This window comes from Streptomyces sp. A1277 (assembly GCF_004795015.1).
Taxonomy (GTDB): Bacteria; Actinomycetota; Actinomycetes; order Streptomycetales; family Streptomycetaceae; genus Streptomyces.
In genome coordinates this window covers 1-112,603 of record NZ_SSBI01000013.1, presented here as the reverse complement: position 1 = coordinate 112,603, position 112,603 = coordinate 1, and the positions used below count along the sequence as shown (strand labels likewise).

107 protein-coding genes, 1 tRNA gene and 4 pseudogenes (1 of these 112 cut by a window edge) are annotated in these 112,603 nt (G+C 72.7%); 51 read left to right on the top strand and 61 right to left on the bottom strand.

All coding sequences use genetic code 11. The features are described 5' to 3' along the window. The 3 genes in view from E6R18_RS11615 to E6R18_RS11605 are tightly spaced (each overlapping or abutting the next) and all read left to right on the top strand, a layout consistent with a single transcriptional unit that may run on beyond the window. Positions 1 to 1,184: the 3' portion of an amino acid adenylation domain-containing protein gene (locus tag E6R18_RS11615; protein WP_136316797.1), read on the top strand. The gene continues 403 nt to the left of window position 1, outside the view; only the last 1,184 of its 1,587 coding nucleotides appear in the window; its start codon lies beyond the left edge, outside the window; the stop codon is at positions 1,182 to 1,184. Continuing rightward, positions 1,181 to 2,569: a S8 family serine peptidase gene (locus tag E6R18_RS11610; protein ID WP_136316796.1), complete on the top strand. Its 1,389-nt coding sequence runs from the start codon at positions 1,181 to 1,183 to the stop codon at positions 2,567 to 2,569. Before E6R18_RS11615 ends, E6R18_RS11610 begins: the two co-directional genes overlap by 4 nt. Beyond that, complete coding sequence (locus E6R18_RS11605; RefSeq protein WP_136316795.1) at positions 2,566 to 2,976, top strand: holo-ACP synthase; 411 nt, start codon at positions 2,566 to 2,568, stop codon at positions 2,974 to 2,976. The genes E6R18_RS11610 and E6R18_RS11605 overlap by 4 nt, the downstream gene beginning before the upstream one ends. 17 nt (positions 2,977 to 2,993) lie before the next feature. On the opposite strand, the gene E6R18_RS11600 is transcribed toward E6R18_RS11605, so the two are convergent. The 4 genes and pseudogenes from E6R18_RS11600 to E6R18_RS35240 form a co-directional block, all read right to left on the bottom strand. Beyond that, complete coding sequence (locus E6R18_RS11600) at positions 2,994 to 3,788, bottom strand: VOC family protein (RefSeq protein WP_136316794.1); 795 nt, start codon at positions 3,786 to 3,788, stop codon at positions 2,994 to 2,996. Positions 3,789 to 3,829: 41 nt separating this feature from the next. Beyond that, positions 3,830 to 5,197, bottom strand: coding sequence for a carboxyl transferase domain-containing protein (locus tag E6R18_RS11595; protein ID WP_136316793.1), 1,368 nt, complete (start codon positions 5,195 to 5,197; stop codon positions 3,830 to 3,832). Beyond that, complete coding sequence (locus E6R18_RS11590) at positions 5,190 to 6,650, bottom strand: acyl-CoA synthetase (RefSeq protein WP_206308263.1); 1,461 nt, start codon at positions 6,648 to 6,650, stop codon at positions 5,190 to 5,192. The genes E6R18_RS11595 and E6R18_RS11590 overlap by 8 nt, the downstream gene beginning before the upstream one ends. Before the next feature lie 93 nt (positions 6,651 to 6,743). Then, a pseudogene (locus E6R18_RS35240) lies at positions 6,744 to 7,091 on the bottom strand (MFS transporter); the annotation flags it as partial. A gap of 124 nt (positions 7,092 to 7,215) precedes the next feature. Here E6R18_RS35240 and E6R18_RS11580 point away from each other — a divergent pair. After that, positions 7,216 to 7,647, top strand: a complete 432-nt coding sequence (locus tag E6R18_RS11580) for an Lrp/AsnC family transcriptional regulator (protein ID WP_136316791.1) — start codon at positions 7,216 to 7,218, stop codon at positions 7,645 to 7,647. Between the two features lie 90 nt (positions 7,648 to 7,737). Here the strand turns inward: E6R18_RS11580 and E6R18_RS11575 are convergent, their stop codons facing one another. The 4 genes from E6R18_RS11575 to E6R18_RS11560 all read right to left on the bottom strand — a co-directional run bounded on the left by E6R18_RS11575 (position 7,738) and on the right by E6R18_RS11560 (position 11,899). Beyond that, positions 7,738 to 9,318 (bottom strand): GAF domain-containing protein, encoded by a 1,581-nt coding sequence (locus E6R18_RS11575; protein WP_136316790.1) that lies wholly within the window; start codon positions 9,316 to 9,318, stop codon positions 7,738 to 7,740. Positions 9,319 to 9,339: 21 nt separating this feature from the next. Beyond that, positions 9,340 to 10,377, bottom strand: a complete 1,038-nt coding sequence (locus tag E6R18_RS11570; protein ID WP_136316789.1) for a rod shape-determining protein — start codon at positions 10,375 to 10,377, stop codon at positions 9,340 to 9,342. A gap of 467 nt (positions 10,378 to 10,844) precedes the next feature. Then, positions 10,845 to 11,453, bottom strand: coding sequence for a hypothetical protein (locus E6R18_RS11565; protein ID WP_136316788.1), 609 nt, complete (start codon positions 11,451 to 11,453; stop codon positions 10,845 to 10,847). Further along, a complete protein-coding gene (locus E6R18_RS11560; protein ID WP_136316787.1) occupies positions 11,441 to 11,899 on the bottom strand; it encodes a MarR family transcriptional regulator in 459 nt (152 codons plus the stop codon). Before E6R18_RS11560 ends, E6R18_RS11565 begins: the two co-directional genes overlap by 13 nt. Positions 11,900 to 12,049: 150 nt before the next feature. Here E6R18_RS11560 and E6R18_RS11555 point away from each other — a divergent pair, with 150 nt between their 5' ends. From E6R18_RS11555 to E6R18_RS11545, 3 genes are all read left to right on the top strand, one after another. Then, complete coding sequence (locus tag E6R18_RS11555) at positions 12,050 to 13,069, top strand: NADP-dependent oxidoreductase (RefSeq protein ID WP_136316786.1); 1,020 nt, start codon at positions 12,050 to 12,052, stop codon at positions 13,067 to 13,069. A gap of 89 nt (positions 13,070 to 13,158) precedes the next feature. Further along, positions 13,159 to 13,587, top strand: coding sequence for an organic hydroperoxide resistance protein (locus tag E6R18_RS11550; protein ID WP_136316785.1), 429 nt, complete (start codon positions 13,159 to 13,161; stop codon positions 13,585 to 13,587). 53 nt (positions 13,588 to 13,640) lie between these two features. Beyond that, a complete protein-coding gene (locus E6R18_RS11545; protein ID WP_136316784.1) occupies positions 13,641 to 14,429 on the top strand; it encodes an EI24 domain-containing protein in 789 nt (262 codons plus the stop codon). Positions 14,430 to 14,436: 7 nt separating this feature from the next. On the opposite strand, the gene E6R18_RS11540 is transcribed toward E6R18_RS11545, so the two are convergent. Then, positions 14,437 to 15,435, bottom strand: coding sequence for an aldose epimerase family protein (locus E6R18_RS11540; protein ID WP_136316783.1), 999 nt, complete (start codon positions 15,433 to 15,435; stop codon positions 14,437 to 14,439). Between the two features lie 11 nt (positions 15,436 to 15,446). Continuing rightward, a complete protein-coding gene (locus E6R18_RS11535) occupies positions 15,447 to 16,361 on the bottom strand; it encodes an SGNH/GDSL hydrolase family protein (RefSeq protein WP_136316782.1) in 915 nt (304 codons plus the stop codon). Positions 16,362 to 16,639: 278 nt separating this feature from the next. Here E6R18_RS11535 and E6R18_RS11530 point away from each other — a divergent pair, with 278 nt between their 5' ends. Next, positions 16,640 to 17,134, top strand: coding sequence for a DUF3145 domain-containing protein (locus E6R18_RS11530; RefSeq protein WP_136316781.1), 495 nt, complete (start codon positions 16,640 to 16,642; stop codon positions 17,132 to 17,134). A gap of 146 nt (positions 17,135 to 17,280) precedes the next feature. On the opposite strand, the gene fabF is transcribed toward E6R18_RS11530, so the two are convergent. The 5 genes from fabF to E6R18_RS11505 form a co-directional block, all read right to left on the bottom strand. Beyond that, on the bottom strand, positions 17,281 to 18,543 hold the full coding sequence (gene fabF / locus E6R18_RS11525; RefSeq protein WP_136316780.1) for a beta-ketoacyl-ACP synthase II: 1,263 nt from the start codon (positions 18,541 to 18,543) through the stop codon (positions 17,281 to 17,283). A gap of 77 nt (positions 18,544 to 18,620) precedes the next feature. Next, positions 18,621 to 18,869, bottom strand: coding sequence for an acyl carrier protein (locus E6R18_RS11520; RefSeq protein ID WP_018103325.1), 249 nt, complete (start codon positions 18,867 to 18,869; stop codon positions 18,621 to 18,623). A gap of 63 nt (positions 18,870 to 18,932) precedes the next feature. Further along, positions 18,933 to 19,934, bottom strand: a complete 1,002-nt coding sequence (locus E6R18_RS11515) for a ketoacyl-ACP synthase III (RefSeq protein WP_136316779.1) — start codon at positions 19,932 to 19,934, stop codon at positions 18,933 to 18,935. A gap of 13 nt (positions 19,935 to 19,947) precedes the next feature. Continuing rightward, the gene (locus E6R18_RS11510; RefSeq protein WP_136316830.1) at positions 19,948 to 20,862 is read right to left on the bottom strand and encodes an ACP S-malonyltransferase; all 915 of its coding nucleotides are present in this window, start codon (positions 20,860 to 20,862) and stop codon (positions 19,948 to 19,950) included. A gap of 89 nt (positions 20,863 to 20,951) precedes the next feature. Beyond that, positions 20,952 to 22,151 (bottom strand): helix-turn-helix domain-containing protein, encoded by a 1,200-nt coding sequence (locus tag E6R18_RS11505; RefSeq protein ID WP_136316778.1) that lies wholly within the window; start codon positions 22,149 to 22,151, stop codon positions 20,952 to 20,954. 160 nt (positions 22,152 to 22,311) lie between these two features. Between E6R18_RS11505 and E6R18_RS11500 the strand changes: the two genes are divergently transcribed. Continuing rightward, a complete protein-coding gene (locus E6R18_RS11500; RefSeq protein WP_136316777.1) occupies positions 22,312 to 22,968 on the top strand; it encodes a pirin family protein in 657 nt (218 codons plus the stop codon). 12 nt (positions 22,969 to 22,980) lie between these two features. On the opposite strand, the gene E6R18_RS11495 is transcribed toward E6R18_RS11500, so the two are convergent. Together E6R18_RS11495 and E6R18_RS11490 are read right to left on the bottom strand one after the other, a co-directional pair. Continuing rightward, positions 22,981 to 23,562, bottom strand: a complete 582-nt coding sequence (locus E6R18_RS11495; RefSeq protein ID WP_136316776.1) for a GNAT family N-acetyltransferase — start codon at positions 23,560 to 23,562, stop codon at positions 22,981 to 22,983. A gap of 29 nt (positions 23,563 to 23,591) precedes the next feature. Then, on the bottom strand, positions 23,592 to 24,407 hold the full coding sequence (locus E6R18_RS11490) for a serine hydrolase domain-containing protein (protein ID WP_136316775.1): 816 nt from the start codon (positions 24,405 to 24,407) through the stop codon (positions 23,592 to 23,594). A 92-nt stretch (positions 24,408 to 24,499) separates the two neighbouring features. On the opposite strand from E6R18_RS11490, the gene E6R18_RS11485 reads away from it, so the two are divergent. Both E6R18_RS11485 and E6R18_RS11480 read left to right on the top strand, forming a co-directional pair. Beyond that, positions 24,500 to 24,964, top strand: coding sequence for a MerR family transcriptional regulator (locus tag E6R18_RS11485; RefSeq protein ID WP_136316774.1), 465 nt, complete (start codon positions 24,500 to 24,502; stop codon positions 24,962 to 24,964). Then, positions 24,961 to 25,977, top strand: coding sequence for an aldo/keto reductase (locus E6R18_RS11480; protein ID WP_136316773.1), 1,017 nt, complete (start codon positions 24,961 to 24,963; stop codon positions 25,975 to 25,977). The genes E6R18_RS11485 and E6R18_RS11480 overlap by 4 nt, the downstream gene beginning before the upstream one ends. Before the next feature lie 17 nt (positions 25,978 to 25,994). Here E6R18_RS11480 and E6R18_RS11475 read toward each other — a convergent pair whose 3' ends face one another. The 7 genes and pseudogenes from E6R18_RS11475 to E6R18_RS11445 form a co-directional block, all read right to left on the bottom strand. Continuing rightward, entirely contained in the window at positions 25,995 to 26,585 is a 591-nt protein-coding gene (locus E6R18_RS11475; protein WP_136316772.1) for an RDD family protein, read from the bottom strand. 92 nt (positions 26,586 to 26,677) lie between these two features. Further along, the gene (locus tag E6R18_RS11470) at positions 26,678 to 27,805 is read right to left on the bottom strand and encodes an alpha/beta hydrolase (RefSeq protein ID WP_240799686.1); all 1,128 of its coding nucleotides are present in this window, start codon (positions 27,803 to 27,805) and stop codon (positions 26,678 to 26,680) included. A gap of 153 nt (positions 27,806 to 27,958) precedes the next feature. Beyond that, complete coding sequence (locus tag E6R18_RS11465; protein ID WP_136316771.1) at positions 27,959 to 28,642, bottom strand: response regulator transcription factor; 684 nt, start codon at positions 28,640 to 28,642, stop codon at positions 27,959 to 27,961. After that, positions 28,639 to 29,789 (bottom strand): annotated as a pseudogene (locus E6R18_RS11460) (sensor histidine kinase). The gene E6R18_RS11465 and the pseudogene E6R18_RS11460 overlap by 4 nt, the downstream one beginning before the upstream one ends. A gap of 104 nt (positions 29,790 to 29,893) precedes the next feature. Continuing rightward, positions 29,894 to 30,850, bottom strand: coding sequence for a DUF4429 domain-containing protein (locus E6R18_RS11455; RefSeq protein ID WP_136316770.1), 957 nt, complete (start codon positions 30,848 to 30,850; stop codon positions 29,894 to 29,896). 88 nt (positions 30,851 to 30,938) lie between these two features. After that, entirely contained in the window at positions 30,939 to 32,150 is a 1,212-nt protein-coding gene (locus tag E6R18_RS11450) for an alpha/beta hydrolase (protein ID WP_136316769.1), read from the bottom strand. A 127-nt stretch (positions 32,151 to 32,277) separates the two neighbouring features. Further along, entirely contained in the window at positions 32,278 to 32,934 is a 657-nt protein-coding gene (locus tag E6R18_RS11445; protein ID WP_136316768.1) for a TetR family transcriptional regulator, read from the bottom strand. 117 nt (positions 32,935 to 33,051) lie between these two features. Here E6R18_RS11445 and E6R18_RS11440 point away from each other — a divergent pair, with 117 nt between their 5' ends. Next, entirely contained in the window at positions 33,052 to 34,662 is a 1,611-nt protein-coding gene (locus E6R18_RS11440; RefSeq protein WP_136316767.1) for an MFS transporter, read from the top strand. Between the two features lie 175 nt (positions 34,663 to 34,837). Then, a complete protein-coding gene (locus tag E6R18_RS11435) occupies positions 34,838 to 35,200 on the top strand; it encodes a peptidase inhibitor family I36 protein (protein WP_136316766.1) in 363 nt (120 codons plus the stop codon). Positions 35,201 to 35,268: 68 nt separating this feature from the next. Here E6R18_RS11435 and aceE read toward each other — a convergent pair whose 3' ends face one another. Further along, on the bottom strand, positions 35,269 to 38,010 hold the full coding sequence (aceE, locus tag E6R18_RS11430; RefSeq protein WP_136316765.1) for a pyruvate dehydrogenase (acetyl-transferring), homodimeric type: 2,742 nt from the start codon (positions 38,008 to 38,010) through the stop codon (positions 35,269 to 35,271). Positions 38,011 to 38,540: 530 nt separating this feature from the next. Here aceE and E6R18_RS11425 point away from each other — a divergent pair. From E6R18_RS11425 to E6R18_RS11400, 6 genes are all read left to right on the top strand, one after another. After that, on the top strand, positions 38,541 to 38,978 hold the full coding sequence (locus E6R18_RS11425; RefSeq protein WP_018556445.1) for a DUF3052 domain-containing protein: 438 nt from the start codon (positions 38,541 to 38,543) through the stop codon (positions 38,976 to 38,978). 199 nt (positions 38,979 to 39,177) lie between these two features. Next, the gene (locus E6R18_RS11420) at positions 39,178 to 39,636 is read left to right on the top strand and encodes a peroxiredoxin (RefSeq protein ID WP_136316764.1); all 459 of its coding nucleotides are present in this window, start codon (positions 39,178 to 39,180) and stop codon (positions 39,634 to 39,636) included. 149 nt (positions 39,637 to 39,785) lie between these two features. Then, entirely contained in the window at positions 39,786 to 40,361 is a 576-nt protein-coding gene (locus E6R18_RS11415) for a TerD family protein (RefSeq protein ID WP_026171553.1), read from the top strand. A gap of 114 nt (positions 40,362 to 40,475) precedes the next feature. After that, positions 40,476 to 41,051 carry a TerD family protein gene (locus E6R18_RS11410; protein ID WP_018103347.1) on the top strand — a complete coding sequence of 192 codons (576 nt, stop codon included), beginning with the start codon at positions 40,476 to 40,478 and terminating at the stop codon, positions 41,049 to 41,051. Between the two features lie 70 nt (positions 41,052 to 41,121). Next, on the top strand, positions 41,122 to 42,249 hold the full coding sequence (locus E6R18_RS11405) for a DUF475 domain-containing protein (RefSeq protein WP_136316763.1): 1,128 nt from the start codon (positions 41,122 to 41,124) through the stop codon (positions 42,247 to 42,249). 156 nt (positions 42,250 to 42,405) lie between these two features. Next, positions 42,406 to 43,140 (top strand): Tellurium resistance, encoded by a 735-nt coding sequence (locus E6R18_RS11400; RefSeq protein WP_136316762.1) that lies wholly within the window; start codon positions 42,406 to 42,408, stop codon positions 43,138 to 43,140. Positions 43,141 to 43,146: 6 nt separating this feature from the next. Here E6R18_RS11400 and E6R18_RS11395 read toward each other — a convergent pair whose 3' ends face one another. Further along, positions 43,147 to 44,025, bottom strand: coding sequence for a TerD family protein (locus tag E6R18_RS11395; protein ID WP_136316761.1), 879 nt, complete (start codon positions 44,023 to 44,025; stop codon positions 43,147 to 43,149). Between the two features lie 221 nt (positions 44,026 to 44,246). Here E6R18_RS11395 and E6R18_RS11390 point away from each other — a divergent pair, with 221 nt between their 5' ends. The 4 genes from E6R18_RS11390 (at position 44,247) to E6R18_RS11375 (ending at position 49,576) form a co-directional block, all read left to right on the top strand. Then, a complete protein-coding gene (locus tag E6R18_RS11390) occupies positions 44,247 to 45,410 on the top strand; it encodes an HpcH/HpaI aldolase/citrate lyase family protein (protein WP_136316760.1) in 1,164 nt (387 codons plus the stop codon). A gap of 55 nt (positions 45,411 to 45,465) precedes the next feature. Beyond that, entirely contained in the window at positions 45,466 to 47,976 is a 2,511-nt protein-coding gene (locus E6R18_RS11385) for a phosphoribosyltransferase (RefSeq protein WP_206308262.1), read from the top strand. Next, entirely contained in the window at positions 47,973 to 48,797 is an 825-nt protein-coding gene (locus E6R18_RS11380) for an HAD family hydrolase (RefSeq protein ID WP_136316758.1), read from the top strand. Before E6R18_RS11385 ends, E6R18_RS11380 begins: the two co-directional genes overlap by 4 nt. 119 nt (positions 48,798 to 48,916) lie before the next feature. After that, on the top strand, positions 48,917 to 49,576 hold the full coding sequence (locus E6R18_RS11375) for an O-methyltransferase (protein ID WP_136316757.1): 660 nt from the start codon (positions 48,917 to 48,919) through the stop codon (positions 49,574 to 49,576). A 41-nt stretch (positions 49,577 to 49,617) separates the two neighbouring features. Here the strand turns inward: E6R18_RS11375 and E6R18_RS11370 are convergent, their stop codons facing one another. The 3 genes from E6R18_RS11370 to E6R18_RS11360 form a co-directional block, all read right to left on the bottom strand. Continuing rightward, positions 49,618 to 49,842: a zinc ribbon domain-containing protein gene (locus E6R18_RS11370; protein WP_136316756.1), complete on the bottom strand. Its 225-nt coding sequence runs from the start codon at positions 49,840 to 49,842 to the stop codon at positions 49,618 to 49,620. Between the two features lie 29 nt (positions 49,843 to 49,871). Then, positions 49,872 to 51,200, bottom strand: a complete 1,329-nt coding sequence (locus tag E6R18_RS11365; protein WP_240799695.1) for a hypothetical protein — start codon at positions 51,198 to 51,200, stop codon at positions 49,872 to 49,874. A 268-nt stretch (positions 51,201 to 51,468) separates the two neighbouring features. Then, a complete protein-coding gene (locus E6R18_RS11360; protein WP_136316755.1) occupies positions 51,469 to 52,236 on the bottom strand; it encodes a DUF4097 family beta strand repeat-containing protein in 768 nt (255 codons plus the stop codon). 303 nt (positions 52,237 to 52,539) lie between these two features. On the opposite strand from E6R18_RS11360, the gene E6R18_RS11355 reads away from it, so the two are divergent. The 5 genes from E6R18_RS11355 to E6R18_RS11335 all read left to right on the top strand — a co-directional run bounded on the left by E6R18_RS11355 (position 52,540) and on the right by E6R18_RS11335 (position 56,124). Then, a tRNA-Val gene (locus tag E6R18_RS11355) sits at positions 52,540 to 52,614 on the top strand. 302 nt (positions 52,615 to 52,916) lie between these two features. Continuing rightward, positions 52,917 to 53,555 carry a hypothetical protein gene (locus E6R18_RS34000; protein WP_168712324.1) on the top strand — a complete coding sequence of 213 codons (639 nt, stop codon included), beginning with the start codon at positions 52,917 to 52,919 and terminating at the stop codon, positions 53,553 to 53,555. Between the two features lie 86 nt (positions 53,556 to 53,641). Beyond that, positions 53,642 to 53,827 (top strand): hypothetical protein, encoded by a 186-nt coding sequence (locus E6R18_RS11345; protein WP_026250501.1) that lies wholly within the window; start codon positions 53,642 to 53,644, stop codon positions 53,825 to 53,827. Positions 53,828 to 54,004: 177 nt separating this feature from the next. Beyond that, the gene (locus E6R18_RS11340) at positions 54,005 to 55,195 is read left to right on the top strand and encodes an MFS transporter (RefSeq protein ID WP_240799694.1); all 1,191 of its coding nucleotides are present in this window, start codon (positions 54,005 to 54,007) and stop codon (positions 55,193 to 55,195) included. A gap of 152 nt (positions 55,196 to 55,347) precedes the next feature. Next, complete coding sequence (locus E6R18_RS11335; protein WP_136316754.1) at positions 55,348 to 56,124, top strand: class I SAM-dependent methyltransferase; 777 nt, start codon at positions 55,348 to 55,350, stop codon at positions 56,122 to 56,124. 18 nt (positions 56,125 to 56,142) lie between these two features. On the opposite strand, the gene E6R18_RS11330 is transcribed toward E6R18_RS11335, so the two are convergent. The 3 genes from E6R18_RS11330 to E6R18_RS11320 form a co-directional block, all read right to left on the bottom strand. Next, a complete protein-coding gene (locus E6R18_RS11330) occupies positions 56,143 to 57,042 on the bottom strand; it encodes a hypothetical protein (RefSeq protein WP_136316753.1) in 900 nt (299 codons plus the stop codon). After that, positions 57,039 to 57,377: a PadR family transcriptional regulator gene (locus E6R18_RS11325; RefSeq protein WP_136316752.1), complete on the bottom strand. Its 339-nt coding sequence runs from the start codon at positions 57,375 to 57,377 to the stop codon at positions 57,039 to 57,041. The genes E6R18_RS11330 and E6R18_RS11325 overlap by 4 nt, the downstream gene beginning before the upstream one ends. A gap of 342 nt (positions 57,378 to 57,719) precedes the next feature. Beyond that, positions 57,720 to 58,676 (bottom strand): LysR family transcriptional regulator, encoded by a 957-nt coding sequence (locus tag E6R18_RS11320; RefSeq protein WP_136316751.1) that lies wholly within the window; start codon positions 58,674 to 58,676, stop codon positions 57,720 to 57,722. 90 nt (positions 58,677 to 58,766) lie between these two features. Between E6R18_RS11320 and E6R18_RS11315 the strand changes: the two genes are divergently transcribed. From E6R18_RS11315 to E6R18_RS33995, 3 genes are all read left to right on the top strand, one after another. After that, positions 58,767 to 60,293: an MFS transporter gene (locus tag E6R18_RS11315; protein WP_136316750.1), complete on the top strand. Its 1,527-nt coding sequence runs from the start codon at positions 58,767 to 58,769 to the stop codon at positions 60,291 to 60,293. Positions 60,294 to 60,446: 153 nt separating this feature from the next. Next, positions 60,447 to 60,875, top strand: coding sequence for a siderophore-interacting protein (locus tag E6R18_RS34800; RefSeq protein WP_346764982.1), 429 nt, complete (start codon positions 60,447 to 60,449; stop codon positions 60,873 to 60,875). After that, on the top strand, positions 60,782 to 61,018 hold the full coding sequence (locus E6R18_RS33995; protein WP_168712322.1) for a hypothetical protein: 237 nt from the start codon (positions 60,782 to 60,784) through the stop codon (positions 61,016 to 61,018). The genes E6R18_RS34800 and E6R18_RS33995 overlap by 94 nt, the downstream gene beginning before the upstream one ends. Positions 61,019 to 61,109: 91 nt before the next feature. Here E6R18_RS33995 and tnpA read toward each other — a convergent pair whose 3' ends face one another. Continuing rightward, on the bottom strand, positions 61,110 to 61,538 hold the full coding sequence (tnpA, locus tag E6R18_RS11305; protein ID WP_136316749.1) for an IS200/IS605 family transposase: 429 nt from the start codon (positions 61,536 to 61,538) through the stop codon (positions 61,110 to 61,112). 24 nt (positions 61,539 to 61,562) lie between these two features. Between tnpA and E6R18_RS11300 the strand changes: the two genes are divergently transcribed. The 3 genes and pseudogenes from E6R18_RS11300 (at position 61,563) to E6R18_RS11290 (ending at position 63,312) form a co-directional block, all read left to right on the top strand. Beyond that, positions 61,563 to 62,720 carry an RNA-guided endonuclease TnpB family protein gene (locus E6R18_RS11300; protein WP_136316826.1) on the top strand — a complete coding sequence of 386 codons (1,158 nt, stop codon included), beginning with the start codon at positions 61,563 to 61,565 and terminating at the stop codon, positions 62,718 to 62,720. 89 nt (positions 62,721 to 62,809) lie between these two features. Further along, a pseudogene (locus tag E6R18_RS11295) lies at positions 62,810 to 63,043 on the top strand (hypothetical protein); the annotation flags it as partial. A 47-nt stretch (positions 63,044 to 63,090) separates the two neighbouring features. Then, on the top strand, positions 63,091 to 63,312 hold the full coding sequence (locus E6R18_RS11290) for a DUF2277 domain-containing protein (protein WP_136316748.1): 222 nt from the start codon (positions 63,091 to 63,093) through the stop codon (positions 63,310 to 63,312). Here the strand turns inward: E6R18_RS11290 and E6R18_RS11285 are convergent. The 5 genes from E6R18_RS11285 to E6R18_RS11265 all read right to left on the bottom strand — a co-directional run bounded on the left by E6R18_RS11285 (position 63,302) and on the right by E6R18_RS11265 (position 68,032). After that, on the bottom strand, positions 63,302 to 63,961 hold the full coding sequence (locus E6R18_RS11285) for a VTT domain-containing protein (protein ID WP_136316747.1): 660 nt from the start codon (positions 63,959 to 63,961) through the stop codon (positions 63,302 to 63,304). The genes E6R18_RS11290 and E6R18_RS11285 overlap by 11 nt on opposite strands. Before the next feature lie 235 nt (positions 63,962 to 64,196). Continuing rightward, positions 64,197 to 64,655 carry a DoxX family protein gene (locus E6R18_RS11280; RefSeq protein ID WP_136316746.1) on the bottom strand — a complete coding sequence of 153 codons (459 nt, stop codon included), beginning with the start codon at positions 64,653 to 64,655 and terminating at the stop codon, positions 64,197 to 64,199. Between the two features lie 491 nt (positions 64,656 to 65,146). Next, entirely contained in the window at positions 65,147 to 65,791 is a 645-nt protein-coding gene (locus tag E6R18_RS11275) for an HNH endonuclease family protein (RefSeq protein ID WP_136316745.1), read from the bottom strand. A gap of 335 nt (positions 65,792 to 66,126) precedes the next feature. Continuing rightward, positions 66,127 to 66,789: an HAD-IA family hydrolase gene (locus tag E6R18_RS11270; RefSeq protein WP_136316744.1), complete on the bottom strand. Its 663-nt coding sequence runs from the start codon at positions 66,787 to 66,789 to the stop codon at positions 66,127 to 66,129. Between the two features lie 196 nt (positions 66,790 to 66,985). Then, positions 66,986 to 68,032, bottom strand: a complete 1,047-nt coding sequence (locus E6R18_RS11265; RefSeq protein ID WP_136316743.1) for a peptidoglycan-binding domain-containing protein — start codon at positions 68,030 to 68,032, stop codon at positions 66,986 to 66,988. 138 nt (positions 68,033 to 68,170) lie between these two features. Between E6R18_RS11265 and E6R18_RS11260 the strand changes: the two genes are divergently transcribed. Beyond that, a complete protein-coding gene (locus E6R18_RS11260) occupies positions 68,171 to 70,234 on the top strand; it encodes an MDR family MFS transporter (protein WP_136316742.1) in 2,064 nt (687 codons plus the stop codon). 6 nt (positions 70,235 to 70,240) lie between these two features. Here the strand turns inward: E6R18_RS11260 and E6R18_RS11255 are convergent, their stop codons facing one another. Then, the gene (locus tag E6R18_RS11255; protein WP_136316741.1) at positions 70,241 to 70,729 is read right to left on the bottom strand and encodes a GNAT family N-acetyltransferase; all 489 of its coding nucleotides are present in this window, start codon (positions 70,727 to 70,729) and stop codon (positions 70,241 to 70,243) included. A 95-nt stretch (positions 70,730 to 70,824) separates the two neighbouring features. On the opposite strand from E6R18_RS11255, the pseudogene E6R18_RS11250 reads away from it, so the two are divergent. After that, positions 70,825 to 71,247: pseudogene (locus E6R18_RS11250) on the top strand (serpin family protein); the annotation flags it as partial. 239 nt (positions 71,248 to 71,486) lie between these two features. After that, positions 71,487 to 73,499: a bifunctional glycosyltransferase 87/phosphatase PAP2 family protein gene (locus E6R18_RS11245; RefSeq protein WP_136316825.1), complete on the top strand. Its 2,013-nt coding sequence runs from the start codon at positions 71,487 to 71,489 to the stop codon at positions 73,497 to 73,499. A gap of 197 nt (positions 73,500 to 73,696) precedes the next feature. Here the strand turns inward: E6R18_RS11245 and E6R18_RS11240 are convergent, their stop codons facing one another. Beyond that, positions 73,697 to 74,947 (bottom strand): cytochrome P450, encoded by a 1,251-nt coding sequence (locus tag E6R18_RS11240; RefSeq protein WP_136316824.1) that lies wholly within the window; start codon positions 74,945 to 74,947, stop codon positions 73,697 to 73,699. Between the two features lie 332 nt (positions 74,948 to 75,279). Between E6R18_RS11240 and E6R18_RS11235 the strand changes: the two genes are divergently transcribed. Continuing rightward, positions 75,280 to 76,458 carry a steroid 3-ketoacyl-CoA thiolase gene (locus E6R18_RS11235; RefSeq protein WP_136316739.1) on the top strand — a complete coding sequence of 393 codons (1,179 nt, stop codon included), beginning with the start codon at positions 75,280 to 75,282 and terminating at the stop codon, positions 76,456 to 76,458. Between the two features lie 101 nt (positions 76,459 to 76,559). Then, positions 76,560 to 77,843: an alpha/beta hydrolase gene (locus E6R18_RS11230; RefSeq protein WP_136316738.1), complete on the top strand. Its 1,284-nt coding sequence runs from the start codon at positions 76,560 to 76,562 to the stop codon at positions 77,841 to 77,843. A gap of 77 nt (positions 77,844 to 77,920) precedes the next feature. Here the strand turns inward: E6R18_RS11230 and E6R18_RS11225 are convergent, their stop codons facing one another. The 6 genes from E6R18_RS11225 to E6R18_RS11200 all read right to left on the bottom strand — a co-directional run bounded on the left by E6R18_RS11225 (position 77,921) and on the right by E6R18_RS11200 (position 84,295). Then, on the bottom strand, positions 77,921 to 78,361 hold the full coding sequence (locus E6R18_RS11225; RefSeq protein WP_136316737.1) for a transglycosylase SLT domain-containing protein: 441 nt from the start codon (positions 78,359 to 78,361) through the stop codon (positions 77,921 to 77,923). Between the two features lie 304 nt (positions 78,362 to 78,665). Then, the gene (locus tag E6R18_RS11220) at positions 78,666 to 79,493 is read right to left on the bottom strand and encodes an ECF transporter S component (protein ID WP_136316736.1); all 828 of its coding nucleotides are present in this window, start codon (positions 79,491 to 79,493) and stop codon (positions 78,666 to 78,668) included. Then, positions 79,490 to 81,208: an ABC transporter ATP-binding protein gene (locus tag E6R18_RS11215; protein WP_136316735.1), complete on the bottom strand. Its 1,719-nt coding sequence runs from the start codon at positions 81,206 to 81,208 to the stop codon at positions 79,490 to 79,492. The genes E6R18_RS11220 and E6R18_RS11215 overlap by 4 nt, the downstream gene beginning before the upstream one ends. Then, complete coding sequence (locus tag E6R18_RS11210) at positions 81,205 to 82,365, bottom strand: energy-coupling factor transporter transmembrane protein EcfT (protein WP_136316734.1); 1,161 nt, start codon at positions 82,363 to 82,365, stop codon at positions 81,205 to 81,207. The genes E6R18_RS11215 and E6R18_RS11210 overlap by 4 nt, the downstream gene beginning before the upstream one ends. After that, positions 82,362 to 83,042 carry an SCO2322 family protein gene (locus E6R18_RS11205; protein ID WP_136316733.1) on the bottom strand — a complete coding sequence of 227 codons (681 nt, stop codon included), beginning with the start codon at positions 83,040 to 83,042 and terminating at the stop codon, positions 82,362 to 82,364. The genes E6R18_RS11210 and E6R18_RS11205 overlap by 4 nt, the downstream gene beginning before the upstream one ends. Next, positions 83,039 to 84,295: a prenyltransferase/squalene oxidase repeat-containing protein gene (locus E6R18_RS11200; protein ID WP_136316732.1), complete on the bottom strand. Its 1,257-nt coding sequence runs from the start codon at positions 84,293 to 84,295 to the stop codon at positions 83,039 to 83,041. The genes E6R18_RS11205 and E6R18_RS11200 overlap by 4 nt, the downstream gene beginning before the upstream one ends. A gap of 377 nt (positions 84,296 to 84,672) precedes the next feature. Here E6R18_RS11200 and E6R18_RS11195 point away from each other — a divergent pair, with 377 nt between their 5' ends. Genes E6R18_RS11195 through E6R18_RS11185 form a run of 3 tightly spaced genes read left to right on the top strand, consistent with a single transcriptional unit; the run spans position 84,673 to position 86,985 of the window. After that, on the top strand, positions 84,673 to 85,767 hold the full coding sequence (locus E6R18_RS11195) for a hypothetical protein (RefSeq protein ID WP_240799685.1): 1,095 nt from the start codon (positions 84,673 to 84,675) through the stop codon (positions 85,765 to 85,767). Between the two features lie 39 nt (positions 85,768 to 85,806). Beyond that, entirely contained in the window at positions 85,807 to 86,466 is a 660-nt protein-coding gene (locus tag E6R18_RS11190; protein ID WP_136316731.1) for a helix-turn-helix domain-containing protein, read from the top strand. A gap of 48 nt (positions 86,467 to 86,514) precedes the next feature. After that, on the top strand, positions 86,515 to 86,985 hold the full coding sequence (locus tag E6R18_RS11185; RefSeq protein WP_136316730.1) for a DUF3291 domain-containing protein: 471 nt from the start codon (positions 86,515 to 86,517) through the stop codon (positions 86,983 to 86,985). A gap of 96 nt (positions 86,986 to 87,081) precedes the next feature. Here E6R18_RS11185 and E6R18_RS11180 read toward each other — a convergent pair whose 3' ends face one another. Both E6R18_RS11180 and E6R18_RS11175 read right to left on the bottom strand, forming a co-directional pair. After that, entirely contained in the window at positions 87,082 to 89,304 is a 2,223-nt protein-coding gene (locus tag E6R18_RS11180) for a bifunctional glycosyltransferase family 2 protein/CDP-glycerol:glycerophosphate glycerophosphotransferase (RefSeq protein WP_136316729.1), read from the bottom strand. Between the two features lie 136 nt (positions 89,305 to 89,440). Continuing rightward, entirely contained in the window at positions 89,441 to 90,481 is a 1,041-nt protein-coding gene (locus E6R18_RS11175) for an MBL fold metallo-hydrolase (RefSeq protein ID WP_136316728.1), read from the bottom strand. 237 nt (positions 90,482 to 90,718) lie between these two features. On the opposite strand from E6R18_RS11175, the gene E6R18_RS11170 reads away from it, so the two are divergent. Then, complete coding sequence (locus E6R18_RS11170; RefSeq protein ID WP_136316727.1) at positions 90,719 to 92,182, top strand: aldehyde dehydrogenase; 1,464 nt, start codon at positions 90,719 to 90,721, stop codon at positions 92,180 to 92,182. After that, positions 92,182 to 92,415, top strand: coding sequence for a ferredoxin (locus E6R18_RS11165; protein ID WP_136316726.1), 234 nt, complete (start codon positions 92,182 to 92,184; stop codon positions 92,413 to 92,415). The genes E6R18_RS11170 and E6R18_RS11165 overlap by 1 nt, the downstream gene beginning before the upstream one ends. A gap of 28 nt (positions 92,416 to 92,443) precedes the next feature. On the opposite strand, the gene E6R18_RS11160 is transcribed toward E6R18_RS11165, so the two are convergent. Then, complete coding sequence (locus E6R18_RS11160; RefSeq protein WP_136316725.1) at positions 92,444 to 94,411, bottom strand: GAF domain-containing protein; 1,968 nt, start codon at positions 94,409 to 94,411, stop codon at positions 92,444 to 92,446. 31 nt (positions 94,412 to 94,442) lie between these two features. Further along, positions 94,443 to 95,261 (bottom strand): 3-hydroxybutyrate dehydrogenase, encoded by an 819-nt coding sequence (locus tag E6R18_RS11155; RefSeq protein WP_136316724.1) that lies wholly within the window; start codon positions 95,259 to 95,261, stop codon positions 94,443 to 94,445. A 265-nt stretch (positions 95,262 to 95,526) separates the two neighbouring features. Between E6R18_RS11155 and E6R18_RS11150 the strand changes: the two genes are divergently transcribed. After that, positions 95,527 to 96,792, top strand: a complete 1,266-nt coding sequence (locus E6R18_RS11150) for a PHB depolymerase family esterase (RefSeq protein WP_136316723.1) — start codon at positions 95,527 to 95,529, stop codon at positions 96,790 to 96,792. Positions 96,793 to 96,845: 53 nt separating this feature from the next. On the opposite strand, the gene E6R18_RS11145 is transcribed toward E6R18_RS11150, so the two are convergent. The 7 genes from E6R18_RS11145 to E6R18_RS11115 form a co-directional block, all read right to left on the bottom strand. Next, entirely contained in the window at positions 96,846 to 97,730 is an 885-nt protein-coding gene (locus tag E6R18_RS11145; protein ID WP_136316722.1) for an alpha/beta hydrolase, read from the bottom strand. After that, on the bottom strand, positions 97,727 to 98,839 hold the full coding sequence (locus tag E6R18_RS11140; RefSeq protein WP_136316721.1) for a branched-chain amino acid ABC transporter permease: 1,113 nt from the start codon (positions 98,837 to 98,839) through the stop codon (positions 97,727 to 97,729). Before E6R18_RS11140 ends, E6R18_RS11145 begins: the two co-directional genes overlap by 4 nt. Beyond that, the gene (locus E6R18_RS11135) at positions 98,836 to 99,723 is read right to left on the bottom strand and encodes a branched-chain amino acid ABC transporter permease (protein WP_136316720.1); all 888 of its coding nucleotides are present in this window, start codon (positions 99,721 to 99,723) and stop codon (positions 98,836 to 98,838) included. The genes E6R18_RS11140 and E6R18_RS11135 overlap by 4 nt, the downstream gene beginning before the upstream one ends. Next, positions 99,723 to 100,469, bottom strand: coding sequence for an ABC transporter ATP-binding protein (locus tag E6R18_RS11130; protein WP_136316719.1), 747 nt, complete (start codon positions 100,467 to 100,469; stop codon positions 99,723 to 99,725). The genes E6R18_RS11135 and E6R18_RS11130 overlap by 1 nt, the downstream gene beginning before the upstream one ends. Then, a complete protein-coding gene (locus E6R18_RS11125) occupies positions 100,466 to 101,254 on the bottom strand; it encodes an ABC transporter ATP-binding protein (RefSeq protein WP_136316718.1) in 789 nt (262 codons plus the stop codon). Before E6R18_RS11125 ends, E6R18_RS11130 begins: the two co-directional genes overlap by 4 nt. A gap of 3 nt (positions 101,255 to 101,257) precedes the next feature. Continuing rightward, complete coding sequence (locus E6R18_RS11120) at positions 101,258 to 102,508, bottom strand: substrate-binding domain-containing protein (protein ID WP_136316717.1); 1,251 nt, start codon at positions 102,506 to 102,508, stop codon at positions 101,258 to 101,260. A gap of 135 nt (positions 102,509 to 102,643) precedes the next feature. Beyond that, on the bottom strand, positions 102,644 to 103,255 hold the full coding sequence (locus E6R18_RS11115) for a TetR family transcriptional regulator (protein WP_136316716.1): 612 nt from the start codon (positions 103,253 to 103,255) through the stop codon (positions 102,644 to 102,646). Between the two features lie 230 nt (positions 103,256 to 103,485). Here E6R18_RS11115 and E6R18_RS11110 point away from each other — a divergent pair, with 230 nt between their 5' ends. From E6R18_RS11110 to E6R18_RS11100, 3 genes are all read left to right on the top strand, one after another. Next, complete coding sequence (locus tag E6R18_RS11110; RefSeq protein ID WP_136316715.1) at positions 103,486 to 104,817, top strand: glycosyltransferase family 4 protein; 1,332 nt, start codon at positions 103,486 to 103,488, stop codon at positions 104,815 to 104,817. Between the two features lie 69 nt (positions 104,818 to 104,886). After that, positions 104,887 to 105,636, top strand: coding sequence for a class I SAM-dependent methyltransferase (locus E6R18_RS11105; RefSeq protein WP_136316714.1), 750 nt, complete (start codon positions 104,887 to 104,889; stop codon positions 105,634 to 105,636). Next, the gene (locus tag E6R18_RS11100; protein ID WP_136316713.1) at positions 105,633 to 106,706 is read left to right on the top strand and encodes a prenyltransferase/squalene oxidase repeat-containing protein; all 1,074 of its coding nucleotides are present in this window, start codon (positions 105,633 to 105,635) and stop codon (positions 106,704 to 106,706) included. Before E6R18_RS11105 ends, E6R18_RS11100 begins: the two co-directional genes overlap by 4 nt. Before the next feature lie 19 nt (positions 106,707 to 106,725). On the opposite strand, the gene E6R18_RS11095 is transcribed toward E6R18_RS11100, so the two are convergent. Continuing rightward, positions 106,726 to 107,016 (bottom strand): hypothetical protein, encoded by a 291-nt coding sequence (locus tag E6R18_RS11095; RefSeq protein WP_136316712.1) that lies wholly within the window; start codon positions 107,014 to 107,016, stop codon positions 106,726 to 106,728. Between the two features lie 141 nt (positions 107,017 to 107,157). Between E6R18_RS11095 and E6R18_RS11090 the strand changes: the two genes are divergently transcribed. From E6R18_RS11090 to E6R18_RS11080, 3 genes are all read left to right on the top strand, one after another. Continuing rightward, positions 107,158 to 107,712: a hypothetical protein gene (locus E6R18_RS11090; protein ID WP_136316711.1), complete on the top strand. Its 555-nt coding sequence runs from the start codon at positions 107,158 to 107,160 to the stop codon at positions 107,710 to 107,712. Positions 107,713 to 107,752: 40 nt separating this feature from the next. Beyond that, positions 107,753 to 108,529, top strand: coding sequence for a maleylpyruvate isomerase family mycothiol-dependent enzyme (locus E6R18_RS11085; protein WP_136316710.1), 777 nt, complete (start codon positions 107,753 to 107,755; stop codon positions 108,527 to 108,529). A gap of 88 nt (positions 108,530 to 108,617) precedes the next feature. Beyond that, positions 108,618 to 109,658: a PHP domain-containing protein gene (locus E6R18_RS11080; RefSeq protein ID WP_136316709.1), complete on the top strand. Its 1,041-nt coding sequence runs from the start codon at positions 108,618 to 108,620 to the stop codon at positions 109,656 to 109,658. On the opposite strand, the gene E6R18_RS11075 is transcribed toward E6R18_RS11080, so the two are convergent. The 3 genes from E6R18_RS11075 to E6R18_RS11065 all read right to left on the bottom strand — a co-directional run. Beyond that, a complete protein-coding gene (locus tag E6R18_RS11075) occupies positions 109,651 to 110,658 on the bottom strand; it encodes an LLM class F420-dependent oxidoreductase (protein WP_136316708.1) in 1,008 nt (335 codons plus the stop codon). The genes E6R18_RS11080 and E6R18_RS11075 overlap by 8 nt on opposite strands. 108 nt (positions 110,659 to 110,766) lie before the next feature. Then, positions 110,767 to 111,552, bottom strand: a complete 786-nt coding sequence (locus E6R18_RS11070) for a DUF5336 domain-containing protein (RefSeq protein WP_136316707.1) — start codon at positions 111,550 to 111,552, stop codon at positions 110,767 to 110,769. A 223-nt stretch (positions 111,553 to 111,775) separates the two neighbouring features. Then, positions 111,776 to 112,603 (bottom strand): N-acetylmuramoyl-L-alanine amidase (locus E6R18_RS11065; RefSeq protein WP_136316706.1); only part of this gene is annotated, 828 nt, incomplete at its 5' end.

The window sequence follows — 112,603 nt, the reverse complement described above, 5'->3', positions numbered from 1 at the left end:
CCGGCTGGGACCCGTCGGCCGAGGCCGAACCCCGGCCGGCCGAGGTGGCCGGCCGGAGCCCCGAGGACCACGCGTACGTCGTCTTCACCTCCGGCTCGACCGGCTCCCCGAAGGGCGTCGTGATCAGCCACCGGTCGATGTGCGCCCTGCTGACCGGAGTGCAGGAGACCGTCGGCTTCGAGGACGGCATGCGCTTCCTCAACGTGGCGCCGCTCTTCTTCGACGCCTCCGTCGTGGACCTGTGGTCGACGTTCCTGGTCGGCGGCACCGTCCACCTGCTGCCCCGGCTGCGCATGCCCACCCAGGTCACCCGCGCCATCGAGGAGTGGCGGATCACCGACACACTGCTCGTGCCGTCCGTGATCCGGATGCTGGTCGGCCGGTTCAGCGACGCCGGGCGGCGCGACCTCGGCTCGCTGCGGCGGCTGTGGTTCGGCGGCGAGTCGTGCCCGGTGTCGGTCCTCGACGCGTTCTCCGCCCTCGTACCGGGACTGCGGTACGTGCACGGGTACGGGCCCACCGAGACCACCCACAGCGCCACGCTCTTCCTCACCGACGCCCCGGGCGGGGACGGCGATGAGTTCCTGCCCATCGGCCATCCGCTGCCGGCCGTGGACGTGCTCGTCGTGGACGACGCGCTGCGGCCGGTGGAGGACGGGGAGACCGGTGAACTCCTCATCGGCGGCGCGCAGGTGATGGCGGGATACTGCGGCGAGCCGGAGCGCACCGCCCGGTCCGTGGTCGAGCTTCCGGCCGGCTCGGGGACCCGCTACTACCGCTCGGGCGACTACGTGCGCCGGCGGCCCGGGGACGGCGCCCTGGTCTTCCTGGGGCGCCGCGACGACGCCCTGAAGATCAACGGCAACCTCGTCCACCTCTCCGAGGTGGAGGCGGCGACGCTGGCCGTGGCCGGGGTGTCGGACTGCTGCGCGCTCCCGGTGGCGCACCCGCTGACCGGCCGGGCCGTCATGCTCTTCGTCCTGGGCGCGCGGGACGGCGACACGGGCCTGAGCGAGGAGGAGCTGCGCCGCGGCCTCGCGCTGCGGCTGCCCGACTACATGCTGCCGGCCCGGATCGAGTTCCTGGCCGACGGGGACGTGAGCCTGACGCCGTCCGGCAAGCTCGACCGCGCCCGGCTGCGGGAGGTCGCGGACGCGACCGGGAAGGGGACGGAGTCCAGGTGAGCGACGAGGAGCTGGCCCGCTTCGAGCGGTGCGGCGTGCTGACGGTCGTGCCCCGCTCGGCCACCGGGCTCACCCTCGGCGACGACCCCGCGCTGCTCCTGCGGCACCGGGCGCAGGAGTTCCTTCCGGCCCCCGGCACCGTGGACCGGCTGGCCGACGCGTACGCCCGCGAGGGGCTTGCCGTCGAGGCCCGGACCGAGGCGGGCCTCACCGTATCCGGAGCCCCCGCGCTGCTCGCGGACGTCTTCGGCCATGCGGTGCGGCCGGTGCGCAACAAGTACATCCGGGAGACCGTCCGCCGCGAGTTCGCCGCCGCCGGCCCGCTCCGCTCCCGGCTCCACACCGAGCTGGTCGCGGAGGTACGGGCCCCCCGGGCGGGCTTCGAGCTGGGCGCCGGGGCCCCGCCCGCACCCCGGGCCACCCCGCCCCTGCCCCGCGACGCCCGCTACCTGCGGCTGCCCGAGGACGCGGTACGCCTCGCGGACGCCGGCCGGGCGCACGAGGCGGGCGTCCGGGGCGACGGGGTCCGGGTGGTGATGGTCGACACCGGCCTGTACGACCATCCGCACCACCGCGCCCACGGCTACCGCACGACGGTCGTCCCCGCGCTGTCCGCCCTCGACCCGGCCGTGGACGAACGCGGCCACGGCACCGCCATGTCGGCGCTGCTGCTCGCGGTGGCCCCGGCGGCCGAGCTCACCATGGTCAAGATGGCCTGCGCAAGCTTCTCCTTCCCGGTGGCGGCCTTCCAGCGGGCGGTGGAGCTGGCACCGGACGTCATCTCGTGCAGCTGGGGCACCCTGCGCGCGGAGCCGCATCTGCACCTGGAGGTCGCGAACGCGCTGCGGCGCGGGATCACGGTCCTGTTCGCCGCGGGGAACGGCTCCACCGACCGGCGTACCGCCATGTTCCAGTCGGTGGCGACCCCGGGCGCCATCACGGTCGGCGGGGTCCACGTGGCACCGGACGGGCGCAGGCGGGCCGCCGACCTCGCCTCCAGCTACCGCTCGGACGTCTTCCCCGGACGACGGGTCCCCGACCTGTCAGGGCCCTGCGGCATGCTGCCGAACGGCGACTACGTGGTGTTCCCGACCCAGCCCGGGTGCATGTTCGACCGCCGTAACAGCGCGTACGACAACACCGCCCCCGACGACGGCTGGCTGGTGTCCAGCGGGACGTCGGGGGCGACGGCCTACGCCGCCGGGGTGGTGGCGCTCGCGGTGCAGCAGGGCATCGGCAACGGCCGCGCGCTGACCGCGGCGGACCTGGCGGACGCCTGCCTTCCGGTGACGGAGGGGCGGACGCTGACGGGCGACGACTGCGGCGGACTCTGCCCGAACGAGGCGGTGGGCCACGGGCTGCTCACGGTCCCGGGCCTCGCATGACGTGGGCGGACGGCCTCGTCGGCAGGCGGGTCCTGTGCGTGGGAACGGACCTCGCGGACGTGGCGGAGATACGGGGCGTGCTCACCCGTCAACCGTCCTTCAGGACCAAGGCGTTCACCGAGGCGGAGCGCGCCTACTGCGACATCCCGAAGGACCCGGCCGAGCGGTACGCGGTCCGGTTCGCGGCCAAGGAAGCGGTGCTGAAAGCACTGGGTACGGGCCTCGCGGGTGCGCCGCTCACCGATATCGAGGTCCGGCGGGCCCCGGAGGGGAAGCCCTCCCTCCACCTCGCGGGCCGCGCGGCGGCGCTGGCGGAAGCGGCGGGCGTCCGCACCTGGCTGATCAGCCTCACGCACACGGCGGCGCAGGCGCACGCGATGGTGGCAGGGCTCGGGGACGAGACGTAGGGGCGCCGGCCCTTACGTCACTCCACCTCCTCCAGCTTCGGCATCTCGCCGCCCGTCGTCCCGTTGTCGATCAGCGAGAACGGTGAGCCGTCCGGGTCGGTCAGCGCCGCGAACCTGCCGAACGGGATCGTCAGCGGGCCGAACCGCAGCGTCGCCCCCAGCGACTTCGCCTTCTCCACGGCCGCGTCGCAGTCCGCCACCGTGAAGTACACGTTCAGGTACGGCGGCACCTCCGCCGGGAAGTCGTCCGTCATCCTCATGCGGCCCAGCACCGGGTCCGCGCCCAGGTCGTAGAGCGTGAAGTCGACGGCGTCGTCCGCCATGCGCTGCACGCCGTATCCGAAGACGGCGGGGAAGAAGGCGTCCGCCTTCTCCGGGTCGCGGGTGAAGACCTCGGCCCAGTTGTACGCGCCGGGCACCGTCCGGGCCTCGAACCCCTTGTGGCTGCCGGGCTGCCAGACGCCGAAGGCCGCCCCGCCCGGGTCGGTGGCCACCACCATCGTGCCGAACTCGCCGACCCGCATGGGCTCCACCCGGACCGTGCCGCCGTGGTCGCGGATCTTCGACGCGGTGGCCGCCGCGTCCGGGGAGGCCAGGTACAGGGTCCAGCCGGTCGGCATCTCGTCCGACGGCCGGGGCATCAGCGCGGCGACCGCCTTCTCGTTCACGAATGCCTGCGTGTAGCCGCCGTACTCGTCCAGCGTGTCGCCGAACGTCCAGCCCAGCAGCTCACCGTAGAAACGCTTCGCCTCGGCGAGGTCGCCGACCGTCGCGTCGGCCCAGCAGGGCGTGCCCTCTGCTTCTGCGGGCATGGTGGGTCATCTCCTCGGGTGACGGGTGCCCCCTGCCCACGCTAGCCACCCTCGGTCTCTCCTGCGCGTCGAGCCGGCGGACCGGCCACCGAGCGGGCCACGCCCAGGTCCACCAAGTCCTGCGGGCGCAGACGGAGTTGGCCGGCCGTGGCCCGGACCCGGTCCGCATCCCGCTTCAGGATCGCCGCGGCCAGCTCCGGGGCGATGACCGAGAAGTAGCTGTCCGGGGTGACGTGCGTGCGGTCCGGCGCCGCCAGGGCCAGCGCGCCGCCCGAGCCGCCCTCGCCGATCACCAGGGTCGTGACCGGGACCCGGGCCGCCGCGATCGCCGCGAAGGCGTCCGCGATGGCCGCGCCCGCGCCGGACCGTTCCGCCTCCGCGTCGTTGGCCGCGCCCGGGGTGTCGACCAGCGTGAGGACCGGGACGCCCAGCCGGTCGGCGAGCCTGATCACCCGGGCCGCCGTGCGGTAGCCGGCCGGGCGCGTCGCGGTGCCGCACTGCGCCACGTACGCCACCGGCCGCCCCTCGCGCAGCCCGAATCCGCAGAGCAGCCCCGGGTCCGTGCCGCCGCAGCGGTCGCCGCTCAGCGGGAGGCGCACGTCGAAGTAGGCGTCCAGGTAGGCCCCGGCGCGCGGCCGGTCCGCCGCCCTGGCGCGCAGGACCGCGTCCCAGCCCGTGCGGGGCAGGTCCGCCGCCGCGAGCGCGTCCGGGACCGGGGCGGGCGGGGGCGGGGCGTCGTGGTGGGCGAGCAGGCCAAGCCAGCGTCCGACCGTGGCCGGAAGGTCATCGGGCGGGACGATCGCGTCGACGGAACCGGCCGCGAGCTGGCCCTCCGCCCCGTACGCGGCGGGGTCCGCGTCCGCCGGACGCACCCGGGAACCGGCGAACCCGATCTGCGCCCCGGGCAGCGCCAGGACCACATCGGCGCCCGCCCCCAGCGTGGCCCAGCCGCCGCCGGTCGTCGGGTCGCGCAGGACCGCGAGCTGGGCCGGCCCCGCCGCCCGCAGCCGGGCCGAGGCGCGGGCGACCCGGTGCAGCTGGGTCAGCGCGATCATGCCCTCCTGCATGCGGCTGCCGCCCGTGGCGATCAGCGAGACGAGCGGCAGCCGCCGGGTGACGGCCTCCTCGTACGCCGCCTCCAGCCGGTCACCGGTGCGCTGCCCGAGCGAGCCGCCCAGGAAGCCGAACTCGAACGAGATCAGGACGCACGGGTGCCCGCCGACCGTGGCGGCGCCGTGGACGACGGACTCCTGCTCGCCGGTCCGGGCGGTGGCCCGGGCCCGGGATTCGGCGTAGCCGGTCCAGCCGAGCGGGCCGTCGCCCGCGGTGTCCCCGGCCGGGGCGGCGGACTCGGTGAAGTCGGCGGTGAGCGCGGCGATCGCCTCGCGTGCCGTCAGCCGCTCAGTCATGGAGCGCCCGCTTCATGATCTTGCCCAGGTCGTTGCGCGGCAGGGCGTCCAGGTAGCGGACCGCGCGCGGGCGCTTGTGCGGGGCGAGCTGGGCGGCCACGTGGTCGGCCAGGGCGTCGGCGGCGGGCGGGGCGGCCGGGTCGGCCGGGACCACCCAGGCCACGATCCGCTCGCCCAGGTCCGCGTCCGGCTCGCCGGTGACGGCCGCCTCCCGGACGCCGGGGTGGTCGAGCAGCGCGTTCTCGATCTCGCCGGCGCCGATCTTGTAGCCGCCGCTCTTGATCAGGTCGGTGGCCTTGCGGCCGACGATCCGCACGTATCCGTCGGGGTCGAGCGTGGCCATGTCGCCGGTGCGGAACCAGCCGTCCCCGGTGAGCGCGGCGGCCGTGGCGTCGGGGCGGTTCAGATAGCCGGTGAACAGGTTCGGGCCGCGCACCTGGATCTCGCCGATCGACTCCGGGCCGTCGAGCGGGGTGCCGTCCTCCTCGACGAGGCGCAGCTCCACGCCGCGCAGGGGCGGGCCGACCGTGCCGGGGCGCGGGACGCCGTCGGCCCGTACGCCCGTGTTCATCAGGGTCTCCGTCATGCCGTACCGCTCGATGACCCGGCGGCCGGTCGCCGCCGCGATGCGTTCGTGGTCGTGGACCGGGAGCGCGGCCGATCCCGAGACCAGCAACCGGGCGCCCGCAAGGGCCTTCGCGAAACCGGCGGAGGCGTCCGGGTCCGCCAGCGCCTCCGCGAGCCGGTGGTACATGGTCGGTACGCCGAACAGCATCGTGCCGCCCGCACCCAGCTCCCGGGCCACGCCCTCGGGCGAGAACCGGCCCAGGTGGCGTACCGAACCGCCCCGGCGCAGCGGACCGAGCACGCCGAGGATCAGGCCGTGCACATGGAAGAGCGGCAGCGCGTGGACGAGGACGTCGTCGGCGGTCCACTGCCAGGCGTCCTCCAGCGCGTCCAGCGAAGCGGCGAGCGCCCGGCGCGGCAGGACGGCCCCCTTGGGCGGGCCGGTCGTCCCGGAGGTGTACACGATCAGGGCGGGGGACTCGGGGTCCGGCTCGGGGAGCGCCGCAGGGGCGGGGCCGGTGGCCGCCGTGCCGACGTCCACCCGGTCCAGGGCGGCCAGGGCGGGCGGGAGCACGTCGTCCGGCGAGGCCAGCACCGCCGAGGGCGCGCTGTCCGCGACGATGTGCGCCAGCTCCCGTTCCCCCGTCTTCGGGTTCAGCGGGACGGCCGGCACGCCCGCCCGCAGCGCGGCGACCACGGCGACGACGGTCCGCGCGGTCGGCGTGGCCCAGACGGCCACCCGGCCCGCGCCGGCGAGCCGGGCCGCGAGCGCGTCCGTGACCTCGGTCAACCGGGCGTACGTCAGGGAGGCTTCGTCGAACCGGACGGCTTCTCGGGCGGCCGCCGGAGAGGCCGCGTCCTGGAGGGCAGGCAGAAGTGGCATCACCCTGCGCACCCTAGTGCCGCGGCACCGGATCGATCCCGCGTTCCCGTCCCTCGAATCCGGCTCGAACAGGGGGCCCGGGATGTGACGGTGCCCTCACCCGTTCCGCTGGATGTTCCGCATGCGGCCGTACGCGTACACACAGCCCGCCAGGGCCAGGTCGGACAGGAGCATGAAGCCGATCGAGTACGAGTCCTTCGCGCTGTAGATCGCGCCCATCACCAGCGGCGGCACGAATCCGCCGAGCCCGCCCATCGCGCCCACGATCCCGGTCACGCTGCCCACCTTCGCCTGCGGGGTCACCTGCGAGACCAGGGCGAAGACGCTGCCGCTCGCGGTGCCCAGGCCCGCCGCCATGACCAGCAGCGCGATCGTGCCGCCCGGCGACAGCTTCGGGTCGAACGCCTGGACGATGGCCAGGAGGGCGGCGACGCCCAGCGCCACGCCTGTGTCCACACCGCCGGTCAAGAACGGGCAGGGTCCACGGGCCCCACCTGCCTGGTCCGTACGGGGGAGGGGTTCCTGCCCCCCAACTTCTCATATGGCCCGGAGCTGCGACAATTGGGGCATGGATCGTCTGGACAGGGAAATCCTCGGTGTCCTCCAGGAGGACGCCCGGATCTCGTACCGCGACCTGGGCGTACGGGTCGGGCTCAGCGCCAACGCGGCGGCCGACCGGGTACGGCGGCTGCGCAAGGACGGCGTCATCCGCGGCTTCACCGTGATCATCGACCCCGCCGCCGACACCCGCACCGGCCTCGTCGTCTTCATCGACGTGACCCTGCGGATGGACACCACCAACGAGACGTTCGAACGGACGGTGCTGGCCCTGCCCGGCATCACCGAGGTGGTGCACGTGACCGGCGGGCACGACTACCTCGTACGGGCCACCGTCGCCGACACCGTCGCGCTCGACACCCTGCTGCGCCGCCTCAAGCGCGAGGCGGGCGTCGCCCACTCGAACACCCGCGTCGCACTCCGTGCCGCACCCGGCCCGTGACGCGCCGGGGAACCGCCCCGGCGCCCGCGAGAGGCCGGCGCCCCGGACTCCACAGCCGCACTCGGCCCGCGACGCTCCGGCGCGCCCGGCTCACAGCGGCGCCTGCCACGTCACCACCGGCGCCCGCGAACCGTCCGGCTCGCGCCCGTCGTCCGCGACCGTGAGGCGGACCGCGCCCCGCCCGTCCGGCAGCGTCGCCGTCACGTCCACCTCCACCTCGATCGCCGACACCCCCTCCCGCCGGTGCGCCGCCGCCAGCGCCCCGCGCAGCGCCGCGAGCAGCCGCCCGCCCACCGGTTCCGTCACGAGCGCGTCCACCGCCCCGGCGAACTGCACCGACGGCTGGAAGCCGAGCACCGCCGCCGCGCCCGCGGTCTCCCGCAGCACCCGCCCCCGGAAGGTGGCCGGGGCCTCGGCCGGCGGCTGCTGAAGGGCGAAGATGGCCGTCCGGACCTCCTGGATCGTCGAATCCAGCTCGTCCACGGCCGTGGCGATCAGCTCACTCGTCTCCCCGGCACCGGCCCGGCGGCGCGTCGACTCCAGCATCATCTCGGTGGCGAACAGCCGCTGGACCACCAGATCGTGCAGGTCCCGCGCGATCCGGTCGCGGTCCTCGTACACCGCCAGCTGCTCCCGGTCGTGCTGCGAGTCCGCCAGGACCAGGGCGAGCGCCGCCTGCGAGGCGAACTGGGCGGCCAGCAGCCGGTCCAGGCCGGTGTACGGGCGGGCGCCGCGCCCCCGGGGCAGGGCGAGGGTCCCGATGAGCCGGCCCCCGCTCTGCAACGGCAGCATCATGCTCGGGCCGAACCGGGACCGCACCGGTGTCGTCATCCGGGGATCGGTCGCCGAGTCCTCGATGAACACCGCCTCGCCGCCCAGCAGCTGGGCCAGGACGGGGGAGCCGGGCGCGATGGCCGTGCCCACGAGCCCGGCCGGGTCATCGGTGGAGGCGACGACGATCTCCATGCCGCCCTCGTCGGTGGGCTGGAGGATCACCCCGGCGGCCGCGTCGCTGAGGATGCGGGCCCGTTCCGCCACGGTCGTCAGCGCGTCGGACAGGTTCTCGCCGGTGAGCAGGGTGTTGGTGACGGCGGCGGCGCCCTCGATCCAGCGTTCGCGCTGCCGGGCGCTCTCGTACAGCCGGGCGTTGCCGATCGCGATGCCGGCCTGCGCGGAGAGGACCCGCAGCAGTCCGGCGTCGGTCTCGGTGAAGTGCCCGGTGGGTTTCTCGGCGAGGTAGATGTTGCCGAAGACCTCCTGGCGGACCCGGATCGGGGCGCCGAGGAACGAGCGCATCGCGGGATGGCCGGGCGGGATGCCGGTGGAGCGCGGGTCGGCGGTCAGGTCGTCGCAGCGCAGCGGCCCCGGCGCGTCCACGAGCGCGCCGAGCATGCCCGTGTGGCCGTCGGGGAAGTCGCCGATGGCCGCCTGCTCGGCCTCGCTCATCCCGCAGACGAACAGCTCGCGGATCGTGCCGTGCCCGGGGTCGAGTACGCCCAGCGCCCCGTACCTGGCGCCGGTCAGGGCGGTCGCGGTGTCGATGATCTGCTGGAGCGTGGACCGCAGTTCGAGGTCGGAGCCGACGCTCAGCACCGCCTCCAGGAGCCGAGGCAGCAGGGGCGACTCCGGCAGGCCCCGGTCCGGGACCGCGCCGCCCGGCTCGTCCGTCATCGGCAGTTCCCGTCGCTCCGGTCAGCCGGCCAGCGGGTCGAGGACCATCGGGCTGATCTGCCCGTCCAGCATGGCGCCCAGGCCCAGGATCGAGCAGGTGTCGGGCCGTTCGGCGATGCGCACCGGCATGCCCGTCGCCTCGCGCAGCATCTGGTCGAGGCCGGGCAGCAGGGCGCTTCCGCCGACCATCATGATCCCGCAGTCCGCGAGGTCGGCGACCAGGTCGGGCGGGCAGTCCCGCAGCACCTTGCCCAGGCCGTCCAGGACCGCGGTGAGCGGGCGGTGGATCGCCTGCCGGATCGCGGCGGTGTCGACCTGGACGGACCGGGCCAGCCCGGTCGCCACGTCCCGGCCGTGGATCTCGGTGACCGAAGGGCCCTGCGTGGTCAGCCCGTTGCCGCTGAGCGCGAGCTGCAGGGGGCGCACGGACTGGCTCGGCAGCATCAGCTCGTGGTACTGGCGCAGGTGCTGGATCACCGCGTGGTCGATCGCGTCGCCGCCGATGGGCAGGCGTACCGCCGTCACGATCGAGCCGAGCGAGAGCACCGCGATCTGTGTCGTCGCGGCCCCGCACACCATGATCATGGTCGCGGTCGGCTGCTCGACCGGCAGCCCGCAGCCGACGGCCGCCGCGATCAGGGTGTCCACCAGCTCGACCCGGCGCGCGCCGAGACCGACCAGGGTCTCCACGGCGGCCCGGCGGGCGAGCGGGTCGCTCTCGTGCGGGATGCAGGCGGCGGCGCGCAGCCAGGGCTTGCGGCGCAGCTGGCGGCGGAGCTTCTCGCCGAGCAGGTGGCGCAGCATGCGCTGGGCCATCTCGATGTCCACGACGGTCCCGCCGGAGACGGGACGGGCCACCCGGATGTAGGCGGGGGTGCGGCCCGTCATCTGTTCGGCGAGGGCGCCGACGGCGATGAGCGAGCCGGTACGGATGTTGACGGCGGCGACGCTCGGCTCGTCCACGACGAGGCCGGGCCCCTTGACGTACACCCGGGTGCGGGCGGCCCCGAGGTCGACGGCGACATGGCAACGGCGCAACTGCTCAAGGCTGACGGTCACGGCGGGTTCTCCCGAGAGCGTTGAGGGGGACCGACGGGCAGCCGGCTCTCCTGAAAGCGTGCGCCGTTCGGGCACACCGCGCCCGCTGGGCTGCGCCGTAGGAGGGAAACCTGACGACACGTCGACCACACCTCAACCACCACCCACCCACGCCGCCCCGACCCGCCCCGGCCATCCCAGCCCGCCTCGGCCACATCCGGTCCGGCGTTTGAGGGCACCCACCGGCAGTTCAAAGCCCGCCTCGGCCACATCCAGCCGGTCCGGCGCTTGAGGGCACCCACCGGCAGTTCAAAGCCCGCCTCGGCCACACCCAGCCCGTCCGGCGTTTGAGGGCACCCACCGGCAGTTCAAAGCCCGCCTCGGCCACATCCAGCCGGTCCGGCGCTTGAGGGCACCCACCGGCAGTTCAAAGCCCGCCTCGGCCACATCCAGCCCGTCCGGCGCTTGAGGACGCCTGAACGGCAAGTTCAAGCCCGTCCGGCGATTGAGGACACCGCCCCGCCCCCACCCCCCGGCACCACCCGCTGCAGCAACCCCCACGTGAACTCGGCGACATACGCATCCGCCCCGTCCCCGAACCCCAGCGCCCAACGCGTCGGCGCACTGCCCTCCATCGGGCGGGCCGGTGCGAAGGCCCGCGCCACCTCGTCCACCGTGCACGACCACGGCGCCAGGTCCGCCACCGTCCGCAGCGCGGGGCCCGCCGTGCCCGGCGCCCGGACCAGCCACTCGTTCCACACCGCCCCGCCCGGCGCCACCATCACCTCGAACCGCAGCTCCGGCCAGAGCGGCAGCGGCCACAGCAGCGCGTCGAACTCCAGGTCACCGATGACCCGGCGCCCGGTCGCGCCGGGCTCGCCGAGCACCGAGCGGTAGCGCCGCAGCGCGCCCCGCCCCCGGGGCCCCCGGACCATGGCCTGCCACCGCCGGTTCGCCTCCCGCATCTCGGCGAGCGTCGCGCTCAGCTCGTGCCGGGCGTCCTCCACCAGGCCGGGCTGGTGGTCGGCCATCCGGCGCAGCAGGACGAGCTGGAACTCGCGGGGCCCGAAGGGGGCGGCGGCGGTCATGCGCTCCATGGTGCCGGTCCGGCCACCGGATCGGTCCCCACCATCCGGCGCAACAGGTCCCGCAGCACCGTGCGGTCCGCCTCCGACAACCCGGCCAGCGGCTCGCGGGCGAAGTCCAGCGCGTCGCGCAGTTGCAGCGCAGTCGACGCGCCCCGCTCCGTGGGCGCGGCCAGCTTCACCCGGCGGTCGGCGGGGTCGGGGCGCCGCTCCACCAGGCCGCGCGCCTCCAGCCGGTCCACGATGCCGGTCACGTTGGACGGCTCGCACTTCAGCTTCTGGGCGATCCGGCGCATCGGCAGCGGCTCGACCGACAGCAGCCCGAGGACTCGTGCCTGCGCGCCGGTGAGGCTGTGCGCGGCCGCGGCCTGCTCGTACTCCTCGTAGTAACGCGCCACGACGGTACCGATGAGCTCGATGACTTCGAGAGTCAGGGGATCTATGCGCGAGGTGGCCATGACACACAGGATACCCAGTTGCTTGACAACATGAAATATCCAGGCGCATGGTTGTTTCAGGTGGTGAAGCTTTTCCCCGCCGCCCCGTCACCACATCACCCCGCCACCCCGCAGTACCCGAGACACCGACATCGAGGAGACCCCGAGCCCATGTCTGCAAATCTTCCCGACTCCAGCCGTGAATGGCACCTCGTAGCCCGTCCGAACGGCTGGCCGAAGGCCGAGGATTTCGCGTTGCGTGAGGCACCGGTGACCGCGCCCGCCGAGGGCCGGGTCCTCGTGCGCAACCTGCACTTCTCGGTCGACCCCTACATGCGCGGCCGGATGAACGACGTGAAGTCGTACACCCCGCCGTTCAAGCTGGACCAGCCGATGGACGGCGGCGCGGTCGGCGAGGTCGTCGCGTCGAACGCCGAGGGCTTCGAGGTCGGCGACCACGTCCTGCACGGCCTCGGCTGGCGCGAGTACGCGAGCGTCCCCGCCAAGCACGCGGTCAAGGTCGACGCCTCGCTCGCCCCGCTCTCCACCTACCTCGGCGTGCTCGGCATGACCGGGCTCACCGCCTACGCCGGACTCTTCGACGTGGCGTCCTTCAAGGAGGGCGACGCGGTCTTCGTCTCCGGCGCCGCCGGCGCGGTCGGCAGCCAGGTCGGGCAGATGGCGAAGATCAAGGGCGCCTCCCGGGTCATCGGCTCCGCCGGCTCCGACGAGAAGGTCGAGCTCCTCGTCGAGGAGTACGGCTTCGACGCCGCGTTCAACTACAAGAACGGGCCCGTCGGCGAGCAGCTGCGCAAGGCCGCCCCCGACGGCATCGACGTCTACTTCGACAACGTCGGCGGCGAGCACCTGGAGGCCGCGATCTCCTCGTTCAACGTGCACGGCCGCGCCACCATCTGCGGCATGATCTCCCAGTACAACGAGACCGAGCCCACCCCCGCCCCGCGCAACCTCGCGCTCGTCATCGGCAAGCGGCTGCGCCTCCAGGGCATGCTCGTCGCCGACCACTCGGACCTTCAGGAGCAGTTCGTCCAGGAGGTGGCCGGCTGGCTGAACTCGGGCGCGCTGAAGTACCGCGAGACGGTGGTCGAGGGCATCGAGAACGGCTTCGACGCCTTCCTCGGCCTGCTGCGCGGCGAGAACACCGGAAAGATGATCGTCTCCCTCGGCTGAACCGCCCCGCCGGCACCCGTTAGTCTCGTTCCAGGCCGTCGCGATCGTGGGCGCGAGTCGCGGCGCATCAGCAGGAAGAATGCTCACTCATGGCCATCAAGGACATCGCAGTCGCGTACACCGCCGTCGCCACCGCCGAGAACGGCCGTGACGGCCGGGTCTCCTCGGACGACGGCAAGCTCGACGTCGTCGTCAACCCGCCGAAGGAGATGGGCGGAAGCGGCGCCGGCACCAACCCGGAGCAGCTGTTCGCCGCCGGTTACAGCGCCTGCTTCCAGAGCGCGCTGGGCGTCGTCGCCCGCCAGGAGAAGGCCGACGTCTCCGGCTCGACGGTGACCGCCGCGGTCTCCATCGGCAAGACCGAGGCCGGCGGTTTCGGCCTGGAGGTCGCGATCACCGCGACCATCCCGAACGCCGACACGGCCACCGCGCAGGCGCTCGTCGAGAAGGCCCACCAGGTCTGCCCGTACTCGAACGCCACGCGCGGCAACATCAAGGTGGAGCTCTCGATCGCCTGACCTGCCCCTCCCCGCCGAAACCGCCCCGCCCCCGATCCCGTTAGGCTGACGCCATGCGTGATCTCGGGGCGGGGCTCGGCTATGTGTTCAAGGGCCAGCGCTGGGTGTTCGGCCACGGCAGACGGTTCGGCATAGGGCTGCTGCCCGGCCTCATCACCCTCGTCCTGTACGCGGGCGCCCTCGTCGGCCTCGGCTACGGCGCCGACGACCTGGTGGAGTGGGCGACGCCGTTCGCCGACGACTGGTCCTCACCCTGGCTCGGCCTGCTGCGCGACGCCCTGACGGCGCTGGTCTTCGTCCTCGGCCTCTTCCTGGCCGTGATCACCTTCACCGCCGTGACCCTGCTGGTCGGACAGCCCTTCTACGAGGCGCTCTCCGAGGAGGTCGACCGCACCGAGGGCGGCACGGTCCCCGAGTCCGGGCTGCCGCTCTGGCGCGAGCTGTGGATCTCCGCCCGCGACAGCGTGCGCATCCTGGTGCGCGTCGGTCTGTACGCGATCCTGCTCTTCGCCCTCGGCTTCGTACCCGTCGTCGGGCAGACCGTCGTGCCCGTCATCGGCTTCTGCGTCACCGGATACTTCCTCGCCGAGGAGCTGACCGCCGTCGCGCTCCAGCGCCGGGGCATGGTGCTGAAGGACCGCCTCGCCCTGCTGCGCGGCCACCGCCTGCGCACCCTCGGCTTCGGCGTGCCGCTGGGCCTCGCCTTCATGCTGCCGTTCGTCGCCGTCCTCCTGATGCCGGGGGCCGTCGCCGGGGCGACCCTGCTGGCACGCGGCCTGGTCGGCGAGGAGGAGACCGACGACGACGGCGACGACGAGGACGAGGTGGCCGCCGAGGGCTGAGGCGGCCTCAGCGCACCGAGAACCCGTACACCGTCGTCGACGCGTACTCCTCGCCCGGCCGCAGCACCGTGCTCGGGAACTCCGGGCGGTTCGGCGAGTCCGGGAAGTGCTGCGTCTCCAGGGCGATCCCGGCGCACGGGCCGAACGGCCGCCCGTCGAAGTGGTCCGCCGTGTACAGCTGGAGCCCCGGCTCGGTCGTCGTGACCGTCAGGACGCGGCCCGAACCCTCGTCGTACAGCTCGGCCGCCGCAGCCGCCGCCTGCGCGTCCAGCACGAAGTTGTGGTCGTACTCCTTGGTCACCGGCCGGGGCTCGCGGAAGTCGAACCGAGTGCCCTCCACCGGCAGGAACTCGCCCGTCGGCAGGGACTCCGCGTCCACCGGGGTGACCGCCCCCGCCGCGATCCGCAGCCGCTGCCCGAGCGCGCTGCCGCTGTCGGCGCCCGCGAGGTTCCAGTAGGTGTGGTTCGTCAGGTTCAGCATGGTCGGCGCGTCGGTCGTCGCCCGGTACGCGATGCGCAGCGCGCCGCCCTCGTCCAGGGTGTAGGCCGCCGTCAGCTCCACGCGGCCCGGGAAGCCCTCCTCGCCGTCCGCCGAGACGAGGGACAGCTCGACGCCGCCCCCGACCTCGCGGGCGTCCCACACCCGCTTGTCGAAGCCGCGCGCCCCGCCGTGCACGTGGTTGCGGCCCTCGTTGCGCGTGAGGTGGTGGGTCCGGCCGTCCAGCTCGAAGGCCGCCCCGCCGATCCGGTTCGCGTACCGGCCGACCAGCGCGCCGAAGTAGGGGCCCGCGTACTCCTGGTACGAGGCCAGGTCCGGCAGCCCGAGCGCGATCCCCGCCCGCACCCCGTCCCGGTCCGGCACCTCCGCCGACTGCACGATGCCGCCGTACGTCAGGACGCGCACCCGTGTGCCGTCCCGCTCCAGCGTCCAGCGGTGCACGGCGGTGCCGTCCGCGAGCGTGCCGAAGTGTTCCGTACCGACCACCGTGTTCGAACGCGTCTCCATGATCAGCGACTTTACGCGGGCGGGCGGACCGCCGTGACGTTGCGGTAGGCGATCTCGGCGAGCCTGGCCTGGCCGTTGCGGCCCGGGTGGAACCAGTCCCACTGGCTGAGCTGCTTGCCGGTGAACCGGTAGTCGAACACCGCCCCGCCGTCGTACCGGCAGCGGCTGTCCTTCGCGCACACCTCGCGCAGCACCTCGTTGTACGCCACGACGCGCTCCTGCACGGCCGCGCGGCGGGCGACCGCCGCCGCGCCCATGTCGTCCGCGTCGCTCAGCATCGACTTGCAGAGGCCCAGCTTCCAGATCTGCTTGCCCAGCTGATTGCCGCGCCCCTGCGACCACAGCCGCTTCAGGTCCGGCACGCTCGACACGTACACCTGCGCCTTGGGCGCCCCGCTGCGCAGCCGGCGCATCGACGCCTCGAACGACGCGCGGAAGTCGTCCACCGGGGTCATCGCCCGCACCGAGTCCCGGCAGGCGTCGTTGGCGCCGATCATCACGGTCACCAGGTCCGGGCCCTCGTCGGCCGCCGCCGCCATCTGCTCCGGCAACTGGGCCATCCGGGCGCCCGTCTCGGCGTGGTTCCAGGTGTGGTCGGCCGCGCGCGAGGCGCCGAGCAGCCGTACCGCGAGGCTGCGCACCGCGCTGTCCGTGCCCGTCGACCAGGACACCTCCGGGCAGTCGGCCAGCACCGAGCAGGCGTCGAACCCGCGGGTGATCGAGTCCCCGACCGCCGCGATGGAACCGGGGCTCGGGTTCCAGACCAGGCCCGCCGCGGGGGCGTGGCGCTCGGCCGGCGACGACCCCTTCGTCGTCCCGTCGTGTCCCGCGTCACATCCGGTCAGCGCGGCGGCACCGGCGAACGCCAGGGCCGCCAGCCCGGCCAGTGCGGTGCGCGAGCGGTGCCGTACGGACCGATCCGGCATTGCCTGGTCTCCTCCTGTTCATGCCCGGACGCTCCGCCGGGTGAAGACTGAGCGAAGAAGGGCCCCGGACCGACGGTACGTCACACCTCGGACCCCGGGGCGCGGTAGTTTTTCCCCGTCGGACCAGTGGCTCCCCCGGACGCCCGGCTCCACTCGGGTGGCATCCGAACATCACACCACGTCACATACTGTCGCTTTTCCGGAGAATAACCCCCGATGCTGTTTACTGATGACAGGCCGCTGGGGAAGGCGAACCTCGTCCCACACTGGAGGTCCCGGTGACGACACGTGGAGTCCTGTACGTTCACTCCGCACCGCGCGCGCTCTGCCCACACGTCGAGTGGGCGGTGGCGGGTGTCCTCGGTGGGCGCGTGCAGCTGGACTGGATCAGACAGCCGGCCGCGCCGGGCACCTGGCGCTCCGAATTCTCCTGGCAGGCCCGCCCCGGCACGGCGTCCGAGCTGGCCTCCGCCCTGCGCGGCTGGGACCTCCTGCGCTTCGAGGTGACGGCGGAACCGTCGCCCACGGCGGAGGGCGAGCGTTACAGCTCGACGCCCACGCTGGGCATCTTCCACGCCGTCACCGGCATGCACGGCGACATCCTGGTCCCCGAGGACCGTCTCCGGGCGGCGCTGGCCCGCTCGCTGGGCGGCGAAACCGACCTGGAGTCGGAGATCGCCAAACTCCTCGGCAAGCCGTGGGACGACGAACTGGAGTCCTTCCGCCACGCGGGCGAGGGCGCGCCCGTCCGCTGGCTCCACCAGGTGGTGTGACCGCCGGGGCCATCAAGCCCCTCGGCGGGGCAATCAAGCCCCTCCGGCGATTGAGGAGCGGGGGCTTCGGGGCGGAGCCCCCAACACAACGACGAAGCCCGCACCCCCACGGGGGCACGGGCTTCACACGTACAGCCGCAGAAACGTCACACGCTACGGAACGCCAGCACCACGTTGTGCCCACCGAACCCGAACGAGTTGTTGATCGCCGCGATCGGGCCCTCCGGGAGTGCCCTCGGCTCGCCGCGGACGATGTCCGCGTCGACCGACTCGTCCAGGTTGTCGACGTTGATCGTCGGCGGAGCCATCCGGTGGTGCAGCGCCAGGACCGTCGCCACGGTCTCGATGCCGCCCGCGCCACCGAGCAGGTGACCGGTCATCGACTTCGTCGCGGAGATGGCCACGTGGTCCAGGTCCTCACCGAGGACCTTCCGCAGGGCCTTGACCTCCGCGATGTCACCCTGCGGCGTGGATGTCGCGTGGGCGTTCAGGTGGGCGATCTCCGACGGCTTCAGGTCCGTCTGGTCCAGCAGGTTCTGCATCGCCGCGGCGATACCGCGACCCGTCGGCTCGGGCTGCGCGATGTGGTGGGCGTCGGCGGAAAGCCCCTGGCCCAGCACCTCGCAGTAGACCCGGGCGCCGCGCTTCGCCGCGTGCTCCGCGGACTCCAGGACGACGACGCCGGCACCCTCACCGAGGACGAAGCCGTCGCGGGCCACGTCGTACGGGCGGGACGCCTTCTGAGGCTCGTCGTTGTTCTTGGACATCGCCATCATGTTGGCGAACGCGGCGATCGGCAGCGGGTGGATCGCCGCCTCGGTGCCACCGGCGAGGACCACATCGGCACGGCCGGTGCGGATCATCTCGACGGCGTAGCCGATCGCCTCGGCCCCGGACGCACAGGCGGACACCGGGGTGTGCACGCCCGCCTGGGCGTTCACCTCGATACCCACGTTCGCCGCCGGGCCGTTGGGCATGAGCATGGGCACGGTGTGCGGGGAGACACGGCGTACGCCCTTCTCCTTCAGCACGTCGTACTGGTCGAGCAGGGTGATCACGCCGCCGATGCCGGAGGCGATGACCGAGCCGAGACGCTCGGGCTGGATCTTCTCGTCCTCACCGGCCTTGCCGGTGAAACCCGCGTCCGCCCACGCCTCGCGGGCCGCGATCAGCGCGAACTGCGCCGAGCGGTCCAGACGGCGGGCGAGCGGACGGGGCAGGACGTCAGCGGGATCGACGGCCGCCAGGGCCGCGATCCGAACAGGCAGTTCGGCGAAACGTTCGCCCTCAAGAGGCTTGACGCCGGAACGCCCGGCCATCAGACCTTCCCAGGTCGATGCGGAATCGCCACCCAGCGGAGTGGTTGCGCCGATACCGGTGACGACCACGGTGCGATTGGTCGAGTTCACTGGAAAATCTTCTCCACGTGTAGGGGGTCGTGAATCAGCGGCGCCACCGCCGGGTGGCGACACACGAACCGGCTGGATCAGTCCTGGTGCTTGAGGATGTAGTCCGCGGCGTCGCCGACGGTCTTGAGGTTCTTGACGTCCTCGTCGGGGATCTTCACGTCGAAGCGCTCCTCGGCGGCGACGACGACCTCGACCATGGACAGCGAGTCGACGTCCAGGTCGTCCGTGAAGGACTTGTCCAGCTGGACGTCCTCGGTCGGAATACCGGCGATCTCGTTGACGATCTCGGCGAGACCTTCGACGATCTCTTCCTGCGTGGCGGCCATGTCGGCACTCCTTCGGTGTTTATCTGCTGGGTTAGGGCGTCCGGGCGAAAAGACCCGGTGTGCCTAGGGGAGAGTAACGACCGTCGCGGCGTAGACGAGACCCGCCCCGAAGCCGATGACGAGCGCGGTGTCGCCGCTCTTGGCCTGACCGGTCGCCAGGAGCCGCTCCATCGCGAGCGGAATCGAGGCGGCGGAGGTGTTGCCGGTGGTCTCCACGTCACGGGCGACCATGACGCTCTCCGGCAGCTTCAGGGTCTTCACCATCGAGTCGATGATCCGCATGTTGGCCTGGTGCGGAATGAAGACGTCCAGGTCTTCCGGGGCGATCCCGGCCGCGTCCAGCGCCTGCTGGGCGACCTTCGCCATCTCGAAGACGGCCCAGCGGAAGACCGCCTGGCCCTCCTGCGTGATGGCCGGGAACTTCTCCGGACGGTCGGTGTGGAAGGTGTCCCACGCCACGGTCTGCTTGATCGTCTCGGACTTGTCGCCCTCGGAGCCCCAGACGGTCGGGCCTATGGCGGGCACCTGGGACGGGCCGACGATGACCGCGCCGGCCCCGTCGCCGAACAGGAACGCCGTCGCCCGGTCCGTCAGGTCGGTGAGGTCGCTCAGCCGCTCCACACCGATGACGAGTACGTACTCTGCCGAGCCCTCGACGATCATGCCCTTGGCGAGGGTCAGTCCGTAGCCGAAGCCCGCGCAGCCGGCCGAGATGTCGAACGCGGCGGGCTTGCCGGCGCCGACCTTGTGGGCGATCTCGGTCGCGATGGCCGGGGTCTGCTTGAAGTGCGAGACGGTGGAGACGATGACCCCGCCGATCTGCTCCGGGGTGATCCCGGCGTCCGCGATGGCCTTGCCGGCCGCCTCGACGGACATCGCGGCCACGGTCTCCTCGTCGGAGGCCCAGTGGCGGGTCGCGATGCCGGAGCGGGAGCGGATCCACTCGTCGGACGAGTCGATCGTCTCCAGGATCACCTCGTTGGGCACGACCCGGGTCGGGCGGTAGCCGCCGACGCCCATGATCCGCGCGTACGGGGCGCCCTGGCTGGGCTTGATCTTCGCCATGCTCTCGGGCTCCTTAGGCGCCTGCGTGCTCAGCGATGAGCGCGCGGGCCGCGTCGAGGTCGTCGGGGGTCTTGAGCGCGAGGGTCTGGACCCCGGGCAGCGCCCGCTTGGCCAGACCGGTGAGCGTGCCGCCGGGGCATGCCTCGATGAGCGCGGTGACGCCGAGCTCCTTGAACGTCTCCATGCACAGGTCCCAGCGCACCGGGTTGGCGACCTGGCCGACGAGCCGGGTGATGACCTCGTGGCCGGTCGCGACGGTCTTGCCGTCGGCGTTCGAGACGTACGTCACGGTCGGGTCGGACACGTCCAGGTCCCCGGCGGCGGCGCGCAGCCGCTCGACGGCGGGGGCCATGTGGTGCGTGTGGAAGGCGCCGGCCACCTTCAGGGGCACCACGCGGCGCACACCCTCCGGCTTGTCCTCGGCGAGCGCGGCGATCTGCTCGGCGGTGCCGGCGGCGACGATCTGGCCGCCCCCGTTCACGTTCGCCGGGGTCAGCCCGAGCTTCTCCAGGTGCGGAACGGTGACCTCGGGGTCGCCGCCGAGCAGCGCGGCCATCCCGGTCTCGGTGACCGCCGCGGCCTCGGCCATGCCGAGCCCACGGGTGCGTACGAAGCGGAGCGCGGCCTCGTCGCCGATGACCCCGGCGAGAGCGGCCGCGGTGATCTCACCGACGCTGTGACCCGCGACGGCACCCGGCGACGCGTCGAGCGCGGCGGCCGAGAGCAGACCGGCGGCGACCAGCAGCGGCTGGGCCACCGCGGTGTCGCGGATCTCCTCCGCGTCGGCCTTGGTGCCGTAGTGGGCAAGGTCGAGCCCGATGGCGTCGGACCAGGCCGCGATGCGGTCGGTGGCACCGGGGAGGTCGAGCCAGGGAGTCAGGAAGCCGGGCGTCTGAGCGCCTTGGCCGGGAGCGACGAGTACGAGCACCCTCACACTCTCTCTTGTGAACGGTCCGGAACACCCGTGGGGACAGGGACGAAGAACCGTAGGGGGAATTGTTGATGTCCGACAAAAGTCTAGGACTGCACATCCCGGTCGGCCAGACGCCCCAGGATCAGGGCGATTCGCAGAGTGAACGCCGAGCGGACATCGGAAGGCGACCAGCCGGTGACGTCTGTCACACGTCGGAGCCGGTAGCGCACGGTGTTGGGATGCACGAACAGCATCCGGGCCGCGCCTTCGAGGCTGCTCGCCTGCTCCAGATACACACTCAGCGTCTCCAGGAGCGCGGAGCCCGCTTCTTCGAGCGGTCTGTAGATCTCCTCCACCAGCTGCTCGCGCGCGGCCGGGTCGCCCGCCATCGCGCGCTCCGGCAGGAGATCGTCCGCGAGTACCGGTCTCGGCGCGTCCTGCCAGGCACCGCACGCCTTCAGCCCGGCCGCCGCCGCCTGCGCGGACCGGGTCGCCGCCAGCAGGTCGGCCACCACGGGCCCGGCCACCACGGGGCCCGCCGCATACGGTCCGATCAGGGCCTTCGCGACCTGGAGCGGGTTGTCGCTGCCGCCCGCGATGACGACCAGGCGGTGGCCGAGCACCCCCGTCAGCACCTGGAGCTTGGCGTGCCGGGCGGCCCGCCGGATCGCCTCCACGGTCAGCTCGCTGTCCCCGTCCGGGGCCGTGCCGAGCAGCACGCACACGTGCTCCGGCGAGTTCCAGCCGAGCGCGGCGGCCCGGGACACCGCGCCCTCGTCGGCCTCCCCGGAGAGCACCGCGTTCACCACGAGTGATTCCAGCCGCGCGTCCCAGGCGCCCCGGGCCTCGGCGGCCTGCGCGTACACCTGGGCGGTCGCGAACGCGATCTCCCGGGCGTAGACGAGCAGCGCCTCGCGCAGCACCGATTCGTCGCCGGGCGCGGCGACCTCGTCGATCGCCGCCTCCATGACCTCGATCGTGGTGCGCACCATCTCGACGGTCTGCCGCAGCGTGATCGCCCGGGTCAGCTCGCGCGGGGCCGTCCCGAAGACGTCCGTCGAGATCGCCTGCGGGGTCTCCGGGTGCCGGAACCACTCGGTGAACGCGGCGATACCGGCCTGGGCGACCAGGCCGATCCAGGACCGGTTCTCCGGGGGCATCGCCCGGTACCACGGCAGCGACTCGTCCATGCGGGCGATCGCGTTCGCGGCCAGCCGGCCGGAGGACTGCTCCAGCCGCTTCAGGGTCGCGGCACGGAGATGGGCGGCGTTCGCAGCGGGCTGCTCAGGATCGGGTCGGGGCACGGACACAAGACTGCCTTATCCGGACGGGGGCACGGAGGGCCGGGGCCGGCGGCGGGTCGAGCCGCCCGGTCCAGGGCCGGGGGGGCCGTGCAAGATCACGTTGTTGAAGTCGCAAATCCATAGGACACTCGCTCGCCCCCGGCGGGGCTACCGTGGACGGGTGATATCCGTACACCGAGCGGGCGACCGGTTCCAGGGCGGGGACGAGGCGGCCGGCATCTCCTCCCGGCACTCCTTCTCCTTCGGCACCTTCTACGACCCCGACAACCTCCGCTTCGGCCCGATCCTCGCCTGCAACGAGGAACGCCTCGCCCCCGGCGCGGGCTTCGAGGAGCACCCGCACAGCCACACCGAGATCGTCACCTGGGTCGTCGAGGGCGAGCTGACCCACCGCGACACCGCCGGTCACGCCACGGTGGTCCGCGCCGGGGACGTCCAGCACCTCAGCGCCGCCTCCGGCGTCCGCCACGTCGAACGCAACGACGGCGGCAGCCCGCTGACGTTCCTTCAGATGTGGCTCGCGCCCCTGGAACCCGGCGGCGAGCCCTCGTACACGACCGTTCCCGGCATCGCCGACTCCACCCCGTACGCCCTCCCCGAGGCCGGGGCCATGCTCCACGTGCGGCGGCTCACGGCGGGCGGGCGCGCGGCCGTGCCGGACGCTCCGCGCGTGTACGTCCACGTCGTGCGCGGGGAGGTCCGCATCGGCGGCGCGGAACTGGCGGCGGGCGACGCGGCCCGGATCACCGGCGAGACGGGGCTCGAACTGGTCGCGGCGGGGAGGGCCGAGGTGCTGGTCTGGGAGCTGCCCGCCTGACGCGGCGCCGGCCTACCGCCGCCACATCGACCACATCGGCGGCCCCGCCCGGAACGTCATCTCCTCGTGCACCTCGAAGCCGTGCCGCCGGTAGAACGTCAGGTTGCGGCTGTTGCTCGACTCCAGGAACACCGGCCGCCCGTCCGCGTCCGCCCGCGCCAGCAGCCCCGCCAGCACCCGCGACCCGCGCCCGGTGCCGCGCGCGTCGGCGTGGGTGCCGATGTACTCCACGTACCAGTGCGCGGGCCGGGCCGGGTGGCGGTGCTCCAGCGCGAGCAGCCGCATGCCCGTACGCGGCAGTTGGGTCCGGCCCGCCCGCAGCAGCGTGCCCGCGTTGCGCAGCAGGTAGCTCGCCGGTAGCTTCCACGCGCCGGGCTCCGCCCAGATCGCCGCGACCGTGCGGGCCGGGTCCGTCCACACCCGGCCCGCCGGGACCTGCTGGGCCAGGTGCGCGGTGAACAGCAGCCGCAGCCGCCGGTCCCGGTCGGTCGGCATCAGCCACGACCAGACGGGGTCCTCGGCGTACGCACTGGTCAGTACGCCGGCGAGGGCGGGGACATCGGACGCGGTGGCGCGGACTATGTCGTCGGTCATGGCCGGGGAGCGTAGCGCCGCCCGGTCGGTTACGCCTTCAGTTCCGCCAGCACCGCGTCGGTGAACGCCGGCCACACCTCGGCCGCCCACGGGCCGAAGGCCCGGTCGGTGAGGGCGACGCAGGCCGCGCCCGCGACCGGGTCGACCCACAGGAAGGTGCCGGACTGCCCGAAGTGGCCGAAGGTCGCGGGGGAGGAGGAGGCGCCGGTCCAGTGCGGGGACTTGGAGTCGCGGATCTCGAAGCCGAGGCCCCAGTCGTTGGGGTTCTGGTGGCCGTAGCCGGGAAGGACGCCCTTCAGGCCGGGGTGGACGACGGTCTGCGCGGCGAGCACGGTGCGCGGGTCCAGGAGGCGGGGGGCCTGCACCTCGGCGGCGAACCGGGCGAGGTCGTCCACGGTGGAGACGCCGTCCTTGGCGGGGGAGCCGTCCAGGGTGGTGGCGGTCATCCCGAGGGGTTCCAGGACCGCCTGCCGGACGTACTCCGGGAACGGGATGTCGGTGGCCTCGGCGATGTGGGCGCCCAGGACCTCGAAGCCCGCGTTGGAGTAGAGGCGGCGGTTGCCGGGCGGGGCCATCACGCGGTGCTCGTCGAAGGCGAGGCCGCTGGTGTGGGCGAGCAGGTGGCGGACGGTCGAGCCCTCGGGGCCCGCCGGTTCGTCCAGCTCGACGGCGCCTTCCTCGTACGCCACCAGCGCCGCGTAGGCGGCGAGCGGTTTGGTGACGGAGGCGAGGGGGAAGCGGTGCGCGGTCGGGCCGTGCGTACCGGCGACCGTGCCGTCCGCTCGTACGACGGCCGCCGCCGCGGTGGGGACGGGCCAGTTCTCGATCATCGCCAGGCTGTTCATAATCACGAGATTAGGTTCTGGGCGCCTCCGGTCGAAACCCGCACCCGGTCATGCTTGCTTCGAGTGCACTCCAACGTTCTAGCGTGGAGGGCATGACGGTGATGGAGACCACTTCGACACGGACCGACGCCTGCGCCTCGGGCCCGGCGGCGCATCCGCGCCCCGACGGGCAGGACCGGTACACGATCAGCGAGGTGGCGGCGTTCACCGGTCTGACCGCGCACACGCTGCGCTGGTACGAGCGGATCGGGCTCATGCCGCACGTGGACCGGTCGCACACCGGCCAGCGCCGCTTCACCAACCGGGACCTGGACTGGCTCGCCTTCGTCACGAAGCTGCGGCTGACCGGGATGCCGGTCGCGCACATGGTGCGGTACGCCGAGCTGATACGCGAGGGCGACCACACCTTCGAGGAACGGCAGGAACTGCTGGAGGCGACCCGCCGCGACGTGAAGACGCGGATCGCGGAGCTCCAGGACACCCTGGCCGTGCTGGACTACAAGATCGACTTCTATGCGGGCGCCCGCAGGGCGCCGGAAAGGCCCAGTACCTCATGACTGAGAACAAGATCGCCACCGTGGAGCTCGGCAGGGGCGGCCCGCAGGTCGGCGTCCAGGGCCTCGGCTGCATGGGCATCAGCGAGTTCTACGGCGACACCGACGAGGTTTCGGCCCGCGAGACGCTGGAGACGGCGCTCGCGGCCGGCGTCACCCTCTTCGACACCGCCGACACCTACGGCAGCGGCGCCAACGAGACCTTCCTCGCGCCGTTCGTCGGGGCGCACCGCGACGAGATCACCCTCGCCACGAAGTTCGGCATCGAACGGCGCGACGAGGACCCGGACTACCGGGGCGTGAACAACGGCCCCGCCTACATCCGCAAGGCCGTCGAGGCCAGCCTGCGCCGGCTGGGCACCGAGGTGATCGACCTCTACTACATGCACCGCCGCGATCCGGCCGTCCCGTTCGCCGAGTCCGTCGGCGCGATGGCCGAGCTGGTCCGGCAGGGCAAGGTCAAGCAGCTCGGGCTCAGCGAGGTGACCGGGCCGGAGCTGCGCGAGGCGCACGCGGTGCACCCGATCGCGGCCCTCCAGTCCGAGTGGTCGCTGTTCAGCCGGGACGTGGAGCGCAGCGCGGTCGCGGCCGCCGCCGAGCTGGGCGTCACGGTCGTGCCGTACTCGCCGCTGGGCCGGGGCTTCCTCACCGGGGCGTTCGCGGACGCGGGCAAGGAGCTGCCCCAGGGCGACTTCCGCGCCTCGCAGCCCCGCATGACCGGCGAGAACGCGAAGACCAACGCGGCGCTCCTGGAGCCCGTCCACGAGATCGCCGCCGCGCACGGGGCGAGTGCGGGGCAGGTCGCGCTCGCCTGGGTCCAGCAGCGCGCCCGGGTCCACGGCACCACCGTCGTCCCGATCCCGGGCACCCGCAGGAGCCATCGCCTCCTGGAGAACACGGCCGCGACCCGGCTCATCCTGACCGACGACGAACTGGCCCTGCTCGAACCGATCGCCGGCCAGGTCGCGGGCGACCGCTACCAGGACATGAGCCTGACCTCGCTCGCCCGCGAGTAGCGGCCCCCGCCTGCCGGTCAGCCCTTGGGGACCTTGATGACGACGGTGTTGCACACCTTGTCGGAGAACGTCTGCCGCTTGGGGTCCCACAGCGGCCACAGCCAGCCGAGGTAGCAGGCGAAGCTGTCCAGCGCGTGCGCGATCTTGCGCACGAACGCCATGCCGAAACCGAGCGTGCCGCCGTCGCGCTCCCGGCGCACGCTGATGCCGAGGACCTTCTTGCCCGTCGTCTGACCGGTCTTCCCTTCCCGGTAGAGCTGGTAGAAGCCCATCACGAAGAAGTAGACGACGCCGACCGCGAAGAAGATCCCGGGATCGGCGGTCTCCGGGTCGTCGCTCCGCGCGAGGTCGACGAAGCCGAGGGCGTACATCGGGGCCACGATGATCAGCAGGTCGAGCAGCCACGCGCCCACCCGCTCCCCCCAGTGGGCCAGCGGCGGCAGCCCCGCCATGCCCATGCCCGGCATGCCGGCCGGCGGGTAGGCCCCGTACGGCTGGGCCGGGTAGCCGTACTGCGGGGGCACGCCCTGCGGGGCCTGCTGCGGATATCCCGGGTAACCGGGTGAAGGCTGGTTCCCGTAGGGGTTGTTCGGGTCCCCGAAGCTCATGGCGAAGTCTCTCCCGTGCCGTTGAAAGGTGCGAAGCGCTGAGCGGGGGGCGGGCTCCGCGCTCTCAGCGGTTTGCCCCCGCACAGGTGCGCTCAGGAGCGCTCATCGTGTGCGGAGCACCACATGCGTGTCCAATCCGATGAGCACATCTTCGCAACCGGCAACCCCTCAGCCCGCATGCACACCCCCTGCGCGATCGCCGCGAAGGCGCGCAGCGACTCGGTGCCCGGAGCGAAGTAGCCGGTGTGGCCCTCGGCGTCGTCGGCGGGTACGCGGCGGGCGCCGAAGTCCGGGGACGCGGGGTCGGTGCCGTGGCCCAGACCGGCGAACTCGATGTGGGGAACCTTGCCGATCCAGTCGCCGGGGTCCTTGGCCGCCCAGACGCGTGCCCCGGTGTGCAGGTCCCGGACGTGGTCCGCGCGCATCCCGGGGGAGCCGAGTACCACCAGGTCGGCGGCGTGCAGCCGGGGCGCGGCCAGGCCGCAGACGACGGAGCCGTAGCTGTGGCAGAACACCGTGGTGACGGGCACTCCGGCCGCCGCGAGCCCGTCCGTTAAGCGGGTGAGCCGGGTGGAACCGGCCTCGGCGAGGGTGCCGGTCGCGGCGTCGGGGCCGAGGCCCACCGGGGTGGTGTACCCGGCCCAGGCGATCACGGCGGTGCCCGGACCCGTCCGCGCGTACAGCGACTTGGCCATGCCGGCCGGGGTGCCGTACACATCGGTCGTACGGTCGAAGGTCCCGGCGTCGATGTCGGAGCCGGGCACGATGACCGACACCCGGCGGGCGGTCGTCAAGTCGCCGAACACCTCGGCCACTTGGCCCCGGCCGCGCGGGTCGAAAGCCAGGATGCGGCGGTGCGGGTCCTCGGCGAGGTGCGCGTACCGGGGGTCGTGAGCGGCCTTCAGGGCGCGGGCGTTGGCCCGGTAGCGCAGCTCCACCGGGGCGCCGTCCAGGTTGCCCACGACGAGCGGATGCCGTACGGCCAGGGCCTGTCGCTGTGCGTCGGTCAACCCCGCGAAGAAGCGCGCCGCTTCGGCCGGCGTGTCCCGTTCGGGGTCGGGCAGTTCGCGGCCCAGCGTGTGGTCGGCCCGCCAGGACGCCGTTCCGGGCGGCGGGCCCGTCACGGCCTGTTGGGCGTTGCCCGTGACCCAGCCGGCCGTCCCCGACACCACGGTGGTCGCCAGCGCGACCGCGACCAGGGTCCTCGCGTAACGCGGCATCCGCCCCGCCCTCCCTCTCCGGCCGAACCGCCGGTCCCCGCACGCCGTACGGCGCGACGGGAGGAAGGTAGGAACGGGGTGGGGGCGCGGACGTCACACCGGGGAGCCGACTGCCGGGTGATACCCGGGTAGGGGGCGGGCCAGGGGCCTTCGTCAGGCGGTGCCCGGCACGACAAGACCCGCCTCGTACGCGAAGATCACCGCCTGCGCCCGGTGCCGCAGGGACAGCTTCGCCAGGACGCGCCCGATGTGCGTCTTCACCGTCTGCTCGGCGAGCACCAGCTGCCCGGCGATCTCCTGGTTCGACAGGCCGCGCGCGATGAGTCCGAGGACCTCCGTCTCGCGCGGGGTCAGCCCGTTGAGCCTGAGCGCCGCCCCGCCGCGCGACGCCGCCGGCGGCCGCTGCCGGGCGAAGCCGGCTATCAGACGGCGCGTCACGGACGGCGCGAGCAGCGCGTCGCCCGCCGCCACCACCCGTACCGCCGCGACCAGGTCCGCCGGGGGCGCGTCCTTCAGCAGGAAGCCGGACGCCCCGGCGCGCAGCGCCTCGTACACGTAGTCGTCCACGTCGAACGTGGTGAGCATCAGCACCCGGGGCACATGCACCACGCCGGGCGGCGGGTCCAGCAGTTCGCGGGCCGCAGCCAGGCCGTCCATCTCGGGCATCCGGACGTCCATCAGGACCACGTCCGGGTGGACCCGGCGGCTGACGTCGATGCCCTGGCGGCCGTCCGGCGCCTCACCGACCACGTCGATGTCGGCCTGCGCCGCCAGCAGGGCCGCGAACCCGGCCCGCACCATGGCCTGGTCGTCGACGATGACCACACGGATGGTCACGGGTCCTCCGGGCTCGGGGTGGCGGGGGCGGGCGGCCCCTTCGGGGGGAGCGGCAGCCGGGCGGCGACCCGGAACCCCCCGTCCGGCAGCGGCCCGGTGTCCAGCGTGCCGCCGGTCAACCGTACGCGTTCACGCATCCCGACAAGGCCGTGCCCCGTCCCCGCCGTCTCCAGCGGCGAAACCGGCTGCTGGGGCGGGTCGTTGACCACCAGCACCGTCAGATGCGCCCCGTCGGTGCTCACCGAGACCCGGGCCCGGGCCCCCGGCGCGTGCCGGACCGCGTTCGCCAGCGCCTCCTGCACGATCCGGTACGCGGACAGGTCCACGGCCGGGGGCACGCCCTCAAGACCGGCGGGCATCGACAGCTCGGCCGGCAGCCCCGCCCGTACCGTCGCCTCCACCAGCTGCTGCACGCGGTCCAGGCCCGGCTGCGGGGCCCGTTCGCCCTCCGTACCGTCGCCGCGCAGCACCACGAGCAGCCGCCGCATCTCCGCCAGCGACTCCCGCGCACTCGCGGCGATCGTCCCGAACTCCTCGCGCGCCTCGTCCGACAGCGCCGGGAGCCGGTAGGGCGCCGAGTCCGCCTGGACGGTGATCACGGACATGTGGTGGCTACCACGTCGTGCAGTTCCCGCGCGATCCTGGCCCGTTCCTCCAGCAGCGTCCGCCGGGCCCGTTCCGCCTCGCTGACGGTCTCCTGCTCGGCGAGCCGGCGCTGCGCGACGCGGCGCTCCCGTACCGCCGCCCCGATCACCAGCACCACGGCCCCGAACACGGGCAGGAGCAGCGCGCTGCCGTTGCTGCGGTCCGGGCGGACCAGATGGAGGACGAGGCCCGCCGCGCCGGTCGCCAGCCAGACGGCGGCCAGCGCGCGGCGGGGCTCGCGCAGGGCCAGCGCCAGGAGCAGGAAGAGACAGGCGACCAGCGGCGCCGGCGGCCACGGCCACACGTCGTACTGCTCGGCCGGCCGCCCCAGGAGCACCAGCGCGCCCACCACGTCCGCCGGGAAGACGATCCACCAGGCCCACAGCGGCCGGTGCGCGAGCATCAGCAGCGGCCCGGCCTGCGCGACGGCAAGGGCGGCCGCGACCGCTGCGCCGAGACCGTACTGGTCACGCAGGTTGACGAGGGTGACCGGGAGGAAGATCGCGGTCAGGGCGACGGCGGCGGCGTACGGCAGGAACCGCCACGGCCCGGACCGGTGGCCGGGGCGGAGGCAGGGGCGGGTATGGGGACGGTCACGGGCGGCGGCTACAGCTCGGCGAGGAGCTGCGCCTTCTTCGCGCTGAACTCCTCGTCGGTGACCAGACCCGCCCGGTGCAGCTCCCCGAGGTGGTGGATGCGCTCCGCGATGTCCGCCGGGTCGCGCCGGGCGGCGGCGGTGGTGAGGGGGGTGGCGGCCGGGGGCGCGGACTGCCTCCTGCGTACGGATTCGAGGACGGCCGCCGCGAAGGGCAGCGACTCGTGGACCGGGCCGTAGCCGAGGCCGAAGATCACGGCCGCCGGGTCCTGGTCGGCGCGGGCGGGCCGGGGTATCACCGGGTGGACGCTCTGCGCCGTCCCCGTCCCCAGGCCCGCTCCGCTCACCGGTCCGGCGAGCGCGTCCGCTCCCGGGGGCACGCGGTCGGACGCCTTGGGCAGCAGCCGCAGATAGCCCTCCAGGCCCTCCGGCGAGCGCCACTCGACCCCGCACAGATCGGTCACCGGGAACGTCTGGTCGCCGGCCTTCCACTTCTCCGACGAGGCGCCGGTCCAGAACCAGCGGAAGGAGATCCGCTCGCCGTCGAAGCCGGCCCGGCCGTCGTACGCCTTGAACTGCATCGGCGCCTCGGGGGCGGCGACCAGGAAGCGGTCGGCGGGCTCGCCGGCGTCCGGCCCGAGGCAGGCGCGCAGTTCGTCCGCGTAGTACTCGGCGAGGGTCTCGCGGGCGGCGGGGAGCACCAGGCGGTACGGGTCGCAGCCGTCCTTCAGCTGCCCTGCGGCGGCCTCCAGGAGGGGGTCGGCACCGGGTCTGGGGACCGCACGCAGCACCACCGTGCCCCGCTTGCCCGGGGTCAGCGTCACCGACGACAGCGCCGTGTGCGGGACGCGGCGCTCGCGGAGGCTCTGGAGGAGTCTCGGCGTGCGGATACCCCGTTCGTAGCGGATGAGCACGGAGTCGGTGTCGAACTCCCAGGTGGCATGAATTCCGGCCAGCACATCACCCATGCGCCTCATCGTATGCGGCACTCGCCCGCCCCGTCCCCTCTCGGGCCTGTCCGCTTCGGTGGGACCGAGGCGGTCGTCTCTACGCGCGTCAGGCTGTCGTATCGGCGTGGACCCCGTCGTCGCAGACGCTGTCGGCCGGTGCGCAGGTCACCGAGGTGTACGCGCCCACGCCGATCGCGGCGAAGTTGTCCAGACTCTCGGTGCCCGGCTCGAAATAGCCGCTGTGCCCGACCGCGCCGGCCGCCGAGACGACCCGGGCGCCGAAACCGCGGTCCACCGGGTCGGCCCCGTGTCCGAGGCCGCCGAACTCCAGGTTCGGGACGTCCTTGATCCAGTCACCGCTGTCCCGCATCGCCCAGACATGGGCCCGGGTGTGCAGCTGTCCGGCGTTGTCCGCCCGCATGCCGGGGCTGCCGGCCACCGCGATGTCCTCCACCCGGCCGGGCAGCCTGCCCGCGGCGACCCCGCAGAGCACGGAGCCGTAGCTGTGGCAGAACAGCGAGACGGGTGCGGGGCCCGGGAGCGCCCGGACGAGCGCGTCGAGCCGGACCGCTCCGCGCCGGGCGAGGTTGCCCAGGGCGGCGTCCATGCCGATGCCGACGGGCGCGGTGTAGTCGGCCCAGGCGATCACGGCGGTGCTCACCCCGGGGCGCGCGGCGCGTTCGGCGGCGTACAGCGACTTGGCCATGCCGACCGGCGCGGCGTTCGTCCTGCTGCCGGTGCGCTCCAGGGTCAGCAGGTTGGTGTCCACGCCGGGCACGACGAGCGAGATGCGGTCGGCCCGGTCGAGGTCGCCGAAGACCTCGGCGGCGAGCCCGCGCCCCGAGGGGTCGAACGCCAGGAAGCGGCGGTCCTTGCCCAGCATCGAGCGGAAGCGCTCCACGCGGTGCTGCGCCTCGGCGCGGCCGGTGGCGGAGAGTCTGCTGTCGTGGACGCGCCGCTGCTCGACCGTGCGGGCCTGCTGGATCGCCCGCCGGTTCGCCCGGTAACGGACGGTGACCGGGGCGCCGTTGAGATTCCCCACCACCAGCGGGTACCTGTCGGCGAGGCCGCCGCGCTGGGCCGCCGTCAGCGTGGCGAAGAAGTGCGCCAGCTTGTACGGCGGGGCGCCGGCGTCCGGCAGCGGCCGGCCCGCTATCGATCCCTTGGCCCAGGAGGCGAGCGCGAGCGTGCGCGAGTCGGCGGACCGCTGATGGTGCACGGCGGTCCAGCCGGTGGTCGCGAGCATCACGAAGACGACCGCGAGGGCGAGCAGAGCGCGCCAGGCGGTGAGCGTGGGGGAGGAATCGAAGGAAGTCACTCCGGACCACCCTAGGAGACGCGGGCAGCCGCATCGCGAGCAGGGTGACGTACATCACCCGACTGTGCGGAAGGACACGGCAATCGCCTCACGCTGCGTGCGGCCCTCCGTCACGGTGAGCGGCTGGTCAGGGTGTGCGCCAGGTTTCGGAGAGGGCCGGGGTGAGCGCGTCGAGGTACGTCTCGGTCAGCGCTCGGAGCGACTCCACGCTGGTGTCCCGCCCCTGGCCCCACAGTTGGCCGGCCGCCCGCATCACCCCGGAGAAGGCGGCGACCGCGACCCGGGGGCGCGGGTCGTGCGCCATGTCCAGGCCCTCGCGGCGCGCGATCAGCTCGGCGATCTGGTTCTCCAGGTCGATGCTGCGGCGCAGGTGGGCGGCGAGCAGCGACGGCGTGGATTCGATCATCCGGTAGGCGCGCATGTGGAGTTCGACCGGGATGAGGGCCTCGACGGCCTCTCCGATACTGTTCCAGGCGCACAGCACGGCGCGGCGCATGGCCTCGAACGGGGCCTCGGCCGCGGGCCGTTGGCGCAGCTCGGAGAGGAAGCGCGACTCCACCATGTCCTGTACGGCGAAGACGGCCGCCTCCTTGCCCGCGAAGTAGCGGAAGAAGGTGCGCTGGGAGACCTCGACCGCGTCGGTGATCTCGTCGACGGTGGTCTCCTCGTACCCGTGGGTGGTGAAGAGTTCGAGGGCGGCGACGAGCAGCGCGTCGCGGGTGCGCCGCTTCTTGCGCTCGCGCAGCCCGGTCGGGAGCGCCGCGGACGGCTGCCCTTCGGTCACTGAACTGGTCCTCTTTTCCCTGCTTTGTCCAGCTCAGCCTACCTGTGAGCTACGTGACAGTTACCGACTTGTGAATTGGTTTGTCAACTGTCAGTGACTGACACTAATCTCCCGCGTATGACTAGTCAGACCACCGTCGAAAAGGCTCCGCGGGACCCCCGGGACCCCCTTGGTCCCGCACCTGCCAAGGGGCTGCGCGGCCACCCCTGGCTGACGCTGTTCTCCGTGGCCATCGGCGTGATGATGGTCGCGCTCGACGGCACGATCGTCGCGATCGCCAACCCCGCCATCCAGCAGGACCTCGGCGCCTCGCTCGCCGACGTCCAGTGGATCACCAACGGCTACATGCTCGCCCTCGCGGTCTCCCTGATCACCGCGGGCAAGCTCGGTGACCGCTTCGGCCACCGGCAGACCTTCCTCATAGGCGTCGTGGGCTTCGCCGCCGCTTCGGGCGCCATCGGGCTCTCCGACAGCGTCGCCCTCGTGATCGCCTTCCGGGTGCTCCAGGGCCTCTTCGGCGCGCTGCTCATGCCCGCCGCGCTCGGGCTGCTGCGCGCCACCTTCCCGGCCGAGAAGCTGAACATGGCGATCGGCATCTGGGGCATGGTGATCGGCGCCTCGACCGCGGGCGGCCCGATCCTCGGTGGTGTGCTCGTGGAGCACGTCAGCTGGCAGTCCGTCTTCTTCATCAACGTGCCGGTCGGCGTGCTCGCCCTGGTGCTCGGCGTCCTGATCCTCAAGGACCACCGCGCCGAGAACGCCCCGCGCTCCTTCGACATCGCCGGCATCGTGCTGCTGTCCGGTGCGATGTTCTGCCTGATCTGGGCCCTCATCAAGGGCGCCGAGTGGGGTTGGGGCGACATCCAGACGATCGGCTTCCTGGTCGGCGCGGTCGTCCTGTTCCTCGCGTTCGCCCTGGTCGAGCAGCGCGTCAAGGAACCGCTGGTCCCGCTGGCGATGTTCCGCTCCGTCCCGCTGTCCGCGGGCACGGTCCTGATGGTGCTGATGGCCTTCGCCTTCATGGGCGGCCTGTTCTTCGTCACCTTCTACCTGCAGAACGTGCACGGCATGAAGGCCGTCGACGCGGGCCTGCACCTGCTGCCGCTGACCGCGATGATGATCGTCGCCTCGCCGCTGGCGGGTGCCCTGATCACCAAGTTCGGCCCGCGCGTCCCGCTGGTGGGCGGCATGGTCTGCACCGCCGTCGCCATGTTCGGCATGTCCCAGCTGACGGTCGGCACGGGCACGCTGACCATGTCGATCTGGTTCGCCCTGCTCGGCCTCGGCCTCGCCCCCGTCATGGTCGGCGCCACCGAGGTCATCGTCGGCAACGCCCCGATGGAGCTCTCCGGCGTCGCCGGCGGCCTCCAGCAGGCCGCCATGCAGGTCGGCGGCAGCCTCGGTACGGCGGTGCTCGGCGCGATCATGGCCTCGCGCGTCGACGCCGAGCTGGCGGACAACTGGAAGGCGGCGAAGCTTCCGGCGCTGTCGCCCGAGCAGCTCGGCCAGGCGTCCTCCGCGATCAAGGTCGGCATGCCGCCGGTCACCAAGGAGACCCCGCCGGAGATCGCGGGCAAGATCGCGGGCGTCGCGCACGACACGTTCGTCTCCGGCATGAGCACGGCGTTCATGGTCGCCGGCATCGTCGCGGTGATCGCCGCCCTCGTCGCCACGCTGACCAAGCGCGGCGAGAACGCGGAGGCGAGCGCGGGCGCCGGTCACATCTGACCCGGACACCCCAGGCGTCACACGGACGTCAACACAGCGCGTACAACAGCCCCGCCGGAACGCTCCGGCGGGGCTGTCCCCTATCAGGGTGAATCCACCCCCGACCTCTTCCCGTAACGCTCCGTAACGGCTCAGGGTGGGGGTGGAAGATCCACACCACGGGGGTTCATCTCACATGCGTACGACCGTTGTCGCGGCCGCCCTGGCCGCCACCGCCCTGTTCCCGTCCGCACCCGCCCAGGCCGCGCCCGTCCGGCTCGGGGACTGCGGCAGCGGGCAGCTCTGCCTCTGGGCCGAGCCCGACTTCACGGGCGCCCGGCAGATCCATGAGCTGTCCACGATCGACATCGAGAGCTGCGTGCCGCTGAGGGCCGGCACCACCGTCCAGGCCCTGGCCAACCGCACCGGCCGGCCCGTCACCACCTACCAGTCCGCCGAGTGCGCGGAGACCGGCGAGTTCGAGACGTACCCGGGCGGCGGGACGTGGCTGCCCCGCTCCCCGTACCAGGTCCGCGCCTTCAAGGTCTGGGAGAACTGACCATACGGACACGCCGCGGGGCGGTGGCGCCCTTCCGGGCCCCGCCGCCCCGCACCGGTCCTCACGTCCTACGCGTCGCCGCCCGCGGCCCCCGGATCGGCCGAGGCCACCTCCAGCAGGTCGTAGCGGTCGACGGCCGTCTTCAGCACCGAACGGTCGACCTTCCCGTCCTTCGCCAGCTCGGTCAGCACCGCGAGCACGATCGACTGCGCGTCGATGTGGAAGAACCGCCGGGCCGCGCCCCGCGTGTCCGCGAAACCGAACCCGTCCGCACCCAGCGACTGGTACGCACCGGGCACCCAGCGCGCGATCTGGTCCGGCACCGACCGCATCCAGTCCGACACCGCCACGAACGGCCCCTCGGCCCCGGACAGCTTGCGCGTCACGTACGGCACGCGCTGCTCCTCCTCCGGGTGCAGCAGGTTGTACCGCTCCACGTCCACGGCCTCGCGCCGCAGCTCGTTCCAGGAGGTCGCCGACCAGACGTCCGCCTTCACGTTCCACTCGTCCGCGAGGATGCGCTGCGCCTCGACGGCCCACGGGACCGCCACACCGGACGCCATGATCTGGGCCGGGATCTCGCCCTTCTCGCCGCTGCTGTAGCGGTAGACGCCCTTCAGGATGCCCTCGACGTCCACGTCGGCGGGCTCGGCCGGGTGCTGGATCGGCTCGTTGTAGACGGTGAGGTAGTAGAAGACGTCCTCGTTCTCCTCGGGGGTCCCGCCGTACATCCGGCGCAGACCGTCCTTGACGATGTGCGCGATCTCGTAACCGAACGCCGGGTCGTACGCCACACAGCCCGGGTTGGTCGAGGCCAGCAGCTGCGAGTGCCCGTCGGCGTGCTGCAGGCCCTCGCCGGTCAGCGTCGTACGGCCGGCGGTGGCGCCCAGCACGAAGCCGCGCGCGAGCTGGTCGGCCATCTGCCAGAACTGGTCACCGGTGCGCTGGAACCCGAACATCGAGTAGAAGACGTACACCGGGATCAGCGGCTCGCCGTGCGTCGCGTACGCCGAGCCCGCGGCGATCAGCGAGGCCGTGCAGCCCGCCTCCGAGATGCCGTCGTGCAGCATCTGCCCGGTCGGCGACTCCTTGTACGCGAGCAGCAGATCGCGGTCCACCGACTCGTACTGCTGGCCCAGCGGGTTGTAGATCTTCGCGCTCGGGAAGAACGCGTCCATACCGAAGGTGCGGTACTCGTCCGGCGCGATCAGCACGAAACGCTTGCCGATCTCCTTGTCCCGCATGAGGTCCTTCAGGATGCGGACGAACGCCATGGTGGTGGCGATCGACTGCTGGCCCGAACCCTTCTTCGCCGCCGCGTACGTCTTGTCCTCGGGCAGCGGCAGCGGCTTCGCGCGCACCACACGGGTCGGGACGTAACCGCCCAGGCCCTTGCGGCGGTCGTGCATGTACTGGATCTCCTCCGAGTCGCGGCCCGGGTGGTAGTACGGCGGGTTGCCGTCCTCCAGCTCCTTGTCCGCGATCGGGATGTGCAGCCGGTCCCGGAACCGCTTCAGGTCCTCGGCGGTCAGCTTCTTCATCTGGTGGGTCGCGTTGCGGCCCTCGAAATTGGGCCCGAGGGTCCAGCCCTTGACCGTCTGCGCCAGGATCACCGTCGGCTGGCCCTTGTGGGCCTTGGCCGCCGCGTACGCCGCGTAGACCTTGCGGTGGTCGTGACCGCCGCGGCCCAGGTGCAGGATCTGCTGGTCGGTCATGTCCTTGACCATCTCGCGCAGCCGCGGATCGTCCCCGAAGAAGTGCTCCCGGATGTACGCGCCCGTCTCCGTCGCGTACGTCTGGAACTGACCGTCCGGCGTCGTGTTCAGCTTGTTGACCAGGATGCCCGTGCGGTCCTGCGCCAGCAGCGGGTCCCAGGAGCGGTCCCAGACCAGCTTGATCACGTTCCACCCGGCGCCCCGGAACTGCGACTCCAGCTCCTGGATGACCTTGCCGTTGCCGCGCACCGGGCCGTCGAGGCGCTGGAGGTTGCAGTTGACGACGAAGGTCAGGTTGTCCAGGCCCTCACGGGCGGCGATGGACAGCTGGCCCAGCGACTCCGGCTCGTCCATCTCGCCGTCGCCGAGGTAGGCCCACACGTGAGAGTTCGACGTGTCGGCGAGGCCGCGCGCCTCCATGTAGCGGTTCATCCGCGCCTGGTAGATCGCGCTGAGCGGGCCGAGGCCCATCGACACCGTCGGGAACTCCCAGAAGTCCGGCATCAGCCGCGGGTGCGGGTAGCTGGACAGCCCGTTCGGTGCCTTCGACTTCTCCTGGCGGAACGCGTCGAGCTGCGCCTCGCTCAACCGGTCCAGCAGGAACGCGCGAGCGTAGATCCCGGGGGAGGCGTGCCCCTGGAAGAAGATCTGGTCACCGCCCAGACCGTCGTCCTTGCCGCGGAAGAAGTGGTTGAAACCCACGTCGTACAGCGAGGCGGAGGAGGCGAACGTGGCGATGTGTCCGCCCACGCCGATCCCCGGACGCTGGGCGCGCGACACCATCACGGCCGCGTTCCAGCGGGTCGCGTTGAGGACCTTGCGCTCGATCTCCTCGTCGCCGGGGAAGAACGGCTCGTCCTTCGTGGCGATCGTGTTCACGTAGTCCGTGCTGCGCATCTCCGGCACGGCGACGCGCTTCTCGCGCGCGCGCTCGATGAGCCGGAGCATGAGGTAGCGGGCCCGCTCACGGCCTCGCTCGTCGACGGCGGCGTCGAGGGAGTCGAGCCATTCCTGGGTCTCTTCGGGATCGAAATCCGGGACCTGACTCGGAAGGCCGCCAATGATGATCGGGTTGCGATCGGATCCGGAAGCCACGCTGTTCCTTCGCTGTTCGGTGCTGCGCTTCGGGGCCTGTTACGGGAGTCCGCCCCCGGACATGAGGATGTGTACGCCATCCCCATCGTGTACCGCTGGAACGCGTACGTCATCTCTACCGGGAGGTAACCGCCGACGCGCCCCGGGCCGTCGCCGCCGGTGCGGATGGACGGCGGCCGATTGGGTATCGGTGCAGGCAGAAGGTGTCGGACAGGATGGGGCAGGCAGGATGGTCTGGGTCGAACCGCAACCATACGCCCAAGGCGTCCAAGTGTTCCCAAACGCTGCTCGGCTCCGAATGCCGGACCGAAACGGCATAAGCTGTCCAAGGACGTAAAGGGAACGGAGGAGGACGCGGGCTCCCGCAAGGGGCCGCCGACGGGATGGCGACGTGGCACGAAACGTCACCGTTTAGGCGGTCTCGTACGCTGGGTACTTGCGCGATCCGCCGCTCCCGTGTGGACTACGGCCAACGCCCCGCGCACGCGCGTGGCTGAAGCATTTTCCGAAACATGATCAGGAGGCAACCCGTGAGCGCGACCGCGGACCACGCGGAGGAGCGGACCAACCCGGCGGCACGCCTGGGGTTCGAGCCCGGACAGGTGGTCCAGGAGATCGGCTACGACGACGACGTCGAGCTGGAGCTCCGTGAGGGCATTGAGGCCACTATCGGCCAGGAACTCGTCGACGAGGAGTACGACGACGTCGCGGACGTCGTCCTGCTCTGGTTCCGTGACGAGGACGGCGACCTTACGGACGCGCTGGTGGATGCCATCGGTCTGCTCGAGGACGGCGGTGTGGTCTGGCTGATGACGCCGAAGACCGGCCGTGACGGATACGTCGAGCCGAGCGACATCAACGAGGCCGCCCAGACCGCCGGTCTCGCCCAGACCAAGAGCGTCAACGCGGGCAAGGACTGGTCGGGAAGCCGGCTCGGGACGCCGAAAGCGGCCAAAGCCAAGCGCTGACACCCATCGGCCCTGAAGGCCCCCGACAGGCACCGCGCCGGCCGGGGGCCTTCGTACACCCGTCCCCGCTCCCGGCAGGCTTGATCCGGATGCCGGCGGGAAGCTTTCACGGGTGCCGCACAGGCGCCCGTGCCCTCTGCGTAGGGTGGGGGCCACCCGGACAGCCCAGCCCGGTGACGTAGCGAAGGGACGCGTTTTCATGGCGATCGAGGTCGGCACCAAGGCCCCGGATTTCGAGCTGAAGGACAACCACGGCCGGACCGTGAAGCTCTCCGACTTCCGGGGCGAGAAGAACGTGGTGCTGCTGTTCTACCCGTTCGCCTTCACCGGCGTCTGCACGGGCGAGCTGTGCGCGCTCCGCGACGAGCTGCCCACGTTCGAGAACGACGACACGCAGCTGCTGGCCGTCTCCAACGACTCCATCCACACCCTGCGCGTCTTCGCCGAGCAGGAGGGCCTGGAGTACCCGCTCCTGTCCGACTTCTGGCCGCACGGCGAGACCTCGCGGGCCTACGGCGTCTTCGACGAGGACAAGGGCTGTGCGGTGCGCGGCACCTTCGTCATCGACAAGGAGGGCGTGGTGCGCTGGACGGTCGTCAACGGCCTGCCCGACGCGCGCGACCTCAACGACTACATCAAGGCGCTCGGCGCCCTCTGATCCGGCTTCGGGCGGATCATCCGGCGACCCCGGCCCGAATGCCTGCTCAGGCCGGGAACCGGTCACTAGGATCCACTCGTTGATCCGATGCCAACACGACGTGGAGGCGCCGGCACCGGCCGGCCCCCAAGAAACCAATGGGAGGACTCGTGGGAGTCAGCCTCAGCAAGGGCGGCAACGTCTCGCTGACCAAGGCCGCGCCCAACCTGACCGCGGTCATCGTGGGTCTGGGCTGGGACGCCCGTACCACCACCGGCGGAGACTTCGACCTCGACGCCAGCGCACTGCTGACGAACGCCGAGGGCAAGGTCGCCAACGACGGCAACTTCGTCTTCTTCAACAACCTCAAGAGCCCCGACGGCTCCGTCGAGCACACCGGTGACAACCTCACCGGTGAGGGCGAGGGCGACGACGAGGTCATCAACGTCAACCTGGCCACCGTCCCGGCCGACGTCGACAAGATCGTCTTCCCGGTCTCGATCTACGAGGCCGAGACCCGCCAGCAGAGCTTCGGCCAGGTGCGCAACGCGTACATCCGCGTCGTCAACCAGGCCGACAACAGCGAGCTCGCGCGCTACGACCTGTCCGAGGACGCCTCGACCGAGACCGCCATGGTCTTCGGCGAGCTGTACCGCAACGGCGCGGAGTGGAAGTTCCGCGCCATCGGCCAGGGCTACGCCTCGGGCCTGCGCGGCATCGCGCAGGACTTCGGCGTCAACGTCTAGGCAGCTGACCGGGGCCGCGCGGCCCCGGCACCAGCGTTTTTCCGTCCGGCGCCGCACGACGTGCGGCGCCGGACGCGCTCAACACACGGTTCATCGACTCGGGGAGGACACACCATGGGCGTCACGCTCGCCAAGGGAGGCAATGTCTCCCTCTCCAAGGCCGCACCCAATCTCACCCAGGTGCTGGTCGGGCTCGGCTGGGACGCACGATCCACGACGGGGGCCGACTTCGACCTCGACGCCAGCGCACTGCTGTGCCAGTCGGGCCGGGTGCTCGGCGACGAGTGGTTCGTGTTCTACAACAACCTCACGAGCCCCGACGGTTCCGTGGAGCACACCGGTGACAACCTCACGGGTGAGGGCGAGGGCGACGACGAGTCGATCATCGTGAACCTCACGCAGGTACCGGCCCATTGCGACAAGATCGTCTTTCCGGTCTCCATTCACGAGGCCGACAATCGCGGTCAGACATTCGGCCAGGTCAGCAATGCGTTCATCCGCGTCGTCAATCAGGCGGACGGCCAGGAACTCGCGCGTTACGACCTCACCGAGGACGCCTCCACGGAGACGGCGATGATCTTCGGCGAGCTCTACCGCTACAACGGCGAGTGGAAGTTCCGTGCAGTTGGTCAGGGGTACGCGTCGGGGCTGCGCGGCATCGCTCTAGACTTCGGGGTCAACGTTTCGTAAAGCCGCGCACGGCGCGGGGGAGCCCCGTACACCTCGGGGGAGACCCGTTACATACATGATGGGGTAGCCAGTGCTTCTGAAAACCTTCGGGTGGTCGCTCGTGATCACCGCGATCGGCCTCGTGGCCGCGTGGTTCTACGGGGGGTGGGAAGCCTTCGGAGTGGTGGCGATCCTCTCCGTCCTGGAGATCTCGCTGTCGTTCGACAACGCTGTGGTGAACGCCGGAATCCTGAAGAAGATGTCCGCCTTCTGGCAGAAGATCTTCCTCACGGTCGGCGTGCTCATCGCGGTCTTCGGTATGCGGCTGGTCTTCCCCGTCGTGATCGTGGCCATCACCGCCAAGCTGAATCCGATCGACGCCATCGATCTCTCCTTCAACGACGCGGACCGCTACAAGGAACTGGTCACGGACGCCCACCCGGCGATCGCCGCCTTCGGTGGCATGTTCCTGCTCATGATCTTCCTCGACTTCATCTTCGAGGACCGGGACATCCAGTGGCTGCGCTGGATCGAGCGCCCGCTCGCCAAGCTCGGCAAGGTCGACATGCTGTCGGTCTGCATCGCGCTCATCGTCCTGCTGATCAGCGCCCTCACCTTCGCCGCCCACGCCCACCAGCACGGCGGCGGGCACGCGGACAAGGCGGAGACCGTCCTGCTCGCCGGCATCGCCGGTCTGATCACGTACCTCATCGTCGGCGGACTCTCCGGCTACTTCGAGGACAAGCTCGAAGAGGACGAGGAACGCGAGCACGAGGAGGAGGAAGAGGCCAAGCGGAGCGGAAGGAAGATCTCCGCGGTCGCCCTCTCCGGCAAGGCCGCGTTCTTCATGTTCCTCTACCTGGAAGTGCTCGACGCGTCCTTCTCGTTCGACGGCGTGATCGGCGCCTTCGCCATCACCAACGAGATCGTGCTGATGGCGCTCGGCCTCGGCATCGGCGCCATGTACGTCCGTTCGCTCACGGTCTACCTGGTCCGCCAGGGCACCCTGGACGACTACGTGTACCTGGAGCACGGCGCGCACTACGCGATCGGCGCGCTGTCGGTCATCCTGCTCGTCACCATCCAGTACGAGATCAACGAGATCATCACCGGTCTGGTCGGCGTCGTCCTGATCGCCTGGTCCTTCTGGTCCTCGGTCCGCCGCAACAAGGCGCTGGAGGCCGAGGAAGGACAGAGCGAAGTCGGCGCCGGGGTGTGACCCGGTAGCAATTGAGGGAACGCTCTGAGCGGGGCGGCTCGTACGGTGGCGGCTCCGGGTAAGGCCCGGAGGCGGCCCGGAGCCGCCCCGCAGTGGTGCGTGCGTCGCGTGCGCCGCGTGCGACGACTGGAGCAGGACCGAGAGGTGGGGGTCGGGATGGCGTTCTGGGACAACCTGTGGCCGGGGCGGGAGTCGCAGTTCGAGTCGGGCAGCGCGGCCACCAACTCCATCGTGCTCACCCGGCGGCGCGCCACGGTCTCGCTGACCAAGCAGGGTGCGCTCAGCGGCAACCTCCGGGTCAACCTCTCCTGGCGGATGCGCACCTCCGACATCGAGGGCCGCTCCCGGGGGAGCGGCCGGCTGCTGCACCCCTTCAAGTTCTTCCAGCCGGAGGCCGTGCAGGCCCACACCCAGGGCGTGGTCAACGTCGACCTGGACCTCGGCTGCATGTACGAGCTGACGGACGGCACCAAGGGCGTGGTGCAGCCGCTGGGCAACCTGCTCGGCGATCTGAACGGGCCGCCCTACATCCGGCTCAGCGGCGACGACCGCTTCGGCGCCCCCTCGGGCGAGACCCTCTACGTCAACCTCGACCAGCGCGAGAACATCAAGCGGCTGATGGTCTTCGTCTACATCTACGACCAGACACCGGCCTTCGACCGGACGCACGCCAAGGTGACGCTCTACCCGGGCAACGGGCCTCGCATCGAGATCGATCTGGACGAGCGCGCCCCGCAGGCCCGCTCCTGCGCGGTGCTCACCGTGGAGAACGTCAAGGACGAGCTGGTGGTGCGCCGCGAGGTGAAGTTCGTGTACGGCTTCCAGTCGGAGCTGGACCGGATGTACGGCTTCGGAATGCAGTGGGGACGCGGTTACAAGTCCCGCACCTAGGTCTCGTCAGGGCCGTATGAACTGCGGCCCCTGCGGGGGCAGCACGACATTCGGGTCGGGCGCGTGCGCGGCCGCCGGGGCGGGCTGCGGGTAGCCGTACGCGGGCTGCGCGGAGGCCGGCTCGGGGTAGCCGTAGGCGGGCTGCGGAGCCGGTGCGGCCGGGGCGGGCTGCGGATAGCCGTACGAGGGCTGCTGGTGCAGCACGGTCGCCTGCGAGTCGGGCGAGGGGGGCGCCGCCGGCGGGAACGGCGGCGCGGGCGGCACCGGGTCCGGCCGGTACTGCGGCTGCGGGGGCTGCTGCGGCCCGGGCTGCGACGGGGTCTGCGGCTCGGGCTCGGGCTCCCCCTCGTCGACCGAGATCCCGAAGGCGGTCGCGAGACCGATGAGACCGGTCGGGTAGCCCTGCCCCACGGCCCGGAACTTCCAGCCGTCGCCGCGCCGGTACAGCTCGCCGCAGATGATCGCGGTCTCCTCGCCGGTCTCCGCGCGCACGTCGAACACGGCCAGGGGGTCGCCGCCGGCCGCCGCCGCGTCGTAGAGGAAGATGCGCAGATCGCGCACGTGTTCGAAGGCGGCCCCGTCCGACGAGGCGGCGATGACCACCTGGTCGACCGAGGGGTCGAGCGCGCCCAGATCGGCCTCGATGGTGTCCGTCAGGCCCTCGGGCAGGCTCCGCTTCGGCAGCCGGCGCACCAGGCCGGAGGGATGGCGGGGCTGGTTGTAGAAGACGAAGTCCTCGTCCGAGCGCACGCGGCCGTCGGCGCCGAGCAGCAGGGCCGAGGCGTCCACATCGGGCACACCGGCGCCCGGCGTCCAGCGCAGCACGGCCCGTACGGCCATGGCGTCGAGGGGGACGTTCGAGCCTTTCACCATCGCGTGCGTCATGCCGGTCATCCTGCCTGCTGGCCGCCCGTACGGACAACGCGGGGGTCGGGCCCCGTGTCCCGGCGGCGCGCCGGAATCATCCTGCGCGTCCCCTTCAGGACCTTCGCGAAACGGGCGAGACATCCCGAATTCATCCGGGCAGGGAACTGCGGACACCCGTTCGTACGTACTATTACCGGCCACACGTCGTCCGGTCGGTCAGAGAGTACGGGGGGAATCGCATGCGCCATTTCGGGCATATTGCAGCCGCTGCGAAGGGCAGGCTGTTCTTCCAGGAACCCTGCGTGTTCGACGCCGACTCGCCCGCCCCCCTCCTCTCCGCCGCCCTGGGCGCCACGCTCTACAGCCCCGCCACCCGCCCCCGGCTCGCCGACGACATCGTCAAACTGGCCCGGCGCGGAGTCGTCTCCATGGTGCTGTGCCTGGAGGACTCCATCGACGACTGCGAGGTCGCCGGGGCCGAGGAGAACCTCGTCCGGCAGTTCGCCGACCTCGACGCACGCGAAGCCGATCCGCCGCTCCTGTTCATCCGGGTCCGCGAACCGGGGCAGATCACCGACCTGGTGCGCCGCCTCGGCGCGTCCGTCCGGCTGCTGTCCGGATTCGTACTCCCCAAGTTCACGCGCGAGCGGGGCGTGTCGTTCCTGGAGGCCCTGACCAAGGCCGAGGCCGCCGCCGGCCGGCGGCTGTTCGCCATGCCCGTGCTCGAATCGCCCGAGCTGCTGCACCTGGAGACCCGCCGGGAGGCCCTTCAGGGCATCGCACAGACAGTCGGCGCCCACCGTGACCGGGTGCTCGCGCTGCGGCTCGGCGTCACCGACTTCTGCTCGGCCTACGGACTGCGGCGCGCCCCCGACATGACGGCGTACGACGTGGGAATCGTCGCCGACGTCATCGCCGACGTCGTCAACGTCCTCGGCCGGGCCGACGGGTCCGGTTTCACGGTCACCGGACCCGTGTGGGAGTACTTCCCCCGCCAGGAGCGCATGTTCAAGCCGCAGCTGCGCCGCAGCCCCTTCCAGGAGAACCGGGCCGACGAACTGCGCACCGCGCTCATCGCGCACGACCTGGACGGACTGCTCCGCGAGATCGAGCTCGACCGGGCCAACGGCCTGCTCGGCAAGACCTGCATCCACCCCTCGCACGTCGCACCCGTGCACGCACTGTCCGTGGTCAGCCACGAGGAGTTCAGCGACGCGCAGGACATCCTGCGGCCCGAGAGCAGCGGCGGCGGGGTTCTGCGCTCCGCGTACACGAACAAGATGAACGAGGTGAAGCCGCACCGGGCCTGGGCCGAGAGGACCCTGCTGCGCGCGGAGGTCTTCGGCGTGGCCCGTGAGGACGTCGGCTTCGTGGACCTGCTGGCGGCCTGCCTCGCGGAGTGAGCGCGGCCGGCGGGACGATCGGTAGGGAGACACCGGCGCCGAAGCGGCACCGGGTATGACGGGCGAGTGGAAAGAGACGGCGAACGTGGTGTGGTCGGGTAGCTGGGTGGCGGAGCGACTGGGCGTCGAGCTGGTGGGCGACGGGGAGCTGCGCGAACTGCTGGGCCTCGCCCTGCGGCGCAACCCCAAGCGGGCACACCTGCTCGTGTCCAACGTGCTCGGCAAGCATGTGCCGCAGCGCCCCTCCGTGGTGTACGCCGCGGGCTTCGACCTCGGCCGCCGGGTGCGCGCCCTGCTGGGCGAGGAGGGGGCGCGGCGGGCGGTCGTCCTCGGCTACGCGGAGACGGCCACGGGCCTCGGCCACTCGGTCGCCGACGGCCTCGGCGACGCGCCCTACCTCCACTCGACCCGCAGGCCCGTGCCCGGTGTGGCGCGGGCGGGCGGCTTCGAGGAGTCCCACTCGCACGCCACCTCGCACCTGCTGCTCCCCGAGGACCCGGAGCTGCTGGCGGCGGACGGGCACGGCCGGGACGGCTCGCCGCACTCGGTGCTGGTGCTGGTGGACGACGAGTTCTCCACCGGCAACACCGTCCTCAACACGATCCGCGCCCTGCACGAGCGCTACCCCCGCGACCGGTACGTCATCGTCGCCCTGGTCGACATGCGCTCCCCGGCCGACCGGGGGCGGCTCGCGGAGTTCGCCGCGGAGATCGGCGCCCGGGTCGACCTGGTGGTCCGCAGCACCGGCACGGTCGGCCTCCCCGACGACGTCCTCGCGAAGGGGCAGGCTTTGATCGCGGAGCAGGAGTCCGCGCCGGGCGCCGGGCGCCGCGCCGAGGAGCAGTCCCCGGGCACGGGCATCCGCACGCGCCTCGACCTCCCATGGCCCGCCGGCGTCCCGGACGGCGGCCGGCACGGCTTCACCCCGGCCCACCGCGCCCTCCTGGAACCCGCGCTGCCCGCCTTGGCGGACCGCATCGCCCAGGCCCTGGGCGACGCACCGCGCCGCGTCCTGGTCCTCGGCTTCGAGGAGCTGATGTACGCGCCGCTGCGCCTGGGCACCGCCCTGGAGGAGCGCACGAACGCCGAGGTCCGCTACTCCACGACGACCCGCTCCCCGGTCCTGGCCGTGGACGACCCGGGCTACGCGATACGCACCCAGCTGGTCTTCCCGGCCCACGACGACCCGGCCGACGGACCCGGCGAGCGCTACGCGTACAACGTGGCGGGCGCCGGCTTCGACGCCGTGGTCGCCGTGGTCGACTCCGCCGCCGACACCCCGGCGCTGCACGCCCCGGGCGGCCTCCTGGACCGGCTGGCCGCGCACACCGGGCAGGTCCTGCTCGCGGTGATCCCCTCATACGTCCCGGCGACGACCGCCGAACGCCAGGAAGAAGCCCCCATGCTGCTGCCCGAGCCCCTTCGCGGCCCCGCCTTCTCCTCATACGCACCCGACGAGGTCGGCTGGCTGCTCCAGGACCTCTCGGACACCCGCCTGGAGGCGCCCACGGAGGAGCGCGAGGAGGCGATACAGAGCGGGGGAGCGCACTACGCGGAGTCGCTGCCCGTCGAGTACCAGCCGTCCGCCCAGTACCAGGAGCTGTTCAAGGCCGCCCTGGACCTCTCGGCCGCCCGGATCGCCCGCGCCGTGGGCACGGTCACCGAGACGGTCCTCGCCGAGCGCGGCCCGCGCCCGGTGCTCGTCTCGCTCGCCCGGGCCGGTACGCCGGTCGGCGTGCTGATGCGCCGCTGGGCCCGGGCACGGCGCGGCATCGAGCTGCCGCACTACGCCGTCTCGATCGTGCGCGGACGCGGTATCGACGCCAACGCGCTGCGCTGGCTGGCCGCCCATCACGACCCGGCCGACGTCGTGTTCGTGGACGGCTGGACAGGCAAGGGCGCGATCACCCGCGAACTGGCCGCCGCGGTCACGGAGTTCGAGAAGACCGAGGGCGTGGAGGGCTTCGACCCGGAGATCGCGGTGCTGGCCGACCCGGGCGGCTGCGTGCGCACGTACGGCACCCGCGAGGACTTCCTCATCCCCTCCGCCTGCCTCAACTCCACGGTCTCCGGGCTCATCTCCCGTACCGTCCTGCGCGCCGACCTGGTCGGGCCGCACGACTTCCACGGCGCGAAGTTCTACCGCGACCTCGCCGGCTCCGACGTCTCCGGCCTCTTCCTCGACACGGTCACCGAGCGCTTCGAGGAGGTCGCGGACGCCGTGGACGCCGAGGTGAAGGAGCTGCTGACGGCCGACCGGGCCCCCACCTGGGAGGGCTGGACGGCGGTGGAACGCATCAGCGAGGAGTACGGCATCCACGACGTCAACCTCGTCAAGCCCGGCGTCGGCGAGACGACCCGGGTGCTGCTGCGCCGCGTCCCGTGGAAGATCCTCGCCCGGCGCGGCGCCGGCCCGGACCTGGAGCACATCAGGCTGCTGGCCGAGCAGCGCGGCGTACCGGTCGAGGAGGTCGACGCGCTCCCGTACACCTGCGTCGGGCTGATCCACCCCAAGTACACGCGCGGCGCGACCGGCGCCGACGGCAAGGCGGTGGAGTCCGCGTGACCGCCTCCCCGGTGACCCTGATCGCCAGCGACCTCGACCGCACCCTCATCTACTCGGCCGCCGCCCTCCAGCTCACCATGGAGGACGTGCGGGCACCCCGGCTGCTGTGCGTCGAGGTGTACGACCACAAGCCCCTCTCGTACGTCACCGAGACCGCCGCCGGGCTCATCGCCGACCTGACCGGCGCCCCGTCCACCGTCTTCGTACCGACCACGACCCGCACCCGCGAGCAGTACCACCGCATCCATCTCCCGGGCGCTCCGGCCGAGTTCGCCATCTGCGCCAACGGCGGCCACATCCTCGTGAACGGCGAGTCCGACCGGGACTGGCAGCGGACCGTGGCCCGCCGGCTCACCGACGAGTGCGCCTCGCTCGCCGAGGTCCGCGCCCACCTCGTCTCCGCCGCCGACCCCGCGTGGCTGCTCAAGGAGCGGGTCGCCGAGGACCTGTTCGCCTACCTCGTCGTGGACCGGGCCGAACTCCCCCCGGACTGGATGAAGGAGCTCGCCGCCTGGACGGAGCCGCGCGGCTGGGCCGTATCCCTCCAGGGCCGCAAGATCTACGCCGTACCGCGCCCGCTCACCAAGAGCGCCGCCATGCGCGAGGTCGCCCGCCGCACCGGGGCCACCCTCACCCTCGCCGCCGGCGACTCACTCCTGGACGCCGACCTGCTGCTCGCCGCCGACCGGGGCTGGCGCCCCGGCCACGGCGAACTCGCCGACGCCGGCTGGAGCGCCCCGCACGTCGAGGCGACCGCCGAGCGGGGCGTGGCCGCGGGCGAGGAGATCCTGCGCCGCTTCGTGCGCGCGTCGGGTCTGTGACGTAGGGCGGGCCCGCCCGACGCGCCGCGGAAATGCGCTCGTACGGGCCGGGGCGGACGACTACAGTCACGCCGTTCCCGCCCGCCGGGGGGACATGCGGCCGACCAGGGAGTTGCGCGATGACCAAGGGCAACGAAACCAAGATCACGGACGAGCTGTACGCGTACATGCTGGCGCACAACCCGCCGCTCGACGCCGTACAGCGCGAACTCGTGGAGACCACCTACGCCGAGCTGCCCGACCGGGCGGGCATGCAGTCCGCCGAGGAACAGGGCCCGCTGCTCGCCTTCCTCGTCCGGCTGACCGGGGCACGGCACATCGTGGAGGTCGGCACCTTCACCGGCTTCTCCGCCCTGTCGATGGCCCAGGCCCTGCCCGCCGACGGCCGGCTGATCGCCTGCGACATCTCGCAGGAGTGGACGGCGTACGGCCGTGCGGCGTGGGAGAAGGCGGGCGTCGCCGACCGCATCGACCTGCGTATCGCCCCCGCCCTGGACACCCTGCGCGCGATGCCGCGGGAGCCCCACATCGACTTCGCCTACCTGGACGCGGACAAGGGCAACTACATCGCGTACTGGGAGGAACTGGTGCCCCGGATGCGGCAGGGCGGCGTCATCACCACGGACAACGTGCTGTTCCACGGCGGCGTGACCGACCCGCACGCCACGGGCGCGGCGAAGGACATCCAGGACTTCAACGACCACGTGTCGGCCGACCCGCGCATGGACAGCGTGCTGCTGACGGTCGCGGACGGCCTGACGCTGTCACGCAAGCGGTAGCCGCCGGGAGGCGGGGAGCCGGGCTTGCCGCGGCAGCTGGATCAGCCGCAGCAACCCCCGCCGCAGCAGCCGCCGCCACCGCCACCGCCACCGGCGGAGGGTGCCGGGCCGGAGGCGGCCGAGCCGCCCACGGCGACCGTGGAGAGCAGCTTCACGGTGTCCTCGTGCCCGGCGGGGCAGGAGGCGGGGTCGGAGGACTCGGCCATGGGACGGCTGAGCTCGAAGGTGTCTCCGCAGGAGCGGCAGCGGTACTCGTAACGAGGCATGGGTTCAGGCTATCCGCAGCGGGCCGGAGTCAGTTGGCTCCGGCCCCGCGTTCTTCACGGATCTCGGCGACGACGTGGGCGGCGGTCTGCCGCAGGTCCTCCGTCACGGTGAGGAAGTGCCAGTAGTCGGGGTGGCGGCCCTCCAGACCCGTGATGGCCTGGTCGAGACGGGCCACCGCGTCGTCCAGCGGGCGGGCGTGGCGCGGCTCGGGGGTGTGGCGCCCGGCCATGGCCAGCCGCTGGGCGTCACGGATCGCGAACCGGGTCCGCTGGATCTCCTGCTGCGGGTCCTTGGCGACGAGGTCGAGCCGGTGCAGCCGGTCACCGGCGGCGGACACCGCCTCGTCCGTCGCGTTGAGCAGGGCGCGCACGGTGCTCAGCCGCGAGGTGGCGTCGGCCCAGCGCTGCTCATCGCGGGCGCGGGCGGCCTCCTTGAGCTTCTCCTCGGCCTGGCGCACATTGACGGCAGCCTGCTCCGGGACCGGCTGGAGGTCCTGCCAGCAGGCGGCGGAGAACCTCCGCCGCAACTCGCTCAGCACCGGCTCGACGGACGCGGACCGGGTGGTCAGCGCCTGGGCCCGGGTGCGCAGGGACACCAGCCGGCGATCGATCTCGGCGGCGCGCTCGGGCAGCTTCTCGGCCTCCGCCCGCACGGCCTCGGCGTCCCGCAGCACCTGGTCGGCACGTTGAAGGGTCTCGGGCACGCCGTGGCGCCCGGCACCCTGGTTGAGCTTGGTCAGCTCGGGGGCCAGGGCGGCGAGCCGGGCGGCGAGATCGTCGGCCCGCAGCCCGGACGCCCGCACCGCGTCGAGAGCATTGCTCGCGGCGAGGAGCGCTTGTCGCGCCCGCTCGACGGCCGGGGCGAGCCGGGCGAGCTGCGTCTCGGCGCTCCCGAGCAGGGGCCCGAGCCCGGCGGCGAACCGGTCCAGGTCGCCCTTGACGCGTACCAGCTGGTCCTTCGCGGAGGACAGCTCGGCCCGGGCACTGGAGGCGACCGACGGTTCGAGATCGTCCCGGTCCAGGTCGTGGGCGTCGACGGCGGTGATGTACGCGCGACTGGCCTCGTCGATGCGCCGCCCGAGCGCGGCGAAGTCGTCCACGGCCTTGCGGGCGGCCGGCGAACTGTCCACGGCGGTGATCGTCTCGATGGAGATCTGCAGGTCGCGCTGAGCGGTGTCCAGCTCGTAGAACGCCTCGGCGGCGGCATCCTTGGCCGCCTGCGCCTCGGCCCGCTGCCCTTCCCCGCGCCCCCCGAACCACCGCCGCGTACCCCCGCCGGCGACGGCGAGGGGGAGGGCGGCGGCGAGGAGGGGGAGGGGCACGAGGACGAGGAGGCAGGTGTCACGTATGCCCCGCACGAGCGCGTGGCGCCGCCGGCCACGCTCCCCGCCCGCCCCGAACACCTCGACGACGGAACCCGCTGCCTTCCCGCCCGCTCTCGCCTGCGGCTGCGCGTGTGTCGCCGTCACATGCCTCTCCCGTGCCGTTTCGTCTTGCCCGGTACATTCTCCCACCAGGTAAGGACGAACACACGGGCCGGTTAGTTCGCGCCGGGGGCGGTGACTCGCCGTGGTGTCTTCGGTCTGCGTGCGTCTTCAGCTGTCTTCGGCCGGTCTGCGCGGGTGCTCAGCTCGCATGCCGGACGGAGACCCCGCCGTTGTCGCTGTGGGCCTTCACGACGTGCGTGCTGCCATCACTGCGGGGCACGTCCACGGAGACGTGCCCGTTGGCGGCGGACGCGGACACGGCGTACCGGGTCTTGCCGGCCGGGAGGTCGATGGTGATGCGCCCGTTGTCGCTGACGGTGTCCACGAGATCCGGCACCTTGCTGAGGCCGAGCTTCACGGACCCGTTGTCCGACCGGGCCACGACGGACCCGGACGAGATCCGCTCGGCCAGGACGGACCCGTTGTCGCTCTTCAGCTCCAGGGGTCCGCTGACGTCCCGTACGACGACCCCGCCGTTGTCGGAGTAGAGCTTGAGCGCCGTGGTGAACTTGGAGGCGGTGACCTTGCCGTTGCCGGCATCCACGGTGAGCGCGAGCCCCCGGGGCACCTTCACCTCGTGCCGGGCCTCGCAGTTGCTGATCATGGCCTTGCACTTCACCCGGAGCGTGAGGGTGTCCCCCTCCAGCTTCCACACGGGGTCCGGCCCGGATCCGAGCATGACCCAGCCGTCGACCTGCCGGGTCACCTCGACCTTGTCCACATCGGCGGGGACGACCTCCACGGTGGAGTTCTCCGCATCGATGGTGAGCGCCTTCCCCCCGTACGCGAACGACTTGTGCTCGACAGGCGCGTCCTCCACATCCGTGCTCCCGCACCCACTGAGCGCCCCGACGAGCAGAACGGTGCCCCCGATGGCCACGAGAACGCTGCGATTACGGATGGTCATGGTGATAGGTCCCCCTGGGCCGGCGCTGCGTTGTGCCTCTTGCGATGCCCCTACGGTATGCAGCGCCCGCCGCCCCGACGATCCGGTCGGCTACCGTCTTGGGGGTGGGGGTAGCCCCCGTACGCATGCCCCGGGTCGGCCCGGCCTTACGATCGGCTTCGGCCTGGCCTAGGATCCGGCCTCCGGCCTGACTTACGATCCGGCCTCCGGCCTGACTTACGATCCGGCTCGGCCCGGCTTCGGCCCCTGGATAACCGATTGTCGACATGTGCCGTGAGGCATGTAACCTGTTGCTTCATCCACGGGTGCGTAGCTCAGGGGTAGAGCGCTGCTCTTACAAAGCAGATGTCGGCGGTTCGAAACCGTCCGCGCCCACCAGTGTGAAGGCCCCCCGCCGGTCATGGCGGGGGGCCTTCGACATCTGCCTCTGACATCAACGGGCGGATCGGCACCGGAGATCCGGACCCGGACCGGGTTGCCCACTGGCCTCATGGAGGATGAGGGGGGTGGGGAACCACGGCCTGCAACATAGTCCCGAGGTGGCTCCCGGGGACCTTTGTGCCCACCCCCCTTGACCGCGGACCTCTAAGGTTCTCTGACCGGTCTCCATCCACCAGGCAACCTAGCAAGTGGCACTGACAACGGTCCGGGGCCGGTAGGAGTGACGGTCCCTCGCCGTCGTGCAGCGACGAAGCGCGGCAACCTCGGATGGCCTTCAAGGCACGATCGGCTCGCCATGCGTTCCGTGGCTCGAAGGATCGCCGTCGCACCTGACGTTCCGTCTCTCAGGAACCGCTCCGACCTCCCAGGACGACGGCATCGAGAGCTTCGGCGACCCCTGGGGCGTGGTCGGGGTACCTGACCCGGATGTACCAGTTCCCCGCAGCGACGATGGTCTGGTTGTAGGGAGCCGCGAGCCTGCCGGCGATGGAGTCGCCGATGTCGTCGCGGCTGAACCTGGCGGGGTCGAGCACGTGGATCTCGTTCTCGACACTCGCTCCCTCGATGTCGGCGACGCAGTCGAGCCCCGAGCCGAAGTTGGCCCGTGCACGGGGGAGAAGTCTGCAATCCAGGCCGCGTTTCTCGAAGCACTCGACGCGATCGACCCGCGCATCTCGAAGCCCGGCAAGGACGACCAGTCCGTGAGCCGCGGCCTCGATCAGTGCGGCTCGATCAAGACGACCAAGGACAGGGCGAAGCTGATCGAGCTGACCCTTGACAGGTTCACCATCGCGACGCGCCTGCCCGACATCAACAACACGGACACGGGAGGCAGAATCCTGGACGCCGTGCACAAGAATCTCTGCCCCGACTTCTGACCGGCCCGCGCAAGCCCGGCGCGTCATCACTGCCTCGGGAGCGACGACGGCTCACCCTTCACAGCCCCAGTCGGTAAGGTCCCCGTGTGACGAGCAAGCCTGAGCCGACGATTCCCGAGATCACCCGCACCGACTGTGCGCGGTGCGGCACCGAGGTGCACGGTCTCGCCGGGCGGTACGCCTGTGCGCTCTGCGGGTGGGTCAACCACTACTCGGAGGGCCACGAGGAACTGCCCGGTCTTGACGAGGATCCCGATCACGGGCGGGGTTAGAAGCTCTCCTCGCCCTTCCTCGTCGCCCGGCGGGCGGCCGGGCCCCGTCTCCGAATAGTCGGGTGCCCCCGCCCCGCCCCCACCTCTAACCTGGCCGCCATGGGTGACGTGCGTGAAGGACCGGCGGCTGCTGTCGATCTCCGGGGCGAACGCCCCCCTCCCGTCACCGGGTCCCCGCTGCGTCTGCCCGCCTTCCGGCGCTTCCTGCTCGCCCACCTGGTCTCGGCGGCCGGGTCGGCGATGGCCCCCGTGGCGCTGGCCTTCGCGGTGATCGGGCAGGGCGGTGGAGCGCGGTCGCTCGGGATCGTGCTCACCGCCAACACCGTGCCGACCCTGGTCTTCCTCCTCGTCGGCGGGGTGCTGGCGGACCGGGTCTCGCGCAGCCGCCTCCTCTTCCTCGGGAACCTCGGGGCGGGGGCCGCGCAGGCGGTCGTCGCCGTGCTCGTCGCGACGGGGGCGGCGACCACCTTCGCGATCAGCGTGTGCGCCTGCGCCTCCGGGGTGGCCGCCGCCTTCACCACGCCGGCGGCCCAGGGGATCGTGTCCCGGCTCGTGCCCATGGAGCAGCTTCAGCAGGCCAATGCGCTGGTCCGGGTGCCCCGGAACGCCGTCAAGGTCATCGGGCCCGTCGTCGGCGGGTTCGTCGTCGCGTTGACCGGGCCGGCCTGGGCGCTCGGGTGGGACGCGGTCACGTTCGTCGTCGCCGCGCTCCTGCTGGTCGGGCTGCGGCTCGCGGGCTCCGCTGCCCCCGGTGGCCCCGGCGGGGGGCTGCTGGCCGAACTGAGGGTCGGGTGGGCCGGGTTCCGGTCCCGGGCCTGGCTGTGGAGCTACACGCTCTCCGGTACCGCCGTCGTGGCCGCCTGGCTGGCCGGGTACCAGCTGCTCGGGCCGCTGGTGGCCGACCGCAGTTACTCGGGCGCCGGTTCCTGGGGGCTGGTGCAGGGGGCCTTCGCCGCCGGGCTGCTGGCGGGGACGTTCGTCTGTCTGCTGTGGAAGCCGCAGCGCCTCATCCTGGTCTGCGTCGTCACCAGCTCGGCGCTCTTCCTGCCGCTGGCCGCCATGGGTCTGGGGCTGCCGCTGCTCTGGGTGCTGGCGGCCGCCGTGATGGCGGGGGCGGGGACGGACGTGGCGATCGTGACCTGGTCGACGGCCATGCAACAGCAGGTGCCGGACGAAGAGTTGGGACGGCTCAACGCCTTCAACTCCCTGGGGGAGCAGGTCGCCATCCCAGTCGGGTACCTCGTGGTGGGGGTCGCCTCCGCGTACTGGAGCAGCCGGACTGTCCTGCTGGTGTGCGCGGCCGTCATCCTCTTCGCCGGGCTCGCCAACGCCTGCGTACGCGATGTGCACCGGATCAGGAGGGTGTGAGGGTCCGAGGCCGACAATAGGCGGGGTAATAGACAGGTGGTTTATATATGTCGGTCACCGACCTATAGTTGCCGAGTGATGTCCCGCCCCCGGGCCCGCTTTGTGCTGCGGCTGCCCCGGGGCATCGCCCTGCAGCGGAGATGGAGTCAGGCATGGCCTCCAAGAAGAACCTCGTCGCCAACCGCGAGTCCCTTGCCCACAAGGTGCGGTACGCCGCGAGCCGGCCGGACCGCATCGCGCCGTATCTGAAGCGGGCCGCCCGGGACCGCTGGCTGGCCTTCAAGCACCCCGACCACGTGAACTACTACCGGGCCGTGATGGCCTCGGACACCCGCCGCAACCCCGAGGCCGCCGTGGGCAGCCAGACACATGAGCGCTGGCTGGCGCTCGGGCAGATGCAGTTCGACTACCTGGTCGGGCACGGGCTCACCCCCGGCGCCCGCATGCTCGACATCGGCTGCGGCAACCTGCGCGCGGGCTGGCGTTTCATCGACTACCTGGAGGCCGGGCACTACTACGGCATCGACATCTCGCCCGACATCCTGATCGCCGCCAAGCGGACGCTGGCCACTCAGGGCCTCCAGGCCAAGGTTCCGCACCTGACGATCACCAAGGACCTGACGCTGGACTTCCTGCCGGAGGCGTACTTCGACGTCGTCCACGCCCACAGCGTGTTCTCGCACTCGCCCATCGGGATCATCGACGAGTGCCTGGCCCACGTCGGCCGCATCCTCGCCCCCGGCGGGCACTTCGACTTCACCTTCGACCGCACCACCGGCGCCGAACACCAGGTGCTGCGCGAGGACTTCTACTACCGGACCGAGACCCTGATCGACCTCGCCGCCCGGCACGGGCTGCACGCGCGCTTCATGGACGACTGGGAGAAGCTGGGGCACGGCCAGTCGAAGATACGCGTCAGCGCCGGGTGAACGCGGCCCCCTTACGCCTCAGTCGGGCCGCGCCGTCCCCGAGTCCCGGCCGCGCAGCCGCCACAGGCGCAGGGCCACCGCTCCCGCCGCCAGTACGGCCAGGGCCGGGGCGAGGGTGTCCTGGTCCACCACCCCGGCCGCGTACCCCATCGCGACGAACGGCGCCCCGGCCAGCGCGTACTGGCCGTTCGTGCGCAGGCCGGCCAGGGCCGGGCGTCCCGCCAGGAGCAGGGCGGCGGCCAGCGGTGCGCCCAGGCGCCAGAGGACGGCCGAGAGGTGGCTGTCCACATCGGTCAGGGCCAGCGCGGACACGGCGAGCGGGGTCCACAGCAGCAACGCCGCCCGGCCCGCCGTGCTCCGGAAGCGGCCGGACGGGCGCAGGTCCGGCGGGCAGGCCAGTGGCAGGGCGGCCACCGCGACCGGGGCCAGGAGGTACGGGGCGAAGGGCAGCGGGGGCAGCAGCCCGGCCGACAGCGGGACCGCGACCAACGCGACCGCCAGGGCCAGCGCCCCCGCGAACGCGCACCGCGCCCCCGCCGCGAAATGTCCACCCAGCGCCAGGACGGCCCCGGTCAGCGTCACCAGGTCGCAGCCGATCATGACGTAGCTCAGCGGGACCAGGAAGTCCGGGTTCCCGCTCAGCCGCCAGTCGCTGATCATCGAGACCAGCCCGAAGGCGGCGTACGCGGCGGTGGCCGCCAGGGCGAAGGGGGCGGCGGCCGCGAAGAGGCGCCCGCCGCGGTGCGCGGAGCCCAGGCGCAGCCGTAGCCGCAGGGCGTGCGCGGCGATGTCGCCCGCCTCGCGGAGCCGGGCGATCCGGCCCGCCCCCTCGGTCGCCTCCCGGTACGCCTCGGCGATCTCGTCCCCGAAGGCGCGGCGGAAACCGGCCGGGTACAGCCGCAGCAGCGGGGTGCTCATGCGGTGGCCGGCTTCCCGGCGACGCCCAGGCGCCGGGTGGCCTCGCGCGCGGTGGCCGCGATCCGCCGTGCCTCGGCGGCCAGGGTCGCGCGGCCGGCCGGGGTGAGCGTGTAGGTGCGGCGCAGCCTGCTGTCCACGACCTCCTCCGCGTGCACCTCGATCAGCCCCTCGTTCAGCAGCCGCTCCAGCGCCCCGTACAGGGTGCCGGTGCGCATCTTGACCCGGCCGTCCGAGATCGTCTCGACCTCGCGCGCGATGGCGTAGCCGTGCCGGGGCTCGTCCGCGAGGGCGGTCAGGAGGAGGAGGGTCGGTTCCTGCATCGCGCGTTCACTCATGCCCGTCATCGTAAGGCAGTCATGGGTCACTCACCGGCATATGCCGGTACGGTCTGGCCCGCCCGCAGGCGCGGGAAGTCCGGGTCCCGCCGAAGGGAGGCGGGGGAGGCGGGGTGGGCGGTGGCGCGGGGAGCGGGTTGCACGGGTGGCCCCTTGAGCTTCGGAGGACAACGTTCCGCCGCCACCGGGGCACGTGTGTGCGCCGGCGGTCGGGCGGGAAGGGCTCGCTGTGCCGCAGTCGGAGGCAGCACGCGATGACGGGTCGATCACGACCTACGGCGTCAGCGCGCGCTCGGGCTACCGGGCAACTTCCCCTCCTCGTGGCCGTCGGGTGAGGAGAGGTTAGCCCTTGGGCGGGGCGGGGAACAGCGGGTTTTCGGCGCCGTCCTGCGCGGCCTCCTCGCGTGCCAGGTCCCGGAAGCAGCCCCGTAGCCAGGCGTGTGCCGGGTCCGCGTCGTGGCGCGGGTGCCAGGCCATGCCGAAGGACAGCGGCGGCAGCCGGAAGGGGATCTCGAACGTCCGCAGGCCCAGGGTGTCCGTTACGGGGCGGGCGCGCCGGGAGGCTAGGCCGATCAGATCGCTGTTCAGCAGGATGAAGAGGGAGGAGGGGAAGGTGCCGACGCTTCCCACCACCCTTCTGCGCAGACCCAGTTCGGCGAGGGCGGTGTCGACCGGGCCCTCGGTCCGGCCGCGCCGCGAGACGGTCAGGTGGTCCGCGGCGGCGAACCGGGCCGGGGTGATCTCCCCGTCCAGGAGCGGGTGGCCCTGCCGCGCCACCCCCACCATCCGGTCGTCGTAGAGGTGTTCCCGGTGGACCTCCGGCGCACGCGTGTCGAGGACCCCCACCTCCAGGTCGGCGGCCCCCTCGCGCAGGAACGGGCCGTCCACATGGCTCTCCATCAGGAAGCGGAGCCGTACACCCGGCGCCTCCCGCGCGATCCTGGCGAACAGCGCGGGGCCGGACGTCGCCGCCAGGAGGTCCTGGGCGAGCACCGTGAAGGTCCGCGACAGGGCGCGCAGATCCACCTTGCCGCCCGACAGGAACAACCCGCGCGCCCGCTCCACGACCGCGCGCACCTCGCCGTGGATGGCCAGGGCGTGCGGCGTGGGCACCATCGTGCGCCCGGCGCGCACCAGCACCGGATCGCCGAGCGCCCTGCGGATGCGGCCCAGCGTGCGGCTCATCGCGGGCTCCGACAGATGCAGCCGGGCGGCGGCCCCCGAGACGCTGGATTCCTCCAGCAGGACGTCCAGGGCGACCAGAAGATTGAGGTCAAGGCCGGATTGCGTCACGCGCATACATCCCTTGTCGAAGATGCATTGGAAAGCAAGTCAAGCCCACTCTACGGTGGACAGCACACCCCTCAACCACGGCTCCCAGGAGGAGCGTTGTCCCCGTATGCCCAGAAAGCCCCCGAGGCCCCCGGCACGCCGGGCCTCTCCCGCGCCGCGCTGTACGTGCTCTGCGCCTGTGTGCTCGTCGCCCAGGGCATGGTCGCGGCCATCAACCTGCTCATCCCCCAGCTCGCCGCGTCCTCCCTGCACCCCTCCTCCAGCGAACTGCTGTGGGCGGTCGACGCGTACGTCATCGTCTTCGCCGGTCTGCTGATCCCGGCGGGCGCGCTCGGTGACCGCTACGGACGCAAGGGCGCCCTGCTCGCCGGGCTCGGACTCTTCGCCGCGGGCGCCGCCACCAGCGCGCTCGCCGCCACCCCCGCCGTGCTCATCGCCGGACGCGGGGTGTGCGGGGCCGGGGCCGCGCTCATCATGCCCGCGACCATGTCCCTCCTCGTCAGCCTCAGCCCGCCCGCCCGCAGGACACAGGCGCTGGCCAGCTGGACGCTGGCCGCCGGGCTCGGCGGGCTCGCGGGCAACGTCGCAGGCGGCCTCGCCGGACAGTTCCTGACCTGGCGAGCCCTGTTCTGGGCGATGGGGCCGCTCGCCGCGCTGCTCGCCCTCGCCGTCGCCCGCCTCACGCCCCGCAGCCCGGAGCGGTCGAAGTCCGCGCCCGACCCGGTCGGATCGCTGCTGCTGACCGCCGCCCTGACCGCCCTGGTGTACGGCATCATCGAGGGCCCGCCGCGCGGCTGGGGCTCGGCGCACGTCCTGACCGCCTTCGGCCTCGGAGCCGTACTGCTCACCGCATTTGTCGTCCACGGGCTGCGCGCGGCCAAACCGCTGCTCGACCCCCGGATCTTCGCCTCGCCCGTTCTGCGGGCCGGGACACTGGGCATCGCCACGGGCTTCTTCGGCCTCTTCGCGCTGTTCTACGTCAACTCCCAGTACCTCCAGTACGTCAAGGGCTTCCCGGTCGGCCTCGCCGGGGTGGCGATCGTCCCGCTCACCGTCGGGATGGCCGTCATGCCGAAGGCCGGGGCGCGCTGGCAGGACCGTCACGGCATGCGGCCGGTGGCGGGCGGCGGGCTCGCCCTCATCGGCGCCGGGCTGCTCCTCGTGTCGACCGCCGACGCGGGCACGCCGTACGCCCTGTACGCCGTGTACCTCCTCGTCATCTCCGCCGGTACGGGACTGTGCGCGCCGGCGCTGACCGCGGCCGTCCTGGTCGGACTGCCCACGCACCGGAGCGGGCTCGGCTCGGGGCTCAACACGGCGGCCCGCGAGATCGGGGCGGCGCTCGGTGTCGCCGTCGTCGGCACCGTGCTGGCCTCCGGGTCCGGTACGGACCACGCCTCGGCCGCCGACGCCGCCGCGTTCACCTCGGCGATGTCGGACGGGCTGCGGGTCGTCGCGGTGGCGGTCCTCGTCGCCACGGTCTTCGTCGTGCTCGGCGCCTCCGGACGCCCGCGCACCGCCCCGGCCCCGGCCGGTGACGGGACCGGTGACGGAGCCGGTGACGGCGCTGGCGACGAGGCCGGGACGCCGGGTTCGCCCGCGGGTGAACGGGAGACGGTGTGAGCGGCCCGGAGAAGGGTTCCGTGCGCGCCGGCGGGGTACGGAAGCGCCTCCTCGGCCTCATCGCGCTCCGGGGCACGGTCACCGAGGCGGAACCCGTCGCCGCCCGGATGCGCCGGAATCCGGATCAGCGGAAGCGACCTGGCCGGCCCCGCCGTGCTGCCCGGCCGGCAGGTCAGGGTCCATGTGGACGGCGGGCTCACCACCCGCCGCACCTACTCCCTGCGCCACTACGACCCGGCCGGCAGCCTCGACCTGTGCGTGTACGGCCCCGGGGACGGCCCGGGGGCGGCCTGGGGGCGGTCCGTGCGCGTCGGGGACGAGGTGCGGTTCGGGAAGCCGGAGGGCGGCTTCGTGCTGCGCCCCGGGGCGGGGCGGCGGGTCCGCGCGGGGCTCCGGTGTTCACCCGTACGGGTGTGCTCGCGTAGCCGTGCCCGGGCGGGCGTCGCAGGGTCGGTCCCACGTGCACTTCCACCGGTCCAGGAGTCCTCATGGCACAGACCGAGCCCCCGCCGGGCACCCCTTCCTCGCCGCAGCCGCCTTCCGGGTCCGGCTCCGGTCCCGGTCCGGGTTCCGGGGACATGAACCCCTGGGCGGCCGGCGGGATCATGTTCGCCGGTGTGCTGCTGATGGTCGACGGGGTGCTCGGGGCGATCAAGGGCATCGCCGGAATCGCCTCGGACGACGTGTACGCGCGGATCGACGACTACGTCTTCAACATGCTCTAGCAAGGAATCCCGGCCCTTTAGGGCTCGGGAGTTGCTTCCTCGGCCCGGAGGCGCGGAGCGCCGGATTTCGCTGCGCCTGCGGCTGTGACGGTCAGCCTGGCCGCTTCTGGTTCTCGATGTACTCCTTGACCACGGCGAGCGGTGCGCCGCCTGCGGAGGCAGCGAAGTAGGACGGCGACCAGAAGTGTTCGCCCCACAGGCACGTGCGGATGTGGTCGGCGTGCTCCTTGCGCAGGTAGTGCGCGGAGACGCCCTTGAGGGAGCCGACCAGGGCGGAGAGCTTGACCTGCGGCGGGTAGTGGACCAGGAGATGAACGTGGTCGCGTTCGCCGTTGAACTCGCGCAGCTCGGCGTTGGCCTTGGCGCACACCTCCCGCATGATCTCCTCGCACCTGGTCAGGATCTCGTCGGTGAAGACACTGCGCCGGTACTTCGGTACGAAGACCAGATGCGCGTGGAGGGTATGGACGACGCTGCGGCCCCTGCGGATGTCCGGGTTTGATTCCCATCTCGGTGACATAGACACGATGCTACGGTGATCCGTATGAAGGTCGTGGTGCAGGTCAAGCTCATGCCGTCGCCCGAGGTGGCGTCGGCGCTTGAGGCGACCTGGCGCACGGCGAACGATGCGGCGAACTGGCTTTCCGGTGAGGGGCACCGGCGGGGCGAGACCTCGCGTAAGGCGTTGCAGGGCTTCGCCTACTACGACCTCAAGACGTGGGGCCTGTCGGCTCAGCCCGCGCTGCACGTGCTGCGGAAGGTCGCCGATGCCTACACCACCCTGCGGGCGAACATCCGGGCGGGAAACCTTGGCAAGCCGGGCTCGAAGCGCCGGGCCAAGGCCGAGTCGAAGCCGATCACGTTCCGGCCCGATGCCGCGCAGCCGTACGACGACCGGTGTCTGTCCTGGAAGGTGGACGAGCAGACCGTGTCCATCTGGACCACGGTCGGGCGCGTGCGCGGGGTGCGGTTCGCCTGTTCCGGGCCGGCCCGCAAGCTCCTGGCCGAGCACCGCAAGGGCGAATCCGATCTCGTGCACCGCGACGGCGTGTGGTTCCTGATCGCCACGTGCGAGGTCCCCGAGGCCGAGCAGTACGAGCCGACAGACTTCCTCGGCGTGGACCTCGGCATCGTCAACATTGCCACCACATCCGACGGGAAGATCCACGCCGGACGTGAGCTGAACCGCTACCGCAAGCGTCAGCTTGCCCTGCGGGCCAAGCTCCAGAAGAAGGGCACCAAGTCCGCCAAGCGGCTCCTCAAGCGGCAGCGCCGCAAGGAGCGGCGCAAGGCGACCGAGGCCAACCACATCATCGCCAAGCGCATCGTGACCGAGGCTGAACGCACCGGACGCGGAATCGGCATGGAAGACCTTGCCGGTATCCGCCAACGGGTACGGCTCCGCAAGCCCCAACGGGTCGCGCTGCACTCCTGGGCCTTCGCCCAGCTCGAACAGTTCGTGGAGTACAAGGCGCGCCGCGCCGGAGTGCCCGTCCTGTTCGTCGATCCCGCCTACACCTCCCGCACGTGCGCGGAGTGCGGGCACACAGACAAGCTGAACCGTGTCTCTCAGGGACGGTTCGCATGCCGGTCGTGCGGATTCGTTGATCACGCCGACCGCAATGGCTCCCGCAACGTCCGCGCGCGAGCGCTGGAGTTGTGGCGAAGCGGGGCGGAGTCACGCGCCCCTGGGCCCGCTTAGGGTGCTGGACGGAGGAGCTCACCCGGCAGCCAGTCGGGCTCTACCTCCAAGCCTGGCCCTTCAGGGCCGGGTAGTTGACGTTCGACGCCACCACCTGGGGATGGATTCACCTCGTCCTCGGCGTCGTCCTCGCCGTCGTCGGCTGGGGCATCCTCCGGGGCTCGGCCTGGGCGCGCGGGGCCGGTGTGGGGCTGGCGGCGCTCAACATGATCGCCAACTTCATGTGGCTGCCCTACCAGCCGGTCTGGGCGGTCGTCTCCCTCGCCATCGACACCTTCGTGATCTGGGCGCTGTGCACGGGGCGCTCCAAGCCGGTCGTCTGACCGGGCGGCCGTGTGCTGTTGTCAGTGGTGGGGGTCACACTGGAGACATGTGCCGCAGTATCAAGACGCTCCGACCGCCCGCCCTCCCCGAAGAGGCCACCGAGGAGGACATCCGCGCCGCCGCCCTGCAGTTCGTCCGCAAGGTGTCGGGCTTCCGCGCCCCGGCCGCGCACAACAGGGAAGTCTTCGACCGTGCCGTGGACGAGATCGCCGAGGCGACCGCCCGGCTGCTGGACGGCCTGGAGATACGCGGTGGTGTCAGGACGTAGAGACCGAGGCGGCGGCTGCCGCGGCGGCCGGGCGCCGCATGAGGAGCGCGGCGAAGGAGCCCGCGACGAACAGGGCGAGGACCGAGATCGCCGTGCCCAGCCAGCTCGCGCCCAGCCACTGCGCGCCGAAGTAGCCGAGGCCCACGCTGTAGCCGGCCCAGGCCAGCCCGGCGACGGCCGACCACGGCAGGAATTCCTTCACCTTGCGGTGCGAGGCGCCCGCGCCCAGCGAGACGACCGAGCGCCCGGCCGGGGCGAAGCGCGCGATGACGACGAGGATGCCGCCGCCCCGGCTCAGGGCGGCGCCGAGACGTTCCTGCGCGGAGGTGAGGCGACGGGAGCGGGCGATGGCGCGGTCCAGCCGCTCGCCGCCGTGCCGGGCCAGCCGGTAAGCGGCCAGGTCGCCGAGCACCGACGCGGTGGCCGCGCACAGGAGGAGGGCCAGGAGGGAGGGCACCTCGGTGACCTGGCGGGCGGCGCCCGCCGCGTCGGCGGCCACACCGGTGGTGCCCGCGGCCGCGGCCGTGGCGGCCGTGATTACCAGCACGCCGCTGGGCAGCACGGGGAGGAAGACGTCCAGCAGCACCGAGAGGGCGACCACAGCGTAGATCCATGGGCTGCCGGTCAGCGCACCCACACTCTCCAGCACCTTCTACTCCCCGATCGTTAACAACGCCGCGACGTCGCAGGGGAGCGGCAGGAGCGGCAGGGTCAGCTGTACAGCGTACGCCTGCCGTTCACCTGGAGATCCATATATATGCGTGATGTTCGGCACCCCGGTCGAGCGGCGCTCGAACACGTACCGCCGGGGAGCGGTTTTCCCGGCGGTACGCGTGGGGTTCGGCGGGCCCGGTCGGCAGCGGGCCCGGGGGAGGGGGAGTGGGTCAGACGGCGACCGGGGAGCTCTGTTCCGTCGTGTGGTCCTGATCCAGCCGCTCGGGGGCGCGGGTGGAGAACAGCCGGTCCAGGGCGAAGGCTCCGGGACCGGTGAAGACGAGCAGCAGGAAGACCCAGCAGTAGACGGCGGACGGTTCACCGCCGTTCTGCAGGGGGAAGAGTCCCCCGGATTGATGAACGCTGAAATAGGCGTACGCCATGGAGCCGGAGGAGATCAGGGCGGCGACCCGGGTGCCCAGGCCCAGGGCCACGAGGACGCCGCCGATGAGCTGGATGACCGCCGCGTACCAGCCGGGCCAGGTTCCGGCGGGTATGGAGCCGCCGCCCCTGGCGCCGCCGAGCACGCCGAAGACCGAGGCGGCACCGTGGCACGCGAAGAGCAGGCCGACGACGATGCGGAAGAGCGCGAGGACATAGGGCTGGGCCCGATGCAGGTGTGTGGACATGGGGGGAGGGCTCCTTCGGTCTGGTGGGGACGTGAACCGACTGAGCGCAAAAGATTAGGTAGACCTCACCAATACTTGCAAGTTCAACGTTTTGTCGACTGGCTGAAATTCGACGGGCTGTCATGAGTCAGCGTGCGGACCAATACCGCCGCGAACTGGGCGCCTTCCTTCCCTGGCTTGGCCTGAACCAATGACGGCGCAGTTTTCCGGCCATGGGGGGTGGGTGCCGGGGGTTGACGCCCCCGACCATGGCACGCCTTTCTTTTCGCTGGAGTACCGGTGGAGTTCCGGCCCTCTCGGGGCCGTTGGGGGTCGCTGGGGGCCGCTGGGGGCCGGTCGGGCCCGTCGCCGGGTGGCCGGTTCGTGTGGCGCTTGTCATGGACAGTCGTAGTAGGCCGAAAACACGTCGGTGGCCCCGTCGGCCGGCCCGTCGTGCGGGCGCCGGCCGGTGGGGCCACCGGGCAGGGGTCGTGGACTGCCGCGGAGCGGATTCAGCAGCCGCTGAGCGCGGACTGGAGGGCCGACTTCTCGGCCGAGTCGACGGTCAGCTCGTAGTAGTGCTTCACGTGTATCCAGGCGCGCACATAGGTGCACTTGTACGCGGCGCGCGGCGGGAGCCAGGACGCCGGGTCCTTGTCGCCCTTGGCCTGGTTGACGTTGTCCGTGACCGCGATCAGCTGTGGGCGCGTCAAGTCGTTGGCGTACGACTGTCGTTGGGCGTTGGTCCAGCTGGAGGCGCCGGAGCGCCACGCCTCGGCGAGCGGGACCATGTGGTCGATGTCCAGATCGGATGCGGCGGTCCAGGTGGCCCCGTCGTACTCCGAGTGCCAACTGCCGCTCACCGCGGCGCAGCTGGAGTCCTGTGAGACGTTGGTGCCGTCCCGCTTCAGGACGACCTCGCGGGTGTTGCACGCTCCCGACTGGGTGATCCAGTGCGGGAACTTGTCCCTGCTGTAACCGCTGGACGAGCCCTCGGCCTTGACGGTGAGCTGGCTCAGATACGTGCGTGCGGTGGACGCGGCGATCGGGGTGGGCATGGCGGCCTGGGCGCTGGGGGCGGTGAGCAGGCCGGTGGTGGCCGCGAGGGCGGCGGATGCGGCGAGTACGGCTATGCGACGCGCGTAGACACCTGACATGCGAACTCCCTTGATGTGGGGGGAATGACGGGCCGTCCAGGGACGGCCCGGCCATCGTGGCGGCGCCGGGTTTCCGTGGGGTGGGCGCCAGGTAACAGAGTGGCGACATGGGCACGTCACATCAAGGGGTCTGACGCAGGGGCTCGCCGTACGGGGGGCGTGCGGGTCCGTGTGCGCGGGCGCAGAAAACTGAGGGTGCGCCAGTTCCCGGTCGGCGCAAGGCTTCCGGCCTGCGTGGGAGTGCATGCGTAAGGCCCCCACCCGGTGCGGGTGGGGGCCGTACGGCAGTTCGTGGTGCGGGTGTGCGGTGGGGCGTGAGCGGCCCCGGCGGGTGGTTACCGCGCGTCGAAGTGCAGGGTGATCGCGCCGTCCGCCGCCGCCTCCACCCGCAGGTGGCTCAGGTCCTTAACGTGCGCGTCGGGGGAGAGGGCCGCCGCGCGCGGGCCGACGCCCACGACGCGCATACCGGCCGCCCGGCCCGCCGCGATGCCCGCCTCGGAGTCCTCGAAGACGACGCAGTCCGCCGGGGCGAAGCCCAGTCCGGCGGCGCCCTTGAGGAAGCCCTCCGGGTCCGGCTTGCTGGCGCCGACGCTCTCGGCGGTGACGCGGAAGTCGGGCATCCGCAGCTCGGCCGCGTCCATCCGGACCGTCGCCAGCGCCAGGTCGGCCGAGGTGACCAGGGCGTGCGGGAGGGCGGCGATGGCGTCCATGAAGGCGGAGGCGCCGCCGACCGGGACCACGCCCTCGGTGTCGGCGGTCTCCTCGGCGAGCATCACCCGGTTGTCCGCGTAGTTCTGCTCCATCGGGCGCTCGGGCAGCAGGACCGCCATCGTGGCGTACCCCTGCCGGCCGTGGACGACCTTCAGCGCCTCCTCCGGGTTCAGTCCGTGCCGCAGCGCCCAGCGCCGCCAGCAGCGTTCCACGACGGCGTCGGAGTTCACCAGGGTCCCGTCCATGTCGAGCAGGAGTGCGCGGGCGGTGAGGGCGGTGGCCGGCATGGGCGGGCTCCAGAACGGGGGAAGCGAACGCCGCCGGGGAGCGGCGCGGGAAGAGATCAAGCGGCCCCCGCTCGCCGGTCAGGGTGTGCGCGCGGAGGCCACTTTGTTCCTCCACGATACAAAAACCGGCCGATGAAAGCGAATCACCCCGGCCCGGGAGCGCTCGGCTCCCCGTGCCGGGGTGACGCGGTGCAGGTCAGCGGCGTCCTCGTCCCGTCGTCATCGCTTCGAGGCGCTGCCGGGTCTTCGGCCCGTAGACCCCCTCCGGGTCGCCCTCGATGTTCCACCAGATCTGGAGGTCGCGTACGGCCTGCTCCGTCCGGTCCGCGTAGTCCGAGTCGACGGGACCGTTGTACACCCAGACCTCCCTGAGCCGGTTCTGCAGCTCCGCCACCTCCGGGCCGCGGTCGCCGCGCCGCAGGGTCGAGGAGTCGCCCGTCGAATCGGCGGGCGGGGCCACGCCCGCCGGCGGGCGGCTGCTCTCCGTCGCCGCGGGAGGCGAGGGGGCGCCCGCCCCGGACGCCGTCGCGGAGGCCGTGGCGGAGCGGGAAGCGGAGGCGGTCGCCGAGGGAGGCGCGGACGCCGGGGCGGAGGCGGAGGCGGTCGCCGTGGGGGAGGACGAGCGGGACGGCGGGGCGGAGGCGGAGGACGTCGTGGACGGCGCGGGCTCGACGCTCTCGTCGGGGAGGCTGGCCACGGTGGAGGGCAGGGCCTGGTCGAGGTCGATCTCGCCCTTGTCGTCCCCGTTGAACAGCCCGCCGATGAACGCCGCCGTGCCGACCACCGTGACCACGGCCGCCCCGGCGACCAGGGCGGCGAACGGCTTGCGGCGGCGCGGCGAGACGGGGTCCCGGCCGGTGAGGAGGAGCCCGGCCGGCGGACCGCCGGCCGGGTCCCGCGCGTCCGGTGCGGGGCCCGCCGGGTGGAGGAAGAGCGGCATCGTGGTGGCGGCGTCGCCCTCGGGGCCGGGCCCGTAGCCGTGCCGGCCGTCCGGCGCGGGAGGCGTGGGCGCCGCCGTGTCGCCGCCCAGGGTCACGTACGGGCGGATGCGCAGCGGGTCGAAGTCCTCCGCCGCGGCCATCTCCGCCGACCGGCCGGCGTGGTGCGCCTCGGCGATGCGCTGCTGTTCGGCGGCCCGCTCCCGGTCGGTGGCGTACCGCGGTGCGCGGCTCGCGCAGGCGCAGCCGGGACCGGTGCCCGGTCTGCTGTCCGTACCGCACTCCGGGCATACGTGTCCGGCCATGGTGGGTCCCCTCCCCTTGAACTGGTTGCGATTATGCAGCCCGCCGCTGAGAAGCCCAATCATGCGGCCTCTCGGCAGGCCATAACCGGACGGAACAGACAGGATGGGTGTGTAGCGGATCATCCGAGGAGATGTTTCATGGCCCAGCAGCTGAGCCCCACGGCCCAGGCCCCCGGCGCGGACCGCTCCACGCGGTCGGTCCTGGTGGCGATCGGCGCACTGCTTCTCGGCATGCTGCTCGCCGCGCTCGACCAGACCATCGTCTCCACCGCGCTGCCCACCATCGTCAGCGACCTCGGCGGACTCGAACACCTGTCGTGGGTGGTCACGGCCTATCTGCTGGCCTCCACCGCCGCGACCCCGCTCTGGGGCAAGCTCGGCGACCAGTACGGCCGCAAAAAGCTGTTCCAGGCCGCGATCGTCATCTTCCTGATCGGCTCCGCGCTCTGCGGCATCGCCCAGAACATGCCGCAGCTCATCGGCTTCCGCGCCCTCCAGGGGCTCGGCGGCGGCGGTCTGATCGTGCTGTCCATGGCGATCGTCGGCGACATCGTCCCGCCGCGCGAACGCGGCAAGTACCAGGGGCTCTTCGGGGCCGTGTTCGGCGCGACGAGCGTCCTCGGCCCGCTGCTCGGCGGCTTCTTCACCCAGCACCTCAGCTGGCGCTGGGTCTTCTACATCAACCTCCCCATCGGGGTCGTCGCCCTCGTCGTGATCGCCGCCGTGCTGCACATCCCGGTCCGCCGGACGAAGCACACCATCGACTACCTCGGCACCTTCCTCATCGCCTCGGTCGCCACCTGCCTGGTCCTCGTCGCCTCCCTCGGCGGCACCACCTGGCCCTGGGGCTCGGGCCAGATCATCGGCCTCGCGGTATTGGCCGTGCTGCTCCTGGTCGCCTTCGCGTACGTGGAGCGGCGGGCCGTCGAACCGGTCCTGCCGCTGAAGCTGTTCCGGATCAGGACCTTCACCCTCGTCGCGGTGATCAGCTTCGTCATCGGCTTCGCGATGTTCGGCGCGATGACCTATCTGCCGACCTTCCTCCAGGTGGTGCACGGCATCACCCCGACGATGTCCGGCGTCCACATGCTCCCCATGGTGTTCGGGCTGCTGCTCACCTCGACCGGTTCCGGGCAGATCGTCAGCCGGACGGGCCGCTGGAAGGTGTTCCCGATCGCCGGCACCGGCATCACCGCCATCGGCCTGCTGCTCCTGCACCGGCTCACGGTGTCCAGCGGCACCTGGGAGATGAGCGCCTACTTCTTCGTCTTCGGCGCCGGGCTCGGCCTGGTGATGCAGGTCCTCGTCCTGGTCGTGCAGAACGCCGTCTCGTACCAGGACCTCGGCGTGGCGACCTCGGGGGCGACGTTCTTCCGGTCCATCGGCGCCTCGTTCGGCGTAGCGATCTTCGGCACCATCTTCACCAACCGGCTCACCGACGAACTCGGTGCGGCGCTCGCCGGCCGGTCGCTGCCGCCCGGCGTCGACGCGAAGGGCCTGGCCGCCGACCCGCGCGCCCTCGGCCAGCTGCCGCCGGCCTTGCGGGGGCCCGTGCTCCAGGCGTACTCGACGTCGATCACCGACGTGTTCCTGTACGCGGCGCCCGTCGTCCTGGTCGCCTTCCTCTTCGCCTGGTTCCTCAAGGAGGACAAGCTGCGCGGTTCGGTGACGGCGCCCGACACGAGCGAGACCCTGGCACCCAACCCGGTCGAGCGGTCCTCGTACGACGAGTGCGCGCGGGCCCTGTCCGTCCTGGCCACCCGGGAGGGGCGGCGCGAGGTCTACGTCAAGATCACCGAGAAGGCGGGCTTCGACCTGCAGCCCGCCGCCAGCTGGATGCTGCTGCGCATCCGACGCCACGGCACCGTCGAGCCCGCCCGACTCGCCGAGGTGGCCCCCGTACCGCTGCGGGTGATCAACGAGGCGGCCCGGCAGCTGGAGGGGCGCGGCCTCGTCCGGCGGGTCGGGGTGCAGATGGTGCTGACCGACTCGGGCGCGGAGGCGGTGGTGAAGCTCGGGCAGGCCCGCGAGGACTCGCTGGCCGAGCTGCTGGGCGACTGGTGGGGGCCGGACCGGCCGACCGACCTGGTCGCGCTGGTCTCCGAGCTGTCGGCGGAGACGAGCGGTTCGAGCAGGGAGCGCCCGCACAGCCCGGAGCCGAAGCGCGACCACGCGGCCGGCCATCCGCACCGGGAGGAGTGACGGGGGTTACGCCGCCCGCAGCTCCTTCGCGAACCAGCGCTCGGCGTACGGGTCGCGGTGGTGGAAGGCCGGGACCTCGCGGTAGCCGTGCTTCGCGTACAGGCCGCGCGCCTCGACCAGGTCGTGACGGGTGTCCAGGCGCAGCCGGCTCAGGCCCAGCGCACGCGCCCGGGACTCGACCGCCGCGAGCAGCAGCGCGCCGCCGCCCGTGCCCCGGAACTCCGGGCGTACGAACACCCGGGTCAGCTCCGCGACCTCCGCGTCCACCAGGACGAGGCCCGCGCAGGCCGCCGCCCGGCCCGCGAAGCGGCCGACCACGAAGTCACCGGTCGGGTCCCCGAGCAGTTCGGCGCCGTCGTCGGTGAGCCCGTCTTCGATCTCGTCGGCCGTCGCGGGGCGCCCCCAGTAGCGGCTTGCCACCTCGTCGTAGTAGTCCCACCGCAGCCGGGCGGCATCGGCGGAGTCGAAGGGTTCGGGCGTCATGGTCCAGGTCATTGGGCCATTCTGACTACCGCACACGTGTGTGGACCAAGCGATTTCGAGGGGGTGGCGCGGTGGTACGGGAGAACGGGGCCTGGGCGGTCCAGCGGCTGGGCGAGCGGTGGATACGGGAGCCGGCCCGGCCCGGCGGGAGCTTCGTCTGCTCGCCCGCCGGGCTGTGGCTGGCCCTGGCGGCGCTCGCGGCAGGGGCGCGCGAGGAGACCGCCGACGAGCTGCGGGCCGTGCTCGGGGTGGCCGAGGGGGAGGCGGCCCGGGCCGCGACGGCCGCGGCGCGCGAGCTGGCGGCCACGGACGGGGTCGGGGTGGCGACGCGGGTGTGGACCCGGACGCCCGTGCACCCGGAGTGCCGGGAGGCGCTGCCCGGCATCCGCTTCGGGCCCATGGACCCCGACGCGATCGACGCCTGGGTGCGGGAGGCGACCGGCGGGCTCATCGAGCGGCTGCCGCCGGCCGTGGACGACGACATGCTGCTGGTGCTCGTCAACGTCCTGGCGCTCACGGCGCGCTGGGAGGAGGCGCGCCGACCCGCCCGGGAAGGCCGGCCAGGCAGTCTTGGGGGATGAAGCGGGATGACGGTCAGACGAAGAGCGGGTTGATTGGGCCTACCTCATAGCGCAATGCGAAGGTTGCACACATGCCGGACGAACTGGCCGGCGACAGACCTTGGGAGGGTCGGCGCAGGGTGGCGAATGCGGAGCGGAGCGGGAGCGGAAGCGCGACGGCGGGAGCGAGGACCGGACCGGCACGGGCGGTGCTCTGGCTGGTCGTCGCCGCGCTCGCCGTCCGGCAGATGGCGGTGGTGCTGCGGCAGCCGCCGGGCGAACGGCTCACCGATCTGGAGACGTGGATCGGCGAGAACGGTGTGCTCCATGTGACCGGCTCGCTCTACGACACCGACCGGTTCACCGGCACCCCCTTCGCCGGACTGGTCCTGAAGCCGCTGACCCGCACCGCCGAGCAGAGCCTCGGCGTCGCCTGGACCTTCGGCTCGCTGCTGCTCGTCGCCGCACTCGGTGTCGTCGCGGCCCGCGCCCTGCCGGGGCCCGTGGGACGGCGCACCGCCCTGTTCGCCGCGCCCGTCGCGATCAGCCTGCTCATGCTCTCGCTGCCGGTGCGCAACGCCCTCCACCTCGGCCAGGTCAGCATCCTGCCCGTCCTCCTCGTCCTCGGCGGCCTCTTCGCCGTCCGGGGCGAACACAAGGCCGGCGTCCTCATCGGGGTGGCCGCCGCCCTCCAGCCGACCGTGCTGCTGTTCGCCGCGCTGCTCTGGCTGACCGGCAGGCGCCGGGCGGCCCTGACCGGCGGCGCCGCGTTCGCCGCGTGCACGGCCCTGGCCTGGGCCGCGATGCCGCACGACTCGTGGACGTACTGGGTGCACCACGTCGCCGGGACCGGACTCGGCGACCAGGCGGACAGCCTCGCCAACCAGTCCCTGCACGGCGCGCTGCTGCGCCTCGGCCTTCAGGGGCCGCCGGAGATCGCGCTCTTCCTGGGGCTGGCCGCCACCGTCTGCTTCGTGGGCCTGCGCCGGGCCGTGCGGTACGCGCGCGACGGGCAGCTGCTGCTCGCCGTGGCCGTGACCGGCTGCGTGGCCGTCGCCGTGTCACCGACCGCCTGGCAGCACCAGCTGCTGTGGGTGCTGTTCGCCGTCGTGGGCCGGGCCGGCCGGCGGGCCTCCGACCGCATGGTGTGGCCGGCCGTCGTGGTCCTCGTGACCACCCTGCCGGGCACGATGCTGCTGCCGAACGTCGGTGCGGTGTTCCCGGTACGCGACAACGTGCTGCTGATCGCCGCGCTCGGGGCCGCCTGCGCCGCCCCGTTCCTGCCGCGCACCTCCCCGTACTGGCAGCGGCCCGTCCCCACCGGCTACGCGGTCCCCGTCCCGGCGCGCTGGAGCAGGGTGCCGCTGCTGCCGCTGTGGCGGCGCGTGCTCAGCCGGCCCAACCTGCTGCTGGAACTCCTGCTGATCCGGGTCGTCTACTCGGCGTACGCGCACGTCAGGCTGGCCGCGACGGCGGGACGGGCCACCGCCGAGCGGCACGGCCGGCAGATCCACTCGATCGAGCAGTGGCTGCACATCGACATCGAGCACCGGGTCAACCACGCGGTCGCCGGGGCCGGCCGGCTGCGGGACTTCTTCGACTACTACTACTCGACGTTCCACTTCATCGTGCCGCTGGCGATCCTCGCCGTGCTCTACGTACGCCGCCCCGCGGACTACCGCTGGGCGCGCAGCACCCTCGGCTTCGCCACGCTCCTGGCCCTGGTGGGTTTCTGGCTCTACCCGCTGGCCCCGCCGAGGCTGATGCCCGGGCTCGGCTTCATCGACACCGTCCACGGGGCCCAGGACTTCGCCAAGCCGGACTACGGGGCGCTGACGTCGATGACCAACCAGTACGCGGCGATGCCGTCGCTGCACTTCGGCTGGTCCCTGTGGTGCGGGGTGGTCATCGTGCTGCTCGCCCCGAAGGTGTGGATGAAGGTGCTCGGGGTGCTGCATCCGCTGTTCACGGTCTCCGCGATCGTCGCGACCGCCAATCACTGGGTGCTGGACGCGGTGGGCGGGGCGGCGGTCGTCGCGCTCGGCTTCCTCATCGCTTACGTGCTCGCCGGACCGCGCAGGCTCCGGGGAGCGGAAGCGGAAGCGGGAGCGGAACCGGAGGCACCGCGCGGGTTGCCGCCGAGGACGACCCCCCGGGTGCCCGGCCCGGCACCCGCCCCCGCCGCCGAGGCGGACGGCGAGGCGGTGGCGGGCAAGCCGTAGCCGTCGGCGTACGTGCGCGAACCCGGCGTACGCAGAGGACCGAAGGGGTGCGGGGAGACGTGCAGACGTCCCCGCACCCCGGCCAGGATCACCGGCGAGAGCACCAGCACCTGGAACGGGATGACCTGCGCGACGAACGAGGCGTCCCCGAGCGCCTGCACCGGTATGCGGACGGGGGTACGAGGATCATGTGCGTCTCAGCGGGCCGAGGTGCTCACCTGGAGCTGTTTGATGCCGTTGAGCCAGGCCGAGCGCAGCCGTCGCGGGTCGCCGGCCGGCCGCAGGCCGGGGAGCACGTCCGCGATGGCGTTGAAGATCAGGTCGATCTCCATCACGGCCAGGGACTTGCCCAGGCAGAAGTGCGGGCCGCCGCCGCCGAAGCCGAGGTGCGGGTTGGGGTCGCGGGTGATGTCGAAGTCCTCCGGGCGGTCGAAGACCTCGGGGTCGTTGTTGGCCGAGGAGTAGAACAGGCCGATCCGGTCGCCCTTCCTGATCCGCTGCCCGCCCAGTTCGGTGTCCTGGGTGGCGGTCCGCTGGAAGGAGACCACCGGGGTCGCCCAGCGGACGATCTCCTCGGCGGTGGTCGCCGGCCGCTCGCGCTTGTAGAGCTCCCACTGTCCGGGGTGGGTGAGGAAGGCGTGCATGCCGTGGCTGATGGCGTTGCGCGTGGTCTCGTTTCCGGCCACCGCGAGCAGGATCACGAAGAAGCCGAACTCGTCGGAGGAGAGGTTGCCCTCGCCCTCGGCGGCGACGAGCTGCGAGACGATGTCCTTGGCCGGGCACTCCTTGCGGGCCGCCGCGAGGTTCATCGCGTACGAGACGATCTCCATGGCGGCCTCGGTGCCGACCTCCTCGGTGATCGCGTACTCCGGATCGTCGTACGCGGCCATCTTGTTGGACCAGTCGAAGATCTTGGCCCGGTCCTCCTGCGGTACGCCGATCAGCTCCGCGATGGCCTGGAGGGGCAGTTCCACGGCGATGTTGGTGACGAAGTCGAACGAGCCGTCCTCGCCGGCCGCGGCGAGCGCCGTCTCCACGATCGAGCGCGCCCGGCTCCGCAGCGCCTGCTCCAGGGACCGTACGGCGCGCGGGGTGAAGCCGCGCTGGACGATCTGGCGGACCCGGGTGTGCTCGGGCGGGTCCATGTTCAGCATGATCAGCTTCTGGACGTCGATCTGGTCGCTGCTGATCGACTCGTTGAAGCGGATGACCGCGGTGTTGAGGTGTGAGGAGAACAACTCGGGGTGCGTCGAGACGTGCTTGACGTCCGCGTGCCGGGTGACGGCCCAGTAGCCGTCGTCCTGGAAGCCGGAGATGCCGGTGGGCTGGGCGCACCACCAGACCGGTGCGGTCTCCCGCATCCGGGTGAACTCCGGGTGCGGGATGCGGGATTGGAGCAGGTCGGGATCGGTGAAGTCGAACCCTTCGGGCAGATGGGGGCAGGGCATCGGCAGCTCCAGGTCGAAGACTCCGGGTCGGTCCGCGAGCCGCCGCACGGCGTCTGACGACCCCACAGCTGACGACCCATCAGAAGATGCCCGCAAGGTAGTAACGAGTTCTACAACTCACAAGGGGTGCGGCCCGATCTGTTGCGCGCCGGGCCTGTGCGGCTGGCCGATTCCTGTCGGTTGTGGGGCATCTTGTGCCGCCGCCGTGGGTGCACGACCCTTGCGTACCGGGGGTAAGCCTCATAAGACTGCTTGCAGAACTAGAACGCGTACTAGTTCCTTCCGTGGGGCGCCGGGACGCCTCTGCGGGAGCGCGAGGAGAGGACGAGCTCATGGCCGCGGAACCCGTCATCGTCGAAGCCGTACGCACTCCCATCGGCAAGCGTGGAGGCGCGCTCGCCAATCTGCACCCCGCCTACCTGCTGGGCGAGACCTACCGTGAACTTCTCGGCCGGACCGGCATCCACGCCGACTGCGTCGAACAGATCGTCGGCGGCACCGTCACCCACGCCGGCGAGCAGTCCATGAACCCCGCACGCAACGCCTGGCTGACCGTGGGACTTCCGTACGAGACGGCCGCGACCACCGTCGACTGCCAGTGCGGGTCCTCGCAGCAGGCATCGCACATGGTGGCCAACATGATCGCGGCCGGTGTGATCGACGTCGGCATCAGCTGCGGCGTCGAGGCCATGTCGCGGGTGCCGCTGGGCAGCGGCTCCAAGCACGGCCCCGGCAAGCCCTGGCCCGACGAGTGGAACGTCGACCTGCCCAACCAGTTCGAGGCCGCCGAGCGCATCGCCCGCAGGCGCGGCCTCACCCGCGAGCGCGTCGACGCGTTCGGCCTGCGCTCCCAGCAACGGGCGGCCGCCGCCTGGGCCGAGGAGCGGTTCAAACGCGAGACGTACGCCGTCCAGGTGCCGACCACCGAGGAGGAACAGGCCGCCGGGCAGGGCATGTGGCGGCTCGTCGACCACGACGAGGGGCTGCGCGACACCACGATGGAGGCGCTCGCCGGCCTCAAGCCGGTGATGCCCACCGCCGTCCACACCGCAGGCAATTCCTCCCAGATATCGGACGGCGCCTGCGCGATCATGTGGTCCTCCAAGCGGATGGCCCGCGCCCTCGGGCTCAAGCCGCGCGCCCGGATCGTGGCCCAGGCGCTCGTCGGCTCCGACCCCCACTTCCACCTCGACGGCCCCGTCGACGCCACCCGCGCGGTGCTCGGCAAGGCCGGGATGTCGCTCAAGGACATCGACCTCGTGGAGATCAACGAGGCGTTCGCCTCGGTGGTGCTGAGCTGGGCCCAGGTCTTCGAGGACGACCTCGACGGCCTCGCGAAGGTCAACGTCAACGGCGGCGCCATCGCGCTCGGCCACCCGGTCGGCGCCACCGGGGCCCGGCTGATCACCACCGCCCTGCACGAACTGGAGCGCTCCGACAAGGAGTTCGCCCTGATCACCATGTGCGCGGGCGGCGCGCTGGCCACCGGCACGATCATCCAGCGGCTCTAGTCCATCGACCAGGGGCGAGCCCCCGGCCTAGGGTGCACTCAAGTGCACCCCGGTCCGGGGGCTCACGCGGATGCCGTCGCGGAGATCCTTTTTCTACCGTCGTGGACATGGACAACAACGCGATCAACCCGCCCCGGAAGAACAGCGCACGACGCCTCCTCGCGGCCGCCACCGTGGTCGTCCTCACCGCACTCGGCACCGTCCCGGCCACCGCCGCGACCCGGCCCGCGACCGGGCACGACGCCGCGTCCGCCACCGCCGGCCGCCACGAGGCGCGGGGGACCCTCCTCGCGGTCACCCCCGTCGCCCGCCTCGACCGGGCCGGCGTGACCGCCTTCATCACCGGGGCCGGCATGAGCGCGGACACCGTCCGCCACGGCGTCCGCGCCTACCGCCTCACCTACGCGACGATCACCCCGCAGGGCCGCCCCACCACCGCCACCGGCCTCCTCGTGCTGCCCGAGGGCGGCGGCCACCGGCTGGACCTCGTCGCCGACACCCACGGCACGATGGCCCACCGCGACTACGCTCCCTCCGTCGGCCAGGACTTCGGCCGCTACGCCCCCTACCTGCACGCCTCCGCCGGGCGCGCGGTCGCCGCCCCGGACTACCTGGGCCTCGGCAAGGGCCCCGGCCGCCACCCGTACATGGACACCGCCTCGGCCGTCAGCGCCTCGCTCGACATGCTCCGCGCCTCACGCACCGCGTCGCGACAACTGGGCCGCCCGCTCACCGGCGACGTGTACGCGAGCGGCTTCTCACAGGGCGGCCAGGTCGCCATGGCCCTGGGCAAGGCCCTCCAGGGCGGCGCCGACCGGCACTTCGGACTGCGGGCCCTGGCCCCCGTCTCCGGCCCGTACGACATCGAGCACGCCGAGACGCCCGCCCTCTTCGACGGCCGCGTCAACGACACCAGCGGCCTCTTCTACATGACGTACTTCCTCACCGCGCAGAACAGACTGCACCCGCTGTGGAAGGACCCCTCCGAAGCGTTCCGGGAGCCGTACGCGGACATCGTCGACGACCTCTTCGACACCCACCACTACGAGGAGGAGATCATCCCGGCCCTCCCCGCGACCCTGAAGGAACTGCTCACCGACGACTACTACCGCAAGGTCCAGCACCCGGCCGGCGCCCTGCTCGCCGCGCTCCGCGCCCAGGACGGCACCTGCGCCTGGAAGCCCGCAGTCCCGGTGCGGCTCTACAGCTCATCGGGCGACACCGACGTACCCGTCGCCAACGCCCGCAGCTGCGCGGCCGATCTGGCGAAGCGGGGCGTGAAGGCGCCGGTCATCGACCAGGGTGAGACCGATCACAACGAGACCTACCTGACGTCGGGCCCGCAGATCGTGCGCTGGTTCGACAAGCTGGCGGCGCGCGGCTGACGGTGTGCTCCGGGCATGCCGAAGCCCCGGCCGCGGTGCGGTCGGGGCTTCGGTGCTCACTGGACGGCCGGGCCGGCTCAGTACCAGCTGTTGGCCTGCCAGAAGGACCAGGCGGCGCAGGGGCTGCCGTAGCGGGAGTTCATGTAGTCCATGCCCCACTTGATCTGGGTGCCGGGGTTGGTCTTCCAGTCGGAACCGGCGGACGCCATCTTCGAACCGGGCAGCGCCTGGACCAGGCCGTAGGCACCGGAGGAGGCGTTGGTCGCGCTCGGGTTCCAGCCGCTCTCGTGGCTGACGATGTTGCTGAAGCACTGGAACTGGGCGTCGTCACCGATCATCTGCTTCGCCGTGGCCTGGGCACTCGCGGCGGAGGACGTCGGCGCGGCGGACGGGGCCGCCATGGCCGGGGAGACACCCAGGCCCAGGCCGGTGGCGCCGAGCAGTACGGCGGCGCCGGCGACGACGGTCTTGCGACGGGCGGTGCGGGGCTGGGCGAGGATGTTACGGGCGAACGACACAGGGAACCTAACGTCGGGAACGGGGGAGTCGCGGGCTCGGTCCGAATCCTGCGTGGACCGGCGCTCGTTGACCGCGATCCGATGCGGTGGACCCTGCGGTGCTCGGCGACGAGATCCAGTCTTAGCGGCGCCGTTCAGCCATGGCAACGACCCCCGGTACGACCCCGCCTCGCACCCCGGGCCGAAGGTCCCGAACCACCCCGAACCGCGTCATAGCAGGTCGGAGGGGTCGGGGCCGGGTCCTGCGGGCCGCCCGTGCGGCTCCTATCCCGCTTCGTACGGGACCAAAGACCTGTGGGTGCCCTCACTCGCCACGGGCGTCGAATGTGACCTGGGCCTCGAAGGCGGCCCGCCTGGTGGCCCGCCGCAGCGCCTTCAGCAGCGGCGCCCCGACCGTCAGCGTCAGAACCACGGTGAGCACGGCCCGGCCCAGGTCCCAGCCCAGCGACGTCGTCGCGCAGTACACCAGGAACCGCACCAGGTTCTCGCCCAGCGGATCACCCGCGTGGAAGGAGATCCCGGAGGCGAGGCCCGGCACGATCGTCCACCCGTACAGGTTCATGACCGTCCCGTACGCGAACGACGCCACCGCCCCGTACGCCGCGAGCATCCACAGCTCGCCGCGCCCGCGCAGCCGGTCCGGGCCCGGCAGCAGACCCGCGCCCATCGCGAACCAGCTCATCGACAGCATCTGGAACGGCATCCACGGCCCCACCCCGCCGGTCAGCAGCGCCGAGGCGAACATCGTCACGGAACCGAGCACGAACCCGAAGCCGGGCCCCAGCACCCGGCCGCTCAGCACCATCAGGAAGAACATCGGCTCAAGCCCCGCCGTCCCCGCCCCCAGCGGGCGCAGCGCCGCCCCGACCGCCGCCAGCACCCCCAGCATCGCCACCGCCTTCGCGTCGAGCCCGGCGTCCGCGATCATCGCGACCACCACCCCGACCAGCAGCGGCAGCAGCGCGGCGAACAGCCACGGCGCGTCCTGGGCGTGCGCGAGCCCCGAGTCCGGGCCCGCCAGCAGCGGCCAGCCGAAGGCGGCCACCCCGATGGCGCTGATCAGCACCAGCGCGGCGATCGCGCGCGGCCCGAGCCGGACCGGGCCGCCGCCGCGCCCCTTCGTGCCGCTCACGCGCCACCCCCGAGCGCCGCGCGCACCTGGGAGACGGTGAGCCATTCCTGCGGGGCGAGGATCTTCGCCGTCTGCGGGGCGAACGCGGGCGACGACACCACGACCTCGGCGGTCGGCCCGTCCGCGACGACCTCCCCGTCGGCGAGGATCACCACCCGGTGGGCCAGCTCGGCGGCCAGCTCCACGTCATGGGTGGCCAGCACGATGGCGTGCCCCTCGGCGGCCAGCGCGCGCAGCATCCCGACGAGCCGGGCCTTCGCCGCGTAGTCCAGACCCCGGGTCGGCTCGTCCAGGAGCAGCAGCGGGGGCCGGGCGGTGAGCACGAGGGCGAGAGCCAGCGCGAGGCGCTGCCCCTCGGACAGATCGCGGGGGTGGGTGTCGTCCACCACCCCGGGAAGCAGCTCGGAGACCAGCGCCCGGCAGCTGCCCGGCTCGGCCCCCGCGTCGGCGTCGGCCGCCGCGCACTCGGCGGCGACCGTGTCCGCGTACAGCAGGTCGCGCGGCTCCTGCGGTACGAGGCCGACCCGGCGGACCATCTCGCGCGGCGGGGTGCGGTGCGGGGTCCGGCCGCCGGTCAGGACGGTGCCGGAGGTGGGCTCGACCATGCCGACGAGGGCGCCGAGCAGGGTGGACTTGCCGGCGCCGTTGCGCCCCATCAGCGCCACGGTCTCGCCGGGGCCCACAGTGAGCGACACCCGGCGCAGCGCCTCGATCCGGCCGCGCCGCACCCCCAGCCGCTCGACCCGGGCCGCCGCGTCGCCGCTGACGGCCTCCGGGGCCGGGGCCTCCTGCGGGGCGCGGCCGAACAGCCGGGAGAGGGCGCCCCGGCGCGGGGCGGGGAGAGGGGGCGGCGGGAGGAGCTTGTGGCCCGCGCCACCGCCGACGGGCTGCGGCACCACGTCCGCCAGCCGCTCCCGCATCCCCGACGCCCGCCGCCGCGCGTCCCGGACCGAGAGCGGCAGCGGCTCCCAGCCCGCAAGGCGACCGAGCGCCACGACCGGCGGGTGCACCGGGGAGACCGCCATGACGTCGGCGGGCGCCCCCATCACCGGGGCGGCGCCCGGCGACGGCAGCAGGACGACCTGGTCCGCGTACTGCACCACGCGCTCCAGCCGGTGTTCCGCCATCAGGACCGTCGTGCCCAGGTCGTGGACGAGCCGCTGGAGCACCGCGAGGACTTCCTCGGCCGCCGCCGGGTCCAGCGCGGACGTCGGCTCGTCCAGCACCAGGACCCGGGGGTGCGGGGTGAGGACCGAGCCGATCGCGACCCGCTGCTGCTGGCCGCCGGACAGGGTGGCGATCGGGCGGTCGCGCAGCCCGGCCAGGCCCAGCAGGTCCAAGGTCTCCTCGACCCGCCGCCGCATCACGTCCGGGGCCAGGCCCAGCGACTCCATGCCGTAGGCGAGCTCGTCCTCGACCGTGTCCGTCACGAAGTGCGACAGCGGGTCCTGGCCCACCGTGCCCACCAGATCGGCCAGCTCCCGGGGCTTGTGCGTGCGGGTGTCCCGCCCGCCCACGGTGACCCGCCCGGTCAGCCGGCCGCCCGTGAAGTGCGGCACGAGCCCCGAGACGGCGCCCAGCAGCGTCGACTTGCCCACCCCGGAAGGACCGACGAGCAGCACCAGCTCGCCTTCCGGGACCGTCAGATCGACCCCCGACAGGGTGGGGCGCTCCACACCCTCGTACCGCACCGAAACATCGTCGAACCGGATCACACCTGCTCCTCGAAGCCTGTGGGGGAGGGCGGGACGGGCGCGACCAGTGCCGGCAGCAGCCCGGGCAGCACGGCGGCGGCCGGCCACAGCGGCAGCACGGGAGCGGTGAGCGGTACGACCCCGGGGTGCAGCGCCGCGGGATCGGCGCTCCCGGCCCGGATCATCGCCGCCGCGACCACCGCGCCCGACCCCGCGACCAGCCAGGCCCGCACCCCCCACCGGTCGGGCCGGTAGCGGGTCCGCGCCGAACGGGCTCCGCCCAGGCGCAGCCCGGCCATCGCGGCGACGAGACCGGCGATCAGCAGCGGCAGCCCGTACACCGCACCCTGCGCGGCGAGCAGCCCGTACGTGCCGGCGCACACGCCGAGCAGGCCGCCGAGCGTGAGGACGTTCGTGGTGTGCCGGACGGCGGCCGGGACCCGTGCGGTGCGCCCGTAGCCGCGCGCGTCCATCGACGCCGCCACCGCGACCGACCGCTCAAGGGCGCCCTCCAGGACGGGCAGCCCGATCTGGAGCACCGCCCGCACCCCGCCGGTCGGACGGCCGCGCAGCCGCCGGGCGGTGCGCAGCCGCAGCACGTCGGCCACCATGTTCGGCGCGAACGTCATCGCGACGACGACGGCGACCCCGGCCTCGTACAGCGCGCCGGGCAGCGACTTCAGGAGCCGGGCCGGGTTGGCGAGCGAGTTCGCCGCGCCGACGCAGATCAGCAGGGCCGCCAGCTTCGCCCCGTCGTACAGCGCGAACAGCAGCTGCTCGGCGGTGACCCGGCCGCCGATCCGGACGCCCTTGGCCCAGGCGGGCAGCGGCACCTCCGGCAGTGTGAACACGACGTGCGTGCCGGGGATCGGCGAGCCCAGGAAGACGGAGAAGAGGAGGCGCACCACGATGACGAACAGCCCGATCCGGATGAACATCCCGTAGGACCTGGCCCACGGCGCGTCGGTGCGGCGCGCGGCCACCACGTACCCCGCGACCCCGACCAGCAGGCCGAGCAGCAGTGGGTTGGTGGTCCGGGACGCGGCGGTGGCCAGCCCGAGCGCCCACAGCCACCACGCCCCGGCCGGCAGCGCGTTGCTGCGGGTCGCGGCGGGGGCGCGCCAGGCGGGGAGCCGGGCCGTCGCGGGGTCCGTGCGGCCGGCCGTCGAGCCGGTCATCCGCGGCGGCGGCGGGCCTGCGCGACTGCGGCGATGCCGAGGAGCAGGACGGCGCCGATCCCGACGAGGACCCCGGCGGACGGGCCGCCGCCGTCGCCGGAGGAGGAGCCGGCGGCGGACGCCGAGGTGGGCGCCCGGCCGCCGCCGGTGTCCGAGCCGTCGTTCCCGTTGCCGGAGACCTGCTCGCCGCAGCCGGTGGCCGGGTAGCCGGAGATCGCGCAGAGCATCGCACTCGTGTCGTAGCGCAGCGGCCCGGCGACCGAGGCCAGCGCCTCCGCGCTGCTCGCGTCCTTCGCCACGCGCGCGCAGGCGGTGCGCGGCGCGGGCGGGGTCTCCCCGTCCGGCGCGTCCGCCGCGACGCCCGGGTCGATCACGAGCGCGACCCGCTTGCTGCCGCCCTTCGCGGGTGTGTCCGCGCAGATCTTCGCGAAGTCGGGGGCGCGGCGCGGCTTCGACGCGTCCTCGGAGTCCGCGCTCACCGCGAACCGGAAACCCTGCACCGAGCCGTCGTCGGGCCGCACGAGCGACGGCCCCTGGGTGGCGTACGACCAGCCGCTCGCCGAGCCCTCCCAGAACGACCAGTAGCGGTAGCCCGCCGCCTGTGCCGTGCCCGCGCCGAGCACGGCCAGCACGGCGCCGGCGACCAGGAGCGCGGCGGTCCGTGCGACGCCCCTCACAGCTGCTGGTTCTTGCGGCGGCCGCTGATCAGGAAGCCGACGCCCGCGCCGACGGCGAGGCCGATCCCGACGAACCACCAGAGGCCGCCGATGCCGTCGCCGTCACCGCTGTCCTTCCTCTCCTCGTCCTCGGTGGCGGTCGCCTGAGGCTTCTTCACGGCGGCGGGCTCGGGGCCGGTCGCGTTGAGCTGGGCGACCAGGTCGGCACCGCCGAAGTCGTGGACGTCGGTGCCGGTCGCGTGGGCGGCCAGGATCAGCTGGGCGTAGGCGGCCGGGCCGTTCTCCTTCGCCCAGTCGGCGGAGTTCTTCTCCAGCCAGGTGACCGAGGCGGCGGCCTTGTCCTTGTGGCCGGATGCGGACAGGGCGACGACCGCGTCGGCGGTGTTGCCGAAGTCGGGCTGCGGGGCGCTGTCCTGCGCGCCCGGCATCGGCGCCGAGTCGAGGTGGCCGCTCTCGGCGAGGGTGGTGGCGAGGTAGGAGGCGCCGTTCTGCGCGGCCTGCTCGGGTCCGGACGCGGACCCCTTGTGGCAGGTGGGGTCCTTGACCGCGGCGTTGTTGCCGACGACGAGCCCCTTGCCGAGCGCGCCGAGGACGCCGGCCGCGGTGGCGTCGGCGTTGGCGGCGAGCTTGCCGGCCTTGTCGGGCTGGTAGGCGAAGGCGCCGCCGTCCTTGCCGCCGCAGGGGATGGCGAAGGTGAGCAGCGCGGCGTACGGGGTCCTGCCGCCGTCCGTCGTCACGTCCCCGAGCTTCGCGCCGGCCCGGGCGAGGGCGCCGATCACGAGGGACGTGGAGTTCGCGTCGCTGGGGCTGCCCGCGGTGTAGCCCCAGCCGCCGTCCTCGTTCTGGACGGACTTGAGCCAGCTGACGGCGTTCGCGACGGCGTCCTGGTGCCCGCCGACGTCGCGCAGGGCCTGGGCTGCGGCGGCCGTCGCGTTCGTGTCGGCCATCGTCTTGTCGGTGCAGGGCGCGGAGGCGTCCGCGCGGTACGCGGGGAAGACCCCGCTGTCGCACTGCTGGCCGGTCAGCCAGTCCACCGCCTTCGCGGCGGGCGTGACACCCACGGCGCGCTGCGCGAGGAACGCCAGTGACTGCCGCCACACCCCGTCGTACGTCGGGTCCTTCGTGCCGTAAAGACCCGAGGGCAGCGCCGCGGAGGGGGAGGGCGACGGCGCGGCGACGGCGGCCGGGGCTGCGGCCGCGCAGAGCACGGCGGCGGTGGCGGCGAGCGCAGCTGCGCTGCGGCGTACGGTCATGGCGGCGGGGGCCTCTCCTGGGGGAACCGGGCACAGGCACACACAGGCACCAGGCTCCGGCTCCGTATACCTCGACGGTGCCGGCCGCCGGGGGTCCCCGACGGCACGAGCCGGTCACGACACGGACAGGGCATTCCGACTTCCGCCGAAGGCGGCGGTTCACGGAATGGGGTCTCCCCCTGCTCGAGCGAAGTCGAGAGCTTGGGGAATGGTCAGTGCCGGATTCGCACCGGCTTCCCCCTGAACGGGCATGATGACGACTCGCACACTCTACCGGGCGGGGCCCGGGGGGCCCTGTCCGGGCGCCGCCGCCGGGGCAGAATGCGGGCGGACGGTGAGGCGGGACGGCCGGGGGCCGGGAGGGGCGGGAGTCCGGAATGGATACGACGACGAGCGGCGGACCGAGGACACCGGAGCGCTGGAGGCTGCTGGCGCCCGCGTGCGTCGGCCTGCTGTGCGTGCTGGCCGGTGCGGTGCTGTTCGCGCTGGTCCCGGGCGCGGTCCACGACGTGGACGCCTACGCCGCCGCGCCCGCGTGCCGGGCCGGGCAGCCCCGGTCGGCCTCGTGCACGACGGCGGTGCCGGCGACGGTGCGGGCCACGGAGGACGTCTCCACCGGCCGGGGCGTGCGCTACTGGCTGACCGCCGCGGAACGGGACGCGGCGCCGGGCGCGGACGCGGTGCACCGCATCCACATGATCGGCTCCGAGCCGGTGTACTCCGCCGTGCGCTCGGGCGACGAGGTGACCCTCGTGTACTGGCGCGGCGAGATCCGCACGGTCCGGTTCGGTGCGGCCACCCAGGAGACCAAGGCGTCGCCGTCCGAAGACTGGCGCTTCCCGGTGGCCTTCGGCCTGCTGCTCGTGCCCTTCGGCCTCGTCCTGCTGCACGCCGCCTGGTGGTACCGCTACCGCTACCCGTCCGCGACGCACATGGCGCCCATGCGGTTCATGGTATGGTTCCTGACGTTCACGTTGGTGGCCCTCGTCGGATTCACCGGCGGCATGGTGGGCAGCGGGATCGGGAACGCGTTCACGGTCACCGCGTGCGCCGTCCCGCCGTCGTTCGCGCTGGCCGCGCTCTGCGCGTGGCGGCTGCAGCGCCGAGCGACGCGTGCGGCGGACACGAGCGACATCGTGCCGGTGGCCGTGAAGGGCGTGCGGTGCGTGAGCGCGTCCGTCCACGGCGACGTCCCGTACAGCGCGGCGGGCTTCGGCAACCTCGTCCTCGGCGACGGGCCCCCGGCGACGACCCCGGACCCGACGGGCCGCGTCGCCCGCAGGCCGCTGCCCGCGACGCTGACCGTGCACGGCGTACGGGGGCTGCGGCCGGGCGACCCCCATGCCTGGTACACCATGTACAAGTACGACGCGGCGGTCATCGAGTGCCGCGACGGCGACCGCACGGTCCTCATCGGCGCACCGCGCAAGGAGGCCGGGCTGATACTCGGCGCCCTGGCCCGGCGGGAGTGAACGCCGCCGCCCGCATCCGTCGGTTCTAGACTCGCTGCCGTGAGCAGTGAGGATGCCGCCCTTGAGGCGTTGGCCGTGCTGGCGGACCCGGTGCGGCGCGGGCTGTACCGCCATGTCACCGGCACCCCGGACGAGGTGGGCCGGGACGCGGCGGCCGAGGCGGTCGGGGTCTCCCGATCGCTGGCCGCGTTCCACCTGGACAAGCTGGTCGAGGCCGGGCTGCTGGAGGTGAGCTTCCGGCGGCTCTCCGGGCGCAGCGGCCCGGGGGCCGGCCGGCCCTCGAAGCTGTACCGGCGGGCCGAGGGCGAGCACGCCGTGTCCGTACCGCCCCGCTCCTACGACACCGCGAGCAAGCTGCTCGCCGAGGTGGTCGAACGGGCCGGCCTGGACACGGAGTTGCAGTCGGCGGCGCGGGCGGCCGGGGAGGCCGACGGCGGCGCGTCCGAGGAGGGGGCGGACCCGGTCGAGGTGCTGCGGGCGCGTGGCTACGAGCCGTTCTGGGACTGCGGCAAGCTCCGTCTGAACAACTGCCCCTTCCACGCCCTGGCGGACCAATTCCCCGCCCTGGTCTGCGGGATGAACCTGGCCGGCATCGAGGGCCTGCTCGCCGGGCTGCCCGGGGCCGAGGGCTGGCGCGCGGCGATGGACCCCCTCCCGCACGGCTGCTGCGTCGCGATCGAGGCACCTGGAGAAGTCTAAAAAAGAATCCGTTGACTTTAGAAGGTTCACCCGGCCATGCTTGGGCCCGTGAACGACTTCCACCTTGCCCAGGTCAATGTCGGGCGCATCCTCGCCCCGCTCGACACCCCCCGACTCGCCGACTTCGTCGCACAGCTCTCCGAGATCAACGCCCTCGCCGACGGGTCCCCCGGCTTCGTGTGGCGCATGGTCGACGACGGCGGAGCCGACGCGACGAGCCTGCGCCCCCAGAGCGATGACGACCTCTTCCTGATCAACTGCTCGGTCTGGGAATCGGTCGAGGCGCTGCGCGACTACGTCTACCGCAGTGACCACCTCCGGGTGCTCGCCCGCCGCCGTGAATGGTTCGAGCGACTGAGCGACCATCACTTCGCGCTGTGGTGGGTCCCGGCCGGCCACCGCCCGAGTGTCGAGGAGGCGATGGAGCGCGTGGCCCTGCTCCGTGAGAAGGGCGAGAGCCCCGACGCCTTCACCTTCCGCGCCCCGCACCCGCCGCCCACGGGGGTGGCGGTGGGGTGACGGGGGAGGGCCGGGGACCCGGCGCACACCGCGCCGGGGCCTCTTCCGTTTCCGCCCCCGCACGCGACCCGGCTCGGGCGCCGGGGGCCCCGGCCCCTACGCCCGGCCGGGCGCGGGCGCCGGGGTCCGCCGCGCGAGCGGGACCGGCGCAGGGCCCGGGTCCTCGGAGAGGAAGAGGCGGCGCACGACGCGCTCGGCGGCGTGCCCGTCGTCGTACTGGCAGAAGCGTGCGCGGAAGGCGGCACGCAGCGCGGTGGACTCGGGGCCGCGCCAGCGACCGCTGCGGAAGACGTCGGTGAGTTCGTCCTCGGTGGTCGTGACGGGGCCCGGGGTGTCGCCGGGCAGGCCGGAGAGAAGGTCGAAGGTGACCCCGCGGACCTGTGAGTAGGTCTCCCAGTCGTCGGCGTGCACGACGATGGGGCGGTCGAGGTTGGCGTAGTCGAAGATCACGGACGAGTAGTCCGAGACGAGCGCGTCCGCCGCCAGGCACAGCTCCTCGACCGAGGGGTGGCGGGAGACGTCGATGACGCTGCCGTGTCCGGCGAGTTCGGCCAGCCGCGGGCTCCGGCTGTCGAGGGGGTGGGTCCGGACCATCAGGACGAAGTCGTCGCCCAGCGCCTCGGCCAGCCGTGCGGGGTCGAAGGAGGGCGTCCAGTCCTTCCGGTAGTCCCGGTGGGTCGGCGCGTACAGCACGGCCGTCCTGCCGGGGGCGATGCCGAGCCGGGCGCGGGCGGCGGCGACGTCCTCGGCGCCGGAGGTGTAGTAGCGGTCGTTGCGCGGGTAACCCGTGGCCAGGGACTCGAAGGCGCCGGGGTAGACGCGCTCCCACTGCGCGGTGGAGTGCTGGTTGGACGAGACGCTGAGGTCCCAGTGGTCCACCCGCTCCAGGAGGCGGCCGAAGTCCATGCCCCGGGCGGCGGCGGGATGGGCCTTCCGGTCCAGGCCCATGCGCTTGAGCGGGGTGCCGTGGTGCGTCTGGAGGTACACCTGTCCCGGGCGCTTGACGATGTCGTCCGGGAAGTCGCCGTTGCTCACGAAATACGTGGCGCGGGCCATCACCTCCCAGTAGCGGCGCGACCCGCGCACGACGTGGTCGACGCCTTCGGGCACCTCGGGGGCGAGTTCCGCGCGCACCAGCCACACGCCGTGCACCTGCGGGGCCAGCTCCCCGGCCTTCTCGAAGACGGCCAGCGGGTTGCAGGAGGGCAGGCCGTCCCCGTACGAGGTGTAGACGGCGAGGTGCGGGTCCAGGGGGCGCCGGCGGTGCACGGTGTACAGGCCCGCGGACGCGCGTTCGCCGGCCTTGTTCGTGATCCTGAGGACCTTCTTCGGTCCCCTTCTTCTGACCCGGACGGCGAGTTCGGTCGCCTGGTAGGTGCGGAACGACCGCTTGGCCAAGGTGCGCATGGAGGCCCCGACCGCCCCGCCCGGCGGCGTGAAACCGGCCGGGAGGTGCTTGGCGTAGAAGTCCGCGGTGAGGGCGAAGAAGTCCTTGCGGTCGCTGACCTGCACCCGGTCGGGGCGCTTGATCACGAACAGCATGTGGTCCAGGGCGCGCTCGAACAGCAGGCTCTGGGCCCAGGCCAGTCCGGGGCGCTCGGCGAGGGCGGCGAACAGCCCCTCGTACTGCGGGAAGATGTCGAAGTGCTTGCGGCCCGGCGTCTTCGTGATCGCGCCGTGGCGGCGCTGCCGGTACTCGACACCGACCCGGTCCAGGCAGCCGATGCGCTCGGCCGTGACCATCGCCAGATGGGAGACCGGCGCGTCCTCGTACAGGCCGGGCGCGTACTGGAAGCCCTCCTTCAGGAAGAACTCCCGGCGGAACGCCTTGTTCCAGGCCACCAGGAACAGCTCGATGAACTCGGGCCGGTCCTTGATGCGGAAGACGTCCGTGCCCGCCCGCGCGACCAGGTCCGCGGTCTGGCTGCGCGGGCCCTTGCCGTACCAGTGGGTGCGCACGTGGTCGAAGACGAGGATGTCCAGCTCCCCCACCGCGTCGAGCCGGTCGGCCAGTGCCTGGAGCAGACCGGGGGTGTAGGAGTCGTCACTGTCGAGGAAGAGGACGTAGTCGCCCCGAGCGTGCCGCAACCCGGCATTGCGCGCCCGCCCCAGGCCCACGTTCTCCGGCAGGTGCACGGCCTTGACGCGTGCGTCGCGGGCCGCGTACTCGTCGATGATCGCCCCGCAGGCGTCCGGCGAGCAGTCGTCGACGGCGATCACCTCGATGTCCCGGAACGACTGCCCCAGGACCGAGTCCAGGCACTCGTGAAGGTATCCCTGCACCTTGAAGACAGGGATGACAATGCTGAATCGGGGCATACGGGAACTCCAGGTGACGTACCGGGTGCGGAGGTCGGACAAGGAAGACTCCCGAACCCGCCGAAGCGTTGTACGAGGTGAGGGGGGTGCACCACCCGCCGCCGGACGGGCGGATCGGTGACCGGGCCCGCGCTCGTCACACCGCCACGTACGTTACCGGCTCGCTCCCCGCCACCGCCTCCGCCCGGCCCAGCTTCACCAGCCGGCGCAGATGCGCCTCGGCCTCCGACACGGCGATGTTCCGGGAGCCGTGGGGGATCTGCTCCCAGGGGCGGTTCCACTCCATGCGCTCCGCCAGCTGCCACGGCGTGAGGGGTGCGGCGAGGAGGGCGAGCAGTCCCGTCAGGCGCTCCTCGTGGTGGTCCAGGAGTTCGCGGACCCGGCCCGCCGCGTCCGCGAAGGCGTGCTGGTGGGCGGGCAGCACCTCGGCCACGCCCAGCCGGCCGACGCGTTCCAGCGAGTCGAGGTAGTCGCCGAGCGGGTCGGTGGCCGTCGCGTCGTCCGGGTCCTCGTACAGGCCCACGTGCGGGCTGATGCCGGGCAGCAGGTGGTCGCCGGAGAAGAGGCGGCCCCGGCCGGGGAGGTTCGCCGGGTGCTCCTCCTCCAGGTGCAGGCAGACGTGGCCCGGGGTGTGGCCCGGGGTCCAGATCGCGCGCAGCGAGCGGCCGGCCAGGTCCAGGAGTTCGCCCGGCACGATCTCGCGGTCCGGGAGCGCGGCCCGCAGACCGGGCAGGGTGCGCATGCGGCCGCCCTGCTCGCGGGCGGCCGGCAGCGGGGCGATGTGGTCCTCGGGGGCGCCGGCCGCCGTCAGCTTCGCCGCCAGGTACGACAGCCAGCTGCCGGGCTCCGATTCACGGGTCCGGCGCACGATCGCCGTGTCCGCCGCGTGCATCGCGATCCAGGCCCCGGACGCCTCGCGGACCTGCCCGGAGAGGCCGTGGTGGTCGGGGTGGTGGTGAGTGATCACCACGCCGTGGATGTCCGCGACGTCCACGCCCGCGGTGGTCAGGCCCGCCGTGAGGGTGTCCCACGCCTCCGGGTCGTCCCAGCCGGTGTCGATCAGGACCGGGCCGCGGCCGGTGTCCAGGAGGTGGACCAGGGTGTGGCCCAGCGGGTTGTCCGGGATGGGGACCTCGATGCTGTGGACACCGCCACCGTGGTTGATCACCTGCGTCATGGGCTCCCCATCTCTGCGCGGCCTCGGCGGCGTCCGGGGTACGGCCACGACGCGCCGCCTCCACTCTAACGAGAGCTTGTTCCAGTGGTAGCCCCGGCCGGCCACCGCCCGGCGGCGGCGGTGCGCTCCATGGACTCCTGCACCCGGAGCTGGTATCAGTTCTGACAACCAGTCAGGTCCGGTCGCCGGGTGGGCCTCCGAGCCGGATCACGTGCCGCGTCGCGGAAGGCAGCAGCCATGAGCGAGCTTGTCGAACACGGAAAACTGTTCATCGGCGGGGAGTGGGCCGATCCGCTCGGGCGGGACGTCATCGAGGTCGTCTCCCCGCACACCGAGCAGGTCATCGGCCGGGTGCCGCACGCCTCCGAGGCCGACGTGGACCGGGCCGTCGCCGCCGCCCGGCAGGCATTCGACCACGGCCCCTGGCCCCGGACGAGCCTGGACGAGCGGATCGCCGTCGTCACCCGCATCAAGGACGCCTTCGCCGCCCGGTACGAGGAGATGGCCCGGGTCATCAGCGCGCAGAACGGCACCCCGTACACGTCGAGCGTCATGGTGCAGGCGCTGGCCGCGATGATGGTGTGGGACGCGGCGCTCACCGTCGCCCGCTCCTTCCCCTACGAGGAGCGCAGGGACGGGGCGCTCGGGCCGCTGCTCGTGCGGCGGGAGCCGGTCGGGGTCGTCGCGGCCGTCGTGCCGTGGAACGTGCCCCAGTTCACCGCAGCCGCCAAACTCGCGCCCGCGCTGCTCGCCGGCTGCACGGCGGTCCTCAAGGTGTCGCCCGAGACGCCGCTGGACGCCTACCTGCTGGCCGAGATCGCCGCCGAGGCCGGGCTGCCCGAGGGCGTGCTGTCGATCCTGCCCGCCGACCGCGAGGTCAGCGAATACCTGGTGGGGCACCCGGGCGTCGACAAGGTGTCCTTCACCGGGTCCGTCGCCGCCGGCCGCCGCGTCATGGAGGTCGCCTCCCGCAACCTCACCCGCGTCACGCTGGAGCTGGGCGGGAAGTCCGCCGCCGTGATCCTCCCCGACGCCGACCTGGACGCCGCCGTCGCCGGCATCGTGCCCTTCGCCTGGATGATCAACGGGCAGGCGTGCGTGGCCCAGACCCGCATCCTCGTGCCGCGCTCCCGGTACGGGGAGTGCGCCGAGGCATTCGCGGCGGCGGCCGGCGCGCTCAGGGTCGGCGACCCGCTCGACCCCGCCACCGAACTGGGCCCGCTCGTCGCCCGCCGCCAGCGGCAGCGCTCCCTGGACTACATCCGCATCGGCCAGGAGGAGGGCGCCGAACTCCTGGCCGGCGGCGGCCGCCCGGCCTCGCAGGAACGCGGCTGGTACGTCGAACCCACGCTCCTCGGGGACGTCGACAACTCCATGCGCGTCGCCCGCGAGGAGATCTTCGGCCCGGTCATCTGCCTGCTGCCGTACGGGGACGAGGAGGAGGCCGTACGGATCGCCGACGACTCCGAGTACGGGCTCAGCGGCAGCGTCTGGACCGCCGACACCGAGCGCGGCATCGACGTCGCCCGCCGGGTCAGGACCGGCACGTACAGCGTGAACACCTTCAGCCTCGACATGCTCGGCCCGTTCGGCGGCTACAAGAACTCCGGCCTGGGGCGGGAGTTCGGGCCGGAGGGGTACGGCGAGTTCTTCGAGCACAAGATGATCCATCTGCCCGCCAGGTACGGGAGCGAGGGCTGATGGGGGACCGCTGGAGCGTCGAGGTCGACCGCGGGGTGTGCATCGGCTCGGGCATGTGCGTGAACCACGCGCCGGACGGCTTCCGGCTGGACTCCGCCCGCCAGTCCCACCCCGTCGACCCGGAGGCCGACGCCAACGAACGCGTGCTCGCCGCCGCCGAGGGCTGCCCGGTCGAGGCCATCACCCTCGCCCTCGCCGACACCGGAGAGGTGGTGTTCCCGCCGGAGGACTAGACGACCGGAGGACTGGAGGACCGGAGGACTAACGGCCGGCGTCCGACAGCAGATGGAGCCGCAGCGCCAGTTGCAGTTCCAGCGCCCGGTCCGGTTCGTTCCAGTCGCGGCCCAGCAGCACCTGGATGCGGTCCAGGCGCTGCACCACCGTGTTCACGTGCACGTGCAGCTCGTCCTTGGCCCGGATCAGGCTGCCGCCCGCGCCGAAGTACGCGCTCAGCGTCCGCACCAGATGCGTGCCGCGCTGGGCGTCGTACTCCAGCAGCGGCCCCAGCGTCGCCGCCACGAACCCGTCCACGTCCTGCGCGTTGCCCAGCACCACGCCCAGGAAGCCCAGCTCCTCCACACACGCGCCCTCGCCCGTACGCCCCAGCACCCGCATCGCCCGCAGACAGCGCGCCGCCTCCGCGTAGGCGGCGGCCAGCTCCCGGGGGCCCCGGGCGGGACCGGCGGCGGCCACCGTGACGGGGGACTGGGCCAGCTGCCCGAGCTGGGCCGCCGCCGCACGGGCCGCCGCGCCCGCACCCGTACCGCCGTACTCGGTCAGCAGCACCACCGCACCCGCGTGCTCGGCGCTCACGCCCTGGTTCTCGCCGCCGAACAGGAAACGCATCGCGGCAGGCGCCAGCCGCTCGCGCGCATCGGTCTCCGCCACCAGCAGCAGGTGCGGGCGGTCCAGGTCGATGCCGAGGCGGCGCCCCCGCTCGGCCAGGCCCGCCGGATCGCGGCCGGTATCCGTGAGCAGGTCGGCGATCAGCTCGCCGCGTATGCGGTTCTCCGTCTCGGCCACCGTGCGCCGCAGCAGTAACAGCAGCCCCGTCACCACCGCCGACCGCTCGAACAGCCGCCGGTCGGAGTCGTCCAGCGGGCGGCCGCGGTGCAGCACGAGGCCGGCCAGCAGCTCCTGACCGGCCAGCACCGCACACACCACCCTCCCCTCGCGGTGTACGGCCCGCGCCCCCGTACGCGACTCCTCGGCCGCCTCCGCCAGCCACCCGGCGTCCAGGCTGTCGGCGGCGAAGCCCGTACCGTCCGGGCGGACGGCGGCCAGCGGGCGGCCGCCCGGGTCGTGGATGGTCAGCGGCGAGCCGAGCAGCCCGGCCACGGCCGCCGCCACGTCCTTGACGTCCCGGCCGCGCAGCACCAGGTCGGTGAGCCGGTCGTGCGACTCCTCGGCCCGCCGCATGGCCGCCGAGTGCGCCCGCACGGAGGCGTTGGCCTCGGCCAGTTCCGCGTTGGCCTCCGCCAGTTCGGCGAGCGCCGATGTGGTGTCGGCGAGCGCGCGGGCCGTGTCGATGGCGATCGCGGCGTGCGCGGCCAGCGAGCAGAGCAGGGCGACCTCGTCGGGGCTGAAGACCCGGGGCGCCCGGTCCGCCGCGAACAGGACGCCGATCACCTTCCCCGTACCGCCCCGGCTGGAGCCCAGCAGCAGCGGCACGCCCAGGATCGCGACCAGGCCCTCGTCCAGGACCCCGGCGTTGATGTTGCGGGTGTGGCGGAAGCGCTCGTCGGTGCGGTAGTCCGGCGTCGCGTACGGGCTCGCCGTCTGCGCCACCAGACCGCCCAGCCCCTCGCCCAGCTCCAGGCGCAGCCGCTGGAAGAGCACCGAGACCGAGCCGTCCGTCACCCGCATGTAGGTGTCGCCGGCCTCCTCGTCCGGGAGGGTCAGATACGCGGTGTCCGTGCCCAGCAGCATCCGGGCCCGCCGCACGATCGCCTTCAGCACGTCGTCCAGATCGCGGGATGCCGCCAGGTCGCCCGCCGTGTCGAAGAGCGCGGTGAGCTGGAGCTCGCGCCGCCGGTGCTGGCGCAGCACGCTCCTGATCCGCAGCGCGGTCGCCGTCGCCCGCTCCACCTCCGCCAGCTCGTCGGCGGGCACCCCGTCCCCCCGCGCCTGCGAGGAGACCGCCCCCAGCGCCTCGGCCGGCGCGTCGTCGGCCAGCAGGTCGAACAGGCGCCGGAGGTGGGGTGCGGCGGAGGGGAGCGGTTCAGGCATGGCGTCCAGGGTTCCTAGCGGGTCGGGCGGGTCAGTTCGCGGTCCAGCCGCCGTCCATGGAGAGGGAGGAGCCGGTGATGTGACCGGTGCGCGGGCCGCACAGCCACAGGACCGCCTCGGCGACGTCCGCCGGTTCGATCAGGCGCTTGATCGCGCTGCGTTCCAGCATCACCCGCTCCACCACCTCCTCCTTGGAAACGCCGTGCGTGCGGGCCTGGTCGGCGATCTGGTTCTCCACCAGGGGGGTGCGGACGTAACCGGGGCAGACGCAGTTGCTCGTCACCCCGTGCTCCGCCGCCTCCAGCGCGACCACCTTGCTCAGCCCCTCCAACGCGTGCTTGGCCGTCACATAGGCCGATTTGTACGGGCTCGCGCGCAGCCCGTGCACCGAGGAGATGTTGACGACGCGCCCCCAGCCGCGTTCGTACATGCCCGGCAGGGTCCGGCGCAAGACGCGGAACGGGGTCTCCACCATCACGCGCTGGATCAGCGCGAACCGCTCCGGCGGGAACGCGTGCACCGGGGCGACGTGCTGGAGCCCCGCGTTGTTGACCACCACGTCCACATCGGCCGGCAGGGTGTCCACGACCGCCGGCTCGGACAGGTCCACCACCCAGGGCGTCCCGCCGATCTCCTCCGCCAGGCGCTCGGCGGCCTCACCGGCCCGGTCCACCACGTGCACATGGGCGCCCGCGGCGGCGAGCGCCTGGGCGCAGGCCCGTCCGATCCCGCTCGCCGCCCCGGTCACCAGCGCGGTGCGCCCGGCCAGGACGGGTACTGCGGGCGGCTGCGTCGGTCCGCCGGGCGCGGGGGCGGCGGGCTCGTGATCCGGTCTGCGGGAAGTCTCCATGGCCGTCACGGTAGGTACGCGGCGGCCCGTGTCACATGGCGCCGGTGCACACACCCTCCCGCCCCGGCATGGTGGCGGCGTACGTGGTGCCGGTCCCCGCCGGGCGGCCCCCCGCGCCGGGCCCGGGGGCGGCGCAAGGGACCGGCCGCACACAGCCGGGGCCCGCCGGTGTCCGTCTGCCACATGGGCGGGGGCCCCGGCTGCTCGTAGGTTCCGGCAGCGACCCCATCGGCCCCCCACCCCCACGACAGGGAGATGCAGCCCCGTGCGTCCAACGATCCTGAAACGCCTCTTCCGCCGCGTCGCGTCCACCGCCGCCCTCGCTCTGCTCGCCGCGACGCTGACCGCCACCGCCGCCGCGCAGCCCGCCGCAGCTGCCGCCGGCCTCCAGCAGGTGACCGGCTTCGGCACCAACCCCGGCAACCTCCAGATGTACGCGTACACCCCCGCCCAGCTCCCCGACAACGCCCCCCTCGTCGTCGCACTGCACGGCTGCACGCAGACCGCCGACGCGTACTACACCAACTCCGGCTGGCCGAAGTTCGCCGACGCCTGGGGCTTCGCGGTCGTCTTCCCGCAGACCACCTCCGCCAACAACGCGCTGTCCTGCTTCAACTGGTTCGACCCGGCCGACGACACCCGGGGCAAGGGCGAGGCCGCGTCCATCGTGCAGATGGTCGACTACGCGAAGCGCACCTACGGCACCGACGCCCGCCGGGTGTACGTCACCGGCCTTTCGGCGGGCGGCGGGATGACCGCCGACCTGCTCGCCGCCTACCCGGACGTGTTCGCGGGCGGCTCGGTGGCCTCGGGGCTGCCCGCCCAGTGCGCGACGAGCCAGGTGGCCGCCTCGACCTGCCAGTACGGCCCGCAGAGCCAGACGCCCGCGCAGTGGGGCGACAAGGTCCGCGCCGCCTACCCCGGCTACAGCGGCCCGTGGCCCCGGGTGGCGATCTGGCAGGGCACGTCCGACTACACGGTCTACCCGGCCAACGCCACGGCCCTGCGCGACCAGTGGACCAACGTCTGGGGCATCGGCCAGACCCCGTCGTCCACCGACACCCTGCCCGGCAACACCATCCGTACCGTCTACAACGACGCCTCCGGGAAGCCCGCGGTGCAGATGTACTCGGTCTCCGGCATGGGCCACGGCCTGGCCGTCGCCCCCGGCTCGGGCGACCAGCAGTGCGGCTCGACCGCCGCCTACTTCCTGAGCTCCATCTGCTCCTCGTACTACACCGGCGTCTTCTGGGGCCTGGACGGCGGCACCGCCCCCGGCGACGGCGGCGACCCGGGCGACGGCGGCGACCCGGGCGACGGCGGCGACCCCGGCACACCCGGCCCCGCCGCGTGCTACAGCGCCACCAACTACGCCCACGTCACGGCGGGCCGGGCGCACATGTCCGGCGGGTACGTCTACGCCAACGGCTCGAACCAGAACATGGGCCTGTACAACGTCTTCGTCAGCCACACCCTGAAGGAGACCCCGGCCGGCTACTTCGTCATCGCGGACAGCGGCTGCGCCGCCTGACCCGCACGGACGGGCGGGCCCGGCGACACCGCCGGGCCCGCTCCGTATCCCGCTCAGGCGCGCGCGAACGCCACCAGCCGGTCCGCGATCTCCCGCGCGCCCCGGTCACCCGTGAGGACCGTGTAGTGGTTCACGTCCCGCACCGCGACCGGCTCCACCCGGGTCCCGCCCAGGTCGGCGGCGGCCAGCCGGCCCTCGTCGTACAGGCCCTGCTCCTCGTCCATCAGGCCGCGCGCCGCCCACAGCAGCACCGCGTCGGCGGGCAGCTTCCGGACCGCCGAGAGCACCTCCTCGTCGAACAGGCCGACCCCGTCCGTGCGGATCGCCTCGATCCGGCAGGACGAGCGCAGGGCCGGCTCCTCACCCGTCAGGTCGCGCTGGATGTACGCGTCCACCTCCTCGGACCAGGCGTCCGCGAAGGCCGGGTGCGCCTGCCAGAACGCGCGGTAGGCGGCCCGGTCGGGGAAGGTCATCGACAGCCGGTCCATCGCCGGGCCGATCACCGCCGTCATCAGCTCGTCCGGCGTCAGGTGCGTCGGCGCCGGGAAGCCGATGCCGCCGTCCACGAGGAGCAGCGGCCCGAAACGGTACGGGTGGCGCACCGCCGCCAGGGCCGCCACGAACGCGCCCATCGAGTGGCCCGCCAGCACCACCCGGTCCAGGCCCAGGGCTCCGGTCAGGGCGGCGATGTCGTCGGTGTGCGCGGCGATGCCGTACGGGCCCGGCAGGTGCGAACTCCCGGCCCGGCCGCGCAGATCCGGGGCGACCAGCGTGACCCGTCCCGCCAGCAGCCGCGCCACCGCCGCCCAGGAGAGCGCGTTGGAGGTGATGCCGTGCAGCGCCACCACCACCGGGGCGTCCGGGTCGGCGGCCCGCCAGCGCAGCGCGGCCAACTCGCCTCCGGGCACGGCGACGTGGATCTCCTCGTGCGGTATCACTGGTCTCCGGTCTCCTTACGGTTCGAAACGGCCCTCAGCCGGGACGGCAGCCGGGCCAGGCCGCCGGGCAGCAGATGTACCACGGCCACGAACAGCACGCCCAGCAGGAACAGCGGCTGCGAGAGCGGTACGCGCAGCACGGCGGGCAGGTCGGCGACCGCGCCCGAACCGGCCAGGTCGCCGAGCCGGTGGTCGGCCCAGGTGTAGAGGATGCCGCCGACCATCGGGCCCCAGCGGGTCCCCGAGCCGCCGAGCACCACCATCACGAGCAGCGACAGCGTGAAGTCGGAGGCGGTCGTCTGGGGTGTGGAGCCGCCCGTCAGGAGCAGGTGCACGATTCCGCCGAGCGCCGCGAGCCCGCCCGCGACGACGAAGGCCGTCAGCTTGAACCCGTACGGCTTGAGGCCCAGCACCTCCACCCGGCGCTCGTTCTCCTTGATGCCCTCCCAGACGCGGCCGGTGGGGGAGCGGACCGCCCAGTGGACGACGCCCAGGGTGAGGACGAGGTAGGCCAGCGCGATCCAGTACAGGTTCGCGGTGTTGTCGATGCCGACGAGCGAGGACGGCAGCAGGTCGGACGGGGCCGCCCGGCCCTCCTCGCCGCCGGTGACCCCGCCGGGGTTGCGGGACACCAGGATCGAGCCCGCCTGGGCGAACGCCAGGGTCACCATCGAGAAGCCGATGCCGGTGACGCGCAGGCTCACCGACCCCAGGGCCAGCGCCAGCGCGATCCCGAAGAGCAGCCCGAGGACCGTGGCGAGGGCGAACGGCAGCCCCGCCTCCAGCAGGAACAGGTTGGTGGCGTAGCTGCCCGCCGCGAAGTACAGGGCATGGCCGAACGAGAGCAGCCCGGTCCGCCCGAGCAGCAGGTCGTAGCCGGTGGCCAGAGCGCCGAACAGCAGGCAGGTCGCCAGGAGTTGCAGACTGCCCGCCGAGCCGAGGGGCCCGTCGAGCACGCCCGGCACCGGCACGGCGCTGAACGGCGCGGCCACCAGCACCAGCAGGACGGCGGCGGGCCACCAGCGCAGCGGCCGGGCCCGCCCGGCCGTGGCCGGAGCCGTGTCCGGCCGCTCGCCGGTGCGGTCGTGTGTGTCGGTGGCGGTGCTCACGCGAGCCTCCCCGTCAGTCCGCGCGGCCGGATCAGCAGCAGCACGGCGAGCAGGACGACGACCGCCAGATCGCCGAGCCCCGCTGCGGTGTAGTAGTTGGCGAACTGCTGGACCAGGCCGATGACCACGGACGCCACGGCGGCGCCGGTCACCGAGCCCATGCCGCCGGTGACCACGACGACGAACGCGAAGATCAGCAGCGAGGTGCCCTGGTGGGGGTCGACCGAGCCGAAGTACAGCCCGCCGAGCGCCCCGCCCAGCGCCGCCGCGCAGCCGCCGATCGCGAAGACCAGCGTGAACGCCCTGCGGACGTCGATGCCGAGCGCGGTGACCATCGCCCGGTCCTCGACCCCCGCCCGGACGACCAGGCCGTGCCGGGTCCGGCCGAGGAACAGCCGCAGTGCCACCAGCACCACGACCGCCGCCCCCACCAGCACCAGCCGGTTGACCGGGACCTGCGCGCCCAGCAGCCCGAAGGTCCCGCCCAGCGCCTCGGGCCCGGGGAAGGTGTGGGCGTCCGAGCCCCAGATGCCGGAGAGCAGCGCGGGGACGGCGAGCCCCACCCCGACCGTGGCGAGCACCTGCTCGCGCGGCCGGGTGTAGAGCGGGCGGACGACGGCGAGTTCCAGCAGCACGGCGGCGGTGGTGCCCACCGCCGTACCGAACAGGACCGCCAGCACGAAGCCGGCCCCGCCGGGGCCCGCGCCGGGCAGGTTCCCGGACGCGGCCCACCAGGTGCCGTACGCGCCGATGGACAGCAGCGCCCCGTGCGCGAAGTTGAGCACGTCCATCAGGCCGAAGATCAGCGAGAGTCCGGACGCGACGAGGAAGTAGAGGGCCCCCAGACCGAGTCCGGTCATGGTGAGCAGGACGAGGGTGGACATCAGGAATCCGCCTTCACGGAAGGGTGTGCGGGGACCGGGCCGTGCCCCACGCCGAGCAGCGTGCGGGCCGCCTCCGCGTCGCCCAGCAGCTCGGCGGCCGGGCCCCGGTGGGCGGTGCGGCCGTCGGCGAGGACCACGCAGTGCCCGGCGAGCCGGCGCACCACGGCGAGGTTCTGCTCCACGAGCAGCACCGGCACCGCCTCGGCGGCCCGCTCCAGCACCTGGGCCACCTCGGTGACGACTTTCGGCGCCAGGCCCTTGGTGGGCTCGTCCGCGATGATCAGCCGGTTGGTGTTGAGCAGGGTGCGCCCGATGGCGACCATCTGCTGCTGCCCGCCCGACAGCGTCCCGGCCAACTGCCGTGCGCGCTGCTTCAGTTCGGGGAAGAGTTCGTGGACGAGGCCGTACGCGGGCTCGCCCGCGCCGCGCCGCTCGGCCAGCCGCAGGTTCTCCGCGACGGTCAGCCCGGCGAAGATCCCCCGGTCCTCGGGGGCGTAGCCGATGCCGCGCCGGACCAGGGCGTGGGTGGGCAGGCCCACGGTCTCCTCGCCGCCGAGCCGGACGCTGCCGGCGCGCGGGACGAGGCCGAGGACGCCCCGCACGGTGGTGGTCTTCCCGGCGCCGTTGCGCCCGAGCAGCGCGGTGACGCCGTGGGCGGTGACGTCCAGGTCGACGCCGTGCAGGATGTGGCGTCCGCCGATCAGGACCCGCAGGTCCTTGACGTCGAGCAGGGGTTGCTCCGTCACAGCCCCTCCCCGAGGTACGCCTGCTGCACGGTCGGGTCGGCGGTGACCGCGCCGGGGGTGTCCAGGGCCAGCAGCCGGCCGTGGTGCATCACGGCGAGCCGGTCCGCGAGGCCCAGCAGGACGTCCATGTGGTGTTCGACCATGAGGACCGTGCGCCCCTCCTCCCGGTGCAGGGTGCGGATGAGTTCGGTCAGCGCCGGGACCTCCTCGGCGCTCACCCCGGCCATCGGCTCGTCGAGCAGCATCAGCCGGGGTTCGCCCACCAGCAGCACGGCCAGCTCCAGCTTCCGCTTCTCGCCGTGCGAGAGTTCGGCCGCCGTGGCCTTCGCCCGGTGGGCGAGCCCGGTGCGTTCCAGGACCCCGGCCACCTCGGCGGTGTACGGGTCGGCGGGCCGCCACAGCCGGTACGAGCCGCCCCGGGCGGCCTGTGCGGCGAGCCGGACGTGGTCGGCGACGGTCATCGCGGGCCACAGGCTGGAGGTCTGGAAGGTCCGGCCGATCCCGCGCCTGGCCCTTGCGTGCGCGGGCCGGTCCGTCATCTCGGCGCCGTCCAGCTCGATGCGGCCCGCGGTGGGCAGGTTGAGCCCGCTGATGAGGTTGAACAGGGAGGTCTTGCCCGCCCCGTTGGGCCCGATGAAGGCGAGGAACTCGCCCTCGCGGACGCTCAGCGTGACGTCTTCGACGATGGTGGCGCCGCCGACGCTCCAGCCGAGTCCCTCCAGCTGGAGCACGGGCGCCACCCGGTCCGCCGGGCCTGCCGGCCCGAGGGTGTGGGGTGCGGTCACGGTTCAGCCCGCCGCGGGCTTCACGGGCGGTGCCACGGCGTCCATCTGCTCGGTGTCCAGCAGCTTCGGCTCGGCCGTCTTGCCCTTGCCGTCCAGCTGGGCCACGAACATCGGCTGCAGCAGCGCGTGGTCCTCGCCCCGGACCCGGGTCCGCCCCTTGACCCCGTCGAAGCTCCAGCCCTCCAGGGCCTTCACCATCGCGGCGGTGTCGGTGGCGCTGCCCTCCTCGATGGCGTGCACGATCATCTGGGCGGCGGTGAAGCCGTCCGGCGTGAACAGGTCGGGCCGGCCGCCGTCCTTCGTCACGGCGTCCAGCATCGCCTTCTCCACGGCGTTGCCGCCGCCCGCGCCCGGGAAGTAGTGCGCCAGGAACGACACCTTGGACCCGGCGGCCCCGAAGACGGGGTACGAGGCGGTGCCGGCCAGGCCGGTGACGACCTTGCTCGCGCCGAGCACGCCCTGCTGGTCCAGCGCGGTCCACAGCGCCGGGGCGGTGGAGCCGGCCCAGGCGACGAAGACCAGGTCGGGCCCGCCCGCCTTGACCTGCCGGGCGAACGGCGTCAGGTCCGTCGCGCTGGGCGGAGCCAGCACCGAGCCCACCTTCGCGCCCTTCTCGCCGAGCACCGCCTTGACGGCGGCGACGTTGGCCTGGCCGAAGGTGGAGTCCTGGGCGAGCACCGTGACCTTCTTGCCCTTGGCCTCACCGAGCATCGTCCCCGCCGTCAGGATGTCCTGGTAGGACTGCCGGCCCGAGCGGAAGGTGTAGTCGTTGACGCCGGTCACCGCGTCGGTGGCGGCCGGGCCGTTGACGTAGAGGATCTTGTTCTGGGCGGCGAGCGGGGCCATCTGGAGGGCGACGCCGGAGTCGGTGGTGCCGGCCAGCACCTTGTAGCCCTTGCCGATCAGGTTCTTCGCGGCGGAGACGGCCTTGCCGGGGTCGCCCGCGTCGTCCTGCTCGGTGACCTCGATGGGGTGGCCGCCGGCCTTGCGGGTGCCCTTGGTGGCGTAGTCCAGGCCGGCCATGAAGCCGTCGCGGTACTGCTTGCCGTAGTCGGCGAGGAGCCCGGTCCTGGAGTACACCAGGCCGACCTTCACGGCCGCGTCGTCGGCGGACTTCGCCGAGCCGGAGTCGCCCGCCTTCCCGGCGGCGGTGCAGCCGGTCAGCAGCAGGCCGGCTGCGGCCAGGACGGCGACGGTACGGATGTCACTGAGGGATCTGCGGGCTCTGCGGGCTCTGCTGGCTGTGCGGGGCATGGTGACCGGCTCCTCGGCGTGTTCCTGTGATGTCGCCGAACCGTATGAACACCGTGCCGCCGTCGATATGGTGCAGGGCACCCCACCTCGCCCCCGGAGCGTGTGGGTGCCGCACATGGCAGCCGCCCGCCCGGGTCAGGAGGCCGGGTCCGGCGCCGACAGGTCGATGAGCCGGCACACCGTCTCGATGTCCGTGCGCACCTGCGCGATCGACGCCCGGCCGGAGAGCCAGGTGATCAGCGCCGAGTGCCAGGTGTGCTCGATCACCCGGACGGCCGAGAGCTGTTCCGGCGTCGGGTGGCCGGTCCCCATCGCGTCCAGGATGATCGCGGTCGTGAGCCGCGAGACGGTGTCCACCTCGGGGCTCACGCTGCGGTCCGCGAAGGTCAGGGCCCGGACCATCGCGTCCGCGAGGTGCGGTTCGCGCTGCATCGCGCGGAAGGCCCGCATCAGGGTGTCGGCGACCCGGGCCGCCGCGTCGTCCCCGGCCGGGGGGCGCTTGCGGAGGGTGGTGTGCATGTGCTGGAGCTGGTCCTGCATGGTGGCGACGAGGAGGTGGACCTTGGACGGGAAGTACCGGTACAGGGTGCCGAGGGCGACCCCGGCGGCCTCCGCCACCTCGCGCATCTGGACGGCCTCGAAACCGCCCTTCCCGGCGAGCTGGGCGCTGGCGTGCAGGATGCGGCGGCGGCGGGCCTCCTGGCGTTCCGTCAGGGGCGGCGATGCCGGTCTGGCTTCCGCTGTCATGTGTCCCATCCCCGTGGCTTCTCCCCGCGTCCGCGAGGACGCGACGGCCGGTGCGGCGGCGCACAGCATGCCAGGGTGTGTGCCGTGGCGCGAATCACCTGATCCGGCCGTTGCACCGACGCTACCTGCCGGTAGATTCGTAGCTCATTGAACGATCCAGTCTGAAACTTGTTCTAGATTAGCGTGAGCGGTTACGCTCCGGCGAACACGCAGTGAGAAGGGGGCCGAGTGTGACCGCTGAGGCCATAGAGTCGGGCCCCCGCACGGGCCCCGGTACGTCGGGCACGGGCGACGGAGACGGCCCCCTGCGCATCGCGCTCCTCACGTACAAGGGCAACCCCTTCTGCGGCGGACAGGGCGTCTACGTACGCCATCTCGCCCGCGAACTCGCCCGCCTCGGCCACAGCGTCGAGGTCATCGGCGCCCAGCCCTACCCGGTGCTCGACGAGGGCGTCCCGCTCACCGAACTGCCCAGCCTCGACCTCTACCGGCAGCCCGACCCGTTCCGCACCCCGAAGCGCGGCGAGTACCGGGACTGGATCGACGCCGCCGAGGTCGCCACCATGTGGACCGGCGGCTTCCCCGAACCGCTCACCTTCAGCCTGCGGGCCCGGCGCCACCTCGCCGCCCGGCGCGGCGAGTTCGACGTCATCCACGACAACCAGACGCTCGGCTACGGGCTCCTCGGCGACCTCGGCGCCCCCCTCGTCACCACGATCCACCACCCCATCACCGTCGACCGGCAGCTCGACCTGGACGCGGCCCCCACCCGCCGCCGCCGCGCCTCCGTGCGCCGCTGGTACGCCTTCACCCGCATGCAGAAGCGGGTCGCGCGCCGGCTGCCGTCCGTGCTCACCGTCTCCGGCTCCTCCAAGGACGAGATCACGGACCACCTCGGCGTGGACCCCCGCCGCGTCCACGTCGTCCACATCGGCGCCGACACCGGCCTGTGGTCGCCCGACCCCTCGGTCGCCGAGGTCCCCGGCCGGATCGTCACCACCTCCAGCGCCGACGTCCCGCTCAAGGGCCTCGTCCACCTGGTCGAAGCGCTCGCCAAGCTCCGCACCGGCAACCCCGCCGCCCACCTCGTCGTCGTCGGCCGCCGCGCCGAGGACGGGCCGGTCGCCCAGGCCATCGAGCGGCACGGGCTCGCGGACGCCGTCGAGTTCGTCAAGGGCATCAGCGACACCGAGCTGGTCGACCTGGTGCGCGGCGCCCAGATCGCCTGCGTCCCCTCGCTGTACGAGGGCTTCTCGCTGCCCGCCGCCGAGGCCATGGCCACCGGCACCCCGCTCGTCGCCACCACCGGAGGGGCGATCCCCGAGGTGGCGGGCCCGGACGGCGAGACCTGCCTCGCGGTGCCGCCCGCCGACCCCGGCGCCCTCGCCGACGCGCTCGGCCGGCTGCTCGGCGACGCGGAGCTGCGCGCCCGGCTCGGGGCCGCGGGGCGCGAGCGGGTGCTCGCCCGGTTCACCTGGAAGCAGGCCGCGATCGGCACCGCCGCCCTCTACCGGCAGGCGATCGCCGCCCGCGCCGCCACCGGCCCCGGCGGCCGGCGATGAACCCGGCCCGCCCGCCGGGCCCCTGACCATCCGCCCCCCTCCCGACCCCGACCGCGAAAGCAGGCATTCGTGCTGACCGTGGACTTCACCCGCTTCCCGCTCGCCGCAGGCGACCGAGTGCTCGACCTGGGCTGCGGCGCCGGACGCCACGCCTTCGAGTGCTACCGGCGCGGCGCCCAGGTGGTGGCCCTCGACCAGAACGGCGAGGAGATCCGCGAGGTCGCCAAGTGGTTCGCCGCGATGAAGGAGGCCGGGGAGGCCCCCGAGGGCGCCACCGCCACCGCGATGGAGGGCGACGCGCTCAACCTGCCCTTCCCCGACGAGTCCTTCGACGTCGTGATCATCTCCGAGGTCATGGAGCACATCCCCGACGACAAGGGCGTGCTCGCCGAGATGGTCCGGGTCCTCAGGCCCGGCGGCCGGATCGCCGTCACCGTCCCGCGCTACGGCCCCGAGAAGGTCTGCTGGGCCCTCTCCGACGCCTACCACGAGGTCGAGGGCGGCCACATCCGCATCTACAAGGCCGACGAACTCCTCGGCAAGATGCGCGGCGCCGGCCTCAAGCCGTACGGCACCCACCACGCCCACGCCCTGCACGCCCCGTACTGGTGGCTCAAGTGCGCCTTCGGCGTCGACAACGACAAAGCGCTGCCGGTGCGGGCGTACCACAAGCTGCTGGTCTGGGACATCATGAAGAAGCCGCTGGCCACCCGGGTCACCGAGCAACTGCTGAACCCGGTCGTCGGCAAGAGCTTCGTGGCCTACGCGACCAAGCCGCACCTGCCCCTCGCCGCCGCCGCAGCCGAGGCCGAGGCGTGAGCCTTCCCGAGCGGACCGAACACCTCGTCCTGCCCGGAGTCCTCACCGCCGCGCAGGCCGCCGAGACCGTCGCCGCCGTGCTCGCCGTGCAGCGCCCGGACGGCGCGATCCCGTGGTTCCGGGGCCACCACCTCGACCCGTGGGACCACACCGAGGCCGCCATGGCCCTGGACGCGGCCGGTGAGCACGCCGCCGCGGAGCGCGCCTACGAGTGGCTGGCCCGCCACCAGAACGAGGACGGCTCCTGGTACGCCGCCTACCACGACGGCGACCCGCTGCGGCCGACCGACCGCGGCCTGGAGTCCAACTTCTGCGCCTACGTGGCCGTCGGCGTCTGGCACCACTACCTCGCCACCGGCGACGACGCCTTCGTCGACCGGATGTGGCCGACGGTCTACGCGGCCGTCGAGTTCGTCCTGCGGCTCCAGCAGCCCGGCGGCCAGATTGGCTGGAAGCGGGAGGCCGACGGCACCCCGGTGAGGGACGCGCTGCTGACCGGCTCCTCCTCCATCCACCAGGCGCTGCGCTGCGCGCTCGCCATCGCCGAACGACGCGAGGAGGCCCAGCCGGACTGGGAGTTGGCGACCGGCGCGCTCGGCCACGCGATCCGCAGCCATCCGGAGCGCTTCCTCGACAAGGGCGCGTACTCGATGGACTGGTACTACCCGGTCCTGGGCGGCGCCGTCACCGGCGCGGCGGCCAAGGAGCGGATCGAGGAGGGCTGGGACCGCTTCGTCGTCCCGGGACTCGGCGTGCGCTGCGTGCTGCCCAACCCGTGGGTGACCGGCGGCGAGAGCTGCGAACTGGCCCTCGCCCTCTGGGTGATGGGCGAGTCGGACCGGGCCCTGGAGATCCTCCAGTCCATCCAGCACCTGCGGGCCGAGGGCGGCATGTACTGGACGGGGTACGTCTTCGAGGGCAACCGGGCGTTCTGGCCCGAGGAGCAGACCTCGTGGACCGCCGGTTCGCTCCTGCTGGCGGTGGCCGCGCTCGGGGGCGACGAGGCGACCACCGCCGTCTTCAGCGGCGAGCGGCTTCCGAAGGGCCTTGAGCCGGACTGCTGCGGCTGAGGGCTTCCCAAAGGCTCCGTCAGCGCCGGACGCGGCCCGCCACGGCGTGCCCGATGAACAGGTACACCAGGGCGGCGAGGCCGTAGCCGGCGACGACATTGGCCCACGCCCGGTCGAACGTGAACAGGTCGTACGACCAGCCCGCGAGCCAGCGTGCGGTGTGCCGCACGAACTCGACCAGCTCGTTGCCCCGGTTCGCGTCGAGCAGGTACATCAGGATCCACAGGCCGATGATGAAGGCCATGACGTCGGCCACTACGGCGATGACACGTGCTGCGGTGACGCTTCCGTTGCCTCTGCTGTAGGACATGGGCTCCGCGTTGCCGCTTTCGCCCCGCCGAAACACGTACGGCCCCCCAGCGCTGGCGCGGCCCTGCGACCGGAGCCAGCCTGGCGGGGGAGTGCCGGGCCCCGGCACCCGTTGTGCTCCGCCCGGCCAGGGAGGCCCGCCGTGCCCCGACCCGTACCGCTGCGCCGCACGGTGACCGCGCTGCTGCTGTCCTGCGCCCTGCTGGTGGGTGCCACCGCATGCGGCAGCGACGACAAGGGCAGCGCCGCGAGCAGTTCCGCGTCGCCCACCGGCACCTCGTCGGCCCAGGCGCAGAAGTTCGCCAAGACCCGGTTCGTCGCCAACGCGGGGCTCGCGGCGGGCGCGACGTACCAGTGGATCGTGAAGCCGTACCGGGCCGGGAAGTTCAAGAAGGGCGCAGACGGGCGCACCTTCGCCCTCGTCAAGGCGGGCCTCGCGGGCGGCTTCGCCTACAACCGGCTCAAGGCGGCCTCGGACAACGCCAAGGGCGACCCGCTGCTGTCGAAGGCCGTCGCCCCGCTCACCGCGGGCATCGAATCGCTCAAGGGCCTCGGTACCAAGCTCCGTAAAGGCGACGCGGGTTCGGGCGACATCGGCGCCTTCGAGAGCGTCGTCAACGGCATCAAGGACGCGGGGAAGAGCGCGGGCGCCGAAGTGAAGGACAAGGTGCCGTCCACGTCACAGCTTGGCGGATAACCGCATGTGGGAGGCCCCGGCGTCGCATTAGGGTGCGGGCATGGGTCTACTCACGCATGAGCGCTACTGCGACGAAATCGTCCGCCTGACCGACGAGTTGAGGGCGACGCTCATGGGCGCCGACCTCGACGCCACCGTACCGACCTGCCCCGACTGGACGCTGCGCGAACTCGCCCTGCACGTCGGCCGCGCCCAGCGCTGGGCCGGTGAGATCGTCCGCACCCGGGCCCCCGAGGCGGTCGCCCCGGAGAAGGTGCCGGCGCGCGCCCCCGAGGGCGACGACCCCGCCGCGCTCGACGCCTGGCTCGCGGACGGGGCGGCCGGGACCGCCGCCGCACTGCGGGAGGCGGGTCCGCAGACGGAGGTGTGGTCCTGGGTCCGGGAGCAGCGCGCCGGCTTCTGGGCGCGGCGCATGGCCATCGAGACCGTCGTCCATCTGGCGGACGCGGCCCTCGCCGCGAAGGTCCCGTACACGGTCGCCCCGGAGCTGGCCGCGGACACGATCGACGAGCGGCTGCAGATCCTCGCCTTCGCTCAGGCCCAGGGCGACCCCCGGGGCGCGGAGCTGCGCGGCGCCGGCCGCTCCCTCCACCTGCACGCCACCGACGTGCCCGACGCCGAGTGGCTGATCGAGCTGGGTGAGGACGGCTTCACCTGGCGCCGGGCGCACGGCAAGGCGACCGTGGCACTGCGGGGGCCGCTCACCGACCTGATGCTGGTCTTCAACCGGCGCCTCGCCCCCGACAGCGACCGGGTGGAGGTGCTGGGCGACGCCGGGCTGCTGGACTTCTGGCTGGCGCGCACGGCCTTCGGCTGAGCGCGGGCGGCCGCCGGTGTGCGGGCCGGGCGGCGTTGGGCCAAGCTGGACGGACGGCCGCAACCGTCCCGTCCCGCGAGGAGGTGCCATGGACCCGGTCAGGGCCCTGGAGCGGATCGCCTTCCTGCTGGAGCGCGGCAAGGCGGTCACCTACCGCGTCCAGGCATTCCGCACCGCCGCCCGCACCCTCGCCGCGATGGACGACGGCGAGGTCGGCCGGCGCGTGGCGGACGGCTCGCTGGAACAGGTCAAGGGCATCGGCCCCCGCACCGCCGAGGTCATCCGCGAGGCGGTGGCCGGCGAGACTCCCGGATACCTGGACCGGCTGGAGTCCGAGGCGCGCGGCGCCGGGCCCCTCGCGAAGGGCGGCGAGCACCTGCTCTCGCTGCTGCGCGGCGACTGCCATACGCACTCCGACTGGTCGGACGGCGGCAGCCCCATCGAGGAGATGGGCCGCGCGGCCGCGGAGCTGGGCCACGACTGGACGGTGCTCACCGACCACTCGCCCCGGCTCACCGTCGCGAACGGCCTCTCGCCCGAGCGGCTGCGCCGGCAGCTCGCCGAGATCGCCGAACTCAACGAGCGCTGGGCGCCGTTCAGGCTGCTCACCGGTATCGAGTGCGACATCCACCTCGACGGCACCCTCGACCAGGAGGAGGAGCTGCTGGAACAGGTGGACCTCGTCGTGGTGTCCGTCCACTCCAAACTCCGCATGGACCCCGCACCGATGACCCGGCGCATGGTCGCCGCCGTCCGCCATCCGCAGGCCGACGTCCTCGGCCACTGCACCGGCCGCCTGGTCACCGGACGGGGCCGCCCCGAGTCCACGTTCGACGCGGACGAGGTCTTCGCCGCCTGCGCGGAGTCGGGCACGGCCGTGGAGATCAACAGCAGGCCCGAGCGGCTGGACCCGCCCCGCCGGCTGCTGCGCCGGGCCGTGGCGGCGGGCACCCTGTCCGCCGTGGACACCGACGCGCACGCACCGGGCCAGCTGGACTGGCAGGCGTACGGCTGCGCCCGCGCCGAGGAGTGCGGGGTCCCGCCGGAACGCGTCGTCACCACCTGGTCGGCGGACGAACTCCTGCGCTGGACCCGTCAGGGCGAAGTCCCCAAGCGCGCGGCTAGTTGAGCTCTGCGAGCACCCGCAGGGTGTGCGGGTCGGGCGCCGTCACCAGCAGGTCGGTGACCGGACCCGCGCGCCACGCCTCCAGCCGCTCCGCGATCCGCTCCCTCGGCCCGACCAGCGAGATCTCGTCGGCGAACGCGTCCGGCACGGCCATCACCGCCTCCTCCTCGCGGCCCTGGAGGAACAGCCGCTGGATGTGGCGCGCCTCCTGTTCGTAGCCCATCCGCGCCATCAGGTCCGCGTGGAAGTTGCGGGCGGCGGCGCCCATGCCGCCGATGTAGAAGCCGAGCATCGCCTTCACCGGCAGCAGCCCCTCCGCCACGTCGTCGCAGACCCGGGCCCGTGCCATCGGCGCGACCATGAAGCCCTCGGGCAGGCCGTCGAGCGCGGCCTCGTACACATCGGTGCGCGTCGGCGACCAGTACAGCGGCAGCCAGCCGTCCGCGATCCGGGTGGTCTGCGCGATGTTCCCCGGCCCCTCCGCGCCCAGCAGCACCGGGAGCGAGGCGCGCAGCGGATGCGTGATCGGCTTCAGCGCCTTGCCGAGGCCGGTGGCGCCCGGGCCCCGGTACGGGTGGGTGTGGAAGCGGCCGTCCAGTTCGACGGGGGCCTCGCGGCGGAGCACCTGGCGCACCACGTCCACGTACTCGCGGGTCGCGGTGAGCGGGCTCGCCGGGAACGGCCGCCCGTACCAGCCCTCCACGACCTGCGGGCCGGAAAGCCCGAGGCCGAGCATCATCCGGCCGCCGGAGAGGTGGTCGAGGGTCAGCGCGTGCATGGCGGTCGCGGTGGGGGAGCGGGCCGCCATCTGCGCGATGGCCGTGCCCAGGCGGATGCGGGAGGTGTGGGCGGCGATCCAGGTCAGCGGGGTGAAGGCGTCCGAGCCCCATGCCTCCGCCGTCCACACCGAGGTGTAGCCCAGGTCCTCCGCCGCCCGGGCCAGCTCCAGATGGGCCGGGTCGGGGCCGCGGCCCCAGTAACCGAGAGCGAGTCCGAGCCGCATTCCGCTGCCTCCCCGACTTTCTGACGTTGCATCAGGTACGTCGGGGAGAGTACGGCAGCGGCCCCCCGCCCGGAAGGGGCGGAGGGCCGCTGTCCTGCGTGCGGGGCGTCAGCCGCGCTGGATGCCCGTGGTGTCCTGGAGGACGCCGCGACGGCCGTCCTGCGTCTGGGCGATCAGGGCCGCACCGCGCTGCTCGACCGCGAGGTACCAGGTGCCCGGCGCCAGCTCGGCGATCGGGGCCTGCGAACCGTCCTCGTTGTACAGCTGGCGGGCCACCGGCACCGCGAACCAGAACGGGGTGAAGTCACCGGACTGCCCGCCGGCCGCCGGGGACTGCGGGGCCGGGGCCTGCGCCTGCTGGGCGTCGGGCTGACCGGCGTGCTGCGGGGCGGCGTACGGCTGGGGCTGGCCCGGCTGACCGCCGAAGGCGGGCTGCGGACCGCCCGGGTAGCCGTAGCCCTGGCCGGGCTGGCCACCGTACGGCGGATGTACGGCCTGCGGCTTCGGGGCACCCGCGAGCGGGGCCCTGAGGGCCGGGACCAGCGGGGAGGCGACCGCTCCCGCGGCCAGCACCAGGGAGGCGATGAAGCCGAGGATCAGACCGGCACCGGCGTCGATCTGGCCGAGGTCGATGATCGTCCAGAACATGTTCCACGCCGTGAAGACCGTGGCCGCGACGCCGAACTGGGCGAGGTCGAGGCCGAGGACCTTGCGCGGCTGCGGCTGCGAACGGGAGAGCACGATCAGTGCTGCGCCGATCACCCCGACCATGTAGACACCGATGCCATTGCCCAGGGAGTCCCAGGAGTTGGGCGGGTCGACGCTGGTGCTTCCGTAGTCGAAGTAGTCGAGGAAAGAGGCGATGAACAGCACGACCGCTGCTCCGATCACCACGCCATCGCCTCGAGTGAGGGAGCGGATATTCACGTGAAGGTCCTTAGTCGGTCGTCTCGTCGGGGCGGTCGTCGCTGGCACCGCGTCTGCGGCGGGCACGGCACGAAGCTCGGGAACGGCTCCCCATCGTACGGATGAATCTATCGTCTGCCCGGGCGGGTTGTGTTCCTGCCCGGTTGGTGCGCGGACATCCTCCCGAATTCATCGCAGAATCACCCCTTGCTTACCCCCCGAGGTAGCTGCTGATGCCGTCGGCGATGCCCTGCGCGGCCTTCTGGCGCCAACCCGGGCTGGTGAGCAGGGCGGCGTCCTTGGGATCGCGCATATTGCCGCATTCGATGAAGACTTTGGGCACGGTCGACAAATTCAGTCCGCCGAGATCCTTGCGTACGTCCAAACCGGTATTGCTGCCCACGTAATTGGAAGGGGAACTTCCGGTACTGCGCACGAACAGTCCGGCGATACGGGTGCCGAGATCACGGGAGGCCGCGACGATCTTCGAGGTGTCCGCGCCCCCGCCGCGCACCGATGCGGGAAGGATCACGTGGAAGCCCCGGTTGCCGGCGGCCGATCCGTCCGCGTGGATCGAGATCACCGCGTCCGCGTGGGCCTTGTTGCCGATGCGCGCCCGCTCGTCCACGCACGGCCCGAACTCCCGGTCCCCGTCGTACGTCAGGATCACCGTCGCGCCCTGGGCCCGCAGCAGCGTCCGCAGCCGGTGCGCGACGTCGAGGTTGAACTCCGCCTCCGCGTAACCCCCGTTGGTGGCGGTTCCGGTGGTGTCGCACTCCTTGTGCCCGGTCCCGATGTCCACCTGGCGGTTGATCTCGGCGGTGTGCAGGTGGTTGCGGGGGTTGTGCCCGGGGTCGATGACGACCGTCCGCCCGGACAGCGGCCCGGAGGGGGCGGGCGGCGGCACCGAGCGCGTGGCGGACGGGGAGGCGCTCGTGCGCGACGGCGACGGCGACGGCGACGGGGAGCGGGTGGGGGAGGGCGGCGCCGGGTCGGCGGACGGGGTGGCGGCCCCGGTGGCGCTCGGTCCCGGCCGGGC

Bases quoted from the DNA above. Each gene is read 5' to 3' on its own strand.
- E6R18_RS11605 (WP_136316795.1), top strand. From the start codon at position 2,566: ATGACGTGGGCGGACGGCCTCGTCGGCAGGCGGGTCCTGTGCGTGGGA.
- E6R18_RS11600 (WP_136316794.1), bottom strand. From the start codon at position 3,788: ATGCCCGCAGAAGCAGAGGGCACGCCCTGCTGGGCCGACGCGACGGTC.
- E6R18_RS11595 (WP_136316793.1), bottom strand. From the start codon at position 5,197: ATGACTGAGCGGCTGACGGCACGCGAGGCGATCGCCGCGCTCACCGCC.
- E6R18_RS11580 (WP_136316791.1), top strand. From the start codon at position 7,216: ATGGATCGTCTGGACAGGGAAATCCTCGGTGTCCTCCAGGAGGACGCC.
- E6R18_RS11575 (WP_136316790.1), bottom strand. From the start codon at position 9,318: ATGACGGACGAGCCGGGCGGCGCGGTCCCGGACCGGGGCCTGCCGGAG.
- E6R18_RS11565 (WP_136316788.1), bottom strand. From the start codon at position 11,453: ATGGAGCGCATGACCGCCGCCGCCCCCTTCGGGCCCCGCGAGTTCCAG.
- E6R18_RS11560 (WP_136316787.1), bottom strand. From the start codon at position 11,899: ATGGCCACCTCGCGCATAGATCCCCTGACTCTCGAAGTCATCGAGCTC.
- E6R18_RS11555 (WP_136316786.1), top strand. From the start codon at position 12,050: ATGTCTGCAAATCTTCCCGACTCCAGCCGTGAATGGCACCTCGTAGCC.
- E6R18_RS11550 (WP_136316785.1), top strand. From the start codon at position 13,159: ATGGCCATCAAGGACATCGCAGTCGCGTACACCGCCGTCGCCACCGCC.
- E6R18_RS11545 (WP_136316784.1), top strand. From the start codon at position 13,641: ATGCGTGATCTCGGGGCGGGGCTCGGCTATGTGTTCAAGGGCCAGCGC.
- E6R18_RS11540 (WP_136316783.1), bottom strand. From the start codon at position 15,435: ATGGAGACGCGTTCGAACACGGTGGTCGGTACGGAACACTTCGGCACG.
- E6R18_RS11535 (WP_136316782.1), bottom strand. From the start codon at position 16,361: ATGCCGGATCGGTCCGTACGGCACCGCTCGCGCACCGCACTGGCCGGG.
- E6R18_RS11520 (WP_018103325.1), bottom strand. From the start codon at position 18,869: ATGGCCGCCACGCAGGAAGAGATCGTCGAAGGTCTCGCCGAGATCGTC.
- E6R18_RS11515 (WP_136316779.1), bottom strand. From the start codon at position 19,934: ATGGCGAAGATCAAGCCCAGCCAGGGCGCCCCGTACGCGCGGATCATG.
- E6R18_RS11495 (WP_136316776.1), bottom strand. From the start codon at position 23,562: ATGACCGACGACATAGTCCGCGCCACCGCGTCCGATGTCCCCGCCCTC.
- E6R18_RS11490 (WP_136316775.1), bottom strand. From the start codon at position 24,407: ATGAACAGCCTGGCGATGATCGAGAACTGGCCCGTCCCCACCGCGGCG.
- E6R18_RS11485 (WP_136316774.1), top strand. From the start codon at position 24,500: ATGACGGTGATGGAGACCACTTCGACACGGACCGACGCCTGCGCCTCG.
- E6R18_RS11480 (WP_136316773.1), top strand. From the start codon at position 24,961: ATGACTGAGAACAAGATCGCCACCGTGGAGCTCGGCAGGGGCGGCCCG.
- E6R18_RS11475 (WP_136316772.1), bottom strand. From the start codon at position 26,585: ATGAGCTTCGGGGACCCGAACAACCCCTACGGGAACCAGCCTTCACCC.
- E6R18_RS11470 (WP_240799686.1), bottom strand. From the start codon at position 27,805: ATGCCGCGTTACGCGAGGACCCTGGTCGCGGTCGCGCTGGCGACCACC.
- E6R18_RS11455 (WP_136316770.1), bottom strand. From the start codon at position 30,850: ATGGGTGATGTGCTGGCCGGAATTCATGCCACCTGGGAGTTCGACACC.
- E6R18_RS11440 (WP_136316767.1), top strand. From the start codon at position 33,052: ATGACTAGTCAGACCACCGTCGAAAAGGCTCCGCGGGACCCCCGGGAC.
- E6R18_RS11435 (WP_136316766.1), top strand. From the start codon at position 34,838: ATGCGTACGACCGTTGTCGCGGCCGCCCTGGCCGCCACCGCCCTGTTC.
- E6R18_RS11420 (WP_136316764.1), top strand. From the start codon at position 39,178: ATGGCGATCGAGGTCGGCACCAAGGCCCCGGATTTCGAGCTGAAGGAC.
- E6R18_RS11410 (WP_018103347.1), top strand. From the start codon at position 40,476: ATGGGCGTCACGCTCGCCAAGGGAGGCAATGTCTCCCTCTCCAAGGCC.
- E6R18_RS11400 (WP_136316762.1), top strand. From the start codon at position 42,406: ATGGCGTTCTGGGACAACCTGTGGCCGGGGCGGGAGTCGCAGTTCGAG.
- E6R18_RS11395 (WP_136316761.1), bottom strand. From the start codon at position 44,025: ATGACGCACGCGATGGTGAAAGGCTCGAACGTCCCCCTCGACGCCATG.
- E6R18_RS11390 (WP_136316760.1), top strand. From the start codon at position 44,247: ATGCGCCATTTCGGGCATATTGCAGCCGCTGCGAAGGGCAGGCTGTTC.
- E6R18_RS11385 (WP_206308262.1), top strand. From the start codon at position 45,466: ATGACGGGCGAGTGGAAAGAGACGGCGAACGTGGTGTGGTCGGGTAGC.
- E6R18_RS11375 (WP_136316757.1), top strand. From the start codon at position 48,917: ATGACCAAGGGCAACGAAACCAAGATCACGGACGAGCTGTACGCGTAC.
- E6R18_RS11370 (WP_136316756.1), bottom strand. From the start codon at position 49,842: ATGCCTCGTTACGAGTACCGCTGCCGCTCCTGCGGAGACACCTTCGAG.
- E6R18_RS11360 (WP_136316755.1), bottom strand. From the start codon at position 52,236: ATGACCATCCGTAATCGCAGCGTTCTCGTGGCCATCGGGGGCACCGTT.
- E6R18_RS11335 (WP_136316754.1), top strand. From the start codon at position 55,348: ATGGCCTCCAAGAAGAACCTCGTCGCCAACCGCGAGTCCCTTGCCCAC.
- E6R18_RS11330 (WP_136316753.1), bottom strand. From the start codon at position 57,042: ATGAGCACCCCGCTGCTGCGGCTGTACCCGGCCGGTTTCCGCCGCGCC.
- E6R18_RS11325 (WP_136316752.1), bottom strand. From the start codon at position 57,377: ATGAGTGAACGCGCGATGCAGGAACCGACCCTCCTCCTCCTGACCGCC.
- E6R18_RS11320 (WP_136316751.1), bottom strand. From the start codon at position 58,676: ATGCGCGTGACGCAATCCGGCCTTGACCTCAATCTTCTGGTCGCCCTG.
- E6R18_RS33995 (WP_168712322.1), top strand. From the start codon at position 60,782: ATGGCACAGACCGAGCCCCCGCCGGGCACCCCTTCCTCGCCGCAGCCG.
- tnpA (WP_136316749.1), bottom strand. From the start codon at position 61,538: ATGTCACCGAGATGGGAATCAAACCCGGACATCCGCAGGGGCCGCAGC.
- E6R18_RS11300 (WP_136316826.1), top strand. From the start codon at position 61,563: ATGAAGGTCGTGGTGCAGGTCAAGCTCATGCCGTCGCCCGAGGTGGCG.
- E6R18_RS11290 (WP_136316748.1), top strand. From the start codon at position 63,091: ATGTGCCGCAGTATCAAGACGCTCCGACCGCCCGCCCTCCCCGAAGAG.
- E6R18_RS11280 (WP_136316746.1), bottom strand. From the start codon at position 64,655: ATGTCCACACACCTGCATCGGGCCCAGCCCTATGTCCTCGCGCTCTTC.
- E6R18_RS11275 (WP_136316745.1), bottom strand. From the start codon at position 65,791: ATGTCAGGTGTCTACGCGCGTCGCATAGCCGTACTCGCCGCATCCGCC.
- E6R18_RS11270 (WP_136316744.1), bottom strand. From the start codon at position 66,789: ATGCCGGCCACCGCCCTCACCGCCCGCGCACTCCTGCTCGACATGGAC.
- E6R18_RS11265 (WP_136316743.1), bottom strand. From the start codon at position 68,032: ATGGCCGGACACGTATGCCCGGAGTGCGGTACGGACAGCAGACCGGGC.
- E6R18_RS11260 (WP_136316742.1), top strand. From the start codon at position 68,171: ATGGCCCAGCAGCTGAGCCCCACGGCCCAGGCCCCCGGCGCGGACCGC.
- E6R18_RS11255 (WP_136316741.1), bottom strand. From the start codon at position 70,729: ATGACCTGGACCATGACGCCCGAACCCTTCGACTCCGCCGATGCCGCC.
- E6R18_RS11240 (WP_136316824.1), bottom strand. From the start codon at position 74,947: ATGCCCTGCCCCCATCTGCCCGAAGGGTTCGACTTCACCGATCCCGAC.
- E6R18_RS11235 (WP_136316739.1), top strand. From the start codon at position 75,280: ATGGCCGCGGAACCCGTCATCGTCGAAGCCGTACGCACTCCCATCGGC.
- E6R18_RS11210 (WP_136316734.1), bottom strand. From the start codon at position 82,365: ATGACCGGCTCGACGGCCGGCCGCACGGACCCCGCGACGGCCCGGCTC.
- E6R18_RS11200 (WP_136316732.1), bottom strand. From the start codon at position 84,295: ATGACCGTACGCCGCAGCGCAGCTGCGCTCGCCGCCACCGCCGCCGTG.
- E6R18_RS11195 (WP_240799685.1), top strand. From the start codon at position 84,673: ATGGATACGACGACGAGCGGCGGACCGAGGACACCGGAGCGCTGGAGG.
- E6R18_RS11180 (WP_136316729.1), bottom strand. From the start codon at position 89,304: ATGCCCCGATTCAGCATTGTCATCCCTGTCTTCAAGGTGCAGGGATAC.
- E6R18_RS11175 (WP_136316728.1), bottom strand. From the start codon at position 90,481: ATGACGCAGGTGATCAACCACGGTGGCGGTGTCCACAGCATCGAGGTC.
- E6R18_RS11170 (WP_136316727.1), top strand. From the start codon at position 90,719: ATGAGCGAGCTTGTCGAACACGGAAAACTGTTCATCGGCGGGGAGTGG.
- E6R18_RS11165 (WP_136316726.1), top strand. From the start codon at position 92,182: ATGGGGGACCGCTGGAGCGTCGAGGTCGACCGCGGGGTGTGCATCGGC.
- E6R18_RS11160 (WP_136316725.1), bottom strand. From the start codon at position 94,411: ATGCCTGAACCGCTCCCCTCCGCCGCACCCCACCTCCGGCGCCTGTTC.
- E6R18_RS11155 (WP_136316724.1), bottom strand. From the start codon at position 95,261: ATGGAGACTTCCCGCAGACCGGATCACGAGCCCGCCGCCCCCGCGCCC.
- E6R18_RS11135 (WP_136316720.1), bottom strand. From the start codon at position 99,723: ATGTCCACCCTCGTCCTGCTCACCATGACCGGACTCGGTCTGGGGGCC.
- E6R18_RS11120 (WP_136316717.1), bottom strand. From the start codon at position 102,508: ATGCCCCGCACAGCCAGCAGAGCCCGCAGAGCCCGCAGATCCCTCAGT.
- E6R18_RS11115 (WP_136316716.1), bottom strand. From the start codon at position 103,255: ATGACAGCGGAAGCCAGACCGGCATCGCCGCCCCTGACGGAACGCCAG.
- E6R18_RS11095 (WP_136316712.1), bottom strand. From the start codon at position 107,016: ATGTCCTACAGCAGAGGCAACGGAAGCGTCACCGCAGCACGTGTCATC.
- E6R18_RS11085 (WP_136316710.1), top strand. From the start codon at position 107,753: ATGGGTCTACTCACGCATGAGCGCTACTGCGACGAAATCGTCCGCCTG.
- E6R18_RS11080 (WP_136316709.1), top strand. From the start codon at position 108,618: ATGGACCCGGTCAGGGCCCTGGAGCGGATCGCCTTCCTGCTGGAGCGC.
- E6R18_RS11075 (WP_136316708.1), bottom strand. From the start codon at position 110,658: ATGCGGCTCGGACTCGCTCTCGGTTACTGGGGCCGCGGCCCCGACCCG.